This window comes from Embleya sp. NPDC055664, assembly GCF_053618075.1.
In genome coordinates this window covers 1-115,343 of the sequence record NZ_JBSHGZ010000006.1, presented here as the reverse complement: position 1 = coordinate 115,343, position 115,343 = coordinate 1, and the positions used below count along the sequence as shown (strand labels likewise).

General features: G+C 70.7%; 99 protein-coding genes, 4 tRNA genes, 1 pseudogene and 1 riboswitch (1 of these 105 running past the window's edge). Of the genes and pseudogenes, 65 read left to right on the top strand and 39 right to left on the bottom strand.

Annotation, left to right across the window (positions count from 1 at the left end):
* Together ACWGR4_RS12955 and ACWGR4_RS12950 are read left to right on the top strand one after the other, a co-directional pair.
* Positions 1–152 carry the 3' portion of a DNA-formamidopyrimidine glycosylase family protein gene (locus ACWGR4_RS12955; RefSeq protein WP_395789545.1) on the top strand. The gene continues 676 nt to the left of window position 1, outside the view, so the window shows 152 of its 828 coding nt (coding positions 677–828); its start codon lies off the left edge, out of view; it ends in the stop codon at positions 150–152.
* A gap of 55 nt (positions 153–207) precedes the next feature.
* Positions 208–1,317, top strand: coding sequence for a PP2C family protein-serine/threonine phosphatase (locus ACWGR4_RS12950; protein ID WP_452128388.1), 1,110 nt, complete (start codon positions 208–210; stop codon positions 1,315–1,317).
* Between the two features lie 12 nt (positions 1,318–1,329).
* On the opposite strand, the gene ACWGR4_RS12945 is transcribed toward ACWGR4_RS12950, so the two are convergent.
* From ACWGR4_RS12945 to ACWGR4_RS12920, 6 genes are all read right to left on the bottom strand, one after another.
* On the bottom strand, positions 1,330–2,169 hold the full coding sequence (locus ACWGR4_RS12945; protein WP_452128337.1) for an energy-coupling factor ABC transporter ATP-binding protein: 840 nt from the start codon (positions 2,167–2,169) through the stop codon (positions 1,330–1,332).
* Positions 2,166–2,909 carry a cobalt ECF transporter T component CbiQ gene (cbiQ, locus tag ACWGR4_RS12940; protein ID WP_452128338.1) on the bottom strand — a complete coding sequence of 248 codons (744 nt, stop codon included), beginning with the start codon at positions 2,907–2,909 and terminating at the stop codon, positions 2,166–2,168. The genes ACWGR4_RS12945 and cbiQ overlap by 4 nt, the downstream gene beginning before the upstream one ends.
* Before the next feature lie 3 nt (positions 2,910–2,912).
* Positions 2,913–3,293, bottom strand: a complete 381-nt coding sequence (locus tag ACWGR4_RS12935; RefSeq protein WP_380002916.1) for an energy-coupling factor ABC transporter substrate-binding protein — start codon at positions 3,291–3,293, stop codon at positions 2,913–2,915.
* Positions 3,290–4,003, bottom strand: coding sequence for an energy-coupling factor ABC transporter permease (locus ACWGR4_RS12930; RefSeq protein ID WP_380002917.1), 714 nt, complete (start codon positions 4,001–4,003; stop codon positions 3,290–3,292). Before ACWGR4_RS12930 ends, ACWGR4_RS12935 begins: the two co-directional genes overlap by 4 nt.
* A gap of 28 nt (positions 4,004–4,031) precedes the next feature.
* Positions 4,032–4,241: riboswitch (cobalamin riboswitch) on the bottom strand.
* Positions 4,242–4,414: 173 nt separating this feature from the next.
* Positions 4,415–4,960, bottom strand: coding sequence for an RDD family protein (locus tag ACWGR4_RS12925; protein ID WP_380002918.1), 546 nt, complete (start codon positions 4,958–4,960; stop codon positions 4,415–4,417).
* 138 nt (positions 4,961–5,098) lie between these two features.
* The gene (locus tag ACWGR4_RS12920; protein ID WP_452128339.1) at positions 5,099–5,959 is read right to left on the bottom strand and encodes a class II aldolase/adducin family protein; all 861 of its coding nucleotides are present in this window, start codon (positions 5,957–5,959) and stop codon (positions 5,099–5,101) included.
* An 833-nt stretch (positions 5,960–6,792) separates the two neighbouring features.
* On the opposite strand from ACWGR4_RS12920, the gene ACWGR4_RS12915 reads away from it, so the two are divergent.
* The 3 genes from ACWGR4_RS12915 to ACWGR4_RS12905 all read left to right on the top strand — a co-directional run bounded on the left by ACWGR4_RS12915 (position 6,793) and on the right by ACWGR4_RS12905 (position 8,954).
* Complete coding sequence (locus ACWGR4_RS12915) at positions 6,793–7,164, top strand: roadblock/LC7 domain-containing protein (RefSeq protein WP_380002920.1); 372 nt, start codon at positions 6,793–6,795, stop codon at positions 7,162–7,164.
* 255 nt (positions 7,165–7,419) lie between these two features.
* Positions 7,420–8,367 carry an NAD-dependent epimerase/dehydratase family protein gene (locus tag ACWGR4_RS12910; protein ID WP_380002921.1) on the top strand — a complete coding sequence of 316 codons (948 nt, stop codon included), beginning with the start codon at positions 7,420–7,422 and terminating at the stop codon, positions 8,365–8,367.
* Positions 8,368–8,462: 95 nt separating this feature from the next.
* Positions 8,463–8,954 carry a glutathione peroxidase gene (locus tag ACWGR4_RS12905; RefSeq protein ID WP_380002922.1) on the top strand — a complete coding sequence of 164 codons (492 nt, stop codon included), beginning with the start codon at positions 8,463–8,465 and terminating at the stop codon, positions 8,952–8,954.
* Positions 8,955–9,069: 115 nt separating this feature from the next.
* On the opposite strand, the gene ACWGR4_RS12900 is transcribed toward ACWGR4_RS12905, so the two are convergent.
* Entirely contained in the window at positions 9,070–9,882 is an 813-nt protein-coding gene (locus ACWGR4_RS12900; protein ID WP_452128340.1) for an integrase, read from the bottom strand.
* A gap of 241 nt (positions 9,883–10,123) precedes the next feature.
* Between ACWGR4_RS12900 and ACWGR4_RS12895 the strand changes: the two genes are divergently transcribed.
* A complete protein-coding gene (locus tag ACWGR4_RS12895) occupies positions 10,124–11,908 on the top strand; it encodes a bifunctional metallophosphatase/5'-nucleotidase (RefSeq protein WP_452128341.1) in 1,785 nt (594 codons plus the stop codon).
* Between the two features lie 159 nt (positions 11,909–12,067).
* Entirely contained in the window at positions 12,068–13,066 is a 999-nt protein-coding gene (locus ACWGR4_RS12890; protein ID WP_452128342.1) for a LacI family DNA-binding transcriptional regulator, read from the top strand.
* A gap of 56 nt (positions 13,067–13,122) precedes the next feature.
* Here ACWGR4_RS12890 and ACWGR4_RS12885 read toward each other — a convergent pair whose 3' ends face one another.
* The 3 genes from ACWGR4_RS12885 to ACWGR4_RS12875 all read right to left on the bottom strand — a co-directional run bounded on the left by ACWGR4_RS12885 (position 13,123) and on the right by ACWGR4_RS12875 (position 16,303).
* Positions 13,123–13,998 carry a hypothetical protein gene (locus ACWGR4_RS12885; RefSeq protein WP_452128343.1) on the bottom strand — a complete coding sequence of 292 codons (876 nt, stop codon included), beginning with the start codon at positions 13,996–13,998 and terminating at the stop codon, positions 13,123–13,125.
* 332 nt (positions 13,999–14,330) lie between these two features.
* Positions 14,331–15,125, bottom strand: coding sequence for a hypothetical protein (locus ACWGR4_RS12880; RefSeq protein ID WP_452128344.1), 795 nt, complete (start codon positions 15,123–15,125; stop codon positions 14,331–14,333).
* 284 nt (positions 15,126–15,409) lie between these two features.
* On the bottom strand, positions 15,410–16,303 hold the full coding sequence (locus tag ACWGR4_RS12875) for an ADP-ribosylglycohydrolase family protein (protein ID WP_452128345.1): 894 nt from the start codon (positions 16,301–16,303) through the stop codon (positions 15,410–15,412).
* Positions 16,304–16,452: 149 nt separating this feature from the next.
* Here ACWGR4_RS12875 and ACWGR4_RS12870 point away from each other — a divergent pair, with 149 nt between their 5' ends.
* Complete coding sequence (locus ACWGR4_RS12870; protein ID WP_380002929.1) at positions 16,453–17,295, top strand: EamA family transporter; 843 nt, start codon at positions 16,453–16,455, stop codon at positions 17,293–17,295.
* A gap of 237 nt (positions 17,296–17,532) precedes the next feature.
* On the opposite strand, the gene ACWGR4_RS12865 is transcribed toward ACWGR4_RS12870, so the two are convergent.
* Positions 17,533–17,606: transfer RNA gene (locus ACWGR4_RS12865), tRNA-Gly, on the bottom strand.
* Positions 17,607–17,702: 96 nt separating this feature from the next.
* Here ACWGR4_RS12865 and ACWGR4_RS12860 point away from each other — a divergent pair.
* The 5 genes from ACWGR4_RS12860 (at position 17,703) to clpX (ending at position 22,539) form a co-directional block, all read left to right on the top strand.
* Positions 17,703–17,778: transfer RNA gene (locus tag ACWGR4_RS12860), tRNA-Pro, on the top strand.
* A gap of 116 nt (positions 17,779–17,894) precedes the next feature.
* Positions 17,895–19,322, top strand: coding sequence for a trigger factor (gene tig / locus ACWGR4_RS12855; RefSeq protein ID WP_380002930.1), 1,428 nt, complete (start codon positions 17,895–17,897; stop codon positions 19,320–19,322).
* A gap of 361 nt (positions 19,323–19,683) precedes the next feature.
* Positions 19,684–20,325 (top strand): ATP-dependent Clp protease proteolytic subunit, encoded by a 642-nt coding sequence (locus ACWGR4_RS12850; RefSeq protein WP_380002931.1) that lies wholly within the window; start codon positions 19,684–19,686, stop codon positions 20,323–20,325.
* A 105-nt stretch (positions 20,326–20,430) separates the two neighbouring features.
* Entirely contained in the window at positions 20,431–21,093 is a 663-nt protein-coding gene (locus ACWGR4_RS12845) for an ATP-dependent Clp protease proteolytic subunit (protein ID WP_078977234.1), read from the top strand.
* Between the two features lie 165 nt (positions 21,094–21,258).
* Complete coding sequence (gene clpX, locus ACWGR4_RS12840; RefSeq protein ID WP_078979485.1) at positions 21,259–22,539, top strand: ATP-dependent Clp protease ATP-binding subunit ClpX; 1,281 nt, start codon at positions 21,259–21,261, stop codon at positions 22,537–22,539.
* A 48-nt stretch (positions 22,540–22,587) separates the two neighbouring features.
* On the opposite strand, the gene ACWGR4_RS12835 is transcribed toward clpX, so the two are convergent.
* Entirely contained in the window at positions 22,588–23,247 is a 660-nt protein-coding gene (locus ACWGR4_RS12835; protein ID WP_452128346.1) for a hypothetical protein, read from the bottom strand.
* 121 nt (positions 23,248–23,368) lie between these two features.
* Positions 23,369–24,079, bottom strand: a complete 711-nt coding sequence (locus ACWGR4_RS12830; RefSeq protein WP_452128347.1) for a hypothetical protein — start codon at positions 24,077–24,079, stop codon at positions 23,369–23,371.
* A 248-nt stretch (positions 24,080–24,327) separates the two neighbouring features.
* Between ACWGR4_RS12830 and ACWGR4_RS12825 the strand changes: the two genes are divergently transcribed.
* The 10 genes and pseudogenes from ACWGR4_RS12825 (at position 24,328) to ACWGR4_RS12780 (ending at position 38,152) form a co-directional block, all read left to right on the top strand.
* A complete protein-coding gene (locus tag ACWGR4_RS12825; RefSeq protein ID WP_452128348.1) occupies positions 24,328–26,961 on the top strand; it encodes a valine--tRNA ligase in 2,634 nt (877 codons plus the stop codon).
* Positions 26,962–27,055: 94 nt separating this feature from the next.
* A complete protein-coding gene (folC, locus tag ACWGR4_RS12820) occupies positions 27,056–28,468 on the top strand; it encodes a bifunctional tetrahydrofolate synthase/dihydrofolate synthase (protein WP_452128389.1) in 1,413 nt (470 codons plus the stop codon).
* A 2-nt stretch (positions 28,469–28,470) separates the two neighbouring features.
* Entirely contained in the window at positions 28,471–28,806 is a 336-nt protein-coding gene (locus ACWGR4_RS12815; protein ID WP_078977239.1) for a DUF4233 domain-containing protein, read from the top strand.
* A gap of 164 nt (positions 28,807–28,970) precedes the next feature.
* On the top strand, positions 28,971–29,381 hold the full coding sequence (gene ndk, locus ACWGR4_RS12810) for a nucleoside-diphosphate kinase (protein ID WP_126642646.1): 411 nt from the start codon (positions 28,971–28,973) through the stop codon (positions 29,379–29,381).
* Between the two features lie 422 nt (positions 29,382–29,803).
* On the top strand, positions 29,804–30,823 hold the full coding sequence (locus ACWGR4_RS12805; RefSeq protein WP_078979486.1) for a rod shape-determining protein: 1,020 nt from the start codon (positions 29,804–29,806) through the stop codon (positions 30,821–30,823).
* Between the two features lie 115 nt (positions 30,824–30,938).
* Positions 30,939–31,970, top strand: coding sequence for a rod shape-determining protein MreC (mreC, locus tag ACWGR4_RS12800; protein ID WP_380002937.1), 1,032 nt, complete (start codon positions 30,939–30,941; stop codon positions 31,968–31,970).
* 4 nt (positions 31,971–31,974) lie between these two features.
* Positions 31,975–32,469 (top strand): annotated as a pseudogene (mreD, locus tag ACWGR4_RS12795) (rod shape-determining protein MreD); the annotation flags it as partial.
* Between the two features lie 61 nt (positions 32,470–32,530).
* Positions 32,531–34,786, top strand: coding sequence for a penicillin-binding protein 2 (mrdA, locus tag ACWGR4_RS12790; RefSeq protein WP_380003151.1), 2,256 nt, complete (start codon positions 32,531–32,533; stop codon positions 34,784–34,786).
* Positions 34,787–34,860: 74 nt separating this feature from the next.
* Entirely contained in the window at positions 34,861–36,039 is a 1,179-nt protein-coding gene (rodA, locus tag ACWGR4_RS12785) for a rod shape-determining protein RodA (RefSeq protein ID WP_452128390.1), read from the top strand.
* A gap of 166 nt (positions 36,040–36,205) precedes the next feature.
* A complete protein-coding gene (locus ACWGR4_RS12780) occupies positions 36,206–38,152 on the top strand; it encodes a TIGR03960 family B12-binding radical SAM protein (protein WP_452128349.1) in 1,947 nt (648 codons plus the stop codon).
* Between the two features lie 198 nt (positions 38,153–38,350).
* Here the strand turns inward: ACWGR4_RS12780 and ACWGR4_RS12775 are convergent, their stop codons facing one another.
* Both ACWGR4_RS12775 and ACWGR4_RS12770 read right to left on the bottom strand, forming a co-directional pair.
* On the bottom strand, positions 38,351–38,545 hold the full coding sequence (locus tag ACWGR4_RS12775; RefSeq protein ID WP_439675008.1) for a DUF397 domain-containing protein: 195 nt from the start codon (positions 38,543–38,545) through the stop codon (positions 38,351–38,353).
* Complete coding sequence (locus tag ACWGR4_RS12770) at positions 38,542–39,369, bottom strand: helix-turn-helix domain-containing protein (RefSeq protein WP_452128350.1); 828 nt, start codon at positions 39,367–39,369, stop codon at positions 38,542–38,544. Before ACWGR4_RS12770 ends, ACWGR4_RS12775 begins: the two co-directional genes overlap by 4 nt.
* Before the next feature lie 127 nt (positions 39,370–39,496).
* Between ACWGR4_RS12770 and ACWGR4_RS12765 the strand changes: the two genes are divergently transcribed.
* The 4 genes from ACWGR4_RS12765 (at position 39,497) to ACWGR4_RS12750 (ending at position 42,301) form a co-directional block, all read left to right on the top strand.
* On the top strand, positions 39,497–39,781 hold the full coding sequence (locus ACWGR4_RS12765) for a hypothetical protein (protein ID WP_452128351.1): 285 nt from the start codon (positions 39,497–39,499) through the stop codon (positions 39,779–39,781).
* A 186-nt stretch (positions 39,782–39,967) separates the two neighbouring features.
* On the top strand, positions 39,968–40,246 hold the full coding sequence (locus tag ACWGR4_RS12760) for a hypothetical protein (protein ID WP_452128352.1): 279 nt from the start codon (positions 39,968–39,970) through the stop codon (positions 40,244–40,246).
* Entirely contained in the window at positions 40,239–41,195 is a 957-nt protein-coding gene (locus tag ACWGR4_RS12755; RefSeq protein ID WP_452128353.1) for an MvdC/MvdD family ATP grasp protein, read from the top strand. Before ACWGR4_RS12760 ends, ACWGR4_RS12755 begins: the two co-directional genes overlap by 8 nt.
* The gene (locus tag ACWGR4_RS12750) at positions 41,192–42,301 is read left to right on the top strand and encodes a methyltransferase domain-containing protein (protein ID WP_452128354.1); all 1,110 of its coding nucleotides are present in this window, start codon (positions 41,192–41,194) and stop codon (positions 42,299–42,301) included. The genes ACWGR4_RS12755 and ACWGR4_RS12750 overlap by 4 nt, the downstream gene beginning before the upstream one ends.
* A 183-nt stretch (positions 42,302–42,484) precedes the next feature.
* Here the strand turns inward: ACWGR4_RS12750 and ACWGR4_RS12745 are convergent, their stop codons facing one another.
* Entirely contained in the window at positions 42,485–42,880 is a 396-nt protein-coding gene (locus ACWGR4_RS12745) for a PPOX class F420-dependent oxidoreductase (RefSeq protein ID WP_452128355.1), read from the bottom strand.
* A 115-nt stretch (positions 42,881–42,995) separates the two neighbouring features.
* On the opposite strand from ACWGR4_RS12745, the gene ACWGR4_RS12740 reads away from it, so the two are divergent.
* Positions 42,996–43,379 (top strand): winged helix-turn-helix transcriptional regulator, encoded by a 384-nt coding sequence (locus ACWGR4_RS12740; RefSeq protein ID WP_452128356.1) that lies wholly within the window; start codon positions 42,996–42,998, stop codon positions 43,377–43,379.
* 20 nt (positions 43,380–43,399) lie between these two features.
* Here the strand turns inward: ACWGR4_RS12740 and ACWGR4_RS12735 are convergent, their stop codons facing one another.
* Complete coding sequence (locus ACWGR4_RS12735; RefSeq protein ID WP_452128357.1) at positions 43,400–44,305, bottom strand: alpha/beta hydrolase family protein; 906 nt, start codon at positions 44,303–44,305, stop codon at positions 43,400–43,402.
* A gap of 89 nt (positions 44,306–44,394) precedes the next feature.
* Between ACWGR4_RS12735 and ACWGR4_RS12730 the strand changes: the two genes are divergently transcribed.
* Positions 44,395–44,766: a MerR family transcriptional regulator gene (locus tag ACWGR4_RS12730; RefSeq protein WP_452128358.1), complete on the top strand. Its 372-nt coding sequence runs from the start codon at positions 44,395–44,397 to the stop codon at positions 44,764–44,766.
* 18 nt (positions 44,767–44,784) lie between these two features.
* On the opposite strand, the gene ACWGR4_RS12725 is transcribed toward ACWGR4_RS12730, so the two are convergent.
* Together ACWGR4_RS12725 and ACWGR4_RS12720 are read right to left on the bottom strand one after the other, a co-directional pair.
* A complete protein-coding gene (locus ACWGR4_RS12725; protein ID WP_452128359.1) occupies positions 44,785–45,270 on the bottom strand; it encodes an NUDIX domain-containing protein in 486 nt (161 codons plus the stop codon).
* A 38-nt stretch (positions 45,271–45,308) separates the two neighbouring features.
* Positions 45,309–46,664: a tetratricopeptide repeat protein gene (locus tag ACWGR4_RS12720; RefSeq protein ID WP_452128360.1), complete on the bottom strand. Its 1,356-nt coding sequence runs from the start codon at positions 46,662–46,664 to the stop codon at positions 45,309–45,311.
* A 1,044-nt stretch (positions 46,665–47,708) separates the two neighbouring features.
* Here ACWGR4_RS12720 and tgmA point away from each other — a divergent pair.
* Genes tgmA through ACWGR4_RS12705 form a run of 3 tightly spaced genes read left to right on the top strand, consistent with a single transcriptional unit; the run spans position 47,709 to position 50,073 of the window.
* Positions 47,709–47,924 carry a putative ATP-grasp-modified RiPP gene (gene tgmA / locus ACWGR4_RS12715; RefSeq protein ID WP_452128361.1) on the top strand — a complete coding sequence of 72 codons (216 nt, stop codon included), beginning with the start codon at positions 47,709–47,711 and terminating at the stop codon, positions 47,922–47,924.
* Positions 47,925–47,938: 14 nt separating this feature from the next.
* Positions 47,939–48,880 (top strand): ATP-grasp ribosomal peptide maturase, encoded by a 942-nt coding sequence (tgmB, locus tag ACWGR4_RS12710; protein WP_452128362.1) that lies wholly within the window; start codon positions 47,939–47,941, stop codon positions 48,878–48,880.
* Entirely contained in the window at positions 48,877–50,073 is a 1,197-nt protein-coding gene (locus ACWGR4_RS12705; RefSeq protein WP_452128363.1) for an ATP-grasp peptide maturase system methyltransferase, read from the top strand. The genes tgmB and ACWGR4_RS12705 overlap by 4 nt, the downstream gene beginning before the upstream one ends.
* A gap of 40 nt (positions 50,074–50,113) precedes the next feature.
* On the opposite strand, the gene ACWGR4_RS12700 is transcribed toward ACWGR4_RS12705, so the two are convergent.
* The 3 genes from ACWGR4_RS12700 to ACWGR4_RS12690 all read right to left on the bottom strand — a co-directional run bounded on the left by ACWGR4_RS12700 (position 50,114) and on the right by ACWGR4_RS12690 (position 54,419).
* On the bottom strand, positions 50,114–51,853 hold the full coding sequence (locus ACWGR4_RS12700; protein WP_452128364.1) for an ABC transporter ATP-binding protein: 1,740 nt from the start codon (positions 51,851–51,853) through the stop codon (positions 50,114–50,116).
* Positions 51,850–53,568, bottom strand: a complete 1,719-nt coding sequence (locus ACWGR4_RS12695) for an ABC transporter transmembrane domain-containing protein (protein ID WP_380002950.1) — start codon at positions 53,566–53,568, stop codon at positions 51,850–51,852. Before ACWGR4_RS12695 ends, ACWGR4_RS12700 begins: the two co-directional genes overlap by 4 nt.
* Before the next feature lie 293 nt (positions 53,569–53,861).
* Entirely contained in the window at positions 53,862–54,419 is a 558-nt protein-coding gene (locus ACWGR4_RS12690; RefSeq protein WP_452128365.1) for a hypothetical protein, read from the bottom strand.
* Positions 54,420–54,787: 368 nt separating this feature from the next.
* Here ACWGR4_RS12690 and ACWGR4_RS12685 point away from each other — a divergent pair, with 368 nt between their 5' ends.
* A complete protein-coding gene (locus ACWGR4_RS12685; protein WP_452128366.1) occupies positions 54,788–55,291 on the top strand; it encodes a hypothetical protein in 504 nt (167 codons plus the stop codon).
* Between the two features lie 126 nt (positions 55,292–55,417).
* Here the strand turns inward: ACWGR4_RS12685 and ACWGR4_RS12680 are convergent, their stop codons facing one another.
* Positions 55,418–56,962 (bottom strand): fatty acyl-CoA synthetase, encoded by a 1,545-nt coding sequence (locus ACWGR4_RS12680; protein WP_452128367.1) that lies wholly within the window; start codon positions 56,960–56,962, stop codon positions 55,418–55,420.
* A gap of 125 nt (positions 56,963–57,087) precedes the next feature.
* Here ACWGR4_RS12680 and ACWGR4_RS12675 point away from each other — a divergent pair, with 125 nt between their 5' ends.
* From ACWGR4_RS12675 to ACWGR4_RS12665, 3 genes are all read left to right on the top strand, one after another.
* Positions 57,088–58,350 (top strand): glutamate-5-semialdehyde dehydrogenase, encoded by a 1,263-nt coding sequence (locus ACWGR4_RS12675; RefSeq protein ID WP_452128368.1) that lies wholly within the window; start codon positions 57,088–57,090, stop codon positions 58,348–58,350.
* A gap of 127 nt (positions 58,351–58,477) precedes the next feature.
* On the top strand, positions 58,478–59,137 hold the full coding sequence (locus ACWGR4_RS12670) for an SCO2584 family spore wall biosynthesis protein (RefSeq protein WP_380002954.1): 660 nt from the start codon (positions 58,478–58,480) through the stop codon (positions 59,135–59,137).
* A gap of 173 nt (positions 59,138–59,310) precedes the next feature.
* Positions 59,311–60,360: an SCO2583 family membrane protein gene (locus tag ACWGR4_RS12665; protein WP_452128369.1), complete on the top strand. Its 1,050-nt coding sequence runs from the start codon at positions 59,311–59,313 to the stop codon at positions 60,358–60,360.
* Between the two features lie 31 nt (positions 60,361–60,391).
* Here ACWGR4_RS12665 and ACWGR4_RS12660 read toward each other — a convergent pair whose 3' ends face one another.
* The 9 genes from ACWGR4_RS12660 to ACWGR4_RS12620 all read right to left on the bottom strand — a co-directional run bounded on the left by ACWGR4_RS12660 (position 60,392) and on the right by ACWGR4_RS12620 (position 71,286).
* A complete protein-coding gene (locus ACWGR4_RS12660) occupies positions 60,392–60,796 on the bottom strand; it encodes a hypothetical protein (protein WP_380002956.1) in 405 nt (134 codons plus the stop codon).
* Positions 60,797–60,841: 45 nt separating this feature from the next.
* Entirely contained in the window at positions 60,842–61,945 is a 1,104-nt protein-coding gene (gene proB / locus ACWGR4_RS12655) for a glutamate 5-kinase (protein WP_380003153.1), read from the bottom strand.
* Positions 61,946–62,089: 144 nt separating this feature from the next.
* Complete coding sequence (gene obgE, locus ACWGR4_RS12650; protein WP_380002957.1) at positions 62,090–63,535, bottom strand: GTPase ObgE; 1,446 nt, start codon at positions 63,533–63,535, stop codon at positions 62,090–62,092.
* 109 nt (positions 63,536–63,644) lie between these two features.
* Positions 63,645–63,899 (bottom strand): 50S ribosomal protein L27, encoded by a 255-nt coding sequence (gene rpmA / locus ACWGR4_RS12645; protein ID WP_020550744.1) that lies wholly within the window; start codon positions 63,897–63,899, stop codon positions 63,645–63,647.
* 11 nt (positions 63,900–63,910) lie between these two features.
* Positions 63,911–64,225 carry a 50S ribosomal protein L21 gene (rplU, locus tag ACWGR4_RS12640; RefSeq protein ID WP_078977259.1) on the bottom strand — a complete coding sequence of 105 codons (315 nt, stop codon included), beginning with the start codon at positions 64,223–64,225 and terminating at the stop codon, positions 63,911–63,913.
* A 209-nt stretch (positions 64,226–64,434) separates the two neighbouring features.
* On the bottom strand, positions 64,435–68,052 hold the full coding sequence (locus ACWGR4_RS12635; protein WP_452128370.1) for an Rne/Rng family ribonuclease: 3,618 nt from the start codon (positions 68,050–68,052) through the stop codon (positions 64,435–64,437).
* Between the two features lie 150 nt (positions 68,053–68,202).
* Positions 68,203–69,072, bottom strand: coding sequence for a TIGR03936 family radical SAM-associated protein (locus ACWGR4_RS12630; protein WP_380029228.1), 870 nt, complete (start codon positions 69,070–69,072; stop codon positions 68,203–68,205).
* A 72-nt stretch (positions 69,073–69,144) separates the two neighbouring features.
* Entirely contained in the window at positions 69,145–69,960 is an 816-nt protein-coding gene (locus tag ACWGR4_RS12625) for a hypothetical protein (protein ID WP_380002960.1), read from the bottom strand.
* Positions 69,961–70,200: 240 nt separating this feature from the next.
* Positions 70,201–71,286, bottom strand: a complete 1,086-nt coding sequence (locus ACWGR4_RS12620; RefSeq protein WP_452128371.1) for a M48 family metallopeptidase — start codon at positions 71,284–71,286, stop codon at positions 70,201–70,203.
* A gap of 159 nt (positions 71,287–71,445) precedes the next feature.
* Here ACWGR4_RS12620 and ACWGR4_RS12615 point away from each other — a divergent pair, with 159 nt between their 5' ends.
* The 9 genes from ACWGR4_RS12615 (at position 71,446) to ACWGR4_RS12575 (ending at position 80,172) form a co-directional block, all read left to right on the top strand.
* Positions 71,446–71,595, top strand: coding sequence for a hypothetical protein (locus ACWGR4_RS12615; protein ID WP_170222196.1), 150 nt, complete (start codon positions 71,446–71,448; stop codon positions 71,593–71,595).
* A 135-nt stretch (positions 71,596–71,730) separates the two neighbouring features.
* On the top strand, positions 71,731–72,981 hold the full coding sequence (locus ACWGR4_RS12610; protein WP_452128372.1) for a TerD family protein: 1,251 nt from the start codon (positions 71,731–71,733) through the stop codon (positions 72,979–72,981).
* Positions 72,982–73,081: 100 nt separating this feature from the next.
* On the top strand, positions 73,082–74,371 hold the full coding sequence (locus ACWGR4_RS12605) for an extracellular solute-binding protein (protein WP_452128373.1): 1,290 nt from the start codon (positions 73,082–73,084) through the stop codon (positions 74,369–74,371).
* Positions 74,368–75,300 carry a carbohydrate ABC transporter permease gene (locus ACWGR4_RS12600; RefSeq protein ID WP_380002965.1) on the top strand — a complete coding sequence of 311 codons (933 nt, stop codon included), beginning with the start codon at positions 74,368–74,370 and terminating at the stop codon, positions 75,298–75,300. Before ACWGR4_RS12605 ends, ACWGR4_RS12600 begins: the two co-directional genes overlap by 4 nt.
* Entirely contained in the window at positions 75,297–76,130 is an 834-nt protein-coding gene (locus ACWGR4_RS12595) for a carbohydrate ABC transporter permease (RefSeq protein ID WP_380002967.1), read from the top strand. Before ACWGR4_RS12600 ends, ACWGR4_RS12595 begins: the two co-directional genes overlap by 4 nt.
* A gap of 42 nt (positions 76,131–76,172) precedes the next feature.
* Positions 76,173–76,775 (top strand): nicotinate-nucleotide adenylyltransferase, encoded by a 603-nt coding sequence (gene nadD, locus ACWGR4_RS12590; protein ID WP_380002968.1) that lies wholly within the window; start codon positions 76,173–76,175, stop codon positions 76,773–76,775.
* Positions 76,772–78,949, top strand: a complete 2,178-nt coding sequence (locus ACWGR4_RS12585) for a LytR C-terminal domain-containing protein (RefSeq protein ID WP_452128374.1) — start codon at positions 76,772–76,774, stop codon at positions 78,947–78,949. The genes nadD and ACWGR4_RS12585 overlap by 4 nt, the downstream gene beginning before the upstream one ends.
* A gap of 162 nt (positions 78,950–79,111) precedes the next feature.
* Positions 79,112–79,534 carry a ribosome silencing factor gene (gene rsfS, locus ACWGR4_RS12580; protein WP_126638526.1) on the top strand — a complete coding sequence of 141 codons (423 nt, stop codon included), beginning with the start codon at positions 79,112–79,114 and terminating at the stop codon, positions 79,532–79,534.
* Positions 79,531–80,172 carry a histidine phosphatase family protein gene (locus ACWGR4_RS12575; protein ID WP_380003156.1) on the top strand — a complete coding sequence of 214 codons (642 nt, stop codon included), beginning with the start codon at positions 79,531–79,533 and terminating at the stop codon, positions 80,170–80,172. The genes rsfS and ACWGR4_RS12575 overlap by 4 nt, the downstream gene beginning before the upstream one ends.
* Positions 80,173–80,292: 120 nt before the next feature.
* Here ACWGR4_RS12575 and ACWGR4_RS12570 read toward each other — a convergent pair whose 3' ends face one another.
* Complete coding sequence (locus ACWGR4_RS12570) at positions 80,293–80,874, bottom strand: PadR family transcriptional regulator (protein ID WP_380002971.1); 582 nt, start codon at positions 80,872–80,874, stop codon at positions 80,293–80,295.
* A gap of 118 nt (positions 80,875–80,992) precedes the next feature.
* Between ACWGR4_RS12570 and ACWGR4_RS12565 the strand changes: the two genes are divergently transcribed.
* The 6 genes from ACWGR4_RS12565 to ACWGR4_RS12540 all read left to right on the top strand — a co-directional run bounded on the left by ACWGR4_RS12565 (position 80,993) and on the right by ACWGR4_RS12540 (position 86,155).
* Complete coding sequence (locus tag ACWGR4_RS12565; protein WP_380002973.1) at positions 80,993–82,132, top strand: LLM class flavin-dependent oxidoreductase; 1,140 nt, start codon at positions 80,993–80,995, stop codon at positions 82,130–82,132.
* Positions 82,133–82,266: 134 nt separating this feature from the next.
* Entirely contained in the window at positions 82,267–83,031 is a 765-nt protein-coding gene (locus ACWGR4_RS12560; protein WP_380002974.1) for an SDR family NAD(P)-dependent oxidoreductase, read from the top strand.
* Between the two features lie 111 nt (positions 83,032–83,142).
* Positions 83,143–83,919, top strand: coding sequence for a glucose 1-dehydrogenase (locus tag ACWGR4_RS12555; protein WP_439674955.1), 777 nt, complete (start codon positions 83,143–83,145; stop codon positions 83,917–83,919).
* Positions 83,920–84,018: 99 nt separating this feature from the next.
* Positions 84,019–84,780 (top strand): SDR family NAD(P)-dependent oxidoreductase, encoded by a 762-nt coding sequence (locus ACWGR4_RS12550; protein ID WP_380029190.1) that lies wholly within the window; start codon positions 84,019–84,021, stop codon positions 84,778–84,780.
* Between the two features lie 164 nt (positions 84,781–84,944).
* Positions 84,945–85,017, top strand: a tRNA-Ala gene (locus tag ACWGR4_RS12545).
* Positions 85,018–85,177: 160 nt separating this feature from the next.
* A complete protein-coding gene (locus tag ACWGR4_RS12540) occupies positions 85,178–86,155 on the top strand; it encodes an SDR family NAD(P)-dependent oxidoreductase (RefSeq protein ID WP_380002980.1) in 978 nt (325 codons plus the stop codon).
* Between the two features lie 74 nt (positions 86,156–86,229).
* Here the strand turns inward: ACWGR4_RS12540 and ACWGR4_RS12535 are convergent, their stop codons facing one another.
* Both ACWGR4_RS12535 and ACWGR4_RS12530 read right to left on the bottom strand, forming a co-directional pair.
* Positions 86,230–86,691 carry a nuclear transport factor 2 family protein gene (locus ACWGR4_RS12535; protein WP_452128375.1) on the bottom strand — a complete coding sequence of 154 codons (462 nt, stop codon included), beginning with the start codon at positions 86,689–86,691 and terminating at the stop codon, positions 86,230–86,232.
* Positions 86,679–87,317, bottom strand: a complete 639-nt coding sequence (locus ACWGR4_RS12530; protein WP_380002983.1) for an HD domain-containing protein — start codon at positions 87,315–87,317, stop codon at positions 86,679–86,681. Before ACWGR4_RS12530 ends, ACWGR4_RS12535 begins: the two co-directional genes overlap by 13 nt.
* 137 nt (positions 87,318–87,454) lie before the next feature.
* Between ACWGR4_RS12530 and ACWGR4_RS12525 the strand changes: the two genes are divergently transcribed.
* The 3 genes from ACWGR4_RS12525 to ACWGR4_RS12515 all read left to right on the top strand — a co-directional run bounded on the left by ACWGR4_RS12525 (position 87,455) and on the right by ACWGR4_RS12515 (position 89,325).
* Entirely contained in the window at positions 87,455–88,411 is a 957-nt protein-coding gene (locus ACWGR4_RS12525; protein ID WP_380002984.1) for a GlxA family transcriptional regulator, read from the top strand.
* Positions 88,412–88,464: 53 nt separating this feature from the next.
* Positions 88,465–89,241, top strand: coding sequence for a rhomboid-like protein (locus ACWGR4_RS12520; protein WP_452128376.1), 777 nt, complete (start codon positions 88,465–88,467; stop codon positions 89,239–89,241).
* An 11-nt stretch (positions 89,242–89,252) separates the two neighbouring features.
* A tRNA-Ala gene (locus ACWGR4_RS12515) sits at positions 89,253–89,325 on the top strand.
* Positions 89,326–89,410: 85 nt separating this feature from the next.
* Here the strand turns inward: ACWGR4_RS12515 and ACWGR4_RS12510 are convergent.
* On the bottom strand, positions 89,411–90,577 hold the full coding sequence (locus ACWGR4_RS12510) for an epoxide hydrolase family protein (RefSeq protein WP_452128377.1): 1,167 nt from the start codon (positions 90,575–90,577) through the stop codon (positions 89,411–89,413).
* 62 nt (positions 90,578–90,639) lie between these two features.
* Here ACWGR4_RS12510 and ACWGR4_RS12505 point away from each other — a divergent pair, with 62 nt between their 5' ends.
* The 8 genes from ACWGR4_RS12505 to holA all read left to right on the top strand — a co-directional run bounded on the left by ACWGR4_RS12505 (position 90,640) and on the right by holA (position 104,464).
* Positions 90,640–91,626: a helix-turn-helix transcriptional regulator gene (locus ACWGR4_RS12505; protein WP_452128378.1), complete on the top strand. Its 987-nt coding sequence runs from the start codon at positions 90,640–90,642 to the stop codon at positions 91,624–91,626.
* Between the two features lie 134 nt (positions 91,627–91,760).
* Positions 91,761–92,405, top strand: coding sequence for a lysoplasmalogenase family protein (locus ACWGR4_RS12500; protein ID WP_380002992.1), 645 nt, complete (start codon positions 91,761–91,763; stop codon positions 92,403–92,405).
* Positions 92,406–92,650: 245 nt separating this feature from the next.
* Positions 92,651–95,551 (top strand): leucine--tRNA ligase, encoded by a 2,901-nt coding sequence (gene leuS, locus ACWGR4_RS12495; RefSeq protein ID WP_452128379.1) that lies wholly within the window; start codon positions 92,651–92,653, stop codon positions 95,549–95,551.
* 282 nt (positions 95,552–95,833) lie between these two features.
* The gene (locus tag ACWGR4_RS12490) at positions 95,834–96,601 is read left to right on the top strand and encodes a hypothetical protein (RefSeq protein ID WP_452128380.1); all 768 of its coding nucleotides are present in this window, start codon (positions 95,834–95,836) and stop codon (positions 96,599–96,601) included.
* A 198-nt stretch (positions 96,602–96,799) separates the two neighbouring features.
* Complete coding sequence (locus ACWGR4_RS12485) at positions 96,800–97,645, top strand: DegV family protein (protein ID WP_380002997.1); 846 nt, start codon at positions 96,800–96,802, stop codon at positions 97,643–97,645.
* A 1,509-nt stretch (positions 97,646–99,154) separates the two neighbouring features.
* Entirely contained in the window at positions 99,155–99,883 is a 729-nt protein-coding gene (locus tag ACWGR4_RS12480) for a helix-hairpin-helix domain-containing protein (RefSeq protein ID WP_452132365.1), read from the top strand.
* Between the two features lie 257 nt (positions 99,884–100,140).
* Entirely contained in the window at positions 100,141–103,176 is a 3,036-nt protein-coding gene (locus ACWGR4_RS12475; RefSeq protein WP_452132364.1) for a ComEC/Rec2 family competence protein, read from the top strand.
* A gap of 298 nt (positions 103,177–103,474) precedes the next feature.
* A complete protein-coding gene (gene holA / locus ACWGR4_RS12470; RefSeq protein ID WP_380003157.1) occupies positions 103,475–104,464 on the top strand; it encodes a DNA polymerase III subunit delta in 990 nt (329 codons plus the stop codon).
* Positions 104,465–105,002: 538 nt separating this feature from the next.
* Here holA and rpsT read toward each other — a convergent pair.
* Complete coding sequence (rpsT, locus tag ACWGR4_RS12465; protein WP_078977364.1) at positions 105,003–105,269, bottom strand: 30S ribosomal protein S20; 267 nt, start codon at positions 105,267–105,269, stop codon at positions 105,003–105,005.
* A 386-nt stretch (positions 105,270–105,655) separates the two neighbouring features.
* On the opposite strand from rpsT, the gene lepA reads away from it, so the two are divergent.
* The 3 genes from lepA (at position 105,656) to hemW (ending at position 111,076) form a co-directional block, all read left to right on the top strand.
* The gene (lepA, locus tag ACWGR4_RS12460; RefSeq protein WP_126638507.1) at positions 105,656–107,509 is read left to right on the top strand and encodes a translation elongation factor 4; all 1,854 of its coding nucleotides are present in this window, start codon (positions 105,656–105,658) and stop codon (positions 107,507–107,509) included.
* Between the two features lie 428 nt (positions 107,510–107,937).
* Positions 107,938–109,806, top strand: coding sequence for an AMP-dependent synthetase/ligase (locus ACWGR4_RS12455; RefSeq protein WP_452132363.1), 1,869 nt, complete (start codon positions 107,938–107,940; stop codon positions 109,804–109,806).
* 49 nt (positions 109,807–109,855) lie between these two features.
* Positions 109,856–111,076 (top strand): radical SAM family heme chaperone HemW, encoded by a 1,221-nt coding sequence (hemW, locus tag ACWGR4_RS12450; protein ID WP_452132362.1) that lies wholly within the window; start codon positions 109,856–109,858, stop codon positions 111,074–111,076.
* Positions 111,077–111,426: 350 nt separating this feature from the next.
* Here hemW and ACWGR4_RS12445 read toward each other — a convergent pair whose 3' ends face one another.
* On the bottom strand, positions 111,427–113,400 hold the full coding sequence (locus ACWGR4_RS12445; protein ID WP_452132361.1) for a dynamin family protein: 1,974 nt from the start codon (positions 113,398–113,400) through the stop codon (positions 111,427–111,429).
* Between the two features lie 70 nt (positions 113,401–113,470).
* The coding region (locus tag ACWGR4_RS12440; RefSeq protein ID WP_452134202.1) for a dynamin family protein at positions 113,471–115,343 on the bottom strand (1,873 nt) is incomplete at its 5' end.

The following is a 115,343-nucleotide window of genomic DNA, read 5'->3' as shown; positions in this document are numbered from 1 at the left end:
GTCGCGAGCCGCGCAAGGACGACCACGGCGGCGAGGTGTACGTCTACCGGCGCACCGACGCGCCCTGCCTGATCTGTGAAACCCCGGTGCGGACCGCCGAGTTGGTCGGACGGAATCTGTTCTGGTGTCCCACCTGCCAACCGTCGGCGTAACCTCCGGTTGGTTCCCGTTCGGTAGTGTCGCGGGGTGGCCGCGCCGACGAGCAGGATGAACCGGGCAAGCCGGACGGGCAGGCGGGCGGCGCTGGCTCGCCGGGGCCGCCGGTTCGTGGCCTGGCTGCGGCATCGGGTGTTCCCCTCCGACCGCTTCGCGCTGGCCGGTCTGCTGGTCGCGGTCACCGCGTGCGGGCTGCTCTCCGATCTGAACGGCGACTGGTTCCCGGCGACCGCACCGGTGCTGCCGATCCTGGTCGGCGGCCTGGTGCTGCGCATGCCCAGCCTGCTGCTGCTCTACGCGGCGACCGCCGGGGTGCTGGTCGCGGAGGACCGGGTGCACGACCCCGACGAGGTCACCGCCGGCTCCGTCCTGGTGGTCGCGGCGGTCGCCGGCATCGTGTTGCTGATGGCCCGGATGCGGACCCGGTTGGGCGTGCAGTGGACGCGCGGCGAGTCGATGTTGTTCGACCTGCGCGACCGGTTGCGGGCACAGGGCGAGATGCCGGTGTTGCCGCCGCAGTGGCACACCGAGGTGGTGTTGCGACCGGCCGGCGGGCAGTCGTTCTCCGGCGACTTCCTGGTCGCCGCCCGCAGTTCGACCGGTGGGCGGGTGCTCGAAGTGGTGCTCGTCGACGTCTCCGGCAAGGGGCTGGCGGCGGGGACGCGGGCGCTGATGCTCTCCGGTGCGTTCGGCGGGCTGCTCGGGTCGCTGCCGCCGCACAAATTCCTGCCGGCCGCCAACGACTACCTGCTCCGCCAGGAATGGGCCGAGGGCTTCGCGACGGCGGTGCACGTGGTGCTCGACCTGGAGTCGGGCGAGTACGAGTTGTTGTCGGCGGGCCACCCGCCGGGCGTGCACTGGATCGCCGGGACCGGGCGGTGGCGGGTGGTCGAGGCGGTCGGCCCGCTCCTGGGCGTGCTCGACGACGCCGCGTTCGAGGGGGCGCGCGGCCGACTGGACCACGGTGACGCGCTGCTGTTGTTCACCGACGGCATGGTGGAACTGCCCGGCGAGGACATCGCCACCGGCATCGACCGGTTCCTGGGCGAGGCGGAGCGGCTGGTCCGGGACGACTTCCACGACGCGGCGCGGCGGATCGTGGCGGCGGCCGGGCGCAACGTGGGCGACGACCGCGCGGTGGTGCTGCTGCGCCGACGCTGAGCCCGGCCGCGGTCAGTGCGTACGTGGCCGCGCGGGCGGCGCCAGGGCGCTCAGTTCGGCCGGGGTCCGGGGCAGCGTGCCGGGCGGGGCCACCCCGTGGGCGATCAGTACCGCGGCCACCGCGTGCGCCCAAGTCGGCCGCAGGCTCGCCGCGGCCAGCAGCGTGGTGTCCGCGAGCAGCTCCGCGGCCGGCCCGGTGTGCAGCCGCCCGTCGGCGAGCACGGCCGCGTCGTCGGCCCAGCGCAGCGCCAGGTCCACGTCGTGGGTGGCCATCACCACCGTCGTCCCGGCCGCACGCAGCTCGGCGAGCGTGTCGAGCAGCGCCTCCTGACCGGCCGGATCCAGGCCCGCCGTCGGCTCGTCCAGGACCAGCACCTGCGGCCGCATGGCGATCGCGCCGGCGATCGCGACCCGCTTGCGCTGCCCGAAGGACAGCAGGTGCACCGGCCGCGCGGCCAGGCCGGCGATGCCCAGCGCGGCCAACGCCTCGGCCACCCGCGAGCGCACCTCCTCCGGCGCGAGCCCGAGGTTCAGCGGCCCGAACGAGACGTCCTGGGCCACCGACGCGGAGAACAGCTGGTCGTCGGGATCCTGCACGACCAGCTGCACCACCCGGCGCAGTTCGGCAAGTCCCTTGCGGTCGTGCCGAATCGGCGTGCCGTGCAGCTCCACCCGACCCGAACCCGGCACCAGGCCACCGGTCAACAGCCGCAGCAGCGTGGTCTTGCCGCTGCCGTTCGGCCCGAGCAGGGCCAGCGCCCGGCCCGCCGGAACGGCCAGGGACAACCCGCTCAGCACCGGCGGCCCGTCCTCGTAGGCGTAGCCGACCTCTCGTACCCGCAGCGGAATCACGGCATCACCGATCCCAGAAGAAGAGTGGCGACGACGACCGCCGCCACGAGGAGTACGGACCGGGCCATGAAGCCACGCGAGACGGGCACCTCGTCCACGAGCACCCGCAACCGCCCGTCGTAGCCGCGCCCGGCCAGCCCTTCCTCCAGCCGCCGGGCCCGCGCGAAGGCGTGGACGAACACCGCCGACCCGAGCCCGGCGACCGAGCGCCACCGGGCCCGCCGGGTGCGATGCCCGAGCCGCCCGGCCTGGGCCTGGTTGATCCGGGCGGTGGTGTCGTAGAGCAGGAACAACATCCGGTACATCACCGCCGCCACGTCCACCACGGCCGCCGGCACACCCACCCGAGTCAGCCGGGGCAGGACGTCCGACAGCGGCGTGGTGAACGCGAACAACAACATCGCCAACCCGGCCGCACCGGAGCGGGCCACCAACTCGCCCGCGTGGCGCGGCCCGTCCGGCGCCCAGCCGACGCCGTCCGCGCGGATCGACACGAGCAGGGTCAGCGCGCCGGTCACCGCGAATCCCAGCGGCGCACGGGCCGCCCGCCACAGTCGTCGGGCGGGCACCTCGGCGAAGCCGAGCGCGATGGTCAGCACGGTGACCGCGACCAGCACCGCGCCGGGCCACGGCGGCAGCGCCACCGCGCACCCGAGCAGCCCGAAGGAGAGCACGGCCTTGTCGGCCGGGTGGCGGCGGCGCCAGGCACTGGCGTGCGCCGCCGCGTCGATCGGCAACACGGGTCAGCGACCCGGGACCGATACCGGGTCCTGCGCGGCGGTCGGGTCGGGGCCCGGGCCCGACTCGTCGGGGGTGTCGCTCGCCTCGGGCGCGAGCTTTCGGCGGGTGCGCTTGACGCCGAACATGTACCCGACCACACCCGCGCCGAGCGCGGCCTGGAGTGCGAACAGGCCGGACTCGATCTCGCCGGACGGCGGCTCGTACAGCGGGCTGAACCACGGCTTGTAGTCGGGGTCGTTTTCGGTGATCGCGGTCTCGGCCCGGGTGTCGGAGCCGGTGAACGGCTCGTCCTTGTCGTCGCCCATGCCGAACACCACGGGCAGCGCCGCGAGCAGCACCACGGCCAGCACGATCAGCAGGTTGATCTTCGTCGAGCGCTTCACTTGCTCTTCTCCTCCTCGCGCACGGGCCGCGCGTCGCTCAGCACGCCGAGGCGGACCAGGTCACCGCGACTCGACTGGCGCAGCAGGCGCACCACCAGGACGGTCAGCAGGCCCTCGCTGATCGCCAGCGGGATCTGGGTGAGCGAGAAGATGCCGCCGAACTTGGCCAGCGCGCCCGGGAATCCGCTGTCCGGGTCGGGGAAGGCGAGGGCGAGCTGCACGCTGGTGACGCAGTAGGTGCTCAGGTCCGCGACGAACGCGCCGGCGAACACCGCGACGTCCAGCGGCATGGTGCCGCCGCGCCGGTCCAGGAGCGAGCGGGCGAGCCGGTATGCGCCGTAGCCGGCCCAGGGGCCGACGATCGCCATCGAGAACACGTTCGCGCCGAGCGTGGTCAACCCGCCGTGGGCGAGCAACAGCGCCTGGAAGAGCAGGGTGATCGTGCCGAGCACCGCCATGATCGGCGGCCGGAACAGGATGGCGCCCAGGCCGGTGCCGGTGGGATGCGAGCAACTACCGGTGACGGATGGGATCTTCAGCGCGGACAGTACGAACGAGAAGGCGCCGGACGCACCGAGCAGCAGGGTGTTCTCGGGCCGGTCGCGCACCTCACGGGTGAGCGCGCGGGCGCCGTGGACGACGAACGGGGTCGACGCGACGCCCCAGGCGGCGGCGTGTTCCCAGGGCAGATAACCCTCGGCGATATGCATGAGGAAGGGTCCCTCTCCAACACCTCGTGGACGGACGATCGCCGTGGCCGGTCTCCTGGCTGACGGGTCGTGCGTTCACGTGCTCCGCCTTCCCGGGTCCGCGACAGCGGTCCCAGTGGCTTCCCGAGGCGACGAATCAACGTTTCCGCGGGGGTGGAGGAGAACTTCCCGATCACAGTGGCGAGGGCCGCGCCGGCATCGAACCGGCTTCCCGAGCACCACGGCGAGCCGACACTAGTGGTCGAGTGGACATGGCGACAAGGTGGCATCTGCAAACCGTGCGCAAGACCACAAGGCGGGCGGAGCGGCGGAGCAATAGCCGCATTCCGGGGCGGCGCGCGACGACCCGTCGGGGCGGGGCACGCTCGCGATCGTGGGACCGGGCGCCCTGCCCGAGAGGGAAGCGGGGCCTCAGCCCAGTCCGGGGCCGCGCCCACGGACCACCAGGGTGCCGGCGACCCGGTCGCCGACCCGCTGGCCCCGCTCGCTGGTGAGCACCGCGACCAACCCGATCACACCGAGCGCGAACGCGTCGACGCACAACAGCACCCAGCGGATCGCCAGTTGGCGCCGCCCGGCCCGACCGCCGGACACGTCGACCACACGGATCCCGAACACCTGCATGCCCCAGGTGCGCCCGTCGTGCTCGGCGGGCCGCAGCACCCAGTACCAGAACAGGATCGCCACCGCGACCACGAGCACACCGGCGGTGATCGTCGCGGTGAGCGGACCGCTGCGGATCGAACCGTCGGGGTGGGTGGGCAGCAGCACGAACAGGAACATCGCCGCGCCGGGCAGCAGCGCGGAGGCGATCACGTCCACCACGAACTGGCCGATCCGCCGGTACAGCACCGACGGGCCGACCCGATGTTCGATCGTCGGCAGCCACACCCGGGCGCGCGGCCCGACGGGATGGGCCGAGCGCGCGAACCGCTGCGGAAGGCTCCGTTCGTACATGCTGTTGTACTTTCCGCAACCGGGCGGGTTGACTCCCGGCACGGCCGATCTCGCCGAGATTGCGCCCGGTCGGCGGACAGCGGGCCCGACCGGGCGGCGGCGAAATGATCATCGATCGGCGGGATCGACCGAAAACGATCAGATCGTCATCGGGCCGTCGACTCCGAACAGGTCCGGCTCGGAGCGGCTGATCACGTCGTACAACGGCTTGTAGTTGATCCACGCCACCGTGTCGTTGCCGAGCTGCTCCCGGGTCAGCCGCGCGTTCTCCGGCGAGATCGGTCGCAGTTCGCCGGCCGCCTGGGCCAACAACTGGACCTGGCATGAGCGCTCCATGGTGATGAACCACCACGCCGCCGCGTCCACCGACTGTCCGACGGTGAGCAGACCGTGGTTGCGCAGGATCAGCGCCTTGCGCGAGCCGAGCGTCTTGGCGATCCGCCGTCCCTCCTCGGCGTCGAGCACCACGCCCGCGTAGTCGTCGAAGAGTTCGTGGTCCTCGTAGAACGGACACACGTCCTGGGTGATCGGCTCGAGCCGGATCCCGAGCGCGGACAATGCGCGTCCGTGCGTGGAGTGGCTGTGCGCCGCGGCGACCACGTCCGGGCGGGCCGCGTGGATCTGCGAGTGGATCGCGAACGCGGCCTGGTTGACGTGGAACCGGCCCTCGACGACCTGCCCCTCGTGGTTGACCAGGATCAGATCGTCCACGGTGATGTGCTTGAACGACATCCCGAACGGGTTGACCCAGAAGTGGTCTACGAACTCGGGGTCGCGCGCGGTGATGTGCCCGGCCACCCCCTCCTCGAAGCCGAACCGGCCGAACAGCCGCAGCGCCGCGGTCAGTCGCTCCTTGCGGTGCCGGCGCTCCTGCTCGACGGTTTCGAACGTGGGCGGCAGCGCGAAGCTCAGGTCGGTGGGCGAGACCGGTCGCGGCGGCGCCGACCGCTCGGTGCCCGGCGGGCCGTCCTGGGGGCGGGGCGCATCGGTGGCGGACATGTCCATCTCCTCGGACTCGGGGCGCGCAGGGGTGCCGCCGACGCTACCCGCGAGTCACATCCGGGGACAGCCTTGCGCGGGCGCCGGATCGCGCGGGGTCGGGGCGGCGAGCCGGTGCGCGCGGGCCGAGGCGGTGCACGCGGGCCCGGGAGCACGAGGACCGGGATTCTAGCGCGCGAAAGTCGTGCGGATCGGGTTTCCGGCAATTAATCGAATATTGCCCACGACCGCCTTCGGGCCACTCCTACGCTGCCGTTCAGCGAGTCCGGGAGGTCGAGTCCGAAGCAGTCGAGCTCGAATTCCCGGACCCGCTCGAAGGCGACGGGAAAAGTACGCGCGGACGTATACAGGGGGAAGGGGCGCGTGAGGTGAGCGGCGGGGGAGTGCATTCCACGGAGGTCGCGAATATCGGCGTACGGCCACCCGCGGGGGCGCCCGGATCCGGCCGGGGCGACGGGGTGGGGTCGCGGGCCAGGACCGAGGCGGGCCGCCGGGGCACGCCCGCGCGAGCGCCCGCGTCCAGGAGCCCGATCGCGAGGAGTTGGGCGGAGATGGCACCACCCCCACGCCGATCCAGACCGTCCCGGCGCAGATCAGCCGACCCGCCGACCGGATCCGATCCCGGGCGGGCCCCATCGATCGAGGTGGATGTCATCGAAGCAGTCGAGGCCGATCCCCCCGCACCGACCGAGGTCGAACCGATCGCAGCGATCGAGGCGACCAAGGTCGGCGGGCCGCTCCCGAGCGATCCGGACCCGGGACCGGCCGGGTCCGGCGACGAGCCCGTCGGAGTCCACCGGAAAGCCGCACCGCCGATCGCCCCGGAGGCAATCATGGCCAATATGGAAACGGCCCTCAAGGAAGCAATGACGATCGAGGGTGCCGTGGGAGTGGCCCTGGTCGACTACACCAGCGGAATGGCGCTCGGAATTCTCGGCGGCAGCAAGGAACTCGATCTCAACGTGGCCGCCGCCGGGAATACCGACGTGATGCGCGCGAAGCTGCGCACGATGGAGATGTTGCACCTCGGCGACCAGATCGAGGACATCCTGATCACGCTCGGCAAGCAATACCACCTGATCCGACCGCTGTCCGGTCGGGCGGGGAAGGGGCTGTTCCTGTACCTCGTGCTGGTGAAGGATCGCGCCAACCTCGCGCTGGCCCGACACAGCCTCAAGCGTGTCGAGGAGGAGATCGAGGTCTGAGCCCGGACGCGCCGGCGAGCCCAGGCCACCGGCGCCGGCCCAGACCCATCCTCGACACCCTCGGCGCCCCCGCCACCCCCGTGCGACGGGTGCCGGCGGGGTGTCCGGGGACACGTACGGCGGCCCTGGTCTCCCCGCTCCGTCTCGGATATGACGGTACGTCAGATGTACCGTCGAGCCTCGACGTACCTCGCGCGGGCGATCATCCACCCGATCGTGCGCGGATCGTGTCCCCCGAGTCCTCCGAGGAGCCGCATGTTGTCGGGCGAGAAGATCCTGATCACCGGTCCCGCGGGCCAGATCGCCTATCCGCTGACCGAATACCTGGCCCGGGACAACGAGGTGTGGGGCATCGCCCGCTTCTCGAACGCCGAGGACCGGGCGCGGGTGGACGCCCTCGGGGTGACCACGCGCGCCGTCGACCTGGGCTCGGGGGCGTTCGACGACCTGCCCGAGGACTTCACCCACGTCCTGCACCTGGCCACCTTCCAGGGCCCCGGACTCGACTACGACGAGGCGCTGCGGGTCAACGCGGAGGGCACGGGACTACTGCTCCAGCACTGTCGCCGGGCCAAGGCCGCGCTGGTGATGTCCACCGCGTCGGTACTCAAGCCGCATCCGGACCCGATGCACGTCTTCCACGAGAGCGACCCGCTCGGCGACGCCAACGTCACGCACGCGCCGACCTACTCGGTGTCCAAGACCGCCGAGGAGGCGGTCGCCCGCTACTGCGCCCGCGCCTTCGACCTGCCCGTGGTGATCGCCCGGATGAACGCCTCCTACGGCCCCGGCGGCGGACTGCCGACGATGCACATGGACGCGGTGCTGGCCGGCCGGCCGATCACGACCCGCTGGGACCCGTGCATGTACAGCCCGATCCACCAGGACGACATCAACAGCCAGGCGGCGGCGCTCCTGGACGCGGCGTCCACCCCCGCGACGGTGGTCAACTGGGGCGGCGACGAGCCGGTGAGCGTGCAGGAGTGGGCGGCGTACACGGCCGAGCTGAGCGGCCTGCCCGCCGAGGTGGTGGTGCGCGAGCAGCCCGGCACGCTGCGCGGGCAGATCCAGGACACCACGAAGCGGGCGGCGATCACCGGGCCGTGCGCGGTCGACTGGCGCGCGGGGCTGGCCCGGGTATACGCCTCCCGGCGCGACGATTCGGCCCGACCGGGTCGGGCGGCTTCGGGTCGCGCTCGATAGCGTCGAGTCGTCACGTCTTACTCGCGCCGTCGCGGAGCGCTCCACGTCCTCGGATCGGGTGGCTGCGGCGGCACCACGCAGGAGGGACAACGATCATGGGCATCCTCGATACCCCCATCGCCACGCTGGCGGGGGAGAGCACGACCCTGGGCGAGGTGACCGGGGGGAAGGTGGCACTCGTCGTCAATGTCGCGTCCAAGTGCGGCCTGACCCCGCAGTACACCGGCCTGGAGGAGTTGCAGAAGGAGCTGGGCCCGCGCGGCTTCACCGTGGTGGGCGTGCCGTGCAACCAGTTCATGGGCCAGGAGCCGGGCAGCGCGGAGGAGATTCAGGAGTTCTGCTCGACCACCTACGGGGTGACCTTCCCGCTCACCGAGAAGATCGACGTCAACGGCGCCGACCGGCACCCGCTCTACGACGTGCTCACCGCGGCCTCCGACGCCGAGGGCGGCGCGGGTGACGTGCAGTGGAACTTCGAGAAGTTCCTGCTCTCCGCCGACGGCGCCATCGTCGGCCGGTTCCGCCCCAAGACCGACCCGCACGACCCGAACCTGATCGCCGCGATCGAGAGCGTCCTACCCAAATAGCCCGCGCGTCCGCCTCGTTCCCGAACCCCGCGTCGACACCGACCGGGGTTCGCGGACGAGGCGGGGCGCGGGTGTCGCACGAGGCGCTTCGCGGGACGGGCCCGGATCGACCGGGTCAGATCAGCGCCCAGACCGCGGTCGCGTCGTCGCAGACCTTGCCGCGCGGCCAGCGCACGCCGTCCGCGTCGGAGGCCTCCGCGGCCCGTACCCGCGCCAGCAGTTCCGCCGGGCCGAAGTGGCGCAGCGTGGTCATCAGCCCGTCCCAGTCGCCGATCCCGAACCGGTCCACCAGCCGACTGGCCCCGTCGGTGAGCGCGGCGAACGCGTGTACCTCGCCGAGTGCCAGACCACCCGTCAGCGCCTCGCCGGCGGCAGCCGGATCGGCCGCCGCGACCCAGTGGCCGCCGGGCACGTTGCGCGTGGCCCGCACCGTGTCGGCGTACTCCTGATGCGCCGTCAAGTAGCCCGGACTGCCCGGCGGATGGACGTCGCGCCGGCGCCGTGCCGCCGCGCCGACCACGCCCAGTCGATCGTCGGTGACCACGGTGAGGTCGTCGTCCCGCTCGATCAGCAGCGTCGAATCGGACAGCACCAGGTATTCCAGCCGGTCCTCGACCACCCGCACCACCACGGTGGTCGCGGCCGGCGCGTCGGGCCGGGCCAGGTCGCACCCGTCCACGTGCAGCGCCGAGGTGTCCTCGATCGCGTCGTGCAGGCACTCGGCGAGAGAGCGGTCCGGGCGCCCGCCGCTGTGGGTGAACAACGCGGTGCCCAACCGCGCGACGAACCAGGGCACACCGTGTTTGCAGCCGTTGTCCGAACTCGACGTCACACCGTCGAGCAGCACCAGCGTCGTCGGTCCCGCGACGACGAAATCCTCGTTCGGCCCGCCCGGATGACCCGGTTCGGTCGCGAATTCCACGCGCATCGCGGACATCCCTCCCTTATAGGTGCCACGCCGTACGGCTGCCCCGAGCCCGAGGCCGGGAAACGGCCGGTGATCATGCCCCCTGCCTGGGACGCTCGGAAAGTTCACAGCGGTTTCACGAAACGGTTTCGCGTGAGGTCTCGTGTGGGCCGGGGAACTGCCCCTACTCTCTGGCTTCGAGACACCTTCAGGCCCCACTTCTACGCGCGTCACCATCCGGCGCGCCCTCCGAAGGGATCCCATGTTCGGGATTGGACGACGCCGCGGTCGCCTCGCTCTCACCGGCCTGGTCGCCGCGAGCCTGCTCACCATGGGCGGCACCGCGACGGCCGGCACGGACGCCGACCGCGGCCGGCCCTCCGGCACGACGGACCTCGAATTCCTGGCACTCAACGACCTGCACGGCAACCTGGAGGAACCGCAGGGTTCCGCCGGCAACGTCACCGAGATCGGTCCCGACGGCAAACCCGTCTCGATCCCGGCCGGCGGCATCGAGCACCTGGCCACCCAACTGCGCGCCGAGCGGGCGAAGAACCCCAACTCGCTGACCATCGCGGCCGGCGACATGATCGGCGCGAGCCCGCTGCTCTCCGGGCTCTTCCACGACGAACCGACGATCGAGGCGCTGAACAAGGTCGGCCTCGACGTCACCTCCGTGGGCAACCACGAGTTCGACGAGGGCAAGAAGGAACTGCAGCGCATGCAGTACGGCGGCTGCCACCCCAAGGAGGGCTGCTACACGCCCGGCCGCACCTTCCAGGGCGCCGACTTCCCGTACCTCGCCGCGAACGTGCTCGACGAGCGCACCGGGCTGCCGATCCTGGCGCCGGTGAGCATCAAGAACGTGGGCGGCGCGCGCGTCGGCTTCATCGGCATGACCCTGGAGGGCACGCCGAACATCGTCACCGCCGAGGGCGTCAAGGGCCTGACCTTCAAGAACGAGGTCAAGACCGCCAACGCCATCGTGCCGTGGCTGCGGCTGTTCGGCGTCGAGTCGATCGTGGTGCTGCTGCACGAGGGCGGCCTGCCTACGAGCAACGCGTACAACTACGACTGCAACGCGGGCGGCAACCTGGGCCTGTCCGGCCCGGTCGTGGACATCGCCAAGAACCTGGACCCGGCGATCGACCTCGTCGTCACCGGCCACACCCACCAGGCGTACGCGTGCAACATCCCGGACCCGGCGGGCAAGCCGCGCATGGTCACCAGCGCGTCGTCCTACGGGAAGATGTACACCAAGATCGACCTGACCTACGACAAGCGCACCCGCGACATCGTGCGCACCTCGGTCAAGGCACAGAACACGGTCGTGCGCCGGGACACCCCGAAGGCCCCGGACCTGACGCAACTGCTCGCCGACTGGCAAAAGCTCGCCGCACCGGTGGCGAATCGCTCGATCGGCTACATCAGCGCCGACATCCGCGGTCGCGGCGCCACCACGCCCGAAACCCCGCTGGGCGACGTGATCGCCGACGCGCAACTGGAGGCGACCGCGCCGGCCGACAAGGGCGGCGCGCAGATCGCCTTCATGAACCCGGGCGGCATCCGATCCGACCTGCAATACGCCGCCGCCGGAGCCGAGGGCAACGGCGTGGTCACCTACGCCGAGGCGTTCACGGTGCAGCCGTTCACCAACATGATGCAGACCCTCGACCTCAAGGGTCAGGCGGTGCTCGACATCCTGGCGCAGCAGTACTCCGGCGCCAACGCGGCCAACCCGAAGGTGCTGCAGATCTCGAAGGGCCTGACCTACACGACCGACCGGTCCAGGACGGGTGCCGAGAAGATCGTGCCGGGCAGCGTCAAGCTGAACGGTGTGCCGATCGATCCGGCCGCGACCTACAAGGTCAGTGCGAACGAGTTCCTGGCCGGTGGCGGCGACGGCTTCGCCGCCTTCAAGACCGGTACGAACAAGCTGGTCGGCGGATCCGACCTGGAGGCGCTGCTGGCCTACTTCGCCGCCCACTCGTCGGCGAGCGCGCCGCTCGCGCCGCCGGCGGCGGACCGGATCACCTTCATCGGGTGACCCGCGGTTGATCGCCAGGAAGGGCCCGGTCCCGTGGGGCCGGGCCTTTCCGACGTATCGGCGCGCCGGTACGGCACGCCCCCGGCGGGCGTCCCGACACGGGGGCGATCGGGCGGCCCGGATGCCGGGTTCGCCCCGCGGCTGGGCCACAATCGCCCCATGAGCACACCGAGACGCCCCCCGACCGGGGCCGATGTGGCCCGTGCCGCAGGCGTTTCGCGCGCCACGGTGTCGTACGCGATGAACGACGTGCAGGACGCGCGCATCCCCGAGGAGACCCGACGGCGGGTGCGGGAGGTGGCCGCCGAGCTGGGCTACGAGCCGCGCTCGGACGCGCGTTCGCTCCGACGCGGGCGCACCGACCTGGTGATCGTGCCCACCTACGTGGTGCCGTTCGGCCAACTCATCCAGCGGTTCCTCGACGGCCTGGCCCGCGAGTTGCACGGGCTCGGCCACACCCTGGTGATCCACGGCAATCCCGCCGCGCACGGCATCGAGGCGGCCAAGGCTTGGGGCGCGCTGAACCCCACCGTGGTCCTGGTGCTGCCCGAGCGCATGTCCGCCGAGGGTGTGGAATACCTCACCGCGCGCGGAACCGCCGTGGTGGCCCTGGGGCACAGCGCGGTGCCGGTCGCGCTCACCCTGAGGATCGACCACGCGGCGGCCGGCGCGTGCGCCGCGGAACACCTGATCGCGGGCGGGCGACGCGATTTCGCCGTGGTGGTGTCGCGCGAGCCGGGGTTGGTCGAGATCGGTCGGGAACGGCTGGCGGGCTTTCGGGCCTGCGCCGAGGCGGCCGGCGGCACGGTCCGCGTGGCGGAGATGGCGGAGACCGCGGCCGAGGCGGCGCGGATCGTGGAGCAGTGGCGCGCCGGGGACTGCCCCGACGGGGTGTACGGCTACAACGACGAGTACGCGGCGCTGCTCCTGGGCGCGCTGGCCGACGCCGGCCTCGATGTGCCGGGGCGGCTCGCGGTGGTCGGCACCGACGATCTGACGCTGTGTGAGATGGTCCGGCCGCGGCTGACCTCGGTGGCCTTCGAGGAGGTCATCCCGATGCGCGCGGTGGCGGCGGCCATCGTCGCGGCGGGCGAGGGCGCGGTGGCGGGCGAGCTGACGTTGTGGCGCATGGCGATGCGGGTGCGCGAGTCGGGCTGAATCGCCCGCCCGTCGGGGATGTTTGCGCCGTGCCCCGACGGCGGGCGAGGAACCCGTCAGCCGCCGGCGGTCCTCAGCTTGGCGATCTGACGGGCCACCAGGTCGTCGGCCGGCAGGGCGGGGGCGGCCGCGGCCAGGTCGGCGTTGCTCACCACGACGATCGTCGGGCCGACGCGCACCACGATCATGCCGAGCGCGCCGCCCGCACCGGGGCTCATCCCGACCGCGAGCGATTCGTCGCCGAGCGCGGCGTGCGGGATCTCGGCGTACGTGTCGGTCTCGGTCGCGCCGTCGGCGTCGATCGAGGTGATCGACGGGCAACCGCGCAGCGCCTGGCGGCCCTGCGCGAACAGGTCCCGGGCGCCGGTGTCGGTGAAGGCGAACAACTCGACGACGGTGAACCCGGCCGGGTTCGGAGCGCCCCTGGTCACCGACGCCTGGGCGGACGCGATCGGGGCGGTGGCCGCCTGTCCGGGACGCAGCAGGTCGATCACCGGCTGGCAGGAGGGCTGCTGGGCCCGCTCCCGGCTCTCCGGGTCGCCGCGCGAGCCGTCGTAGGCGCCTGCGGGCATCTCGCCCGCGGTCAACAGCGCGGCGTCGAGCCGGGATTGCGCGGTCGGGTCGGATCCGGTCCCGGCCCCGGTCGGCGTGGAGGACTCCTCGATGGGCGGCAGCGCCGGCGGCGGCTCCCCCGGCGCGGTGGTCGCGGCCGGCGGAGCCACGCTCGGCGCGGCCTTGGCGGCCGGACCCGTGGCCGGTGTCGTGCCGGCCGGCGGCGACGGTACGCCGGCCCCGCTCGCGGCCGGCGCGGTCGCCCGGCCGGCCTCGTACTCGCGGGCCAGTGCCTCCTCGTCCCGACCACACGCGGTGGCGGCCAGAAGCAGGGCCCCGGCAACCGCCGCCGTGCCCACCCGGATCACGATCCTGCGCATACGCGCCTTCCTCCGAAGCAACGGGCCCCGACCCCGCCGCGGGGCCTGGACGATCCGGACGACCGGAATCACACGAACGAGCGGAACGGAAACCGCCACCGCCGGCCACATGCCACGAGGCGGCGTGGCGCGCCTCACCCCGGCGCGGACAGGGCTCGGTCGGCGACGCGAGGGGCCTCATCATCGCGGACGCCCCTCGCCTTTGCCAACCGTGCGGCGCCACCCGCATCGAGGCCTGACCAACCGTCAAAAAGCCCGTACGCTCCCCGGATTCGCTCCCGGACGACAGCGAGGGCGGTGAGCCGGTCCAAGACCGACCCACAGGCCACGGATCAGCCCTTGGCCGCCGCCACGACCTTCTCGACCTGCCTGGTCACCGTCGCGATGTCCGGCAGCTTGGGAGTGGTGCCGGTGAACTCGACGATCCTGACGACCACCAACGTGCCGCCGACGCGGACCACGACCTGCCCGCCGCTGCCGCCGTCCTCCGGCGTGCTGTGGATCGCGAGCGTCTCGTCGCCCAGTTTGGGGTGGGCGGCCTCGGCGTGTTTGACCGTCGAGGTCTCGCCCTCGGCGTCCTTCGTGGTGAGCGAACCGCACTTCGCGAGCGCGGTACGCGCCTTGCCCAGGATCGTTTCCGCGTCGGTGCCCGCGAACGAGAACAACTCGGTCGTGATCCCCGTCGACGGCATCGGAGCGCCGCCGATCGTCACGATGGCCTGTGCCACGGCGACCGGCTTGACGGCACCCTGTCGCGGTGCCAAGAGGTCGGTGACCGGCTGGCAGTCGGCCATCACCGCCGTCACCCGCTCGCCGGCCGCCTTCGGCTCCCGGGTGAGGTAGGTGCCCTGCGGCAGCTCGGTCGCCGTGAGGACCGCCTTCTCCAACTGTGCGGCGGTCAGCGGGGTTCCGCCAGGGGCACCCGAGGCGACCGGTGCGCTCGGTGCCCCCGCGCTCGGCGCCCCCGCGGCGGGCGGGGGCGCGGTGACCGGGGTCGTGGTGGTCACGCTGCTCGCGACGGGCTTCCCCTCGGTCTTCTTGTCGTCGTCGGAGCCGCACGCGGTCGCCGCGAACACCACAGAACCGATGATCACCAGCGAACTCGACCGAAACAGGGACTTGCGCATGAAGACGGAATCCTCCGGGGAAGGTCGGCCGTGACCCGGGCCGCACCGCGTCGTCACGAGGGAGCGGACGAGGCGGTGCGGACCGGCGGGATGTGATCGGCCGTCAGGAAAGCGGTGGCAGCGACCGTGCGCCGATCGACGTCCCCCCACGAGACGTGCATGCGACGGCGAACGGGCCGAGGGCTCCCGTCCGACGCGACGCGAACCACCCTGCGGGGCAAGGGAGTCCGGGCCCGGATGACGAGAGCGCGCTCATCATGGTGCAGCGCTCTCGCCTTTGCCAACTATTCAAGCCGATCGGCCTCGATCACCTCGCGCCACCACGTCGGCAGCGTCTCCACATTCGCGACCCACCCGGCCGGCAACTCGGCCCGAACGCCGACGATTCCCCCGACGATCGCGCACGTCGTGTCCACGTCCCCGCCCGCGCTCGCGGTCGACCAGAACGCCGCCGCGTAGTCGTCGAGATGCCGGGCCGCCGACCAGATCGCGAACGGCACGGTGTCGGGGGCGCTCACCAGGCGGCCGTTGCCGAGCGTGCGACCCACCGCTCGGGAGTCCGTCCGGCCCACCAACTCCAGTGCCGCTCCCAGGCGTTCACGGACCAGTCCGGCGGGGGTGCGGTCCCGGACGAAGGCGATGAAGTCGGCCGGCTCCGGCTGCTCCAGAGTGGCCGCGCCCGCCGCCGCCACGGCCACCGCCACCGCGCCCGCGACGCCCTCGGGGTGGGTGTGCGTCACCTCGGCCGAACGCGCCGCCTGCTCCACCACCGCGTCGAGGTCGGCCGCGAACCACGCGCCCAGCGGCGCCACCCGCATCGCGGCCCCGTTGCCCCACGAGCCCTGCCCGTCGAACGGTTCGGCGGCCAACGTCCGCCAGTCGCCGCCCTGGCGCACCAGGCGCAACATCCGGTTCGTCGAGGGCCCGTAGCCCCGATCGAAGTCGTGCCGCACCGCGAACGCCCGGGCTAGCGCGTCCTGATCGACCCGCCCGCGCCGGGTCAGTTCGGCGTGCAGAACGCAGGCCATTTCGGTGTCGTCGGTCCACGGCCACTCGCCGGCCGGAAGGCGACGGTCGGCCAGGTGGGGGAGGTTGTCGGGGACGAAGAACTGGGCGCCCAGGGCGTCGCCGAGCGCGAGGCCGCGCAGCGAGGCGAGGGCGGAGGAGTGATGGGTCATGGAGGAGTGATGGGTCATATGGACGGCCATTATCGCGCCCGCCGTGCTTGGATGATCCGAATGACGTGTCATCAGCTACCCGCGTCCGGCTGCGAGTTCCCCCTCCCAGGCGCTATATCCGGGGTCGACCGCCGGCTCGCGGTTCGCGCGTGACCCCGGCGGTCACCGCCGCCGTACTCGGCTCGGCCGGGCTGCACGCCGCCTGGAACGCGCTCGCGCACGGCCTCAAGGACCGACTCGCGACCATGCTCATGATCCAGGTGGCGAGCCTGGGCATCGGGCTGGTCTGCCTGCCGTTCGTCGGCGTCCCGGCGGCCGGTGCCTGGCCCTGGCTGCTCGGCTCGGCCGCCCTGCACACGGTGTACAACCTGCTGCTGCTGGAGACCTATCGGCTCGGCGACTTCGGTCAGGTGTACCCGATCGCCCGGGGCACCTCCCCGTGGGTCACCGCGCTGATCGGGGTGACCCTGCTGCACGAATACCTCACCGTGACGCAGACCGTCGGCGTGGTGGTGATCTCGATCGGGATGCTCGTGCTCGCCCTGGCCGGCGGGATACCGCGCCGGGCCGAGGCCGCCGCCGTCGCGGCCGCGTTCGCCACCGGCTGCGCGATCGCGCTGTACACCGTCCTGGACGGGGTCGGCGCCCGCTCCTCCGGCTCGGCGATGTCGTACGCGGCCTGGCTCTTCGTCCTCGAATCGGCTCCGACCATCGTGGTCCTGCGACTGCGCCTGCGCCGCGACCCCACCCGCGAGCGCAACCCGCAACGCGCCTGGGGCCTGCTCGGCGGCGCCATGTCGATCGCCGCGTACACCCTGGTCATCTGGGCCCAGACCCGAGGCACCCTGGCCACGATCGCCGCCCTGCGGGAAACCTCGGTGGTGATCGGCGCCGTGATCGGCACGGTCGTCTTCCACGAGACCTACGGCCGCCACCGTCTCGCCGCCACGATCCTGGTCCTGCTCGGCATCACCGCGATCAACATCGCGTAGCCCACCGGAGCAAGCCCGCCAACCGGGACAAAAAGTGAGATTGGCGACTTTTCTCATCGTCCCCATCGACCGATCGGGTCCGCAAGAGATCGGGAAATCCACTCCGGATGACCGGCGACAACCCGAAGAAGTCGGGACCAAGGTCCACCGGGTCGGGACCGAAGCCCCCACGAGCCGCAGCCGGGTACGACAAAGGCCCAGTCCGGAGAAACAACCTCCGACCTGGGCCTTTGCCTCTGGAGCGGGTGACGAGGATCGAACTCGCACCACTAGCTTGGAAGGCTAGGGCTCTACCATTGAGCTACACCCGCAGCTGGTGTGGCGTGCACGTGGCGCCTAGGTTAGCGGATTGGTGCGCGGCCAGTGCAGACTCTAGCGTGTCGTCCTCTAGACTTCATCGGGCGCCACGGGGCGTAGCGTAGTGGCTAGCGCGCCTGCTTTGGGAGCAGGAGATCGGGAGTTCGAGTCTCCCCGCCCCGACCACCACATCGAGAATTCGCTGCAGGATGGATCGGTACCACCGGTTCTGAACCTTCAGTGTGCCGTCAGGCAAGATGCACAGGCCCGGAAGAACAGCCCGCAGCAAGGAGACCCTTACCGTGAAGAGCGCCGTCGAGACGTTGAACCCGACCCGGGTTCGGCTCACCGTCGAGGTTCCCTCCGAGGAGCTGAAGCCCAGCCTCGACGCGGCGTACAAGAAGATCGGCAAGCAGGTGACGGTCCCGGGCTTCCGCAAGGGCAAGATCCCGGCGCGCATCATCGACCAGCGCTTCGGTCGCGAGGCCGTCTTCGTCGAGGCGTTCGACGACATCCTGTCCTCGTCGTACGGCAAGGCCGTCGAGGAGAACGAGCTGCGCGTGCTGGGCCAGCCCGAGGTCACCGAGGTCACCGACGTGACCGAGCTGGCCGGCGGCGCCGATCTGAAGTTCACCGCAGAGGTCGACACCCGTCCCGAGATCGAGCTGCCGGACTACTCCGGCATCGAGGTCGAGGTCGATGACATCACCGTCACCGACGAGGACGTCGCCGAGAAGATCGAGGAGCTGCGCGACCGCTTCGGTGCGCTGAACACCGTCGAGCGGGCCGCGGCCGAGGGCGACACCGTCGTCATCGACATCGAGGCCAAGGTCGACGGCGAGGTCCTGGAGGACGGCGTCGCGAAGGCGATGTCGTACCAGATCGGCGGCGACACGATGCTGGACGGCCTCGACGCCGCCGTCATCGGCGCGTCGGCCGGCGAGACCAAGACCTTCGAGACCGAGCTCCAGGGTGGCAGCGCCGCCGGGCAGACCGCCGAGGTCTCGGTCGTGGTGACCACCGTCAAGGCCAAGGAGCTCCCCGAGCTCGACGACGACTTCGCGCAGCTGGCCAGCGAGTTCGACACGCTGGAGGAGCTGAAGGCGGACCTGCGCGAGAAGCTGGGCCACCAGAAGCTGCACGACCAGCAGAACGAGGGCCGGGACAAGGTCCTCGAAGCCCTGCTGGAGCAGATCGAGGTGCCGCTGCCGGAGAGCATCGTCACCGAGGAGATCGAGCAGCGCCGCGGTCAGCTGGAGCAGCAGCTCGGCATGATGGGCATGGACCTGGCCAAGTGGCTGGAGATCCAGGGCCAGACCGCCGAGGAGTACGAGGAAGAGCTCCAGGACAGCGTGCGCAAGGGCATGCGCGCCCAGTTCGTGCTCGACGAGGTCGTCAAGAAGGAGCAGCTCTCCGTCAACCAGGAAGAGCTGACCCAGCACCTCATCCAGCGGGCGCAGCAGTCCGGCATGAGCCCCGACCAGTTCGCCCAGCAGGTCATGCAGTCCGGCTACGTGCCGGTCCTGGTCGGCGAGGTCGCCCGCGGCAAGGCCCTGGAGGTCATCGCCAAGGGCGCCAAGGCCAAGGACGCCTCGGGCAACGAGGTCGGCCTCGGTGTCGACCTGCACGCGGACGACCACGAGGGCCACGACCACGCCGAGACCGAAGAGGCCGCGGCGACGGACGAGACCGGCACGGACGAGACCGCGACGGACAAGGCCGAGGCCTGATCCACCCTCCCGCGTCGGCCACGACCGGCGCGGCACGCGACACCCGGGCCCGGTCCCCGCTTCGGCGGGGGCCGGGCCCGTCGGCATGCTCCGAAGGCCCGTGGAAGCGCGCACACGCCTTCGTGGAGGCATCCGGGGCCCGGTGGTCGACCCGGGTGCGATCCGCGCGCGACTACCCCGTCACCGGCCGGATATCGCCCTGCTGCGCTCTGGGCGAACAGTCCTGAGTCTGGGATGGCCTGCGACGATCCGCGCGTTAGGGTCGCTGTACGAAGGGGGTCACCCGCCACAAAAGCAGGTGCCTCCCAAGGTCGACTTCGTGACGGCTCGGGATTGCCGTCGGAAACGAGCAGGTGGATACGTGACGAATCCGCAGATCGTGACTCCGGGGCTCGCGGTGCCCACTTCGCGTGCATCTCAGCCGGGTGGGATGGGGCTCGACGACCAGGTCTACAACCGGTTGCTGCGCGAGCGGATCATCTTCCTCGGCTCGGTCGTCGAGGACCAGATCGCCAACGCGATCTCCGCCCAGCTTTTGCTGCTGAACGCGGAGGACCCGGAAAAGGACATCTGGCTCTACGTCAACTCGCCCGGTGGCTCCATCACCGCCGGTATGGCGATCTACGACACGATGCAGTGGATCAGCAACGATGTCGCGACCGTCGCGATGGGCCTGGCCGCCTCCATGGGCCAGTTCCTGTTGACCGCCGGAGCCCCCGGCAAGCGCATCGCGCTGGCCAACTCCGAGATCCTGATGCACCAGCCGTCCGCCGGCCTCGGCGGCTCGGCGTCCGACATCAAGATCCAGGCCGAGCAGCTGCTGCGCACCAAGCGCAAGATGACTCACCTGATCGCACACCATTCCGGGCAGACCCCCGAGAAGATCGAGCACGACTCGGACCGCGACCGCTGGTTCTCCGCCGAAGAGGCCAAGGAATACGGCCTGGTGGACCACGTGGTTCGCAGTGCGGCCGAGGTTCCCAACACCGGCAGCACCAGCTGATCCCGGCGTCCGTACCGACCGACCGCACAGCCGACAAGCGCTGACGGCGGTCACCGGTCGCCCGGCAACCGAGTCGAGTCCGCAGTCCCGGAGGGCTGAGATTTCATGAACGACAATCTGTTCCACCGGCCCGAGGGCCTGGCACCCCTGGCCTCGCGCAGCGCCGAGAGCCGCTACGTCCTGCCGCGCTTCATCGAGCGCACGTCGCAGGGCTACCGCGAGCAGGACCCGTACACCAAGCTGTTCGAAGAGCGGATCATCTTCCTCGGCGTCCAGGTCGACGACGCGTCGGCCAACGACGTGATGGCGCAGCTCCTGACGCTCGAGTCGATGGACCCCGATCGGGACATCTCGATGTACATCAACTCGCCCGGCGGGTCCTTCACGGCGCTCACCGCGATCTACGACACGATGCAGTTCGTGCGCCCCGACATCCAGACGGTGTGCATGGGCCAGGCGGCCTCCGCCGCGGCCGTTCTGCTCGCCGCGGGAACTCCGGGCAAGCGAATGGCGCTGCCGAACTCCCGCATCCTCATCCACCAGCCGTACAGTGAAACCGGGCGCGCGCAAGTCAGCGACCTGGAGATCCAGGCTCGTGAGATCCAGCGCATGCGCACCATGCTGGAGACGATGCTCGCCAAGCACACGACCAAGCCGATCGAGCAGATTCGCGACGACATCGAGCGCGACAAGATTCTGACGGCCGAAGAGGCGCTCGCGTACGGCCTCATCGACGAGATCACCGCACCTCGGAAGGTCGTCGGCTAGTTGTCCCCGCCCGGTCGGCGGCTTGCCGCCGACCGGACAACGGTGACCGGTTGATGGTCAAAACCGGGGGAAACCGGGGGAGCGGAGATTCCGGCGGGGTACCGTCGAAAGACCAGGCACCAGGTCCGGTACACATCCGGGGCCCAGGCGAAGGAGATGCACCTCGTGGCACGCATCGGTGACGGTGGCGACCTGCTCAAGTGCTCGTTCTGTGGAAAGAGCCAGAAGCAGGTGAAGAAGCTCATTGCCGGTCCGGGTGTCTACATCTGCGACGAGTGCATCGACCTGTGCAACGAGATCATCGAGGAGGAGCTCTCCGAGTCCTCCGAGTTGAAGTTCGAGGAGCTTCCCAAGCCGCGGGAGATCTACGAATTCCTCGACGGCTACGTGGTCGGGCAGGAAGTCGCCAAGAAGGCGCTCTCGGTTGCGGTGTACAACCACTACAAGCGGGTCCAGGCCGGCGAGGCGGGCAAGGCCTCGCGCGACGACGGCGTGGAGCTGGCCAAGTCGAACATCCTGCTGCTCGGGCCGACCGGCTGCGGCAAGACGCTCCTGGCGCAGACCCTGGCCCGGATGCTCAACGTGCCGTTCGCCATCGCCGACGCCACCGCGCTCACCGAGGCGGGCTACGTCGGCGAGGACGTGGAGAACATCCTCCTCAAGCTGATCCAGGCGGCCGACTACGACGTCAAGAAGGCCGAGACCGGGATCATCTACATCGACGAGGTGGACAAGATCGCTCGCAAGAGCGAGAACCCCTCGATCACCCGCGACGTGTCCGGCGAGGGTGTCCAGCAGGCGCTGCTGAAGATCATCGAGGGCACCACCGCGAGTGTGCCGCCGCAGGGCGGGCGCAAGCACCCGCACCAGGAGTTCATCCAGATCGACACGACGAACGTGCTGTTCATCGTGGGCGGCGCGTTCGCCGGCCTGGAGAAGATCATCGAGGGCCGGGTCGGCCGCAAGGGCATCGGCTTCGGCGCGCAGATCCGCTCCAAGCGCGATGTGGAGAGCGCCGACTCGTTCGCCGACGTGATGCCCGAGGACCTGCTCAAGTTCGGCATGATCCCCGAGTTCATCGGCCGGCTCCCGGTGCTCACCTCGGTGCACAACCTGGACCGCGAGGCGCTGATCCAGATCCTGACCGAGCCCAAGAACGCGCTGGTGAAGCAATACCGCCGGCTGTTCGAACTCGACGGCGTCGAGCTGGACTTCGAGATGGAGGCGCTGGAGGCGATCGCCGATCAGGCGATCATGCGCGGCACCGGTGCCCGCGGCCTGCGCGCGATCCTCGAAGAGGTGCTCCAGTCGGTGATGTACGAGGTCCCGTCCCGCAAGGACGTGGCCCGCGTGGTGGTCACCGACCAGGTGGTGCTCAAGCACGTCAACCCCACGCTCGTGCCGCGCGACGTGGTCAAGCGCGAGCGGCGCGACAAGAGCGCCTGAGCCAGGCCGGGTCGGGGTGGCGTGCTCGCCCCGACCCCGATGCCCGGCTCAGCGGGCGGTGCCCGCGTACACGTTGGCGATCACCAGGCGGGCGTGGTCGGTGCCCGCGCCGTCGCTGACGTAGATCAGGTCGTGCTCGTCGCCCCACAGGCACATCGCCGTGGTGGGGTTGTGCCAGCAGCGGAGCAGCCCCGGCGGACCGCCGGGCACCGGCGTCTCCTCGGGCGTCGCGACCGCCGGTACGAAATCCCGGACGTAGGCCACCGGCGCCGTCTCGCGCCTGCTCGCCAAGGTCAGCAACACCGTCCTCCGGGTCTGTGCGCCGCCGAAGACCTCGGTGCGCACGTCGGCGAAGGTGCGGGCCATCGTCGCGGTCAACTCGGTCACCGCGGGCGGAAGTTCGGTACGGGCCACCGGTCCGCGGCCCTCGATCGCGGAAGGCATCGCGAGCGGCCCCGACATCCGCGCGGCGGCCGGCGCGACGGGCAGGCCGGGCGGCGTGCGGGCCGGCTCGCCGCCGGTCTCCAGGAGCAGGAGCACGGTCACCACGGCGACCGTCACCACGACCACGCTGCCGAGCACGCCCGCCAGGAGCGCGAACCGGTCCCGCGACCGGCTCGCGCCCGGGTCCGGGTCGCCCGGCGGGCCGAACGGATACCCCGCCCCGCCCGTCCCGGGCCCCTGCCCGCCGCCGTATCCGTCGCCCATCGCCCCCACCGCCCCGTGGTCCGGCCGTACGTCATCGGTACCCGGTACAACGACGGCGGCGCCGCGAGGCGACGCGCGAACCGGCGTTCGACCGGCCGGCCCCGCGCGTCGCCGACGGGCGCTACTTCTCCAGATCCGCGCGCATCGCCTTGAACTTCACCGCGGCCTGGTCCGCCGACAACCGGTCGAAGTAGGCCACGGCCGTGGTGTACTTGTCCGCCCACCCGCAGATCGCCGCCGGCCGGGCGTCCTGGGCGGGTACACACTCCAGGGTGCCGCCCAGCGGGCCCGGGTCGTAGCCCTTCATGGCGAGCCCCGACGGAACGCCGCCCTCGGTGGCGTCCACGTAGTCCACCATGCCGCGGACCATGTGCTCCAGACGCTTCCCGTCGATCCCGGTCATCCCGTCCACCCCGACGAACAACACCGAGCGCGGGCCGGACCCGGCCGCGCCGTAGGCCGCGACCAGCACGTTGTTCGCGGGCGAGCGCACCTCGCCCGGATCGACCGGGACGTCGCTCGGCCCGTCGAGCAGCCGGGCCAGGCCACCGGCCTGGGCGGACGGCCGGAGCCGCAGGACACCGTCCGAGCCGGCCGGCCGGGCCGACGTCGACGGCCCGTTCGACACGTCCTTGCCGGGCGGCAGGGTCGGCGGCTTCGTGACGGCCGCGGTCGACGTGGCCTTGTCCGGCAGGGCCGTCGCGGCCTGTGCCGGGCCGCTGCGGTCGGCCTTGTCGGCCTTGTCGTCCTTGGCCTGGCAGCCCGTCAGCACGGTCGCCCCGAGCAGCGAGACGGTGACGGCGGTGAGCAGTGTCGTGGTGCGAGTACGCACGAAAATCCCCCCGGATTCGAGAACTCACGGATATCGGGCCGCTCCCGACGCTGCGACCGACGCGTGATCGGCGAAACCGGAACGGCTCGTACCGCAAGTTAGCGGTGCCCGCCGACCGGCGGGGTCGCGGTGACAGCACGGTGACAAGCGCGGGACGCCGTCGACGCGAAACCGGCCCGCGCCCGCCGCGCCGTCGCGCTCTCCCCGCCGCGTCGAAGGCGCCCACGCGCCTTCCGTAGACTGGGGCGGTGACCGAGAACACCACTCCCGCAGCCGCTGCCGCCGAGCAGCCGCAGGCCCTTCCCTCCCAGTACACCCCCGCCGAGGTAGAGGGGAAGCTGTACGAGCGCTGGGTAGCCGCGGGTTGGTTCGAGGCCGACGCCAAGAGCGACAAGCCGCCGTACACGATCGTCATCCCGCCGCCGAACGTGACCGGGCAGTTGCACCTCGGTCACGCGTTCCAGCACACGCTGATGGACGCGCTCACCCGCCGCAAGCGCATGCAGGGCTTCGAGGCGCTGTGGCTGCCCGGCATGGACCACGCCGGCATCGCCACCCAGAACGTGGTCGAGCGCGAGCTGGCCAAGGAGGGCAAGTCGCGGCACGACCTGGGCCGTGAGGCGTTCGTGGACCGGGTCTGGCAGTGGAAGGAAGAGTACGGCGGGAGGATCCTCGGCCAGATGCGCCGACTCGGCGACGGCGTCGACTGGTCGCGTGAGCGCTTCACCATGGACGAGGGCCTGTCCCGGGCCGTGCAGACCATCTTCAAGCGGCTCTACGACGACGAGCTGATCTACCGCGCCGAGCGCATCATCAACTGGTGTCCGCGTTGTCTGACCGCGATCTCCGACATCGAGGTCGAGCACCAGGACGACGAGGGCGAGCTGGTCTCGATCCGCTACGGCGACGGCGACGCCTCGATCGTGGTGGCCACCACCCGCGCCGAGACCATGCTCGGCGACACGGCCGTCGCGGTGCACCCGAGCGACGAGCGCTACGCGCACTTGGTCGGCACCGAGATCGAACTGCCGCTCACCGGTCGGCGGATCCCGATCGTGGCCGACGAGCACGTGGACCCCGAGTTCGGCACCGGCGCGGTCAAGGTGACCCCGGCGCACGACCCGAACGACTTCGAGATCGGCCGCCGGCACGACCTGCCGATGCCGACGATCATGGACGAGCGCGCGATCGTCACGGCGCATGGCCCGTTCCAGGGCCTGGACCGCTACGAGGCGCGCTTCGCGATCGTGGCCGCGCTGCGCGAGCAGGGCCGGATCGTCGCCGAGAAGCGCCCGTACACCCACGCCGTGGGGCACTGCTCGCGCTGCAAGACCACCGTCGAGCCGCGCCTGTCCATGCAGTGGTGGGTCAGGGTCGAGCCGCTGGCCAAGGCCGCCGGCGACGCGGTGCGCGACGGCCGGGTGGCCATCCACCCGCAGGAGCTGGCCGGGCGCTACTTCGCCTGGGTCGACAACATGCACGACTGGTGCATCTCGCGGCAGCTGTGGTGGGGCCACCGCATCCCGGTCTGGTACGGCCCGAACGGCGAGACGGTCTGCGTGGGCCCGAACGACGAGGCGCCCACCGGCGAGGGCTGGACGCAGGACACCGACGTGCTGGACACGTGGTTCTCCTCCGGCCTGTGGCCCTTCTCCACCCTCGGCTGGCCCGAACAAACCGCCGACCTGGCCAAGTTCTATCCGACCGACGTGCTGCTCACCGGCCACGACATCATCTTCTTCTGGGTCGCCCGGATGATGATGTTCGGCCTGTACGCGATGGACGGCCAGGCGCCGTTCCACACCATCACGCTCACCGGCCTGGTCCGCGACCAGTTCGGCAAGAAGATGTCCAAGTCGTTCGGGAACGTGGTCGACCCGATCGACTGGATGGACGCGTACGGCACCGACGCGCTGCGCTTCACCCTGGCCCGCGGCGCCAACCCGGGCACCGACGTGCCGATCGGCGAGGACTGGGTCCAGGGCTCGCGCAACTTCTGCAACAAGATCTGGAACGCCACCCGGTTCGCGCTGATGAACGGCGCCACCGTCGAGGGCCCGATGCCGGCCGCCGAGCACCTGTCGGCGACCGATCGCTGGATCCTGTCCCGCCTGGACGCGGTGGTGGCGGAGGTCGACGCCTACTACGAGGACTACCAGTTCGCGAAGTTGTCCGACACGCTGTTCCACTTCGCCTGGGACGAGGTCTTCGACTGGTATGTCGAGCTGGCCAAACTCCCGCTCAACGGCGACGACGAGGCCGCGGCCCGGGCCACCCGGCGCGTGCTCGGCCACGTGCTCGACGTGACGCTGCGGCTGCTGCACCCGGTCGTGCCGTTCGTCACCGAGGAGTTGTGGACCACGCTCACCGGCGGCGAGTCGCTGGTGGTCGCCGAATGGCCGGCGCCGAGCGGGTTCGCCGACCCGGCCGCCGAGGCCGAGATCACCACCCTCCAGCAGGTGGTCACCGAGGTCCGCCGGTTCCGCTCGGACCAGGGCCTCAAGCCCGGCCAGCGGGTGCCGGCCAACATCTCGCTCGAGGGCACCACGATCGCCGCGCACGAGGCGGCGCTGCGGCAACTCGCCCGCTGCACGCCGGCCGGCGAGGGCTTCTCGGCGACCACGTCCTTCCCGGTCGCGGGCGCGCTGATCGAGCTGGACCTGTCCGGCGCGATCGACTTCGCCGCCGAGCGCAAGCGGCTGTCCAAGGACCTGGCCGAGGCGCAGAAGGTCCGCGACGTGAACACCAAGAAGCTCGGCAACGCGGGCTTCCTGGCCAAGGCCGCCCCCGACGTGGTGGACAAGGTCCGGGAGAAGCTGGCCGGCGCCGAGGCCGACATCGCACGCATCGAGGGCCAGCTGGACCGGCTGCCCTCGGCCTGACCCGTACGGCCGCGCGGCCCGGGCACCCCCGGGCCGCGCGCACGGCCGGCACTCGACCAGCTCCCGAAGAACTCGATCAGAACCGGTGACACCTGTGACAGACCCCGCCGAGGCCCTGGCCGCCCAGCGCGCCGTCGAGGCCGAACTGGTCGGGCGCTGGCCCGAGACCAAGCTCGACCCCTCCACCGAACGTGTCGTCGCGCTGATGGACGTGCTCGGCCAACCCCAGCGGGCCTACCCGGTCATCCACATCACCGGCACCAACGGCAAGACCAGCACGGCCCGGATGATCGAGAGCCTGCTGGGCGCGCTGCGCCTGCGCACCGGCCGCTACACCAGCCCGCACGTCGAGTCGATGACCGAGCGGATCAGCCTGGACGGCGAGCCGATCAGCGCGGAACGCTTCGTCGAGACCTACCGCGACATCCAGCCCTACATCGACATCGTCGACGCCGCGCAGCCGCACCGGTTGTCCTTCTTCGAGGTGATCACCGCCATGGCGTACGCGGCGTTCGCCGACGCGCCGGTGGACGTCGCGGTGGTCGAGGTCGGCATGGGCGGCACGTGGGACGCGACCAATGTGGTCGACGGCACGGTCGCGGTGGTCACCCCGATCGCGGTCGACCACGCCAACCGGCTCGGCTCCACGCCCGGTGAGATCGCGGTGGAAAAGGCCGGGATCATCAAGAAGGACAGCCTGGTCGTACTGGCCCGCCAGCCCGCCGACGCCGCCGAGTCGCTGCTGCGGCGCGCGGTCGAGGTGGACGCGACGGTGGCCCGCGAGGGCATGGAGTTCGGCGTGGTCCGGCGCGACCTCGCAGTCGGCGGCCAGTTGCTCACCCTGCGCGGACTGGCGGGGGAGTACGAGGACGTCTTCCTGCCGCTGCACGGCATGCACCAGGCGGAGAACGCCGCGGTGGCGCTGGCCGCCGTGGAGGCGTTCCTGGGCGTCGGCACGGCCGATCGACCCGGGCTCACCGGCGCCGGTGCGCTGGACGCCGACCTGGTCCGCGAGGCGTTCGCGTCGGTCACCTCGCCGGGTCGGCTCGAAGTGGTCCGACGCAGCCCCACCGTGTTGATCGACGCCGCGCACAACCCCGCCGGCGCCCTGGCCACGGCCCGCGCGATGAGCGACTCGTTCGACTTCCGGCACCTGGTCGGGGTGGTCGCGGTGATGGCCGACAAGGACGTCAGGGGCGTCCTGGAGGCCTTGGAGCCGGTGCTCGCGGAGGTCGTGGTCACGCAGAACTCGCAGCCGCGCGCGATGCCCGTCGACGAACTCGCCGCGCTCGCCGTCGAGGTCTTCGGCGCCGACCGGGTGGACGTACAGCCCGCCCTGCCCGACGCGATCGAGGCCGCGGTCACCCTGGCCGAGGAGGAGGGCGACCTCGGCGGCGCCGGCGTCCTGATCACCGGCTCGGTGGTCACCGTCGGCGAGGCGCGGGTGTTGCTCAAGGGCGGCGCACGCGAGGGCGGAACCGGCCGGACCGACGGAAGGGACGCCTGAGGATGCGCGCGCTGTGCTCGACCCACCTGATCGGCCAGGCCCTGGTGATCTGCCTGGCCGCGCTGGTCGCCATGCAGCTCACCGACATCTCCACCGGGGTGTTGTGGGCGGTCGCGGGGCCCTCGGCGCTGGTGTGCGTGTGGTTGTGCGCCAAGCTCAAGGAGCCGTGGGCGATCACCGCGGGCTGGGTGCTCCAGGCCGGCCTGTTCCTGACCGGTTTCGTGGTCCCGATGATGTTCCTGATCGGCGTGGTGTTCGGCCTCATCTGGTACGGCTGCATCCGGGTCGGGCGGATCATCGACGCCGCCAAGGCGGCCCGCGAGGCCACGGCCGAGTGATCCGGGATACGGCCGAATGGTCCGGGCGTTACCCCGGATAGGCTCTGGGCGTTGACCCATTCGCAGGGTCGCGACACCCGTACGTCGCAACATCCGTACGGTGCGATACCCGTACGGCGCAACACCCGTACCGAGCCCCCCTCTCCGATCAAGCAAGGAGCCCCATGTCCGAGCGCACGCTCGTCCTGGTCAAGCCGGACGGAGTCCGGCGCGGTCTCGTCGGCGAGGTCATCGGCCGCATCGAGCGCAAGGGCTTCACCCTGACCGCGCTCGATCTGCGCGTGATGGACCGCGAGACGATCGAGCGGCACTACGCCGAGCACGAGGGCAAGCCGTTCTACGCCCCGCTCGTGGAGTTCATGACCTCGGCGCCGTCGGTGGCGATGATCGTCGAGGGCGAGCGCGTGATCGAGTCGTTCCGCACGCTCGCGGGCGTCACCGACCCGATCAAGGCCCTGCCGGGCACGATTCGCGGCGACTTCGCCACCATCACCCGGGAGAACATCGTGCACGGGTCCGACTCGGTGGAGTCGGCCGAGCGCGAAATCAAGAACTTCTTCCCCGAGCACGCCTGACGGTTCGGCCGCGACGCCCGGGCGGATCCCGCGATCGCGCCCCGCGCATCGGGCCGGACCCCGTGCCGGCACGATCCCCGGAGTCGCGCGACGCGCGCGGGCCGCACCGGGCGTGGAATTTTTTCACGAACACGCCGGGTGCGTCCGCGCGTGAGCGCGGAAGGTGCCGATCGGGCGCCGTGCGTGCGCTGTTAGAGGGAAATCCCTCCATTCGCCGCGCGTGGCACGCAACCCCTCACCCGGTGATCACGTCATGGTGGATGGAGGGTGCAGCCGTGCCCCGGAACATCGTGTTTCTACCGCCGTTACACCGTGCCTACGATTGTGGTCGGCCGGTTCGGCGTCGCGACGTCCCCCGGCCGGCTCATGTCCTCATGGCTACGAGCTCGGGAAGGCCCTAGGTTCTTTTTATGGCGAACAACTTGTCGTTCATCGGTCGTGACATGGCGGTCGACCTCGGTACGGCCAACACGCTGGTGTACGTCAGAGGCCGCGGCATCGTATTGAACGAGCCGTCGGTGGTCGCCAAGAACACCACGACCGGGGGCATCCTGGCGGTCGGCGCCGAGGCGAAGAAGATGATCGGGCGCACGCCCGGCAACATCGTGGCGATCCGACCGCTCAAGGACGGGGTGATCGCCGACTTCGAGATCACCGAGCGGATGTTGCGCTACTTCATCCTCAAGGTGCACCGCCGCCGCTACCTGGCCCGTCCGCGCGTGGTGATCTGCGTGCCCTCCGGCATCACCGGCGTCGAACGCCGCGCGGTGGTCGAGGCGTCCAGCCAGGCCGGCGCGCGCAGCGTGCACATCATCGAGGAACCCATGGCCGCCGCGATCGGCGCCGGCCTGCCGGTGCACGAGGCGACCGGCAACATGGTCGTCGACATCGGCGGCGGCACCACCGAGGTGGCGGTGATCTCGCTCGGCGGGATCGTCACCGCGCAGTCGATCCGGGTGGCCGGCGACGAGCTGGACAACGCGATCATCGCCTACGTCAAGAAGGAATACTCGCTGCTGTTGGGCGAGCGCAGTGCCGAGGAAATCAAGATGTCGATCGGCTCGGCCTTCGACCTCGGCGAGGACGAGCACAGCGAGATCCGCGGCCGCGACCTGGTCAGCGGGCTGCCGAAGACGATCGTGATCTCCACCTCCGAGGTCCGCAAGGCCATCGAGGAACCGGTCAACACCGTCGTGGACGCGGTCAAGAGCACCCTGGACCAGTGTCCGCCCGAACTCGCCGGCGACGTGATGGATCGCGGCATCGTGCTCACCGGTGGCGGCGCCCTGCTGCGCGGCCTCGACGAGCGGCTGCGGACCGAGACCGGCATGCCGATCCACATCGCCGACAACCCGCTGGACTCGGTGGCTCTGGGCGCGGGCAAGTGCGTCGAGGAGTACGAGAAACTTCAGCAGGTACTGGACGCCCAACCGCGCCGCTGACCGAGCAGACGGAGGCGGCCGGCCGTACGCGCCGCCCTCCGTGCCCGATCCGACGCGGCCACACACCACAACTGCCCACCAGCGCCGCAATGTACGAAAGGGGCGGGCGCGCATCGTGAGGGACTCCCGGCATGGTCGGCTGGTCCTCGTGCTGCTGCTGGCGATCTCTTTCGCCCTCATCACCGTGGACATCCGCGGTGGCCGGAACTCGCCCATCGCGAACGTGCGCGACTGGGCCTCGGCCGTGTTCGGTCCCGCCGAACGCGGCGTGTCCGCGGCCGTGGACCCCGTCGGCCGGGCCGTGAACGCGGTCAAGGACGCGGGTTCCCACGAGGGCGAGAAGAAGCGCCTCCAGGACGAGAACGCCAAACTCCGGCAACAGGTGGACAACATCCAGTTCGACCGCAACCGCGCGGCCGAACTCGACAAACTGCTCAAGGTCTCGGCGGCCGGCCAGTATCGGATCAAGCCCGCGCGCGTGGTCGCCATCGGCCCCGCCCAGGGCTTCTCCTGGACGGTCACCATCGACGCGGGCGCCGGCGACGGCATCAAGCCCGACATGACCGTGATCAACGGCGACGGTCTGGTCGGGCGGGTGACCCAGGTCGGCCCGATGACCTCGACCGTGCTGCTCGCCACCGACCCCGGCTTCTCGGTCGGCTCGCGCCTGGCGGGGTCGATGGAAATAGGGATCACTTCCGGCCGCGGCAGCAAGCCGTTGAACCTCAAGCTGCTCAACGGACAGGCCCAGGTCAAGAAGGGCGACCGGCTGGTGACGTTCGGCTCGCAGGGCGGCAAGCCGTTCGTGCCGGGCGTGCCGGTGGGCGAGGTCGCCGAGGTGCGCAACACCCCGGGCGAGTTGACCCGCAGCGTCGAGGTGAAGTCCTACGTGCACTTCTCCAGCCTGGACACGGTGGGCGTGGTGATCGAGCCGCCGCGCACCGATCCGCGCGACTCGATACTGCCGCCCGCGCCGACCCCGGAGACACCCGCGCCGCCGCCCGCGCAGCAGGCGCCGCCCGCGCCGCCGGCGAGCACCGAGCCGCCGCGCGGCGCCACGCCCGCCAAGCCGGCCACGGCGGGCAACCGCAGCACCAACGCCAAGCCGCCGGCGGGCGGCACGACCCCACCGACCGGAAGGGACTGAGACGGTGCGGATCTCCCGCGTGTTCTACGCCGCGTTGCTGATCGTCGTCGCGCTCGTGGTCCAGGTGAGCGTGCTCGCCCGGCTCGGTCTGCCCGGCGCGGTGCCGGACCTGTTGCTGCTGGTGGTGGTCGGACTCGCGCTGACGTACGGGCCGACCCCGGGGTGTGTGATCGGCTTCGCGGCGGGCCTGTGCGCGGACCTGGCGCCGCCGGCGGACCACGCGGCCGGGCGGTACGCGTTCGTGTTGTGCCTGACCGGCTACGTGGCGGGCATGTTCGCCTCCCGCAACCCCCGGCGCTCGGTGCTCACCCCGATCGCGGTGGTCGCGATGGCCGCAGCGGGCACCACCGTGCTGTACGCGGCGGTCGGCGCGCTGGTCGGCGACGGAGCGGTGCGGGAAGTGGGGCTGACCAAGCTGCTGCTGACCGCGGTGCTCTACGACGCGATCCTGGCCCCGTTCGTGGTCCCGTGGGTGATGGCACTGGCCCGCAAGGTGGATCCGAAAACGCTGCTCTCGGGCCTGGCCCGGTAGGGGGTGACCGAACCGGATGCGCAAACGTATGCCCAGCCTGCTCAACGCCGGACGATCGCGAGGCGACGGCGCGCACACCGTGCGCGCCCGGATGGTGATCCTGCTGATCCTGGTCCTGTCACTGATGATCACCCTCTTCGGCCGGCTCTGGTACCTCCAGATCCGCGAGGGCGACCACTACGCGGCGGCGGCCTCGCAGAACGCGGTCCGCGACGTGGTGACGCCCGCGGTCCGCGGCCGGATCCTCGACGACAAGGGCCGGCCGCTGGTGAACAACCGCACCGCGCTGGTGGTGTCGGTCAGCCGTACCGAGCTGATGCGCATGCCGGACCTGGGCACGGCCGTGCTGACCCGGCTGGCCAAGGTGTTGGAACTGCCGGTCGACGAGGTCAAGGCGCGCACCCGGCTGTGTGAGCGCAACGTGCCCAAGCCGTGCTGGAACGGCTCGCCGTACCAGCCGATCCCGGTCACGGACAACGCCACCACCGAGCAGGCGCTGACCATCATGGAGCACCGCGAGGAGTTCCCCGGGGTGACTGCCGAGCCCACCGCCGTGCGCCAGTATCCGGCGCCCGAGGGGGCCAACGGCGCGCACGTGGTCGGCTACCTCTCGCCGGTCTCCGACGACGAGTTGAGCAAGCAGAAGGCGGAGGGCAAGAAGGACCTCCAGCGCGCCGACGAGGTCGGCCGCAGCGGTCTGGAGCGCACCTACGACGCCGACCTGCGCGGCAAGTCCGGGGTCACCGGGCTGTCCGTGGACCACCTGGGCCGGGTCACCGGCACCGTCTCGGAGACGCCGCCGGTGGCCGGGAACCACCTGGTCACCAGCATCGACGCGAAGATCCAGGCGATCACCGAGCAGCAGTTGGACGAGGCGATGAAGCGGGCGCGCGCGACCTACGACGCGGGCAACACGCACAAGAACTTCATCGCCGACGCGGGCGCCGCGGTGGTGATGGACGTCAAGACCGGGCGGGTGATCGCGATGGCGAGCGCGCCCAACTACGACCCGTCGGTGTGGGTGGGCGGCATCTCGCCGCAGGACTACAAGGCACTCACCGACGAGAAGGCCGGCGTGCCGCTGGTGTCGCGGGCCATACAGGGTCAGTTCGCGCCGGGCTCGATCTTCAAGGTGGTCTCCACCTCTGCGGCGGCCGAGTCGGGCTACTCCACCAAGGCCAACTACGACTGCTCGCCCAGCATCTCGGTCGGCGGCACGACCTTCAACAATCTGGAGTCCAGGGGCTACGGCCCGATCTCGCTGCAGCGCGCGCTGGAGGTCTCCTGCAACACCGTCTTCTATGGCATCGGCTACGACATGTGGCTCAAGGACGGCGGGATCTTCGGGAAGGCCCCCAAGGACCCGATGGTGACCATGGCCAAGAACTACGGCCTGGGCGCCCCCACCGGCATCGACCTGCCCGGCGAGTCGGGCGGGCGGATCGCCGACCGGGCCTGGAAGAAGCGCAACTGGGAGCAGAACAAGGACGCGTGGTGCAAGCAGGGCAACACCGGCAACGAGTACGTGGACAAGATCGCCAAGGAGAACTGCGTCGACGGCTGGCAGTTTCGCGCCGGTGACGCGATCAACTTCGCGATCGGCCAGGGCGACACCACGGTCACCCCGCTGCAGATGACCCGGGTGTACGCGGCGATCGCCAACGGCGGCACGTTGTGGAAGCCGACCATCGGCAAGGCCGTGGTCAGCCCCGACGGCAAGCTGGTGCGCGAGATCCAGCCACAGGCCGCGGGCAAGGTGCCGGTCGGCGAGGCCACCATGAAGTACCTGCAGAACGCGCTGATCGGCGTCGAGATGAACGGCACCGCGGCCGGCGTGTTCGCCAACTGGCCGAACGCGCAGATGCCGATAGCGGCCAAGACCGGCACCGGCTCGGTGTACGGCAAGCAGAGCACGTCGTGGTTCGCCACCTACGGCGGGTCCAAGGACGGTCCGCAGTACGCCGTGGTGATGATGGTCAGCCAGGGCGGTACCGGCTCCGGCACCTCGGGTCCGTCGGTGCGCAAGATCTACGAGGCGCTGCTCGGCGTGGACGAGAAGGGCGCGATCGACCCGAGCAAGGCGCTGTTGCCCAGCCCGCCCGCGGACCTGCCGCACATCCAGGCGGACGGGACGGTGACGCCGGTCTCTTTCCGGGCACCGTCCCTCCTGTCTCCGCCGCATCCGTTCGGCGACGGTGACGGGCGCACGGTGGATGTGGCCGCTTTCGGGCCCGGGGCACTGCCGCCCGAGCGGGTGACCTACCGGACCGGGAGAGGGACATGAACCTGAACCTGCGACTGCGGCCCGCCTCGCGGGTGGCCGGATTCGGGACACCGGACCTGGGCCGCCTGGCACCGGTGTTCACCCCGCGCCGGTCGATCACCCGGCAGATCATCCAGCGCGACGCGCCGGTGCGCCGGTTGGACTGGCTGCTGCTCGGCCCGGCGCTGGTGTTGTCGGGGGTGGGCTCGCTGCTGGTCTGGTCGGCGACCCGCAATCGGCGCGGACTCACCGGCGGCGATCCGCAGTTCTTCTTCAAGCGGCACCTGCTCAACCTGGTGATCGGGCTGGTGCTGGCCACGGCGGTGGCGATAATCGGTCACCGTCGGATCCGGGCGTTCTCCCCGATAGTGGCGATCGTGGCGCTGTTCGGGTTGTTCGCGGCGCTGAGCCCGCTGGGCAGCACGGTCAACGGAGCACGGGCGTGGATCCAGATCGGTGGCGGCTTCTCGCTGCAACCGGCCGAGCTGGTCAAGATCGGGATCATCCTGTGCATGGGGATGATCCTGTCCGAGCGGGTGGACACCGGGGACCTGGCCAGACCGGGCGACAAGGCCGTGTTCTGGGCGCTCGTGGTGGCCGCGCTGCCGATGGCGGTGATCATGCTGATGCCCGACATGGGGTCGGTCATGGTGATCGCGATGATCGTGCTGTGCGTGCTGCTCGCCTCCGGCGCGCGGGCGCGCTGGATGGTGCTGATGTTCGCTCTCGCCGGGGCCGGCGCGGCGGCGGTGGTGCACTTCGGGCTGCTCAGCGAGTACCAGATCGACCGATTCCGGGCCTTCGCCGACCCGAGCTTCGATCCGGGGGGCGTCGGCTACAACACGGCCATGGCGCGCCTGGCGATCGGCTCGGGCGGGCTGACCGGGCAGGGGCTGTTCCAGGGCGAGCAGACGAGTGGTTCGTATGTACCCGAACAGCAGACCGACTTCGTCTTCTCGGTGGCCGGCGAGGAACTGGGCTTCGTCGGCAGCGCGGTGATCATCGGGTTGTTCGCGCTGCTGCTGTGGCGCGGTATCCGGATCGCGCTGCACGCCGACGACCTGTTCGGCACGATCGTGGCGGCGGGTGTGGTCGGCTGGTTTGCGTTCCAGGCGTTCGAGAACATGGGGATGAACCTCGGCATCATGCCGGTGGCCGGGCTGCCGCTGCCGTTCGTCTCCTACGGCGGATCGTCGATGTTCGCCGTGTGGATGGGGATAGGGCTGTTGCAGTCGGTGCACATGAGACACGCCGGCGCCTTCAAATCCGCCTGATCGTACTGGTCGCACCCCTGATCGCACCCCTGATCGCATCCTGTGCGGGCGGACTCTCGCCGACATCTCGGTAGGGGGTCCGCCCGTGTCGCGTTAGGCTGGGAGGTCGATCACCCTTCCCGCACCGAGGTGGTCGATCCCTCCCCGCACTCCCGGAAGGACCGCCATGCCCGTCGAGTCCCTGTTCCCGCGTCTGGAGCCGCTTCTGCCCCAGGTGCAGAAGCCCATCCAGTACGTCGGTGGCGAACTCAACTCGACCGTCAAGGACTGGGACGCGTGCGCGGTCCGCTGGGCCCTGATGTACCCCGACGCGTACGAGGTCGGGCTGCCCAACCAGGGCGTGATGATCCTGTACGAGGTCCTCAACGAGGTCGCCGACGTGCTCGCGGAGCGCACCTACGCGGTGTGGGGCGACCTGGAAAAGCTGATGCGCGAGCACGAGGTGCCGCAGTTCACGGTGGACGCGCACCGGCCCGTCGGCGCGTTCGACGTGTTCGGCCTCAGCTTCTCCACCGAGCTGGGCTACACGAACATGCTCAACGCGCTCGACCTCGCCGGCATCCCGATCGAGGCCAAGGACCGCACCGAGGACCACCCGATCGTGCTCGCCGGCGGGCACGCCGCGTTCAACCCCGAGCCGATCGCGGACTTCATCGACTGCGCGGTGGTGGGTGACGGCGAGCAGGCCGTGCTCCAGATCACCGACATCATCCGGGCCTGGAAGGCCGAGGGTCGGCCGGGCGGTCGGGACGAGCTGCTGTTCCGCCTCGCGGTCACGGGCAGTGTGTACGTGCCGCGCTTCTACGACGTGGACTACCTGGAGGACGGCCGGATCCAGCGGGTCGCGCCGAACCGCTCGGGCGTGCCGTGGCGGGTGTCCAAGCACACCGTGATGGACCTGGACGAGTGGCCCTACCCCAAGCAGCCGCTGGTCCCGCTCGCCGAGACAGTGCACGAGCGCATGTCCGTGGAGATCTTCCGCGGCTGCACCCGGGGCTGCCGGTTCTGCCAGGCCGGCATGATCACCCGGCCGGTGCGCGAGCGCAGCATCGAGGGCATCGGCGCGATGGTGGACAAGGGCCTGAAGGCGACCGGCTTCGAGGAGGTCGGCCTGCTGTCGTTGTCCTCCGCGGACCACACCGAGATCGCCGAGGTGGCCAAGGGCCTGGCCGACCGGTACACCGACGACAAGATCGGCCTGTCGCTGCCGTCCACCCGGGTCGACGCGTTCAACATCGACCTGGCCAACGAGTTGACCCGCAACGGGCGCCGCTCGGGCCTGACGTTCGCCCCCGAGGGCGGTAGCGAACGGCTGCGCAAGGTGATCAACAAGATGGTGTCGGAGGAGGACCTGATCCGCACCGTCGCCACCGCCTACGGCAACGGCTGGCGCCAGGTCAAGCTCTACTTCATGGTCGGCCTGCCCACCGAGACCGACGAGGACGTGCTGCAGATCGCGGACATGGCCAAGAAGGTCATCCAAAAGGGCCGCGAGGTCTCGGGCAGCCGCGACATCCGCTGCACGGTGTCGATCGGCGGGTTCGTCCCCAAGCCGCACACCCCGTTCCAGTGGGCCCCGCAGCTGGACCCGGCGGCCACCGACGCGCGGCTGCACAAGCTGCGCGACGCGATCCGCGCGGACCGGCAGTACGGCAAGTCGATCGGCTTCCGCTACCACGACGGCAAGCCGGGCGCGATCGAGGGCCTGCTCTCGCGGGGCGACCGCCGGGTGGGCCGGATCATCCGCGCGGTGTGGGAGGACGGCGGGCGCTTCGACGGGTGGAGCGAACACTTCAGCTACGACCGCTGGGTGCGCTGCGCGGGCGAGGCGCTGGCCGACGAGCCGGTCGACCTGGACTGGTACACCACGCGCGAGCGCGAGTGGAACGAGGTGCTCCCGTGGGACCACCTGGACTCCGGCCTGGACAAGGACTGGCTCTGGGAGGACTGGCAGGACGCCCTCGACGAAACCGAGGTCGAAGACTGCCGCTGGAGCCCCTGCTTCGACTGCGGCGTGTGCCCGCAGATGGGCACGGAGATCCAAATCGGCCCGACGGGGCAGAAGCTGCTGCCGCTGTCGGTCGTCAAGCAGCCGGCCGGCACCCAGAGCTGACGGCTGTGAGCGAGGAGGCGATCCAGCGCATCGCGCGGATGCCCCTGCCGGCACCGCCGGCCGGCTCGGACGTGACCAGCACGATCGAGTGGGTCTAGCCGCGAAATAACGAGGGCCTTCCGATTATTCGGTCATACCGGATTCGGAAGGCCCTCGTTCATTCGAAGCTCGCTTAGTGCGCGAACCGTCACGCCGCCATCAGCGCGGTGCCCTGATTGCCTTCAACATCGCCGACCATGACGCAGGGTTCACGGCGATGTGGCCGATCGAGGGATCCTTGGAGTCCAGTACGCCGACGCCCTCTGTCAAGAGTGCCGACGCAACACACTGGCCCTGGTTGCCGCTGTACGAGGACGTGCGCCAGACACTGGGTGGGGCGGTAGGCGTGATCACGATTGGTACTCCATCAGTAGTTCATTCAGCCACTTGAGGGATTCAGCCGGTGAGAGCGAAACCGACTTGACCAGATCGTAGCGACGCTCGTACTCGTGCACCTCACTCTCGCGATGGAGCAGCGAGCCACGGTCCATTGTCTCCACATAGGCCGATTCCCCGCGGTGTGGTGTTGTCAGCAGGACGAAGCTGCCGTTCATGCAGGCGTGTACTCCGACCGCGAGGATCTGTATGACGCAGTTGGGTAGATGCGCCACATCAATGAGGTGGGCGATCTGCTCCCGGGCGTTGTCCCGGCGCAGCCCGGACACACCACGGACGGCAGCCTCCGTGACCACGACCCAGACCTGGGGCGGATCCGATCGAGTCAAAATCTCCCGGCGGGCCATTCGATCCGCGATTCGATCTTCAATCGGCATCCGCGCAACGTCCAGCGGGCGTGCCGCCTCGAAGAGGGCCCGCGCGTACGCTTCGGTCTGCATCAATCCCGGCAGAGCCTGAACATCGAAGAAGCGCAGCCGCTTTGCCGAGCGTTCGGCGTTCAAGTAGCCCTTGAACCAGGACGGTGAACCCATCGCCTCCTGCTCGATCAATCGATGGATCCGTAGCAGCAGACCCTCGGCACCGACGAGTGGGTCGACCGCCCGAGTGAAGTCCGTCGAAGGCCGCCGCTCCCCCCGCTCAATCATGAACAACAAAGACGGTGTGCAGTGACCCGCCTCGGACACGTCTTCGGGGCTCACCCCTGCGGATTTCCGCAATCTCCGCAGCTCGCAGCCGTACAACTTCCTGGGGTTGTCTGGCAGTTCAGCATCTACGGACACGTTGACTCCGATCGCTGCACAGTTTCCGGGTGTGTACTGCGCATGCCTTCAGATCGTAGGTCCGCACTGTCGATGATGTCTCTCAGAGTGTCCGACTCACTACTGGCGGCAACTGAGAGGTTCAGTCATGTCCATGGAGCAGCAGGCGAAATCGATCTACCCTCAGGATCCGCGCGAGTGGACGTCGGAGGACGTTGCGCGGTTCTGGTTGGAGAACCGGCACAAGCCGGTGATCGACCGAGTGAGCGGCCAGGAAGGGGAGTTCGTGGACGTGATCAACTCCCTGGCGTATGTGCGACGGGACGACGCTCGCGAGTTCGAGACGCACTGCGGCAACCTCAGGGTTCTGTTGCCCACCGGCCTCAGCACTCGGCATGAGCATTCGGAGGAACCGGCCGACAAGAGGCCGTGACCGAACTCCCGTGCCGTTGAAAGCAGCACGAGGCCCTCCCTGGAACAACGGGCCAGGCGGTCCGTTGAAAGCGGAAAGCCATGTCCCCCTTCGAAGGTTTGATGGTCCGCACCGCCACCGCAGGCAACGATGAAAAGCGCAGGGTCACGATCACAGCCGATCGATCAGTAGAGAGGACGTACGACGATGCAGAAGGTCATCGAAGCGCAAGTCCCGCAGGCAGCGGACACCGATCTCCTCGTCCCCCTCCACGTGGACTACGGGACGTCGGTGCCGAACGACACCACGTTCCCGGGAAACGTAACCCTCGACGAGGGCAGGAAGATCACTCTCGTGGACGGTGTACCGATCATCGAGAGCGGGGTGGTTGTGTCCATGGCAATCACGTCCTCCGACGTCACCTCGGACGGAAAGCAGGGGGCGGTCGACAAGGGAGTGGCGGACGACGCCACCCCCAATGCCTGAGTCGAGAATCCTCGTCGCCACCGGCCCGCTCGACGCCACCGCCGATTTCGTGATCGAAGAACTCAATCGGCGTCGTGTTGCGCTCGCGCGCATCGACACCGGTGCGTTCCCGGACTCGGTGAACCTCTCGGCGACGTTCGGGCCGGCTGGCTGGCGAGGCAAGCTCTCGGAAGGGTCCAGGGCCATGCGCCTGGAAGACCTGCGCGTGGTCTACTGGCGCCGCCCGTCCGCCTTTCCGGCGGACAGCGTCCAGGCTGGGCCATCCCGGGAGTTCGCCTCCCTGGAAGCCCGGAGCGGCATGATGGGCGTGCTGTACTCACTCTCCGATGTCACGTGGGTGAACCACCCTCTCGCAATCGCGGCTTGCACCAAGCCCGCACAACTCGCCGCGTTCGTCACGGCCGGCCTGCCCGTTCCGGATACCTGGATCGGCAACACGCCCCAGGACCACCGCAGCTTCTGCCAAAAGGGGCCGGCCGTATCGAAGACCTTGGGCCCGATCACCTATGACGCGCCAGAGGGCTATCAGGTGCTCTACGCGGCACGAGTCCCACCGGAGCACTACGGCCACCCACGAGCACGGGCGACCGCCAACTTCCTTCAACGCGAGATCGAGCAGAAGGTGGCGGAGTACCGCGTTGCGGTGGTGGACGATCGTTTGTTCATCAGCGAGGCGACCACCGCGGGCCCGTACCTCGATATCCGTGCGGTCGACCGCGAAGCCGTCACGTACAGGCCCGGAACGCTGCCGGAAGCGGTGTGCGACGGCATTCGTACCGTAACCCGCCGCTTCGGTCTGGTGTTTGCCGCCTGGGACCTCGTGCAGGATGCCGCGGGCAGGATCTGGGCGCTGGAGCTGAACCCGAATGGCCAGTGGGCGTTCACACCGGAGCGGGACGACATCTGCCGAGCCATCGCCGACTACCTGGAGGAAGCCGCAAGCACATGACAACACTCGACGACGAAGCAACCACGCGGCGCATGGCCATGGTCGACGAACTGACCGCCAGCGACCATGCACTCCGGCCCGACGTAGCCGACGCATTCCGGAAGGAGCCCCGGCACGCCTACGTACGTCGGTTCACACGCAGCCACCTCGTCGAGGGGGCATGGGTTTCCGAGGAGGTGAACGATGCACACCCCGACTGGCTTGCCGAGGTCTATCGGGATCAGGTACTCCTCACCTCGACCTGGCCCACCATGTCCTCGTCCACGGTGCCCTCGCTCATGGCCGACATGCTGGATGCCCTCGATGTGCACCCCGGCACGTCGGTAACCGAGATCGGCACGGGAACGGGCTACAACGCGGGACTCCTGGGTCGGCTCGTGGGGGACGAAAACGTTCTTTCCATCGACGTTGCTCCGGAACTGGTTTCCGCCGCGCGAGCCGCACTCGAGGCCACCGGGCACGACAAGATCACTGTCATCTGCGGTGACGGCTCAAGCTCCGACGTGGTGAAGCCCAACAGCACCGATCGGCTGATCGCCACCTGCGGCGTGAGCACCCTCCCTGCCGCATGGCGTCAAGCAGTTCGTCCCGGCGGCATCATCGTCGTTCCGCTGGGGGCGGGCATCGCCGTCCTTGACGTCGACGAGCAGCACGCGGCAAGCGGTGCATTCCTGTCGACCGGTGCGTACTTCATGAGCTTGCGCCCCGCCAATGGCGCCCCCTTGATGCCGCGCCCCGACAATCCGGAGGGGCCGGCGGAGTCCTGCACGATGGCGGTGGCGGCATGGGCCGACAGCGAGTTCACATTCCTGGTGTCCTTTTCGTTGGGGCTGGACGAGGTCCTGACCGATACCTCGTTGTCGGGTGCCCTGACCATGTGGCACAGGGACGGCTCGATCGCGACCGTCACCGCGGAGGGAACCGCACGCCAAGCCGGGCCGCGGCGACTGGCCGATCTGCTGGGCCGGCTATGGGACGACTACCAGGCGCACGGCCGACCGTCGCGCAGTGCGTATCGCATCGCGGTGAGTCCCGACGGGACGCACACCGTAAGTGCTCAATGCCCAAGCGGGCCATGGGCAGTACTCCCGCCCTGCGTCGAGTAGCCCCCCCGAGAGGGATCAAGTTGCGCCGCGCCGATGCAGACACGCTGACGGGCCGCACGTGGCTATTCCGCGAACCGCATTGGCGAGCGATGGGCACGGAGATCCGGATCGACCCGACGGGGGCAGAAGTTGTTGCCGCTGTCGGTCGTCAAGTAGCGGGTCGCCGACCGGGGTTCGGGCAGCTCAGACGGAGAAGCTGTTCACCCTGGTCGGCGTCACGCGGACGATTACTCGGGCGATGGTTTCGGGCTCCGGCGGTGGGGCCTCGCCCAGGTACCTGAGCGAGAGCGCGAGCGGGAGCTCCTTCGTCGGGTCCGGGACGATCTCGGCGGTGCCGCGCAACTCGACCGAGTGGTACGGGTTTTCCAGGTCGAAGACGTTGATGCTGACGCGCGGGTCGCGGCGGAGGTTGCGGACCTTCGCCCGGCCGTCGGTCGCGGAGAACACGACGGTGTCCCCGTCGCGTTGGAACCAGACGACCGAGGACTGCGGGCCGCCGTCGGCGTTGAGCGTCGAGACGGTGGCGAAGTTCTTGGCGTCGAGGAGCTTGCGGGTCGCGTCGTCGAGCGTGGGGGACATGGGTGCTCCCGGTTCCGTGGGTTTGGGGTGTGCGCTTGAGGTGTTCGCTTGGTGCACTTCTTGTTACGGGACACATCCTCCGTGACCATGGAGGCCGACGAAAGAAGGCACTTTCATGTCACAGCGGAACATCTGTGTAACGGAGCCGGCCGAGGTCACCCAGGCCTGCCGCGTGCTGGACGTGCTCAACCGGGTAGCGGGCAAGTGGAGCATCAGCGTCCTGATGGAGGTCCGCAACGGCCCGGTGCGCTTCACCGAGTTGGAGCGCGCCATCCACGGCATCAGCCGCCGCATGCTCACGCTGACGCTCCGCAGCCTGGAACGCGATGGCCTGCTGACGCGCACGGTGTACCCGACGGTGCCGCCGAAGGTCGAGTACGAGGCGACCGTGATGGCGAGGGAGCTGTTCGAGTACCTGTCCGGCCTCACCGCCTGGGCCGAACGCCACGAGCCGGCGATGACGGCGTCGCGGGAGGCGTACGACCGCGCGGAGGGGTGAGCGCGGGCGGCGCGGGGGAGTCACTTGGATTCGATGCGTCCCATGGGTGTGCCGTTCTTTGCTTCCGCCCAGTCGGCGTCGTCGATGCCGAGGGCGTGCCGGAGGTAGGCGAGGGTGACCAGTTGGATCAGGGCCACACGCTCGGGGTTCTCGTCCGTCGTCTCCCGGACCTCGTAGCCGGCGATCCCGCCGAGGGAGTGCTCTGCCCCGAAGAGGGTGAGCAGGCTCTTGGGCGCGGGGCTGAGGTGGTATGGGTCGGCGAGCCACTCCGGGCCTCGGACGGACAGTGGCGACTCGTCGTGGTCTCCGGCGACGACGAGGGCGGGCGCGGTCATGTGGGCGAAGTCCGGGCCCTTCAGCCACGGGAGGTTCTCGGCGGCGAAGGGCGTCAGGTCGTTGCCGCCCCTGCCGGCCGTGGCGAGCAGGACACCGGCCTTGACCCGCGAGTCGGACAGGTCCTCGGCGTTGCCGGTCACCGGGTCGAGGACACGCAGGCCCAACAGAATGCCCGCCGTCTGCCCGCCGAAGGAGTGCCCGGCGGCGGCAATGCGGCTTCGATCGAGGCGCCCACCAAGCCCGGGAACGGCCGCCTCCAGCAGATCGAGCCGGTCGAGGACGAGCCGCATGTCCCCGACCCGGGAGCGCCAGAGTTGCGGCCTGCGGGGGTCGTCCTGGGGAAGGCCAACGGTCCTGGAGTCGAGGTGGGTGGGCTGAATCACCACGAAGCCGTGCGCGGCCCAGAAGTCGGCGAGCGGCCCATAGCCGTGCAACGACGACCCGAAGCCGTGCGAGAAGACGACGATCGGCAGCCCACTCCCACCAACCGGCGCGGAAACCCGCACCCGCAGATCCACACCCCGATCGGGCGCCACCAGGACGACGGGCTGTACCGAGACGACGGGGGAGGCCACATCCGAGCTGAGCATGAGCGAACTTCCTTCGCGGAGCGGACAAGCAGTCGCGAGCTACGCTAAAACCTGACGCCCACGTCAGAGGCAAGCAGTGGAGAGACGCAATGCGCATCGGCGAACTGGCCACGAGCACAGGCGTCAGCGTCCGAGCGCTGCGCTACTACGAGGAACAAAACCTGCTCACCTCGGACCGCACCCCCAGCGGCCAACGCCAATACCCGGACAGCGCGACAGACCGCGTCCTACTCATCCAACAGCTCTACGCCGCCGGCATCCCCAGCAAGTCGATCGCCGCCCTGTTGCCGTGTGTCGTCAACGGCGAGGCCACCCCGGAACTCCTGACCCGCCTCGCAGCAGAACGCGACCACATAGACACCCGAATCACCGCCCTGACCACGGCCCGAACCAGACTCAACGCCGTCATAGTGGCTGCCACGACGAACCTGCAAACAGGCCAACCCTGCCAACTCCCCTGACCGCCCCGCCGGGCGGTGCTATACGTCGTCCCACCCGTCGACAGCGACCTCGGGGTATTCACCGGCGAGGTACCGCTGCAACGCATACCGAGTCGACGGCACGAACTCGCTCGGCAGGTCGTCGGTGTCGACCCAGGCCACAGCCGAGTGCTTGCCGGGCTCCGCATTGACAGGCTCGCCGTCCCACTCCCTGGCGGCGAACACCAGCACGACAAACCCCTCCGGCGCATCCGGACTGTGCGCGCTATGCGTCACATGCACAAGTCGCAGTGCCTCCGGCGCGACCTTTACCCCAGTCTCCTCATGGAGTTCACGAACAGCCGTGTGCGTAATCGGTTCTCCCGGCGCCCCTTTGCCACTCGGCAGGCTCCACATGCCAGGTGCGAACGCCTTGTTCTCACCCCGCCGCAACAGGACGACCCGCCCGTTCGTCTGATCATGAACGATGACGGAAACAGCAAGCATGACCATCAGCCGCTCATCACCACGGACCCCATCGGACACGCGGTCATTCCTTCCTCTCGGCGCCGGCGTCGAACCGGTCAGGTGGCAAGCAGACCCCGCGCACGTTGGTCGAGGTCGGCCGCGCCCGGTACACGTCGCCGTTTGTAGGTGGTGAGAGTACGCCGCATGGTTGCAACCGCCTCACGGTGCCGGGACGATGCGACACCCCCAAGGTGATTCATTGCCTCACCCCAAGTGGCCACGGCTTCATCCGCGCGTGCCTGCGAAGCGAGCGAGGTGCCGAGATCGACGAAGGTAAGGGCGTGAATACGCCGAAATGCCCCGGGGTCACGCTCGGACAGAGCAGCTCGGTAATGCCGTTCCGTGTTGACGTGATCCCCAAGATCCTTGAGCGTCCTCGCCGTTTGGCTGGCCACTGTGCCCGAGGCCGGGCCGGTAGCCGTCGCATAGGACGGAGTCTGCTCATCTGTGCGGGCTACGGCGTCGGCCGCGTCTAGGAGCGCCCGTGCGGCCTCGGCAGGTCGGCCGGAAGCTGCGCAGGCACGTGCGCGTGTCACGTACAAGACGGCCTGCATACCTCCGTCGACCCGCCCTGATGCGCGTTGCAACGCTTCGGCAGTCAACTCCAGACAGTGGTCGGCGCGCTTGAGGTGGAGCGCTTGATGTGCCAGGACGCGAAGCATCCACGCGCTGTGTCCGAACGGGTCCGCTTCATAGGCGAGTTGAAACGCCGTGAGATAGTAGCGCTGAGCCGCTCCCTCACTCCCGAGGTCATGGAATTTCCAGCCTGCGAGATAAGCGAGTTCGGCAACGGCGCCGAAAGCGTCTCGGCGTACTGCTTCAGATGGGAAACGCCCGGACAACAACGGGGCGGCGGTGTCGGCAAGATACGCCATGACCGTAGTCAGGCCATGGCCCCCGCCGTGACGTTCGTCTGCTGCGCCGAATGCGGCCGTGACGTGGCGAACGGTAGCGATCTCTTCGGCGCCGATAGCAGCACCCGGCCGCCGGGCACGCAACATCCGCGATACGGATTCATGATCGTACGACAGTGGTGCTGCGATCGAGCCGACCGTAAAAGCCGCTGAACTGAGGAAACTTTCCCGCCGCATGCCTGCCCGGCCGAGGTCTATGGCCGCCGTAATCGGATCGACGGTGAGCAGGTGTGAATCGTCGGCCTGCGCCAGGCCGATCTCGACCAACGTGACAGTCCGACCCATGCGCCTCGACAGCGCCTCGGCAAGGTATCGCCGAGTTCGGATGCCGGGCTGGACACCAGTCGTCCAGTGCGCAACGGCGGACTTGTTGGTGTGTAGAAGCTCGCCGTTCTCTGCCGCAATCGCGCGGATCGCCCGCGCGAGTCTTTCGTAAGTCCAGCCGGATTGGGCGATTACGTCCATGAGGTCTGTGTTCGGCGTGCGTGCGGTTGCCATGACTCCCTGAATCCCGGGTTAAACCCGTTAAACCGCCTGCGATCCCCACCAGGGTAGCGACAACCCGTGCGTGGCCGTTGACTGATCGTGACGCCACCGAGGGCGGTGGGATCGGCACTTCATCCGTAGGAGTGATCCATGGGCGTGCTCGAGGGCAGGAGCAGGATGACGTTGAGCGTTTACCGGCTCCTCCCGAATGGTGAACGCGAGGACGTCAAGCCCGCTGTGGACTACGAACTGGGCGACGCGTCACGGTGGTTGCCACGGTGCGCGATCGTTTCGCAGGGCGAAGTGCGGGTTCGGCGGAGGCCGAGCAGTGCCGTCCCGGTTGAGGTGGGCGATGGCCGAGGGCGGGACGGGAGTCCGGTTCGGGCGCGGGCAATACGTGGTCGCGCGTGGCGGGTGGGCGCGGACCTTCGTGGGCGACGACCCCGAGCCGGTCCATCAACAGGTGCCGCGTTGCCGGGTGTTGGACGTGATCGAGCGGCCGGATGGGGTCCACTACCGGGTGCGCGGTTGGTGGGTGGCGCCGTTCCGATTCGTGGTGTCCGGCGACCAACTCGTGCTGCACCCCGACCAGAGAGAGGCCAGGGGACCCGATGGACGTGCGCGATCGACTCGCCGGTCCCGCCCCGGCGCGTGGTAGCGCGCCCCGCACGTTCGCGGGCGCAAGCGGCTCCGGCGGGGCCGAGTTGCTTCCGGCGGTGGTCCGCAGATGTGAACGAGTCGACGGACCGGGGCCGCCACTGGCTCCGCAGGTCGGCCCACTTGCAGTCGGCGATTGGGTGCGGATCAATGCGGACGGTGAGCGCGGCACGCAACCCGACGGCAAGGTCATCGCGGTCGACGTCTTCCCGCCCGGCCGATCCGTGATCGTCCAGCCTCCCGGCCAGGCGATGCCATGGGTCCGATGGGAGCACGAGGTTCACCGAATCCCGATCCCACAGGAACAACCACCAGAGAGGAATGTCGATGCAGAGGTCCACGACAACACCGGCGCACGTGCCGGCACCTGATGCCCCCAAACGGGAAGGAGCCGGCGATGTGACGTCGACGAGCACCGTGTGCGAGCCGTTCGGCATGCGGTATGCCGCCGGCCAGACCAGCGCGCCGATCGACAACGCGGGCGTGACCTATGACCGGGAGTTGCAGATCGCGGTAGCCGCAGACGGTAATCCGTGGGCGTTCAGCGCGCCCAACGACACGAGCAGCGCCACCAACTCCGACAGCCGCAACGACGAGGGCACGGACCTCTGGTAGGGAGCGAGCGCCTAATGGCGGAACACTCGGGCGGGACGGTGCTGGTCCTCACGAACCGGCTCGATCCCACCGCAGACCTGGTCGTCGATCACCTCAATCACCGAGGCGTTCCCGTATTTCGCTGTGACACCGCCGAGTTCCCGACCGATCTCACCCTCTCGGCGACACTTGCGAGTGGCTGGGCAGGGAGTCTCGACGACGGGGTCCGACGTCTCGACCTGGCCGCTGTGCGGTCTGTGTACTTCCGCAGGCCCGAGGAGTTCCGTATGCCCGACGGCGTCTCCGAGGCCGGCCGGCGGTTCGCCGCCGCCCAGTCGCGGGCGGGATTCCTCGGGGTCGTCGGCGCAATCCCCAGCCTGTGGATCAACCACCCCGCACGCGACCTCGAAGCGAACCGCAAGCCCCTGCAACTCGCCGTTGCCAGGCGCTTGGGACTCCGTCCGCCTCGCACGCTGGTGACCAACGACTGCGCGGCGGCGCGCGAGTTCGCCAAGGAGGTTGCCGGACCCGTCATCACGAAGAGTCTCGGGGCGGCCGTCCATACGGTCGTCGTTGATCCTGCCGAGTTCGACGACTCGATTGCCCTCTGCGCCCATCTCTTCCAGGAGTGGGTCGACAAGCGCCACGAGGTGCGGGTGACCGTGGTGGGCGACAGGTTCTTCGCCGTGGAGATCCATGCCGGCTCGGAGGCCGCGAAGGTCGATTGGCGTGCGGACTATTCGAGCCTCAGCTACCAGCCCGCCGTGGTGCCGAAGGATGTGCGTCGACGCGTGATGGCATTCATGGCGCACTTCGGGCTCGTCTTCGGGGCCTTCGACTTCATCGTGACCCCGGACGGGGAATGGCGTTTTCTTGAGGTGAACCCGAACGGCCAGTGGTCGTGGATCGAACACAAGACCGGCATGCCTATTTCGCGCGCCATTGCCGACCTCTTGGAGAAGGGCGACACGGTATGACCGATACTGCCGCGCTGATGGAAGTCCGCGCGCGGTTGCTGCGCGAAAGCCTGGTCCAGGAGCTGGAACAGGATGGTTCGCTGCGTACGGAGGCGTGGCGGAAGGCGCTTCGGGCCGTACCGCGACACGCGTTTGTGCCGACCTTCTTTGCGGATGTGCCGGACGAGCGCGGTGTTACGACGTACCGGGCGGTGAGCCACGAGGCATCGCCCGAAGAGTGGTTGCGCCTGGCGTATGCGAACAGGACGTGGGTGACCCAGCTCGACTACGGGGCGACGCTGCCGACTGATGGTGTGCCGGTCACGGGCACGCCCACCAGTTCGTCCACGCTTCCCTCCACTGTGGTGCGGATGCTGGAAGACCTCGATGTTCAGGACGGGCACAACGTTCTTGAGGTGGGAACGGGTACGGGGTACTCGACGGCACTGCTTTGCGCTCGGCTCGGCGATCGGCGCGTGACGAGCGTTGAGTACGATGCGGGCCTTTCTGCGGTCGACGCCAAGCGGCTGGGGACTTTGGGCTTTCGTCCTGCCCTGGTGGTGGGCGATGGTGCGCTCGGGCATCCGGAGCGGGCGCCGTATCAGCGCATCATTGCCACCTACTCGCCGGACGCCGTGCCGCCGGCCTGGTTGGCGCAGGCGGATCACGACGCTGTACTTGTGCTCTCGCTCACCGGGGCGCTGGGTGCCTACGGGTACGTCAAGTTGCGCATGGTCGAGGATGGGCGTGCCGAAGGGCGGTTCGTTGACTCCGGTGTGTCCTTTATGCCCTCACGTGAGAGTTCGCCGCCGGAGATCGGGCCCATGATGCGGGCGGCGATTGCCGGCAGGGCGGCGGCGAGCGGGCGTGCTACTCGGGTTGCTGCCGACGTGCTTGACGATCCGGCTTTCCTGTGGGCGGCGCAGCTTGCCCTCCCGGGCACGATTCGCCTTCGCTACTCCGCCGCGCGTGAGGTGACGGGGCGCTGGTTCCTCCACCCGGATGGGTCGTGGGCGGTCGTGGAGGCCGACGCCGCAGGCACGGGCAGGCTGTACGAGGGCGGAACTCGGCCGTTGGGAAGCAACGTCGAAGCGGTGATGGCTTCTTGGTTGTCGAATGGCCGACCGGGCATGGGGCGGTATGGGCTTACGGTCACGTCGCGGGCCAACGTGGTGTGGCTGGATGGCCCGGCTGGCGACTCCTGGATCCTCTGACGCAACGGGAAGGCCCCGACCACGGGTGAGCCGCGCTCGCTCACCCGTGCCAGGACCGCCACAGCGCCGCGTACGCCCCGTCGGCCGCGATCAGCTCCCGGTGGCTGCCCAGCTCCGTGATGCGGCCGTCCTCGATCACCGCGACCCGGTCCGCGTCGTGTGCCGTGTACAGGCGGTGTGCGATCGCGATCACCGTTCGGCCCTCGATCACCGCGCCCAACGACCGCTCCAGGTGCCGGGCCGCCCGAGGGTCGATCAGCGACGTCGCCTCGTCCAGCACCAGCGTGTGCGGGTCGGCCAGCACCAACCGGGCCAGCGCCAGCTGTTGCGCCTGAGGTGCCGTCAACTCGTAGCCCTTGGGCCCGACTTCGGTATCCACCCCGGCGGGTAGCCCGGCCACCCAGTCCGCGTCGACCGCGCGCAACGCCGCCAACACCGCGTCGTCGTCGGCGTCCTCGCGCGCCAGCAACAGGTTGTCCCGCAACGTGCCCCGGAACACGTGGTGTTCCTGGGTCACCAGCGCGACCCGGCCGCGCAGTTCGTCGAGCGGCAGGCCGACCAGCGGTACCCCGCCCACCTCCACCCTGCCCGACGTCGGCCCGTTGACCCCGGCCAACAGCCGGCCCAGCGTGGACTTTCCGGCCCCGCTCGGCCCCACCATCGCGATCCGCTCACCCGGTCGCACGGTCAGGTCGATGCCGTGCAGCACCTCGCGCCCCGAGTCGTACGCGAACCGCACATCGCGCACGGTCAGCGTCTCGTCCACCGGCTTGGCGTCGGTGGGTTCGCGGTCGGACGGCACGTCGGCCACGCCCAGGAGTCGGGCCAGCGAGGCCGCCGAGATCTGCACCTCGTCCAGCCAGTTGAGCAGTTCGTCCATCGGTCCGATGATCAACTGCACGTACAACACCGCGGTCGCCACCTCGCCCAGCGTGGCCCAGCCGTGCAGATACGCCCAGCCGCCGAAGGCCGTGGTCGCCACCACCGGCAACATGTAGCCGAAGTCGACCGTCGGGTACCAGATGGTGCGCAGCCACAGTGTGTAGCGCTCGGCCGCGTACGCCTTGCCGACGTCGTCGTCACCGCGCCGCCGACGCCGATCGGCGAGCCGCAGCGCCTCGACCGTACGCGCGCCCTCGACCGTCTCCGCGAGCGAGTCGGTCACCTGCGCCCAGGCGGCGTTCTCGCGCAGATAGCCCGCGGGCGCCCGGCGCAGGTACCACCAGGTGACCGGGATCAGCAGCGGCACCGTGATCAGCAGTGGCAGCGCCAGCAGCGGGTTGAGCAGCAGCAGCCCGGTGAAGGTCAGCACGATCGTCACGGCCGCGACAAGGACCGAGGGCACCGCGCGGCGGGCCGAGCGGGACATCGCCGCCACGTCGCGATTCGCCCGGCCGAGCAGGTCGCCGGAGCCGGCCCGCTCGACGGTGGACAGCGGCAGGTCCAGGATGCGCTCCACGAACTCCTCGCGGACCTGCGCGAGCAGGCCCTCGCCGAGCCGCGCCGCGGCCACCGCCGCCTGACGCACGATCAGCGCCTGGAGCAGCAGCGCGCCGGCGATGCCCAGGCCGAGCAGGTCGATCGTCCGGGTCGGGGCGTCGTCGCGGACCTTCTCGATCAATACGCCGAGCAGGCGCGGCGCGACCAGTCCGGCCACTGCGGCGAGTGCGTAGAACAGCACGGTCAGGATCAGGTCGCGCTGCCGCTCGCGCAGCAGCCGTACGGCGTGCCGGCCGACCTCGGCGGCCGGGGCCACCGGCAACAGGCGGCGCACACTCACGCGTTCCCCTCCTCGTCGTCGTCGACACGGGTGACCAGTGCCGCGTATCCCGGTTCGTTCGCGAGTAGTTCGCGGTGCGGTCCGACCGCCATGACCTTGCCGTCCTGGACGTAGGCGACCTCGTCCATGGTGTCCAGGACGAGCGGGCTGGTGGTGGCGACCACCGTGGTACGCCCGCGCCGGTGCGCGGCGAGCCGGCCGGCGATCCGGGCCTCGGTGTGCGCGTCCACCGCGCTGGTCGGCTCGATGAGCACCAGCGTCTGCGGGTCGGCGACCAACACCCGTACCAGGCGCAGGCGTTGTACCTGGCCGCCGGAGAACTCCCGGCCGCGGGCCGCGATCTCGGTGTCCAGGCCCTCGTCCAGCGCGTCGATCACGTCCGCGGCGCAGGCCACCTCGACCGCCTCGTCGAGGTCGACGCCGCCCCCGCCTCCGCCGCCTGGGGTCAGTTCGCGGCGCAGCGGCCCGGAGAACAGCCCGGCGTCGTGGTGCGCGACCAGGATCCGCTCGCGCACGTCGGCCACCGCGAGGTCGGCCAGCGGCACGTCGTGGTAGAAGACGTCGGCGTCCTCGTAGCGGCCGAGCCGATCGGCCAGCGCGGGCGCGTCCTGCGGGTCCTCGCAGGCGATGCCGAGTTGCACGCCGGGCCGGACCACCAGGCCGGAGCGCCGGTCCACCAGGTCGCCGGGCGCCGGCCAGGCGAGCGGGTCGGGGCGGTCCTCGACGCCCGGCGCGAGGCCGAGCACGCGCACCACGCGGCGGGCCGCGACGTGGCCGCGGACGACGCGGTCGGCGAACTCGGTGAGGGTGGAGAGCGGGACGGTCAGGAACGCCGCGTAGCCGTAGAAGGACACCATCTGACCGACCGTCAGGCGGCCGTCCAGGGCGAACCGGGCGGCCAGCCACGTACCGAACGCGACGAAGAAGCCGGGCACCAGGAACTGCGCGGCCTCCAACATCGATTCGATTTTGGCGGTGCGTACGCCCGCCACCCGCAACTCCTGCGATTCGCGCCGGTAGCGGGCCCCGAAGCTGCGCTCACCGCCGATGCCGCGCAGCACGCGCAGCCCGGACGCGATGTCGACGGCCCGATCGGCCAGCCCGGACTGCAGTTCGCGGTAGGCGTTCTGGCGCCGGTGCAGCGGCCGCAGCAGCAGCGAGACCAGACCCATCAGCAGCGGCACACCGATCAGGACCAGCAACCCGAGCGGTACCGACATCTGCAACAGCACGACGGCGACCACGGCGAGCGTGACCACCGAGGCGCAGCCGCGCGCGGTGATGTCCAGGGTCGAGCCGATCGCGTCCACGTCGGAGGTGCCGACGCCGACCACCTCGCCGGAGGCGATCCGGCGTTGCAGCACCGCACCGAGCCGGGCGGCGTGCCGGGTGACGAGCTGGATGGTACGAAAGGCCGAGTCGAGGAAGTTGGCGACGGCGTTGCGGTGGCGCATGATGCCCGTGAAGCCGATCAGCACGGCGATCCCGAGCAACACGCCGGACCAGGCGTACAGCCGCCCCTCGTCCCGCGCCTCGACAGCGTCGATCGCCCGGCCGACGGCGGCGGGCATGAGGGCCTGGGCCACCATCCACACCGACGCCCAGACGATGCCCATGACAATCGTCCGCCGGGTGCGAGCGGCGAGCCAGAGCAGGTAGCGGCCCGCCGACCGGATATCGGGATCGCCGGGGTCGGCGACGGGAAACGTTCGCATTGTCCAGCGACGCTAACCCGCGACCCGGGTCACGTTCCACGCATTATTCCCGGCCAGGGAACCCCGTAGTGGTCCGAAGCGCCCTGATCTCGGCAGCCTCCGACTCGGGCCGGGCGCCGGAAACCCGCCGTTCGTCGACGCCGCGTCCGGCTCGTGCTCGGCCCTTCGACCGCGACTGTTCACAAGCCGGGCGCCGAGAAGTTGTGAACCGGTCGGACGAGGCACGGGTCCGCATGGAACAGTCCGATCATGAGCGGATTCGACGACTATGACGACAACACGCCGTACACGTGTCACGGGATGGGCGCGGGCGACGTCGATGTGATCTTTCCCCGGCCCGGGGCGGCGGCGATGCTGGAGATCTCGAAGGAGCCCGGCGAACATCTGACACTGTGGGCGCTCGCCGATGCCGGATCGGCCGGTGGGCGGCGTTTATACGAGGCGCCGATCGCAGCGTCCGAGGGCAGCGTTCTGGTCTTCGACACCGGACCGGCGGCGGTGGAGCGGCTGAGGGTGATGACGCCGGGAAAGTGGTCGCTGCGCCTGCGGGATCCCGCCTCGGCGCGGGAGTTCGACGAGTCGATCGAGGGCTTGGGGCCGCAGGTGTTGCGGTACACCGGGCCCGGTGCCGTGGCGACGGTCGACGCCACGGCGCGCCAGGGCGGTTGCACGGTGCTGCTGTACCCGGGTGGCCCGGACGAGCGGGCCGAACAATGGAGCGAGCCGAGTGCCGCATCACAGCAAATACCCCTTGCCGGGGCGCAGTTCGTAGTGGTCGAGACCGCCGACAGGTGGTCGATCACGGTCGAGTCGAGCGCGCCGGGACCGCATCTGATCCCGACCTCGGCCACCGGGGAAACGTTCGTGCAACGTGGCTCGGGGACGCGGGTGATGATCCTGAGGCGGCCGGGAGGGGACGATCCCGTGGTGTTCGAGATCGGCCTGGTGTCGGGTCCGGGGGTGCGGGTGAGCGTCCCGCAGTTCAAGTCCACGACCGACGAGGACGGGCGCGAGATCTGGATCGAGGATCACACCACGCAGCCGCGGCGGCTGGATCCGGACACTCCGCGTACACAGTTCGTGTTCCCCGCGGAGTGGGGTGAGCGGGTCGTGATCGACATCCTGGCGCCGGACAGCGAGTGGGAGGTGCGGATGATGCCCCCCGTACGGCACCAGGGCCCTGCACGAGTCCGGGGTCCTGGCCGGCCGGGGCACGGAGGTGCTGTGCTACCAGGGGCCGGTGGCCTTACTTCGGGCCGACACATACTGGCAGGCCGAGCGCTGGGTGCAGAGGCGCCATCGATGGCAGTCGGTCGTGTCGAGACCCACGGCCCGCACCGGCGAATACGACCGGGATCAGATCCTGGGAACCAGTGGACGGCTCGAACTGGTCACCGTTGCAGGCGAGGGCCCGTGGGAGGTCTCCGCGGTTCCCATCGAGGGGATCCGCACGTTCGATCGCCGGATCTCGGGACGCGGCTCAGAGGTCGTCCATTACACCGGCGGAGAGCGCACGGTCATCCTGCGGGCACGTCGCGGGTACGGTGGCTACGTCCGCGCGGACGCACTGAAGAGTCAGTCGGAGCGGGCGTGGATTTTCGGGCGGTTCTTCCTCGGCCTTTTCGGCCGTTCCTTCCGAGCGTGCGACGAGTACCTCTTCGTTGCCAGCGACAAGCGCAGGCCCTGGAAGCTACGTACCCGCAAACAGCGCTGGTACGGCTGAAAGGCCGGCGCTCCGCACCAGAACGGGGACGCAACTCTCTCCGCCGAGGTGGCGTCGAGCGCCCGCTGGGCCGGTTGCTTGGCCCCGGGGCATGGTGGTCCCGGGCTTTCGGGGGGCCTTCGGGTGTTATTCGGCGGCCAACTTCACGTGCTGGTCCCGGAGTTGGCGTTTGAGGATTTTGCCGCTGGGGTTCTTCGGGAGCGACTCGGCGATCACCACATACTTGGGGACCTTGAAGCCCGCCAGGCGGGTTTTGCAGTGTTCGACGACCTCCTCCTCCGTGATCCGCTCGCCCGGCCGCGGGACGACCACCGCCGTGACCGCCTCGATCCAGTACGGGTGGGGGACGCCGAAGACCGCCGCCTCCGCTACCGCCGGGTGGGCGTGGATGGCCTCCTCGACCTCGCGGCCGGCCACGTTTTCGCCGCCGGTCTTGACCATGTCCTTCTTGCGGTCGACCACCGTGAGGTAGCCCTCCGCGTCCAGTACGCCGAGGTCGCCGCTGTGGAACCAGCCGTTGCGGAAGGCCTCGGCGGTGCGGTCCGGGTCGTTCCAGTAACCGAGCATCGTGTGGGGGCCGCGGTGCACGATCTCGCCCACCTCGCCGGCCGGCACCGGGCGGTCCTCGTCGTCGACGACGGCGGTTTGTACGTTGAGCCCCGCGCGGCCCGCCGAACCCGCCTTCCGCTCCTGGTCGTCCGGGCCCAGGATGGTGGCCACCGGCGACATCTCGGTCTGGCCGTAGAAGTTGTACAGCCGCAACCGCGGCAACCGCCGCCGCAGTTCGCCCAGCACCTCGACCGGCATCGCCGCCGCGCCGTAGTAGCCCTTGCGCAGCCCCGACAGGTCCCGCGTGTCGAAATCGGGGTGGCGCAGCAGCGCGATCCACACCGTCGGCGGGCAGAACAGCTTGCTCACCCCCTCGCGCTCGATCGTGGCGAGCAGCGTGGCCGGGTCCGGCGCGGGCAGGATGATCGACGTCGCGCCGAGGTACACGTCCGGGGTGAGGAAGCAGTGCAGCTGCGCGCAGTGGTAGAGCGGCAGGGCGTGGATCTCCACGTCGTCGGCGGCCATCCCGCCGTCGATGATCGCGGTCGCGTACTGGGCGATCAGGTTGCGGCTGGTCATCACCGCGCCCTTGGGGCGGGACTCGGTGCCCGAGGTGTACATGATCTGGACCGGGTCGTCGTCGAGGAGCGCCACATCCGGCACCGGGCCGCCCTCGGCGATCAGCTCGGCGAACGGCTCCCACCCCGAAACCGCCGGGCCGAGTACCACGCGCAGCGCCTCGCGGCCGGCCAGGGCGGCGTCGGCGGTGGCGGTCAGCTCGGGGCCGGCCAGCACCGCGATCGCGCCCGCGTGCTCCAGGACGTAGCCGACCTCGGGCGCGGTGAGCATGAAGTTCACCGGGACCGAGATCGCGCCGAGCCGGGCCAGTGCGAAGTAGGCCACCACGAAGCCGTGCGAGTTGCGGGCGAGCAGCACCACCCGGTCGCCCTTGCCGACTCCGCGTGCTGCCAGTGCCCCGGCGGCGCGCGAGACCGTGTCGTCGAGTTGGGCGAAGGTCTGCCGCAGCTCGCCGTCCACCACGGCGAGCCGGTCCGGCAGCCGGGCGGCGGTACGCGTGAGCAGGTCGGCGATGCCGTGCCGGCGGGCCTGGACAGCGGTCACGGATGGCTCCTCGCCTCGGTGAAGGGTGGAGGCGTCATTGTGTCCGGCCCACCCGCCGGGCGGAAGCGTCTCGCCCGCTGAAATCGTCGTGTTGATCACCGACCGGGCTAGGTAGGCTTGCGGGCATGACCAGCAGCGCAGCGTCCGCAGTCCTCGACACCGCCCGTCGCGCCCGGGAGGCCGCCGCCGTCCTCGCGCCACTGACCCGGCGGGTCAAGGACGACGCGCTGCTCGCGCTCGCCGACGCGCTCGTGGCCCGCTCGGCGGAGATCGTCGCGGCCAACACCGAGGACGTGGAGCGCGCCCGGGCCAACGGCACCGGCGAGGCGATGATCGACCGGCTCACCCTGACCGACGAGCGGATCGCCGCGATCGCCTCCGACGTACGCGACGTGGTCGGCCTGCCCGACCCGGTCGGCGAGGTGCTGCGCGGCTCGACCCTGCCCAACGGCCTGGAGCTGCGCCAGGTGCGGGTGCCGCTCGGCGTGGTCGGGATCATCTACGAGGCCCGCCCCAACGTCACCGTCGACGGCGCCGCGCTGTGCCTGAAGTCGGGCAACGCGGTGCTGCTCCGCGGCTCCTCGTCCGCCTACCGCTCGAACACCGCCATCGTCGCGGTGATGCGCGACGCGGTCGTCGCGGCCGGCCTGCCCGCCGACGCCATCCAGCTGGTGCCGGGCGAGACGCACGACTCGGTGAAGGAGCTGATGACCGCGCGCGGCCTGGTCGACGTACTGATCCCGCGCGGCGGGGCGAGCCTGATCCGCACCGTGGTCGAGGGCTCGACCGTGCCGGTGATCGAGACCGGCGTGGGCAACTGCCACGTCTACATCGACGCGCAGACCGACCTGGAGATGGCCGTGAACATCCTGGTCAACTCCAAGGCGCACCGGGTCAGCGTGTGCAACTCGGCGGAGACGCTGCTCGTGCACCGCGACGTGGCCGACGCCTTCGTACCGCTCGCGCTCGCGGCCCTGAAGGACGCGGGCGTGACCGTACACGGCGACGCCGCGGTACAGACCTACTCGGCCGACGTGGTGCCCGCCACCGACGCCGACTGGGACACCGAATACCTGTCCTACGACATCGCCGCCGCCGTGGTGCCCTCGCTGCACGACGCGGTCGCGCACATCCGCCGGCACTCCTCCGGCCACACCGAGGCGATCGTCACCACCTCGCAGGCCGCGGCCCGCGAGTTCGTGGCCCTGGTCGACTCGACGGCCGTGATGGTCAACGCCTCGACCCGGTTCACCGACGGCGGCCAGTTCGGCTTCGGCGCGGAGATCGGCATCTCCACGCAGAAGCTGCACGCGCGCGGCCCGATGGGGCTGCCCGAGCTGACCAGCACGAAGTACGTGGTCACCGGCGACGGCCACGTGCGCTCCTGATCGACTCCGGAACCACCCGTCCGGGCCCGGCGCGCCGAGCCGGGTCCCGGAGCGGCGCGGCGAAGGGCGCCAGACCGGTGCCTTGAATCGGTATCCATCGGAGTGCCTGCGGTAATACTGTCTAGGAGTGCCCGATTCACCAGGGCCAGAGTTCCCGGACGGCCCAGACTTTCCCGAGTTCTCGGAGGACGAGCTCTCCTCCGTCGTCTTCGACGAGTCCTTCGTGCGCGCGGCCCGCGTACACGAACCCTCGGCGAACGAGCGTGGCGCGGCGATCGACGCTGCGCCCACCCCCACCGCGGCCGCGCCCGAGCGGACCGACCGGACGGCCGAACAGGCCGACCGCTCCGACTGGTTCGACGACGGGACGTATCCACCCGACGGCGAGGACCCGTGGCGGGCCCGGACCGTACCCGGACACGACACCGAGCCGATGTTGCCGCACGTGCCGGCCTGGTTCGCGGGCGAGCCGTGGGCCAAGGCCGCGCGCACCACACGCTGGCGGCGCGGCGTGGCCTGGGTGCTGGCCCTGCTGATGGGGGTCGGCGTGGTGGCGATGGCGGTCACCGCCGTCTACCGCAGCGGATCCTCGCAGGGACCGACCGCGCCCCGGCAACCGTCGGTGGGCACCGGTCGCAGCGCGACGACCGACAACAACCCCGTGCCGGCGCCGCCCGGCCAGGACACCTCCCAGGTGCGAATAACCGTCGCGCCGGGGGATTCGGGCGCGGCCGGCGGTACGGCGGCACCGTCCCAGGCGGCGGTGGCACGTTCGGGACCCGGCTGAGAAGGGGCGGGGCCGTGCGGAGCCGGGGACCCGGTCCGGAAGGCACGCCCCGCTCGCGTCCTCGCCGCCGCTTCCGGGAGGCACGGCCCCGTTCACGACCTCGCCGCAGACCCGACCCAAACCCCGCGCCCGGGTGCATATCCACCCGCTCGCACGCGACTTAAGCTGATTCCATGTCCGGACGGGGAATACCCCCCGAAGGCCCGAACAGGGGTGGGCCCGACGGCGAGGACGAGTACAGCGCCGTCGTATTCGACGCGACTTTCGTCCGTGCGGCGGACCTGCACGAGCCCTCCGCGCGGGAGCGGCTGCACTCGGGCAAACGACCGCACCGCCGGCGCCGGGTGCTCGGCGTCCGGCTGCGCACGCTGCGCGGCGTGGCGGGTGCGCTGCTCGTCCTGCTGGTGATCGGCGGTGCGACCTTCCTCGGCGCCCGGCGGGCCGGCACCGCCGGATCGCACCTGGAGGTCGGCCCCGCCGTCCTGCAACGGGTCTCGCTGACCCCGCCCGCGGACTACGCGACGGGCCCGCTGCCCGCCGACCCGATGGCCGGCGGACCGGCCGCGGGCTGGGCCCAGGGCGTCGCCGGGATCGTTGTCGGCGAACGCCGCGAAACGGCCCACTACTCCGCCGGCCAGGTCGGCCAAGCCCTCGACCTGGTCCGCGAGTTCGTGGTCGGCACCCAACTCGACCCGACCGTCCTGGCGGGCGGCCGGCCGTGGGCGGCGCTGCCCCTGCTGCGCCGCGAACAGCGCGACCAACTCGGCGCGGCCCTGGTCGCCCCCCGCGACGACGACGTATCGGCGCCCACCGGCTGGATCACCCGCTTCGACCCGGCGGCCATCCGGGTCCTGGACGCGGCACCCCGCGCGACCGGCACGATCACCGCCGCCGAGCACGCGCAGCGCGACCTCGTGGTCTCCGCCGACGTGGTGCTCGTCTACGCCGTCGCCCAAGTCGGCGGCCCCGGCTGGACCCGCTTCGTGGTGCACCGTGTCTGGGACTTCCACACCGATGCGCCGATGTTGCACGACGGCCTCCTCCAGGTCCGCCGCATCCTGACCGTGGCCGGCCCCCAGCCCTGCACCCCGGACAACGCCACCTGGTTCCACCCCACCTTCACCGGCCCCACCCCGGCCGACGCCCCACCCCAGCCCGAACGGATCGACCCCTTCCACCCCACCCCACCCACCACCTGCGCCCGCATGGCAACGGTGCCGTAGCCGCCGCGCCCGGCGCGTGTCGTACCGACGCTCAGAACGGTTGTACGCGGCCCGGTTGGATCGGGAGGGGGGCCGGGGCGGCGGCGCGTTTTTGGTAGGTGGGGCGGTCGACGACCTCCAGGCCGATCAGCTCCCACGGGGGCAGATCCGCGCTCCGGCGGTGTTCGCCCCACAGGCGCAGTGCGATCGCGGCGGCGTCGTGGAGGTTGGGGGCCTCCTCCCAATAGCGCACCTCGGCGTGGTCGGCGGCGTAGCGGCCGGCGAGCAGGAACGGGTGTTCGTGGGCGAGGCGTTCCAGCGCTCGCCGCACGTCCTCGGGGTCGCCCGGTGGGCCGGCCAGGGTCAGCGTGATGTGCCACATTCGGCCCGCGCCGTCGGGTTCGGTCCGCGCCGGCGTCGTCGGCTGTCCCCAGGGGCGGTCCCCACGCTCCGGCACGGCCGGCCTCCCGTCGGCGAGCTGCTGATCTTCGGTGGTCGTCGCTCAGCGGCGCAGCAGCACCAGGTCGTCGCGGTGGACGACCTCGCGCTCGTAGGCCGGACCCAGCTCCCGGGCCAACTCCCGCGTGGATCGCCCGAGCAGGCCCGGCAGTTCCTTCGCATCAAAGTTGACCAGCCCGCGGGCCACGATGTGACCGTTTTCGTCAACCAGGTCCACCGGATCGCCGGCGACGAAACCGCCCTGGACACCGGTGATTCCGGCCGGCAGCAGCGAACTGCGCCGCTCCACCACGGCCCGCACGGCGCCGGGATCGAGCGCGAGCCGGCCGCGCGCGGTGCTCGCGTGGGCCAGCCACAGGAGCCGGTCGGCGGTGCGAACTCCGGTGCGGTGGAAGAGGGTTCCGGTGTCCTTGCCGGCCAGTGCGTCGGACGCGAAGCGGGTCGCGGTGAGCACCACGGGGATGCCCGCCGAGGTGGCGATGCCCGCCGCCTCGACCTTGGTGACCATCCCGCCCGTGCCGACCCCGGACTTGCCGGCCTTGCCGATCTCGATGCCTTCGAGATCGGCCGGACCGCTCACGAACGGAACCCGCGAGGACGTCGGCTTCGCCGGGTCGCCGTCGTACAGCCCGTCCACATCCGACAGCAGGACCAGCAGATCGGCATGCACGACGTGCGCGACCAGGGCCGCGAGCCGGTCGTTGTCGCCGAAGCGGATCTCCTCCGTGGCCACCGTGTCGTTCTCGTTGACCACCGGCACCGCGCCCATCGCAAGCAGCTTGTCCAGCGTGTTGTACGCGTTGCGGTAGTGCGCGCGGCGGGTGACGTCGTCGACGGTGAGCAGCACCTGGCCCACCCGCAGGCCGTAGCGGGCGAACGAGGCGGTATAGCGGGCCACGAGCAGCCCCTGGCCCACACTCGCGGCGGCCTGCTGGGTGGCGAGGTCGCGTGGTCGGCGGGCCAGGCCCAGCGGCGCGAGGCCGGCGGCGATCGCACCGGAGGAGACCAGGACGACCTCGATCCCCTCGGCCCGCTTGGCCGCTATCACGTCCACCAGGACGTCGACCCGATCCGGGTCCAGGCCACCCTGCGCGGTCGTCAACGAGGACGAACCGACCTTGACCACGATGCGGCGCGCCGAGGTCACGTCCTCGCGCGCCGCGTCGACCCCACTGTGCACTTCAGGCCCCGCTTTCCGGTCGGGAAATTCGAGAAGGTCACCCGGACCGCGCGCCGGCGGGAATCCACCGGACCGCGCCGTCGGGGGAAAGCCATCGGACTACGGCGTGCGTCAGGAGTCGTCCGAGAACGGGTCGAACTCCTCGTACTGCGTCTCGATCGCCTCACGCTCGCGGCGCCGATCCACCGCCGGGCGGTGCGTCTGCAGGCGGTGGTCCTCACCGCGTCGACCCAGCATCTCGGCGCCGGCCGCGACGGTCGGCTCCCAGTCGAAGACCACACCGGTGACGTCGTCGCCGATGACCACCTCGGCGCCGGGAACGGCCCCCGCCGACCACAGGGCCTCCTCGACCCCGAGCCGGGCGAGCCGGTCGGCCAGGTAGCCCACCGCCTCGTCGTTGCTGAAGTCGGTCTGGCGCACCCAGCGTTCGGGCTTGGCGCCGCGCACGATGAACGCCTCGTCGCGCCGGGTGACGGTGAAGCCGCTGTCGTCGACCGCGGTCGGGCGCAGCACGATGCGGGTGGCCTCCGGTGCGGGCGCCGCGTCACGGGCGCTCTGTACCTGGGCGGCCATCGCGAAGGACAACTCGCGCAGCCCCGCGCGGCTGACCGCGGAGACCGGGAACACCTGGAGCCCGCGCGCCTCCAACTCGGCCTTGACCAGGTCGGCCAGGTCGCTGCCGTCGGGCACGTCGACCTTGTTCAGCGCGACCATCCGGGGCCGGTCCTCCAGGCCGCCGTAGGCGGCGAGTTCGGCCTCGATGGTGTCCAGGTCGGTGATCGGGTCGCGGCCGGGCTCCAGCGTCGCGCAGTCCAGGACGTGGACCAGCGCCTTGCAACGCTCCACGTGCCGCAGGAACTCCAGGCCCAGGCCCTTGCCCTCGCTCGCGCCGGGGATCAGGCCGGGTACGTCGGCGACGGTGTAGACGACGTCGCCGGCGGTGACCACGCCCAGGTTCGGCACGAGGGTGGTGAACGGGTAGTCGGCGATCTTCGGCCGCGCGGCGCTGAGCGTGGCGATCAGCGACGACTTGCCGGCGCTGGGGAAGCCCACGAGCGCGACGTCGGCGACGGTCTTCAGCTCCAGGACGAAGTCGCCGGCCTCGCCGGGTTCGCCGAGCAGCGCGAAGCCGGGGGCCTTGCGGCGCGGCGAGGCCAGCGCGGCGTTGCCGAGGCCGCCGCGCCCGCCCTGGGCGATCACGTAGCTGGCGCCGTTGCCGACCAGGTCCTCGACGAATTCCTCGTCGCCGTTGGGGAGCAGCCGCTTGACCACGGTGCCGTCCGGCACGGGCAGGATCACGTCGTTGCCGTTGGGGCCGGTGCGGTTGGCGCCGGCGCCGGGCTTGCCGTTGGTGGCCTTGCGGTGCGGGTGGTGGTGGTATTCGAGCAGCGTGGTGGTGTTGGCGTCGACGACCAGCGTGACATCGCCGCCGCGACCGCCGTTGCCCCCGTCGGGGCCGCCGAGCGGCTTGAACTTCTCGCGGTGCACGGAGGCCACGCCGTGGCCCCCGTTACCCGCCGCGACGTGCAGCACGACGCGGTCGACGAAGGTCGTCACGTGGATTCCTCCTCGGCTCCCGAGTGGGGAGCGAACACTGTGGACAAACACCCGAGGGCGGACCGAATAGGGTCCGCCCTCGGGTGTCGAAGCGAATGCCGCGGCGTGATTATTCCGCCGGGACGATGTTCACCACGCGGCGACCGCGCGCGGTGCCGAACTGCACGGCGCCGGCCGACAGCGCGAACAGCGTGTCGTCGCCACCGCGACCGACGTTGGTGCCGGGGTGGAAGTGGGTGCCGCGCTGGCGGACGATGATCTCGCCGGCGTTGACGACCTGGCCGCCGAAGCGCTTGACGCCGAGGCGCTGCGCGTTCGAGTCACGGCCGTTCCGGGTGGAGGATGCACCCTTCTTGTGTGCCATGTCGCTGCTCCCTACTTCCCGGAGTTGATGCCGGTGATCTTCAGCTGGGTGTGCTGCTGACGGTGACCCATGCGCTTGCGGTAACCGGTCTTGTTCTTGTACTTCAGAATGTCGATCTTCTTGCCCTTGGTGTGGTCGACGACCTCGGCCGTCACCTTCACACCCGCGAGGACCCACGGGTCACTCGTCACGGCTTCACCGTCTACGACGAGAATGGCCTGGAGCTCAACTGCCGTGCCCGCCGCACCGCGAATGCGGTCGACCTGGACGACGTCACCGATGGCAACCTTGTGCTGCCTGCCACCGGCGCGAACGATCGCGTACACCGTGGATCTCTCTCTCTGCAGGGTCCGAGCCCCTGAAGCCAGCCACACCGAACAGAAATCGGGGGCCTCCTCCGAACTTACGATCCGGAGGGTGGTTGCTCAGGAGCCTGTGCCTAAGCACACCAAGGGCAAAGGTTACAGGATGCCCGGGGCCGAAGGCCAAACGGGTCCGCCCCGGGGATACCACCCCGGAGCGGACCCGGTACAGCTCAGCTTCCGCTCGCCGCCGATACCGGCTCGGCGCCGTCCACGGCACCCTCCGGCGGGCCGGCGGGCCGGGTCGCGCGCCGCGACGTCTTGCGCGGCTTGGCGGCGGCCTTGGCCGGCTTGGCGGGCTCGGCCTCGGCCGGAGCCTCGGTCGCCGGCTCGGCGGTGGCCGCGGTCTTCGTGGCCCGCTTGGTCGCCTTCCGCGCCTTGGCGGGCGCCGCCGGTGCGGCCTCGGGCGCCGCCTCGGGTGCGACCTCGGGCACGGCCGACTCCGTCGCCTCGGCCTCGGCCGCCTCGGCGGCGACCTTCTTGGCCGACTTCCGGGGCGCCTTGGCGGCGGTCTTCTTCGCCGCCGTGGTCTTGGCCGCGGTCTTCTTGGCGGCCGTCTTCTTGGCGGCGGCCTTGCGCACCCGCTTGGCCGGCGCGGGGGCCTCCTCGGTCTCGTCGGCCTGCTCGGCCGCCGCGACCGGTTCGGCCGGTACCTCCGCGCCCTCGATCACCGCGGGCTCGGCCTCTGGGGCCTCCGCCACCGGGGTCTCGACGACCTCGACCGGCGCCACCGGCTCCGGCACGATCTCCGCCTCGACGACCTCGTCGGCGTCGACGACCTCGGCCGGCTCCGCGACCTCGACGATCTCGACGTCCTCGAACGCCTCGGCGACCGCGGGCACCTCGACGACCTCGTCGAACTCCGGCACGTCCCGCTCGACCGACTCGTCGGTCTCGACGATCTCGGTGATCGGCCCGCTTCCGTTGCGGTCGGCGTGGCCCTTGTTGCGCTTGCGCCGCCCACCACCGCTCGCCGCGCCGTTGCCGCCGTGGGTGTGTCCGCCGTTGCCGTGGCCCTTGGTCTCCGGCGCGTCCATGTGCACGATCACGCCGCGCCCGTTGCACCGCTCGCAGTTCTCCGAGAAGGCTTCGAGCAGACCCTGGCCGACCCGCTTGCGGGTCATCTGGACCAGTCCGAGCGAGGTCACCTCGGCGACCTGGTGCTTGGTCCGGTCCCGGCCCAGGCACTCCATCAGCCGGCGCAGGACCAGATCGCGGTTGGCCTCCAGGACCATGTCGATGAAGTCGACGACGATGATTCCGCCGAGGTCGCGCAGCCGGAGCTGGCGGACGATCTCCTCGGCCGCCTCCAGGTTGTTGCGGGTGACGGTCTCCTCGAGGTTGCCGCCCTGACCGGTGAACTTCCCGGTGTTGACGTCGACCACGACCATCGCCTCGGTGCGGTCGATCACCAGCGAGCCGCCGCTGGGCAGCCAGACCTTGCGGTCCAGCGCCTTCATCAGCTGCTCGTCGATGCGGTACGTCGCGAAGACGTCCACCTCGCTGGTCCACCGCGACAGGCGCGGGGCCAGGTCGGGGGCCACGTGGCCGACGTACTCGTGGATGACGCCCCACGCCTCGTCGCCCGAGACGATCAGCTTGGAGAAGTCCTCGTTGAAGATGTCGCGGATGACCCGGACCGTCATGTCCGGCTCGCCGTACAGCAGCGAGGGCGAACTGGTCGTGATCATCTTGGACTTCTTCTTGATGTCCTCCCACTGGGCCTGGAGCCGCGTCACGTCGCGGGTCAGGTCCTCCTCGGTCGCGCCCTCGGCGGCGGTGCGCACGATGACGCCCGCGTTCTCCGGCACGATCTTCTTGAGGATGGTCTTCAGCCGGGCCCGCTCGGTGTCCGGGAGCTTGCGGCTGATCCCGGTCATGGTGCCCTCGGGCACGTACACCAGGTAGCGACCGGGCAGCGAGACCTGGCTGGTCAGCCGGGCGCCCTTGTGGCCGATCGGGTCCTTGGTGACCTGGACCAGGACCGACTGGCCGGGCTTGAGCACGGCCTCGATCCGGCGCGGACCGCTGAAGCCCGCCGCCTCGAAGTTGACCTCACCGGCGTACAGCACCGCGTTGCGGCCCTTGCCGATGTCGACGAACGCGGCCTCCATCGACGGCAGCACGTTCTGGACCTTGCCCAGGTAGACGTTGCCGACGTAGGCGGACTGGGTGTCCTGGCTGCGGCTCACGTAGTGCTCGACGAGCACGTCGTCCTCGAGCACGCCGATCTGGGTGCGGTCGCCGTTCTGGCGCACGACCATGACCCGCTCGACCGCCTCGCGGCGGGCCAGGAACTCCGATTCGGTGATGATCGGCACCCGGCGGCGGCCCTGCTCGCGCCCCTCGCGGCGGCGCTGCTTCTTGGCCTCCAGACGGGTCGAGCCCTTGACGCCCTGCACCTCGTCGGTGGGGCTGTCGGCGAGCACGTCGCGCTTGCGCGGCTCGCGGACCTTGACCACGGTGCGCTCGGGATCGTCCTGCGGCTCGGCGGCGGGCTCGTCGGCGGCCCCGTCGCGACGACGGCGCCGCCGGCGACGACGGCTGCTGGTGGTCGCGCCGGCGTCGCCCGGGTCGTCGGGGTCGGCGTCCTCGTCGGGGCCGTCGCCGACGCCCTCGATGCGGTGCTCGTCGTCCTCGTCGGAGCCGTGGTCCTCGGCGCCGTCGTCACCGCGACCGCGGCGGCGTCGGCCACCGCGCCGGCGGCGACGGGTCGGGCGGTCGCCGTCGGTCTCGTCCTCGTGCGTCTCGTGCGCCTCGGCGCCCTCGGGTTCCTCGGTCGGCTCGACCGGCTCGGCCGTGGCGACCGCGCGGCCCGGGTGCCGCTCCTGCTCGTCCTGGTAGCGCGAGTCCTGCGGCTCGGCCTCGGCCGCGCCGTGCACCTCGTCCACCGGCAGCGCGCGGCGTCGGCGACGCCGGCTGCGCGGCTCCTCGGGCGTGGTCTCCGGCTCGGCCGGGGCGGTGCTCTCGGCCGGCGCGGCGACCGGTTCGGCGGCACGCTGCGGCGCCGCGAAGACCGCCGCCTGCGGGGCCTGGAACAGCGGCTGGAAGACCGGCGGCGGCGTCTTGCGCCGGGACGACGGGGCCACCGGCTCGGCGGCTGCCTCGGGCTCGGCCTCGACCACCGGCGCGACCTCGGCGACGGGCGTCGCCTCGGCCTCCTCGACGGCCGGCACCGCACGCTTGCGGGTACGCCGGGTCCGCCGCGGCGCCTCCTCGGCCTCGGCCTGCGCGGCTTGCGCGGTTTCGGCGACAGGCTCGGGCGCGACCTCCTCCGGGGCCGCCTCGGGCGCGACGGCGGCCCGCTTGCGGGTCCGCCGGACCCGACGCGGCGCCTCCTCCTCGGCCGGCGCGGCGGCCTCGGCGGAGACCTCCGCCGGCGCGGCCTCGACCGCCTCCGTCGGCGCGGCCGCGATCGCGGCCGTGTCGGTCACCGGCGCGGTCACCCGCTTGCGGGTACGCCGCGTCCGTCGCGGCGCCTCGGGCTCGGGCTCCGGCTCGGGTTCCGGCGCGGCGTCGACCGGTGCGGTCTCGTCGACCTCCGGCTCCTCCTCGTCGGCCTCGCCGGCGGGCGCGGGCGCCTCGGGCGTCACGGCAGCCGGAACCGGCGCGGCCTCGGGAGAGGGCACGCTCGGCGGTCCTGCCGGACGGCTGGCGGCGCGCCGACGGCGGCGGGGTGCCGACGTCGTGGCCGTGTCGTCCTTCGTACTGCTGTCGTTGTCGGTACCGGGGTTTACCACCCCGGAAGTACCTGATGTCTCAGGCGTGTCGTTGGGCTCGGTGTCGAGCATGCGGGTCTGTCTCCCGTCACGCTTCCGGGCGCTCCAACGCAGGGCGCCGCGCGGAAGCTTCTCTCTCACTCGCCGGTCCCGGCCTTGCGGCCGTGATCCGGGCGATAAGTCTGTCGGAAATTCAAGCCTTGGGCCTCGTGTACCCGGTCGTCACCGATTCGAGGCTTCGACGACGGGTTCTGCACCGCCCTGCGGGCCGGTTCGGAGTTCCTCGCCCCCCTGCGAGGTGTGCTCCACCGCCGATGTCGCGCGGTCGGGCGCGAGCGGGTCGGTCACCGAAACGGTCGCGGCGTCGAGCGGCCCCTGCGCCAGGCGGGTGACCGCGGCGGCGGTGGGCGTCACAAGTTCGGCGACCGTGCGAAGACCGGACAGAACGTCGTCGGGTCGAACGGCGGGTGTGGTGTGCCGGACAACCAGTCGCAGTATCGCACAGGGTGCGGCACTACCCGCATCGACACCCTGGTGACCTGCGTCGTTCGCGTCGGGGGTGGTGACGGTCAGCGCGATCACCGCCTCCCGGGCGTCGAATGTGCGCATTCCGTTCTTGCTCATCCGCTGGACCTCGACGGTCTCGGCGGCCAGGAACGCGGTGACCGCGCGCTCGGCCTCCTCGCGAGCGACCCCGTCCAGGGCCAGCTCCCAGACCGACGCCTCCAGGCGCTCGGGGAGGTTGCCGCCCTGTGCCTCGACGATCTCGACGATGTCGAGACCGCTCGGCAGCGACGCGTCCAGCAGATCCCGCAGACGGGCGGGGTCACAGTGTGTGGCCACGCCGATCTCGAGATATTCGGCCTCGCTGGCGACGCCGGTGGGCGCCGCTCCCGCGTAGGACACCTTGGGGTGGGGGGTGAAACCGGCGGAGTAGGCCATCGGCACTTCCGCCCGACGCAGGGCCCGCTCGAACGCGCGCTGGAAATCCCGGTGGCTGGTGAACCGGAGGCGGCCGCGCTTGGTGTACCGGAGGCGCAGTCGCTGGACCGTCGGCGCGGGCGGCGGTCCCTCGGGCGTACGTCGTGCCAGTTTCGCTCAGTCCTTGACTCGAGATGGATGGGCAGAAGTCGGTCCAAGCCTACGGCCATGGGACGGGTCGGGTCAGCGCCCCCCGATTCCGAGGGCTCGGAGCACCTCTGACGTGGCCCTGCCGATCGGCCGGAGAATGGCTCGACCGACCCAGCGGCACGGCGCCACGACCAGCACCCGCCATACGGCGCGGATGGCCCTGCCGATCGGCGTGAGCACGTTGCGCCAGGCCCAGGCCACCGGCAGCACCACCAGATGCCGCCAGAGCACCGCGATGCCGCGACCGATCGGAACCAGCACCGCGCGCCACAACCAGGACAGCGGCCGGACGATCAGGAAGTTGAGCACCGCGGTGGAGACGTCCCACGCGAACCGCAGGGCGAGCAGCGTCGCGCGCCCGATCGGCCGCAGTACGTGCCGCCACAACCAGGCGCCGGGCACGAGCAGGAGGTAGCGGAACAGGAAGGCGAGGGGTCGGTGGATCAGCCGGGTGAACACCCATGCGAGGGCGTTGGCGAGCGGGACGAGGATGTAGCGGCCGACGAAGCTCAGCACCGGGTACAGGAACCAGTCCCACAGCAGCTTCTTCAGCCCCCGCAGGATCGGACGCAGGAACCAGTCCCAGAACAGGAACTTGATCCCCCTGCCGATCAGCCGCACCAACTCCCACAGCAGACGCAGCGGGACCACGATGATCAGCGCGATGATCCGGGCGGGCCAGCGAACCACCGTGTACAGGCAACCCTCGCCCGGCTCGGGGCCGGTGCGCGGCGGGTAGGCGTGGTCCGCGTGTTGTTGCCGGGCCGGCGGCTCCGACCGGCCCGGTGGCGGATTCTCGCGGGACGGCTGCCACGGCACCCGATCCGGTTGCTCCCCGTTTGCAGTCACCCGGGAAGATTAGTGGTCCCGCCCCCGGCGGGGAGGCGGGACCGGCATTGCTGCTTTATGTGACTATCCGACTACTTGACAGTGCTGCCGGCGGTGGTCGCCCGGCCGCCCCGGTCGCCGGTGTGTTCACAGGTGTGGCCTGTGTGGCGCCTATATATAGGGAGAGCGAGCCACCTCACCCGGGCGACTTCACGCGGGCCACTCCCTCGGCCCGCAAGCCGACCCGGCCCCGCTCCCGGGTCACTCCGCCCGCTTGCCCCCGCTCGTCGGCGGCGGACCACCGTCCGGCGTCGCCCCCGGCTCGTCGCGGCGGCCGGTGAACCGGTCCCGGAGCTTGCCGCCCGCGTCCGCAGCGCCGTCGGCGAGATCGCGCAGCAGGCCGAACAGCGGGTCCGTAGTGGTGCGTACGGACTCGCGGTAGGCGTTCGCCGAGGCCCTGGCCTCCTCGCGCACCGACGCGTTCGGGTCGTCCTCACGACGCGGATACTCACCGGCGAGAATCCGCCGATAGTCGTCCCCGTCCGCCCACTTGCGCAGTTCGGCGACCCGGACCACCGGGAAGGGGTGGGAACGCCCGAGCAGGTTCATCAGCTTGAGCACGCTGTCGCGCAGGTCGCCGGCGCCCTCGTACTCGGCGGCCTGCTCCAGGAACGCGTCGGTGCTCATCTCGTGCAGCTGCGAGCCGCCCGCGACCTTCATCAGCGCGCGCATCGACACCTCGGGGTCCTGACCGACCAGCAGGCCCGCCCGGTCGCAGGACACCTCCGACTTGCGGAACCACTCCTGCAACGCGGTGATGATCGCGTGCACGCCGATCGTGCCCAGCGGGATTCCGGACAGCGCGGCGGCGAATCGGGTCAGGATCAGCAACATCGTGCGGTATACCGCGTGTCCGGACAGGATGTGCCCGATCTCGTGCCCGATGACCGTGCGCATCTCGTCGTCGTCGAGCAGTTCGACCAGACCCGAGGTGACCACGATGAACGGCTTGTCCATGCCGATCGCCATCGCGTTCGGCTGCGGGTCCTGGGTGACGAACAGCTCCGGCACGGTGGGCAGATCCAGGATGTACGCCGACTCGCGGGCCATCTCGTGCAGGCGGTGGAACTGCTGCTCGCCCGCCCGGACCGAACCCGCCAGGAAGGCGAGTCGGATCGCCCGCTCGGACACCAGACCCGACATCTGTTTGAGCACGAGATCGAAACCGCTGAGCCGGCGCATCGCCACCAGCGCGGCGCGATCGGAGGGGTGTTCGTAGGCCCGGGAGGAGATCCCGGGGAATCGTCGGCGTCCCTCGAACGGTCCGATCGTCTTGTCGTCCGGCATGCTGCGCCCCCTAGCCTCGAGCAATCCGCCCCCACCCTAGGCACATCCGACGCCCGAGGCCGAGGGTCGTCCCCGGAACCTGGCCGCGCGCCTCACCCTCCGCGCCCGTACGATGTCGTCCGCACACGTCGGCAAAAACTACGCAAGGGCTGACCACGGATGACCCAGCACGCCACGACCGTCCTCACCACGCTGGCCAACGAGAGCGGCAAGCACGAGAACCTGAACGCGCTGGGTGCCGGCATCGGTGCGCTGGCCACGCTGCTCATCCTGCTGTTCGTCGTGACGCGCTTCAACAAGGACCGCTGAGCCCTCGGTCCGAACCCGGACGGCCGCGTCCGGTTCGTCGAACCGCCCTGTCCGCGCCGGGTGCCCCGTTGCCGCCCGGCGCTTCGTCATGCGCGTTAAGGTGACGCCAGGTCAGGGGAGGCCGGGGAGGGCTCGATGCGTACGTTCGCCATGGGCGAGAAGACGAGGCTGGACGATTCGGCCATCAGGGTGGAATTCGACGTGTCGGGCGAGGGCCTGGCCGCGTACTGCTTCAGCCTCGGGACCGCGGATCTGGACGTGGTCTGCACCGCCCGGCCCGCGTCGCTGACGAGCGCGGTCGCGCTTGTGGCCGGCGGGACCGGGACCGCCGAGTTCCACGTGGACCTGTCCGCCGTGGACGACGCGGTGGACCGGCTGGTGTTCGCGATCGGCGCGCAGGCGCCGGGGTTCGGCGCCGGGTCGTTGTTGCGCCTGCTCGGCGCCGACGGCGAGATCGGCCGATTCGTGCTGCCGGTGGGCGAGTTGACCCGGGAGCGCGCGCTGATCCTGGCCGAGGTCTACCGGCGGGACGGGTGGCGGTTCGGCGCGGTGGGACAGGGCTACGAGGCGGGCCTGGACCAGTTGGTGCGGGACCTGGGCGCGGAGCCCGACCAGGCGCTGTTCACGGCCGCGGCGATGGCGGACCCGGTGGTACCGGACACGGCGGTGCACGCCGAGCCGGAACCGGAACCGGAACCGGTCGAAGGGTCCGACGCCGAACCCGCGCCGGCCGCCTCGGTCGACATCGCGGCCGAACCGCCGCCCCCAGCCGAGCAGTTGCCGGAATCGGAAGCCACGCCCGCCCCCGACCCCGCCGACGCCGGCCCACTCTCGCCCCGCCCCGCCCCCGCCGTCGAGTACGAGGGCCGCGGCGACCGCGTCCTCTCCATCGAGCGCCCCGTCGACGCCGGCCCCTTCCTGGTCGAGCTGGAGGCCCGGGGCACCGAGAACTTCGTGGTCTGGACGCTGGACGCCGACCTGGAGACGGACAAGCTCCTGGCCAACACGATCGGCGTGCACCGGAGCCGGGCCCTGGTGGACGAGCGCGGCACACGTACCTCGCGCCTGAAGATCGAGGCCGACGGCGCGTGGACCGTGCGACTGCTCACCCCCGAGGCCGCCCGGCCGCTCACCGACCGGCTGGAGGGCACCGGCCCCGAGACGGTGCGCTGGGCCGGCCCGCGCACGGTGGTCGCGATGACGCACGCCGGCGGCAGCAACTTCATCGTCGGCACCTTCACCGAACACGGCGACGACGAGGCATATCTCGGCACCCTGGCCAACGTGATCGGCGACTACGAGGGCGAGTCGATCCTGCCCAAGGGCCCCTGCCTGATCGAGATCGAGGCCGACGGCGCCTGGACCCTGGCCACGATCCCCGACTGACCCGGCGACGCCCCCGCACCTCCCGACACCGACACGCCACCATTCGGGGGAGTTGGCGGAATCGGGGTCGGTTCCTTGATCTGCTGATCAGGTGAACCACATGCCTCGTCGTCACGGGCTCCTGGCCGTCGCGCTCGCGTTGGTCGCCTCCGTCGTCGTCGGGTGCGGGGGCGGCGGTTCGGGGCCGCCCGAGCTGAACTGGTACGTACCGCCGGACAACGGGGCCTATCAAAAGCTCGCCGACCGGTGCAGCCGGGCGTCCGGCGGCGCCTATCGGGTCAAGGTTTCGGTGTTGCCCACCGACGCGTCCGGACAGCGCGAGCAACTGGTGCGCCGGCTTGCCGCCAAGGACTCCTCGATCGACGTGATGGCGCTCGACCCCGTCTTCGTACCGGAGTTCGCCGAGGCGCGCTTCCTGCGCCCGTTCACGGCGGCCGAGGCCCCGGCACTGACCGACGGCATGCTGAGCAGCGCCGTGGAGTCCTCGGGGTGGCGGGGCCGACTGGTCGCCGCGCCGTTCCGGGCCAACACCCAACTCCTGTGGTATCGCAAGTCGGTGGCCGCCGAGGCCGGACTCGACCTCACCCGGCCGATCGGCTGGGACGACCTGATCACCGCCGCGGAGAAGACGCACAAGACCGTCGCGGTGCCCGCCAAGCGCTACGAGGGCCTGACCGTATGGGTCAACGGCCTGGTCACCGGCGCCGGCGGGGCGATCGTGCGGGACGTGGAGAAGGGCGTCGACCTGAAGCCCACACTGCGCGAGGGCGGCGTGGGCAAACGGGCCGCCGAGGTGATGCGCCGCCTCGGCCGCTCCTCCGCCGCACCGGCCAACCTGGCCACCTCGATCGAGGACGACACCCGGACCGTGTTCCAGTCCGACTCCGGCGGCTTCATGATCAACTGGACATACGCGCGCGGCGCCGCGGCCGAGGCGGTCGCCGGCGGCCAACTCTCGCGCGAGGTGCTGGACGACTACGGCTGGGCGCGCTACCCGCAGACCGACCCGGACAAGCCGTCCAAGCCGCCGTTCGGCGGGATCTCACTGGGCGTCAGCCGATACGGCAAACACGCCGCCGAGGCGGTGAGCGCGGTGCGCTGCGCGGGCACCCTGGAGAACCAGATCACCTACATGCTGGAGTCGAAGGAGACCACGGCCAAGGCCGCCGCCTACGACGATCCGGGCGTACGCGCGGCGTTGCCGATGGCGGATCTGATCAAGGAGTCCCTCGACCAGGCCGGCCCGCGTCCGCGAACGCCCTACTACAACGACGTCTCCGCGTCGGTGCAGCGCGAGTACCACCCGCCCGCCGACGTCGACCCGAACTCCGCCCCCCGCGCCACCGACGACCTCATCACCGGGGTCCTGCACGACAAGGTGCTGCTGTGAGCACGGCATCCGCGACCCGCACCGCGCCTCGGCACAGGAAGCCCCGGAAGCAGCTCGACCACGCGCAGCGCATGCGCCGCACCGGATGGCTGCTGTCCGCGCCCGCCGTGCTGATCATGCTCGCGGTCGCGATCGCGCCGCTGGTCGACGCCGCGTGGCTCTCGCTCTTCCACAAGCGGCTGACCACGCCCGACGCCAACTCGTTCGCGGGTTTGTCGAACTACTGGGTGGTGCTCAAGGATCCGCTGTGGTGGACCGACGTGTGGACCACCCTCGCGCTGACCGTGCTCACCGTCTCGGTCGAGTTCGTGATCGGCTTCGGCCTCGCCCAACTGATGCAGCGCGCCCTGTACCTGCGCCGCACGCTGCGCACCATCGTGCTGATCCCGTACGGCATCGTCACGGTCGTCTCCGCCTACGCCTGGCGCTATGCGTTCGACCCGTCCACCGGGTTCGTCAACGACTGGCTGGGCACCGACGTCGCCTGGTTCGACCACCGCTGGACCGCGCTGTTCGTGATCGCCCTCTCGGAGATCTGGAAGACCACGCCGTTCATGTCGCTGCTGCTGCTCGGCGGGCTGATCCAGGTCTCCCCGGACGTGCACGAGGCCGCGCGCGTGGACGGCGCGGGGCCGTGGCAGCGGCTCACCCGGGTCACCCTGCCGATCATGAAGCAGGCGATCCTGGTCGCGCTGCTGTTCCGGACCATGGACGCGTTCCGCATCTTCGACTCGGTCTTCGTGATGACCGGCGGCGCCAACGACACCGAGACGGTGTCCTTCCTGGCCTACCGCCAACTGGTCAGCCGCACGGCCCTGGGCCTGGGTTCGGCGATCTCGGTACTGCTGTTCGCCTGTGTGCTGCTGATCGCGTTCCTGTTCATCAAGCTCTTCCGTACCGACGTGAGCAAGCTCGGGAGCCCCGCGTGAGTCAGCCAAGCCCGGCCCGCGAGGGTGTACGCACCCTGGTCAGCGTCGTGGTGATCGGGATCACCGTGCTCCCGCTGGCCTGGATGCTCTCGCTGTCCTTCAAGGGCGGCGACGACATCAACAACGCGCAGTTCCTGCCCAAGACCTGGAGTCTGGACAACTACCGCACGGTCTTTCGCAACAACCTCTTCACCGACGCGCTGCGCAACTCGATCGGCATCTCGCTGATCGCCACCACGATCGCGGTCGCCTGCGCCACCGGCACCGCGTACGCGATCGTGCGGATGGAGTTCCCGGGCAAGCGGCTGATCCTGCTCGGCGCGTTGGCGATCGCGATGTTCCCGACCATCGCGGTGGTCGGCCCGCTGTTCGACATGTGGCGCTCGATCGGCCTGTTCGACACCTGGATCGGGCTGATCCTGCCCTACCTGTCGTTCACCATGCCGCTGTCGATCTGGACGCTGACCTCGTTCTTCAAACAGATCCCGTGGGCCCTGGAGGACGCCGCGCGGATCGACGGCGCCTCCGCGTGGCAGGCGTTTCGCTACGTGATCGCGCCGATGGCGGTGCCGGCCGTGGTGACCACCGCGATCCTGGTGTTCTTCTTCGCCTGGAACGACTTCGTCTTCTCGGTGTCGCTGACCTCGACCAACAACTCCCGTACCGTGCCCGCCGCGCTGGCCTTCTTCACCGGTGCCTCGCAGTTCCAGCAGCCCACCGCCGCGATCGCGGCGGCCTCCGTCGTGGTGAGCATTCCGGTGATCATCCTGGTGCTCGTCTTCCAGAAGCGGATCGTCGCGGGGATCACCTCGGGGGCGGTCAAGGAGTAGGCGCGCGCGCTCGGGGAGCGCGGAACGATAGATTCTCGCGCCATGAGCGAGCGGAACAGACGTGTCGGTGTCATGGGCGGCACCTTCGATCCCATCCACCACGGGCACCTCGTCGCCGCGAGCGAGGTGGCGGGCCAGTTCGGGCTCGACGAGGTCGTGTTCGTGCCGACCGGTCGACCGTGGCAGAAGTCCGCGCAGGACGTGTCCTCGCCCGAGGACCGGTACCTGATGACGGTGATCGCCACCGCCTCCAACCCGAGGTTCTCGGTGAGCCGGGTGGACATCGACCGCGCGGGCGAGACGTACACCCTCGACACCCTGCGCGACCTGCGCGAGTCCTCGCCCGAGGGCACCGAAATATTCTTCATCACCGGCGCCGACGCGCTGTCCCAGATCTTCTCCTGGCACAACGCGCACGAGATGTTCGAGCTCGCGCATTTCGTGGGTTGCACCCGTCCGGGGCACACTCTGTCCGACCCGGGTTTCCCGGACGGCGGCGTGAGCCTGGTGGAGGTCCCCGCACTGGCCATTTCGTCGACCGACATCCGTACAAGGGTGGCCGGGGGCGATCCGGTCTGGTACCTGGTACCGGACGGGGTCGTTCAATACATCAGCAAGCGGGGGCTGTACCGGGGAGCTTCGTGAGCAACGACGACCGGCGCGAGTGGGAGCCTTACGGCACCGAGCGAGGGGACGGCGGGCAGGCGCAGGAACCGTACGGCCCGGGGCGGGGCGACGGCGGACACCCGGGATACCCCGCACAACCGCCTGCCGGATCGGGCCCCGAGGGTCTCGAACCGGTGAACTTCGCGCCGCAGCAATACCCGTACGACCCGAACGCCGGTTACGACCCGAACGCGGCCTACGACCCGAACGCCGGTTACGGCGCGGGTGGTTACGACGCGAACGCGTACGGGTCCGGGGCCTATCCGGCGGCGAACCCCGGTCAGGACCCGAACGGGTACGGCCAGGGAGCGGGCGCGGGGACGTACGACCGGAGCGGCGGCTACGGCACGGGGTACGACCCCAACGCCGGCGCCTACGCGCCCGGTGCGTACGCCCCCGGCACCTACGACTCCACGGGCTACACCTCCGGCGGCTACGACGCCAACGCGTACGACCCGAACGCCGGTTACGACCCGAACGCGTACAACCCCAACGCCTACGATCCGGCGGCCCCTTCGGGCCAGGCGTATCCACAGCAGGGCAACCCGGGCGGATACCCGGACGGGCAGCAGGGCCGCCCCGAACCGCAGCAGCCCACCGCGTACTACGAGCAGCCCCCCGCCGCCGCCCCCGCGCCGCCCGCGCCCCCCGTGGTGCCCGCGAGCCGGCCCGGGTCGGCCGCGTCGGTGCCGGTGGCCGGTACGGACCCGACCTCGATCGGGGTCGCGGCCGGGTCGACGCCGGTGCGGCCGTCGCGCGCGCGGTCCACGGAGGCGAAGGCCGACTCGGCCGCGTCCGCCCCGCCCGCCGCCGGCTCGTCCGCCACGAGGGCCGGGGCCGGCTCGACCGGGGACGGCCGGGTGCCGCCGCCGAGGACGCGTCGTCCGGGTCCGGGGCGGCCGGGACGGCCCGGCTACGGCTCGGACGAGTTCGCCTTCGTCGACGACGAGAGCGAGCAGGCCGAGGACGTCATCGACTGGCTCTCCTTCGCCGAGACGCGCTCCGAGCGCCGGGACGAGAAGCGCCGGGCGATCCGGACCCGGCTGATCGCCCTCGTCGTGGTGATCGCGGTGGCGCTGCTCGGTGTCGGCGGCTGGTTTGCCTGGGACACCTGGCTGCGGGACGAGAAGAAGGTCGCCGCGCCGGGCAAGAACGGCGGCGTGCTGGTGCAACTACGTGGCAAGGACGGCCGCGCCTCGGCCAACGCGCTGCTCACCGTCGACCCGGCGAAGAACACCGCGTCCATGGTCAGCGTGTCCTCGGTCACCATCGTCAACTCCGACAACAGCTCCTTCCCGCTCGGCCAGTTGATGGCCGACGAGGGCCCCGGCGCGTCCCGGGACGCGCTGTCCGACCTGCTCGGGGTCAAGCTGGACGGCTCCTGGGTGGTCTCCGAGCCGGTCCTGCAGGGCCTGGTCGACCTCGCGGGCGGCATCCAGCTCAACGCCGACGTCGAGATCAAGGGCCAGGACGGCAAGGTCCTGGTCGGACAGGGCCGCAACCCGGCGAACGGGGTCGCGGCGCTGGCCTTCGCCACGTACAAGCAGCCGGGCGAGTCGCCGACGGTGACCGGCGACCGGTTCGGCCGGGTCCTCCAGGGCCTGCTGACCGCGTTCCCGACCCAGCCCGACGCGGTCTTGACGCTGCTCGCCAACATGGCGAACCTGCCGGACCCCTCGCTGCCGGACGACAAGCTCAGCACCCTCCTGGCGAACCTGGCCAAGGCGACCCAGGCGAAGCTGTTGCAGGTCCGGGCGCTGCCGGTGTCGCCGGAGGGCATCCTGGACGTCAACGCCGCCGTCCCGATCGTGCGTGAGCTGCTGGGCGGCACCGTACGCCAGGGCCGGGTCGAGGCGGGTCCGGCGCGTGTGATGGTCGAGGACGCGAGCGGCAAGAACGGCGCCCAGGAGGACGCACACGCCAAGCTGCTGAACGCGGGCGTCACGTACGTCCCCGGCGGTGCGTCGGGCAAGCGCGCACAGCCGACGTCGGTCGTGCAGTACTCCAACGACGCCCGCAAGGTCGACGCGGAACAGGCCGCGCTGACTTTGCACCTGCCGCCGACGTCGGTGAAGAAGGCGACGGGGGAGATGCTGGCGGACGTGGTGGTCACGCTCGGCCAGGACTACACGTTCGAAGCGCCCAAGCCGTAGCGGCGGTGCTTCCCGGCCCGCCGGTCCCGCGTGGACCGGTGAGCCGGGAAGCGGGCCGGATCGGCTTCGGCCGGGCCGGTCGGGAAATAACGAGTCGCCGTCGCACGCCCCGCGTGTGAGACCCTGAACGGTAATCCCCTTGTCGTCCGCAGGAAGCGAATCGTGACCGCAACCCCCCACGCCCTGGAGCTCGCCACCGCGGCTGCCGTGGCATGTGCAGAGAAGCTCGCCACCGACGTCGTCGCCTACGACGTGAGCGAGGTGGTCACGATCACCGACGTGTTCGTGCTCGCCTCCGCGTCCAACGACCGCCAGGTCAAGGCGATCATGGACGAGGTCGAGGAAGCGTTGCGCGGGCTCGGCGCCAAGCCGGTCCGCCGCGAGGGCGAGCGCGAAGGGCGCTGGATCCTCCTCGACTACATCGACATCGTGGTGCACGTCCAGCACGCCGAGGAGCGGGCCTACTACTCGCTCGAGAAGTTGTGGAAGGACTGCCCGCGGATCGAGCTGCCGGAAGCGGTGCTGCGTGGCAACGAGCAGGCCAGGGCCGCCGAGGCGGCGGGGGCGGCGGAGGGCGCGCTCTGAGCGGCACCGGCCGCCGGGTCCTGCTGTGGCGGCACGGCCAGACCACGTGGAACGTCGAGCGGCGTTTCCAGGGCCAGACCGACATCCCGCTGACCGACGAGGGCCTGGCCCAGGCCCGGCGCTCGGCCCGACTGCTCGCGGCGCTGCGCCCGGACGCGATCGTGTCCTCCGACCTGACCCGCACCGTGGACACCGCGGCGGAGCTGGCCCGGCTGGTCGACGTGCCGGTCACCCTGGACCCCGCACTGCGTGAGACCTACGCGGGCGAGTGGCAGGGGCTGACGAATCGCGAGATCGAGGCGACCTTCCCCGAGCAGTTCGCCGCCTGGCGACGCGGCGAACCGGTCCGGCGCGGCGGCGGCGAGCTGGAGAGCGAGGTCGCCGAGCGTATGGCCGAGGCGATCGGCCTCGCGGTCGAGAAGCTGCCCGAGGACGGCACGCTCGTGGTGGTCTCGCACGGCGGCGCGATCCGCTGCGGCCTCGGCGCGCTGCTGGGCCTGCCCCGGGAGACCTGGGGCGCGCTGGGCGCGCTGTCCAACTGCTGCTGGTCGGTGCTCGGCCCGGGAGCCCGGGGATGGCGCCTGCTGGAGCACAACGCGGGGACGCTGCCGGAACCGGTCATCGGGGACGACGTCTGACGGTCGCGACGCGAGCCATGTGACGGTCTCGGCGCCGGGTTCACACCCGGCTCCGAGACCGCTTTCGCTTCGTCTCCCGCTTCATCCCCCGCGTTGTCCTGCCGTCGTCTCGCCGAGTCCTCACCCGGCGGCCTCGCCCCCCTGTTTGCGGTACAGGTCCTCCAGGTCGGCGAGCATGCCGTCGGCGAGATCGCGCTCGGCCTGCCAGTAGCGCTCGCTCCACTTGAGCACCAGGGCCGGGAACGGCCAGCGGTCCTGCGCGGTGTCCTCGCTCGCGCGCACCTCGACCAGCGTGCTCGCCGCGTAGTCGCGGTGCTCGACCAGGGTCTTGCGCAGCTCCTCCGGCTCGCTGAGGTGGCCGAGCCAGACCCGCAGCGCGACGCCGTGCTTGAGCACGGGCGGCCCCGCCGGGGTCTCGCGCGCCCACGTGGCCAGCGCCTCCTGGCCGGAGTCGGTGATGCGGTACAGCCGCTTGTTGCGCAGCTCGTCCTGCGAGGCGATCCGCGAGACGGCGAAGCCGAGCTGCTCCAGGCGCTTGAGCTCGCTGTAGATCTGGCTGAGCGCCGGACTCCAGTAGAAGAAGCGCAGGGACGCGTCGGCCCACTTCTTGAGGTCGTAGCCGGATCGCTCGCCCGGGAACGACAAGAGGCCGAGCACGGCCCACGCGGTTGCGGGCAGCTTCGGGAGCGGATCCCCCGTCATCGTGGCCTCCATCGGTACGCGGCGACTTTTTCTGATTCTACGTCAGTTGGCTATTGACCTGACTGGTCGTCATACATCTAATTGAAGTATTCCACGCCTCGCGCACCAGGAGTACGGCATGCAGTTCTCGATGATCTTCGAAGCCCAGATGGCCAACCCCACGGCGGAACACGAGCGTGAGGTCATCCTCGACTCCGTGGAGCAGGCCGTATACGCCGAGCGCATGGGCTTCGACCGCATCTGGGCCGTGGAGCACCACTCGACGAAGTGGTACTCGCACATGAGTGCCCCGGAGATCTTCCTGACCTGGGTGGCGGCGCGTACCAGCCGGATCCGGATCGCCCACGGCGCGGTCTGCATGCCGTTCAACTTCAACCACCCGGCCCGGGTCGCCGAGCGCATCGGCATGCTGGACACGCTCTCCGGCGGCCGGCTCGACGTCGGCGCGGCCCGCGGCGGCACGCTCCAGGAGTCCTCGCTGTGCGGCGTGGACATCGAGCAGACCAAGGCCCAGGTCGAGGAGGCGCTGCGGATCATCGGCGCCGCGTGGCAGCAGGACGAGTTGGTGTGGCACGGCGACGTGCTCGACATCGAGGGCTCGCACCCGATCCTGCCGCGCCCGGTGCAGACCCCGCACCCGCCGCTGTTCCTGGCCTGCAGCAAGCAGCCGAGCCTGGTCGAGGCGGCGGAGTACGGCGTCGGTGCGCTGGTACTCGGCTTCGCCGGTCCGGAGGAGGTGGCCAACCTCAACCAGATCTACCGGGATGCGATCAAGGAGCGCACCGGCGAGCGGTTCGTGTCCTCGGTGACCAACGACCACCTCGTCGCGCTGTGCCCGACGATCGTCTCCGAGGACGGCGCCCGGGCCCGCCAGGTGGGCGCGCGCGGCCAGCGCTTCTTCGCCCAGTCGATCGCGCACTGGTTCTCCGGCGGCAGGTCCGGCATCCCCGACGAGGCCGTGGTCGAGGGCCGGGACGAGGTGGCGATCATCCACGAGGCCGCCGAACAGCAGGTCGCGATGCTGCACGAGGCGAAGATCCCGGTCACGGTGAACGCCACCGCCACCTACAACGTGAACCACGCGTACGGCACGGCGGAGGACGCGATCGGCTACGTCCAGAAGCTGATCGACGCGGGGGCGGACGAGATCATGTGCCTGATCCAGATGGGCACGGTGCCGCAGGCGGACTGCATGGAGACGATCCGGATCTGGGGGGAGCAGGTCATTCCGCACTTCCGCGCGAAGTACGGGGCCTGAGGGATCGAGACTTCGTTCGGGACGCGGCGCGCGGGCGCCGGTGTCCCGGGCGAGACCGACCGGCCGGATCCGGTGCGGAGGACCGGATCCGGCCGACCCCGGGCCGAGGGCCCGACGACTGGGAGGTAATCACCGTGAGCGACTCGATCGATCTGACCGGCAAGGTGGCGATCGTCACCGGTGCGGCGCGGGGTCAGGGTGAGGCCGAGGCGCGATTGTTCGCCCGGTGCGGGGCCCGCGTCGTGCTGACCGATCTGCTGGAGGACGAGGGAGCCCGGGTCGCCGAGGAGATCGGCCCCGAGGCCCGGTTCGTGCGGCACGACGTGTCGAACGCGACGGACTGGGCGGCGGTCGTCGAGCTGGCCGTGCGGGAGTTCGGCGGGGTGGACGTGCTGGTCAACAACGCCGGGATCATGTGGACCAAGCCGATCCTGGAGGAGACGCCGGAGGGCCTGGATCGGATCCTGAAGGTCAACCTGTTCGGCACCTTCCACGGGATCCAGGCGGTGGCGCCGCTGATGCGGGCGAACGGCGGCGGGTCGATCGTGAACATCTCCTCGCTCGCCGGCCTCCAGGGCATCCCGGGACACGCGGCCTACGGCTCCTCCAAATGGGCCGTCCGCGGCCTGACCAAGACCGCCGCCCTGGAGCTGGGCGAGTACGGGATCCGGGTCAACTCCGTGCACCCGGGGGCCGTGGACACGCCGATGATCGGCAACCGTTTCACGCGCGGGCCGGGCAATTTCCCCACCGTGCCGCTGCGTCGGGTGGGCGAGCCGGAGGACATCGGCGAACTGGTGGTGTTCCTGGCCTCCGACGCGTCCTCGTGGATCACCGGTACCGAGTTCGTGATCGACGGCGGTTCGATGGCGGGCATCGTGCCGCCGGTGCAGGGGTAGCGGCGGCAGCGGGGGCCGGCCGGCAACCGTTCGGTCGGATTTCGATTTGCTTAGTTGTACTATGCAAATGCGAGCCGAGAAGTCGGCAGGCACGGATCGAAGGAACGCATCATGGCTGAACTCCAGGGCCCCAATCTGACCGACAAGGTCGTCATCGTCACCGGCGGAGCCCGCGGCCTCGGCGCCGCGGCGGCCAAGCAGATCGTCGACGGCGGCGGCCGGGTGGTCCTCACCGATCTGCTCGACGAAGGGGCCGAGACGGCCGCCGCACTCGGCGCGCACGCCCGCTTCCACCGGCACGACGTGACGAGCGAGGAGCAGTGGAAGGCCGTCGTCGACTTCACCGTGGCCGAGTTCGGCCGGGTGGATGGGCTAGTCAACAACGCCGGCGTGTCCACCGGCGCGATGTTCGACACCGAGACGCTCGAACACTTCGAGTTCGTGATCAAGGTCAATCTGACCGGCGTCTGGCTGGGCATGCAGGCGGTAATCCCGCACCTGAAGGCGAACGGCGGCGGGTCGATCGTCAACATCTCCTCCGCGGCGGGCCTGATGGGGCTCGCGATGACCGGCTCCTACGGTGCGTCCAAGTGGGCCGTGCGCGGCATGAGCAAGGTCGCCGCGGTGGAGTTGGGCCCGGCGCGGATCCGGGTCAACTCGGTGCATCCCGGCATGATCTACACCCCGATGACGTCCTCGGTGGGCATCCGGGAGGGCGAGGGCAACTACCCGAACACCCCGATGGGTCGGGTCGGCGAGCCGAGCGAGATCGGCGCGGCCGTCGCGTTCCTGCTCTCCGACGCGGCGTCCTATGTGACCGGCGCGGAGTTGGCGGTGGACGGCGGGTGGACCACCGGGCCGACGGTCAAATACGTGATGGGTCAGTGAGGCGGGTGATCGCGCCGCGTTCGGGGACGGGCGGGGCGGGTCCGGTGGATGGCGTGGTTTCCGTGGACGGTGTGGGCGACGTGGATGGGGTGCATGGGCATGGCTGATCTGACCGGCAAGGTGGCGATCGTCACCGGGGCCGCCCGCGGGCAAGGGGCGGCCGAGGCGCGCTTGTTCGTGGCCTCCGGGGCGCGGGTGGTGCTCACCGACCTGTTGACCGAGGAGGGTGAGCGGGTGGCCGCCGAACTGGGCGCCGCCGCGCGCTTCGTCCGGCACGACGTATCCGATCCGGCGGACTGGGCCGCGGTGGTGGACGTCGCGGTCGAGGCGTTCGGCGGCCTCGACATCCTGGTCAACAACGCCGCGATCTACTGGACCAGGGGTTTCGCCGACGAGACGGCGGAGCGTGTGGAGCGGATCATGCGGGTCAACTTCTTCGGCGTCTGGCACGGCATGCAGGCCGTGCTGCCCGCGATGAAGGCGCGCGGCGGCGGTTCGATCGTCAACATCTCGTCCCAGGCCGGCCTGGAAGGCATGCCGGGACACGCGGCCTACGGCGCGACCAAGTGGGCGGTACGCGGGCTCTCCAAGACCGTCGCCCTGGAGGTCGGCGAGCACGGCATCCGGGTCAACTCGGTACACCCGGGCACCATCGACACCCCGATGATCGCCGCGGTCGGGCTGGAGCAGGGCGCGGGGAAGTACCCGTCCGTGCCGCTGCGCCGGATCGCCGCCCCGGAGGAGGTCGCCGAGGTGGTGGCCTTCGTCGCCTCCGACGCGGCGTCCTACCTGACCGGCACCGAATTGGTCGTCGACGGCGGCGCCATGGCCGGGATGGTCAGGCCGGTCGGCAGCTTCTAGTCTCGGCGGGGGGCCGGGGGTGGGTGGGGCGGCTCGACGAGCGCGCTCCGCGCATCCCCGGTCACCCACGATCGGTGCCGGGAAAGGCGTTTGGAAGCGATGCGGGGGAGCGTGTAAAGTACTCGTGGTCGGGAGGGCAAGCCCATCCGACCCAGGTGAATAGCGGGGCTGTAGCTCAGTTGGTAGAGCGCTTGCATGGCATGCAAGAGGTCCGGAGTTCAATTCTCCGTAGCTCCACAGAGATGGTGAGACCGCCTTCCGGATTCGTTCGGGAGGCGGTCTTTTTTGCGTTCTCGATGCGGCATCGATGCGTCCACCGCGCGGCATCGGTGGAAAAAGTGTGAAAGCCCTGTTCCGGGCATTCTCCCTTCGGGATCTCGACGAAGGTGAGCATGCGATGACGGAGAGTCGGTTCTGGGAGCGGGCGATGGACCGGGCAATCGTGCCCGGATACAGCCGGATCGGGTACCGGGTGCGGCGGTCGGGATTCACGGCCGACCCCCAGCACACGCTCAAGGGGCGGACCGTGGTGGTGACCGGGGCCTCGTCCGGGATCGGCGAGGCGGCGGTGACCGGCCTGGCCCGGCTCGGTGCGACCGTGGTGCTGGTCGGGCGGGACGCGGCGCGGGCCGAGGCGGCCGGCCGGCGGGTCGCCGAACTGGTGCCCGGGGCCGACCTCGCCGTGCGCCGCTGCGACGTGGGCAGCCTGCCCGACGTTGCCCGCCTCGCGAAGGAGCTGCGGGCCGAACAGGGTCCGCTGCACGCGCTCGTGCACAACGCCGGCGTATTGCCCCGGGAGCGTGCGGTGACCGCCGAGGGGCACGAGGTGTGCCTGGCGGTGCATGTGCTCGGACCGCATCTGCTCACCCGGCTCCTCGCCACCGACGCCGCCTCCTGCGCGCGGGTGGTGTGGATGAGCTCGGGCGGGATGTACACCCAACGGCTGCCGGTGGACGACATCGAGTACGAACGCGGCCCGTACCGGCCGACCGTTGCCCACGCCCGGACCAAACGCATGCAGGTCGTGCTCGCCGAACTGTGGGCCGAACACCTGGGCGACGGCGGCCCGGTCGTGCACGCCACCCACCCGGGCTGGACCGACACCCCGGGGCTGCGCGCATCGATGCCCACCTTCCGCCGGCTGACCGCACCGCTCCTGCGCAGCCCCGAAGAGGGCGCGGACACCGCCGTGTGGTTGTGCGCGGCGGACGAACCCGGCCGCACCACCGGGCTGTTCTGGCAGGACCGCGTCCCGCGCCCGACCCACTACCGCGCGGCCACACGCGAGAGCCGGCCGGACCGGGCCTGGTTCTGGCGGCGGTGCCAGGAACTCACCCACCCGTGGGCGGGGGAATGCGGGGGACGCGGGGACTGAGGGTGCCGGGGGCCGGGTTCGAGGGGCGGGCCCGAGGACGGTCGACGCGTCCCCGGATCCACCCCTCGTCCCGCTCACGCGAGCGGGAATCCGACCCCGTGCTCCTCGACCGGCCGAGGTCCGTGGATGCGCCGATCGGCCTCGGTGATCGCGACGTCGTTGATGCTCGCCTCGCGCCGCCGCATCAGGCCGTTGTCGGCGAACTCCCACAACTCGTTGCCGTAGCTGCGCCAGAAGGCGCCGGTGCCGTCGTGCCACTCGTACTGGAAGCGGACCGCGATGCGGTCGGCCGTGTACGACCACAGCTCCTTGCGCAGCGCGTAGTCCTGCTCGCGGGCCCACTTCTCGGTCAGGAACGCGACGATGGCCGGGCGGCCGGTGACGAAGCGGTCCCGATTGCGCCACACCGAGTCGGGGGTGTACGCGAGCGCGACACGCTCGGGGTCGCGGGTGTTCCAGGCGTCCTCGGCGGCCTGCACCTTGGCGCGGGCGTCGGCCTCGGTGAACGGGGGCAGCGGCGGCCTCACTCGGACCACCCCGACTGCTCGATCACGTCGACGAAGTTCGTGCGCTCGAAGCCGGGGACGAACCGGTCCAGGACATCCGCCTTGACGTTGCCGAACGTGGTTTGCGGGCGGTGCTCGATGCCCTCGGTGAACGCGCGCAGGATCCGCCGCTTGAAGTCCGGGCGGGGATGCGCGGCGACCACGGCCGCGCGCGCCTGCTCGGAGAGGTCGTCGAGGCCGATCCCGAGCACGTCGAGTTCGACGCCGGCGGTCACCAGGGCGACCTCGGGCTCCATCCGGGTGGGGATCTCGGGGGTGGTGTGCAGGGCGATCGCGGTCCACACGATGCGGGCCTGCTCGGCGGAGAGGCCGTGTCGCAGTACGAAGTCGCGGGCCGCGTCGGCGCCGTCCAGTTCGAAGCGCTGCTGCGAGTCGCGATGCTCGGCGGTCAGTCCGAGGTCGTGGAACAGCGCGGCCACGTAGAGCAGTTCGGGGTCGAAGACCAGGCCCCGGCGGCGACCCTGGAGCGCGCCGAACAGGTACACGCGGCGCGAGTGGTCGTAGAGCAGCGAGCCGGCGGTGTCCCGGACCAGTTCGGTCGCCTCCTTGGCGAGCGCGCTGTCGGGGATGTCGACGTCGGCGATGCGTTCGGACATGGCGTCGGTCCTTTCCTGGATGACGGTGGCGGGTTTGTGTCTGCGTCGAGCCTCGCCTTCCGTGCCCGTTCGGGGCCATGTCCATCCGGACACCGATCCCTCGGATTCGGACATGCTCCCCGGCTAGCCTGGATGTCATGCGACGCAGGAATGTGGCCGTGCTCGGCTACGACGGAGTACGGCTGATGGACGTGACCGCACCGCTGGAGGTGTTCGGCACCGCCGAGCGCATGGGCGGGGCGTACACCGTGACGCTGTGCTCGCCGACCGGTGAGCCGGTGACCACCTCGGCCGGCACCCGGCTCATGGTGGACGCCGCCGCGGCGGAGATCGACGCCGCGCACACCCTCGTGGTGCCCGGGTCGGTCGAGTTCCCGCAGTACGCGCCGCCGCTCGCGCTGCTCGACGCGGTGGCCGCGCTCGCCGAGGTTTCCGAACGGGTCGCGTCGGTGTGTACGGGGGCGTTCGTGCTGGCCCGGGCCGGCCTGTTGGACGGGCGGCGGGCCGTGACGCACTGGCGGCACGCCGCGCTGCTCGCCCGGTACCACCCGGCGATCACGGTCGAGCCGGACGCGATCTTCGTCCGGGACGGTTCGGTCTACACCTCGGCCGGGGTCACCGCCGGCATCGACCTCGCGCTCGCCCTGGTCGAGGCCGACGAGGGCGCCGACCTGGCTCGCGAGGTGGCCCGCGACCTGGTGGTGTTCCTGCGCCGACCCGGCGGCCAGTCGCAGTTCTCGGTGCCCTCGCGCACCCCGCCCGGCGCCGACGACCCGCTGCGCCCGGTGCTGGACGCGGTCGCGGCGGATCCGGCGGCCGACCACTCGCTGCCCGCGCTGGCCCGGCTCGGTGGGTTCAGTCCGCGCCACCTGACCCGGCTGTTCCACGAGCGGGTGGGCACGACGCCGGCGGTGTACGTCGAGGCGGTGCGGATCGAGGCGGCCCAGGCGCTGCTCGCCGCCGGCGCCACGGTCACCGCCGCCGCCGCGCGCAGCGGTCTCGGCAGCGACGAGTCGCTGCGCCGGGCGTTCCTGCGCCGCCTGGGCGTCACCCCCTCCGCCTACCGGGCCCGCTTCCGCAGCACGACGGGCTGAGCGCCGGCGCGGGGTCGGGATTGGCCACGATCGGCTTCGGGCACCGGCCCGGCGTGATCGTCGGAATCGGGCTCGGCCTCGTCGTCGCGTGGTACGTGCTGCGCGGCTTCGGCAACCGGTGGTGGTGGGCGCGGCGTTGGGTGAACCGGCTGAGCCCGTGGACCCGGCGACTGCACGCGTGGGTCCTGTCCGCACCCGTCACCTTCACCTACATGGCCATCTTCACTGCGTCCACCGTGGTGCAACGCACGTCGCCGCCACGGCTGATCGACCTGCTCACCAAGCTGAACAGCACCAACCTGTTCCGCCTCGGCGACGATCCGGTGGAAGCGCTGCTCACCAGCGCCTTCTGGGTCGCCGACCACGGGTCCGGCCTGGCCACGTACGTGCTCGTGTTCGGCACCGTGGTGGCCTGGGCGGAGCGCCGCTACGGGTCGCCTCGGATGTTGCTGATCGGCGCGAGCGCGCACGTGTTCGGCTCGCTGATCACCGCCGCGGTGGAGAAGGGCGCGATCAGGGCGGGGCGACTGCCGGCGAAGATCGCCTTCGCCACCGACGTCGGGGTCAGCTACGTCGAGGTCGGCTCGTGCGTCGCGGCGGTGCTGATCATGACCGGCTGGGTCCGCCTGGCGGGCGCCGCGGTGATGTTCGTGTGGGTCGTCCTGCCGGTGATCGTGGACCACAGCATCTGGGACTTCGGGCACCTGTACGCGGCGATGAGCGGCCTCGCCGCCGCGATCGTGCTGCGCCTGGCCGGGCCGCTGCGCACCCCGCCGCCGCTCAAACCACCCTTGGTCGTGAGCACGGTGACCGACCGGGTAGACTCATAACGTATTCGCGCGGGGCTGTAGCTCAGTTGGTAGAGCGCTTGCATGGCATGCAAGAGGTCCGGAGTTCAATTCTCCGTAGCTCCACATCGCGTCGAAGGCCGCTTCCCGATTCGGGAGGCGGCCTTCGATCGTTTCCGGCCCCGGGCCCCACGCCCGCGTTCGTCGGTGCCTATCGCTCCAGGCCCGCGAAGAATTCGCGGACGTCGCCGATCAGCAACTCCGGCTGCTCCAGCGACAGGAAGTTGCCGCCGCGCTCGAACTCCGTCCAGCGCACCACGTGGTGGTCGCGCTCGGCGAACCGGCGGATCGCCACGTCCGACGGCAGCGCGACGGCCACCGCCGTCGGCACCGTGCCGCGCTCCTTCGGCGCCCACGCGCCCTGGTCGTGCGCCATCTCGTAGTAGAGGTTGGCGGAGGATCCGGCGGTGCCGGTGAACCAGTACACGCTGATGTTGGTCAGCAGGGTGTCCCGGTCCACCGCGTCCTCGGGCAGCGCGCTCGCGGTGTCCGTCCACTCCTTGAACTTCTCCACGATCCACGCGAGCTGGCCGACGGGCGAGTCGTGCAGCCCGAAGGCGAGCGTCTGCGGCCGGGTCGACTGGATCGCGTTGAAGCCCATCTTGTCGTCGCGGAACTCCTGGAGCCGGGCGAGCCTGGCCTGCTCGCCCTCGGTCAGCCCGGCGAAGTCGGCCGGGTCCTCGGAGGGGAAGGTGACCAGGCCGTTGACGTGGATCCCGAGCACGTGCTCGGGATCGATCCGGCCCATCTCGCCCGCGATCCACGCGCCGCCGCCGTTGCCCTGTACGCCGTAGCGCGAGTAGCCCAGGCGGGCCATCAACTCGGTGAACGCGCCCGCGATCCGGCCGGTGGTCCAGCCGGGGCCGGACAGCGGGCCGGAGAAGCCGACTCCGGGGGTGTCGGTGACCACGACGTGGAAGTCGCGCGACAGCGGCTCGATCACGTCGACGAACTGCACGAACGAGCCCGGCCAGTCGTGGATCAGCAGCAGCGCCGGGGCGTCGGCCCGCTCGGAGCGCACATGTGCGAAGTGCACGTCCTGGCCGTCGATCCGGGTGACGAACTGCGGGAAGGCGTTGAGCCGCGCCTCGGCCGCGCGCCAGTCGAACCCGTCCGCCCAGTAGGCGGCCAAATCCCGCAGGTAGTCCGTCGGCACCCCGCGCGTCCAGGCGGGCACGCCCGGGACGTCGGCGGCCCAGCGGGTGCGGGCCAGCCGGTCGCGCAGGTCGTCGAGATCGGCCTGCGGGATCTCGATCCGGAAGGGGCGGATCGTGGTGTCGGCGACGGTCTCGGTTGCGGTGCTGCTGCTGTTCTCCATGAGAAGAAGACTAGGATCCAATTAGGAACACTACGCTCCTATCGAGGCGGCACGCTGAGAAAATGTTGGAAACCTCCGCGCGGTTGTTGCGCCTGCTGTCCCTGCTCCAGACACCCCGTGAATGGCCCGGCTCGGAACTGGCCGAACGACTCGGCGTGAGCGGTCGCACGATCCGCAAGGACGTCGACCGACTGCGCGAACTCGGCTACCCGGTCGACGCCTCCCGCGGCTCCACCGGTGGCTATCGGCTTGCCGCCGGCGCCGCGATGCCGCCGCTGCTGCTGACCGACGACGAGGCGGTCGCGGTCACCGTCGGCCTGACCACCGTCGCCCGAGGCGCGATGGCGGGCATGGAGGAGACCTCGGTACAGGCCCTGGCCAAGCTCGAACAGGTGCTGCCCGCGCGCCTGCGCCGCCGGGTGCGCGCGTTGCAGCGCTACGCGGTGTCGGTGCCCGCGGATCGGCCGGACACGAGGGTGGACACCGAGGTGCTCACCGCCCTGGTCGCGGCCTGCCGGGACCGCGAGCGGCTGCGCCTGGACTACCTCGACCACTCCGGCGCGGCCACGCGGCGCACGGTCGAGCCGCAGCGGGTGGTCAACTGGGGGCGCCGCTGGTATCTGGTCGCCTGGGACGTGGACCGCGACGCCTGGCGCACCTTCCGGGTCGACCGGCTCACCCCGCGCACCCCGACCGGGCCCAGGTTCGCGCCGCGCGAGGATCCGGAGGGCGACGCGGCGCGGTACGTCGCGGGCAAGGTCTCGGCCGCCGCCTGGCGACACCGCGCCCGGGTGCTGGTGCATGCGCCCGCCGCCGAGGTGCTGGAGCGGATCAACCCGGCCGTGGGCACCGTCGAGGTGGTCGACGCGCACACCTGCATGCTGGACACCGGCGCCGACTCGCTCGACACTCTGGCCGTGCACCTGGGCCTGCTCGGCCACGACTTCGACGTCACCGAGCCCCCGGAACTGGTCGCCCACCTGCGCGCCTTGACCACCCGCTATGCCCGCTCGACGCCCCCCGAGCCGGCATCGCCACGAGCGCGGTGAAGCGGCGGGACCGGGCGGTTTGTCGCCCCCGTCCGGCACCGGTGATCACGATTGGGGTTTTTCCCGTCACGGTTGCGTGACGGGTCGAACGAGTGGGCGAATGGTCCGGTTTCCGGCCAGTAGTGTCGCCGGACGTGACCCTCACCGCCGTACTCGTGCTGGTGCTCGCGAGCCTGCTCGCGGTCGCCGACTGGGTGGCCGTCGCCCGGGAACGACTCCCGCTCGATCGCCTCCTGAAACCCGCGGTGATCTGTGCCCTGATCGTGGTCGTCTGGTCGTTCGACGACGTCGACGGGGCACTGCGCGCGCTGTTCAGCGTCGCGCTCGCGTTGTCGCTGGCGCGGGACGTGCTCGCGCCCCGCTGGTTCGCCGGGGCCGTGACCGCCTCGCTGCTCGCGCACGGCGTCTACGTCGGCGGCTTCCAGCGCATGGGCTGGTCGTGGTTGTGGGCCGCGGCGGGCATCGTGGTCGTGCTGTTCGCGGCGGGGGCGTACGCGGTCCGGCTGGTCACCGGCGCGCGCGAGACCGCGCCCGCCTACACCGGCATGGTGCCGGTCTACGTCGGTGTCGTGTCGGTGATGGTCGTCGCCGCCGCGGCCACCGGCCGGCCGAGCGCGGTGGCCGGCGCGTTCCTGTTCTACGTCTCCGACACCCTCGTCGCCTGGAACCGGTTCCGCGCCCCGACGCCCTACGCCCCGGTGCTGATCGCCGGCGCCTACCATCTCGCCCAGATCCTGCTGGTGTTGTCGCTGTCCACCGGGCCCGCCCCCGGATTGTGAGCGGTGCGGCCCGGGTGCCGACCCCGGGCCGACGGCGTCCTGCGGTAACCTGGGGCCATGCGTGCCGTACTGCTGCTTACCGGGCCGCGCTGAGCAGGCCGGGTGGAGACCACTCCCACCCGACTCGGCGCGGCGACCCCTCCTGAGCGAGGGGTCTTTTCGTTTCCAGAACCGGCCGCTTCGCGGAGGCGGCCGTAACCGGAAGAAGCAGTCGACGGCTGCCCACACCCCGATGGTTGAGGACGATGACCGAGATGACGCAGGGCCCTGCCGGCAACACCGACGCCCCGACCGAGCCCTACCGCTACACCGCAGTCCTGGCCGGTGACATCGAGGCGCGGTGGCAGGACCGCTGGGAGGCCGACGGCACGTTCGAGGCGCCCAACCCGGCCGGCCCGCTGGCCGAGCCGGAGAAGGTCGCCGGGCGGCCCAAGATGATGGTGATGGACATGTTCCCGTACCCCTCGGGTGTGGGCCTGCACGTCGGACACCCGCTGGGCTTCATCGCGACCGACGTCTACGCCCGGTTCAAGCGCATGACCGGCCACAACGTGCTGCACACGCTGGGCTACGACGCCTTCGGCCTGCCCGCCGAGCAGTACGCGGTCCAGACCGGCACCCACCCGCGCGTGACCACCGAGGCGAACATCGCCAACATGCGCCGCCAGCTGCGCCGGCTGGGCCTGGGCCACGACCAGCGCCGATCGGTGGCCACCACCGACCCGGCGTACTACCGCTGGACGCAGTGGATCTTCCTGCAGATCTTCAACTCCTGGTACGACCCCGAGGCGCCCGGCGCGGACGGCGGCGTCGGGCGGGCACGGCCGATCGCCGAACTGGTCGAGCAGTTCGAGAAGGGCGCGCGGCCCACCCCGGACGGACGCGCGTGGGCCGACCTGAGCGGCACCGAGCGCGCCGCCGTGCTGGACGAGTTCCGTCTGGCGTACGTCTCGCAGGCCCCGGTCAACTGGGCCCCGGGCCTGGGCACCGTGCTGGCCAACGAGGAGGTCACCGCCGACGGTCGCAGCGAGCGCGGCAACTTCCCCGTGTTCAAGGCGAATCTGCGGCAGTGGATGATGCGGATCACCGCGTACTCCGACCGGCTGCTGGCCGACCTGGACAAGCTGGACTGGCCCGAGCCGATCAAGATCATGCAGCGCAACTGGATCGGTCGATCCGAGGGCGCCCGGGTCTCCTTCGCCACCGACGCCGCGCCGATCGAGGTCTTCACCACCCGCCCCGACACGCTGTTCGGCGCCACGTACATGGTGCTGGCGCCGGAGCACGACCTGGTCGACTCGATCGTGGCCGACGCGTGGCCCGAAGGTATCCCGGCGGTCTGGACGGGCGGCGCGGCCACGCCGGCCGAGGCGATCGCCGCATACCGCCGGTTCGCCCAGTCCAAGAGCGACGTCGAGCGGCAGAGCGAGGGCAAGGACAAGACCGGCGTCTTCACCGGCGCCTACGCGACCAACCCGGTCAACGGCGAGCGGGTGCCGATCTTCATCGCCGACTACGTGCTGATGGGCTACGGCACCGGCGCGATCATGGCGGTCCCGGCGCACGACCACCGCGACTTCGAGTTCGCGCGGGCCTTCGAGCTGCCGATCCGGTGTGTGGTCCGGCCGAGCGACGACCGCTCGATCGAGGACACCACCGACTGGGCCGACGCGTTCGTGTCCTACGACGCGGCGCTGGTGAACAGCACCGGCGAGGGCATCGGCCTGGACGGGCTGGGCGTGGCCGACGCCAAGAAGGCGATCACCGAGTGGCTGACCGAGCGCGGCATCGGCGAGGGCACGGTCAACTTCAAGCTGCGCGACTGGCTGTTCTCCCGGCAGCGCTACTGGGGCGAGCCGTTCCCGATCGTCTTCGACGAGGACGGCGTCGCGCACGCGCTGCCCGACTCGATGCTGCCGGTCGAGCTGCCCGAGATCGACGACTACCGCCCGCGCACGTTCGACCCGGACGACGCGGACACCAAGCCCGAGACGCCGCTGTCGCGCAACGCCGACTGGGTGAACGTCACCCTGGACCTGGGCGACGGGCCCAAGAGCTACCGCCGCGAGACCAACACCATGCCCAACTGGGCCGGTTCGTGCTGGTACGAGCTGCGCTACCTGGACCCGACCAACTCCGACATGCTGGTCGACCCCGAGGTCGAGAAGTATTGGATGGGGCCGCGACACGAGGGCCACACCGGCGGCGTGGACCTGTACGTCGGCGGCGTCGAGCACGCGGTGCTGCACCTGCTGTACTCGCGCTTTTGGCACAAGGTGCTGTTCGACCTGGGCCACGTGTCCTCGTTCGAGCCGTTCCACAAGCTGTTCAACCAGGGCTACATCCAGGCGTTCGCGTACAAGGACGAGCGCGGTGTCTACGTCGAGGCGAGCGAGGTCGAGGAGCGCGACGGCGGCTTCTTCCTGGGTGAGCAGGCGGTCAGCCGCGAGTACGGGAAGATGGGCAAGTCGCTGAAGAACTCGGTGACTCCCGACCAGATGGCCGAGGAGTACGGCGCGGACACGCTGCGCCTGTACGAGATGTCGATGGGCCCGCTGGAGATCTCCCGGCCGTGGGACACGCGCGCGGTGGTCGGTTCGTACCGCTTCCTGCAGCGGCTGTGGCGCAACATCGTGGACGAGCACACCGGTATGCCGACCGTGGTCGACGAGCCGGCCGACGAGGCCACGCTGCGCGCCACCCACAAGGCGATCGACGGCATGCGGCGGGACATGGACGCGCTGCGCTTCAACACCGCCATCGCCAAGGCGATCGAGCTGAACAACGCGCTGGTCAAGCTGCCGGCCGTGCCGCGCGAGATCGCCGAGAAGCTGGTCCTGATGGTCGCGCCGCTGGTGCCGCACGTGGCCGAGGAGCTGTGGTCGCGGCTGGGGCACGGGGACACGGTCACCTACGAGGCGTTCCCGCAGGCGGATCCGGCCTACCTGGTCGAGGACACCGTCACCTGCGTGGTGCAGGTCAAGGGCAAGGTACGGGCCCGCCTGGAGGTGCCGCCGACGATCGGCGAGGACGACCTGAAAGCGCTGGCACTGGCCGATCCGGCGATCGTGGCGGCGCTGGACGGGGCGGGTGTGCGGATGGTGATCGTGAAGCCGCCGAAGCTGGTGAACGTGGTTCCGGCGTAGGGGGTTGGTGGGTGGGTCGGTCGCTCGTTGCGGGGCGGCCGACTCGGCTGCCCGGCTCGGGGCGTCGCTCGTCGCGGGGCGGCGGCCCGGCTCGCGGGCCGGGTGAGCGGCGCCGGCGAGTGGCGCTTCGGTGGGGCGATTTCCGGTCGGTGGCGGGGGTGTTTCCGGTCGGTGACGATCGGCCCGGAACGCGGGGTTTTCCCGGCGCGTGCGTGGCGGAGCCTCGCGGCGGGGTTAGTGTGAGTGAATACCTTCCGGCCCCGACCAGGCAGGAGACGCCTCGTGGCCCTCGCCGACGTTCCCGCGCCCACCCACTCTTTGGCGGGCGGTGCCGAGACCCTGGGCGTGGTGCTGGGCGCCGGCGTGCTCGCGTGTCTCGTCCTCGTGGGCGTCGTGGTGGGCCTGATCACGATGATGCGCCGCGCGGTGCGGCGCCGGATCGAGCGGCACGCCCCGCGCGTGCGCGGCATGGTGGAGGACGCCGCGTCGAAGGCGCGTTCGTACACGCTCACCGGCGGCGCCGGCGAGGCGGCCCGGATGCGCGGGTCGGTGCGCCGTTCGCTCGACCAGACCCGGCGGGTGCTGGAGGCGGGCTACGCGCACGATGCGCAGCTGTCCGACGCGGTTGCGCTGCTGCGCCGGTTGGACGAATTCGCCAAGGCGCTGGACACCGACCTGAAGCTGCTCGAACGTGAGCCGGACCGGACCCGGGTCGACCGCGAACTGCCCGGCCTCAAGGACCGCGCGGACCGCATCGAGCACGCCGCGGCCTCCCTGCGGTGGGCCGTCCAGGACCGCGAACGCCATTTGGGCGAGGACGAGTTGGACCGACTCGGCACCGACGTCGAGCGCGAGGCGGCGGCCTTGCGGGCGTATGCGGAGGAGCGCGGGGCGGGTGGAGCGGGTCCGTCGGGGTTGCCGGGTCCACCGGCTCGGTCGGGGGGCTCCGGTGCGTCCGACCCTTCGGATCGGCCGGATCGCTCCGGTCGGCCCGGTCGCTCCGATCAGTCCGGTCGCTCCGATCGATCCGAAAGCAAGCGCCTGACCTGAACACGTGCCGGCGGCGAGCCCCCACGACGGGACGCGTCGGCCGCACCGTGGCGCGCGCCACCCGCGTGCCGGGGCGTGGCATGGTGACCGAAAATTGATTGTGGTGTCCCGAATCGGCGACCCGACCCCGGGTAGCCGGGACACCGACCCCGCCCCCCTGTCGTCTCACATCCGGGTGGTTGCCCGCTCATGCCGACGATGCCGACCGATCTCGCCGTGGTCACGGACTCCACGGCCTACCTGCCCGAGGAGCTCGTGGAGCGGCACCGCCTCGTGGTGGTCCCGCTCAAGGTCGTCCTGCGCGGGCGGCCACTGGACGACGGCATCGAGGCCACCCCGGCCCAGCTCACCGACGCCCTGCGCCAGCGCCGGATCGTGACCACCTCGCGGCCGGCGCCCGAGACGTTCGCGGAGACCTACCGCGAACTCGCCGAGAAGGGCGCGACGGGCATCGTCTCGATCCACCTCTCCAGCGAACTCTCCGGCACGTACGAGGCGGCGCTGCTGGCCGCCCGCGACGCCGAGGTGCCGGTGCGGGTGGTGGACTCGCGCACGCTCGGGATGGGGATGGGCTTCGCCGTACTGGCGGCGGCCGAGGCGGCCCGGGACGGCGCCACCCTGGAGGAGGCGGCGATCGCGGCGGAAAAGCGGGCCCAGGCGGCCTCGGCCCTCTTCTATGTCGACACCCTCGAATACCTGCGCCGAGGCGGCCGGATCGGCGCGGCGGCGGCCTTCATGGGCACGGCGCTGGCGGTGAAGCCACTGCTGCACGTGAGCGACGGCTTGGTCGGCCCACTGGAAAAGGTCCGCACCTCGGCACGCGCGATCAGCCGCCTGGAGGAACTGGCGGTGGAACACGCGGGCGCAGGCCCGGTGGACGTGGCGGTACACCACCTGGCCAGCCCGGACCGAGCAGAGGCACTGGCCGCACGCCTCCAGGAACGCCTACCGAACCTGCACGAACTTTTCGTCACCGAGGTGGGCGCCGTAATCGGCGCCCACGCGGGCCCGGGACTGCTGGCGGTGGTGGTCTCGCCCCGGTGAGGCGGGGTGGGCGCGCGTGCGTTGGCGCATCGGGCCCCGGCCGCTCGTCGGTGCGGTGGGGTGCGGTGGGGTTCGGTGCGGTGGGGTGCGGTGCGGTGCGGTGCGGTGCGGTGCGTGGCGGTGGGGTGCGCGGCGGTGCGGTGCGTGGCGAGAAAGGCGGCCTGCGGCGGCGGGGGGTGAGAGGGCACTCGGTCAAGCCCGCCGGTCAGCCCTTCCGGGTGGGTCGGGGTGTGTCCGGCGTGCGTTGTGCTTGGGGTTGCGGGCCGGGTGGTGCGGGGTTGGTCCGGGTCGTGGGGTTGGCCGCTGCTGGCGTGCGGGGCTTCGGGGTGTGGGGTTTCGTCGGGGTGGGGGCCCGGGTCGGGGTGAAAAGCGACCTGCGGCGGGTGGCAGAGGAGGGGGTCGGGTTGGGTTCCGCCGGGCTTGCGTTCGCGGGTGGGTCGGGTTTGTTTCGGCGTGCGTGGTGCTTGGGGTTGCGGGCCGGCTGGTGCGGGGCTGGTCAGAGTCGGTGATGGGCCGCCGCCGGCGTGCGGGGCTCCGAGACTGCCGGTCTTCGGCGAGGCGGGTGTGTTGCTCGGCGAAAAGCCGGCCGGCAGCGGCGGGCAGGGAGGATGCTCGGGTCGAGTCCTCCGAGGAGCCCTCTCGGCTGGGTTGGGATGTGTTTGGAGGGGAGTTGGGTTCGAAACCGGATCGCGGTGGGTGGTTGGGGGCTTCGGGCTTCGGTGACCTGCGGTTTTGTGGTGTCGGGGTGGAAAGTCGGGCGTCGAGTGCCGGTTTCGTGTGCTCCGGCCTCCTCGACACCGGTGTGAAGACCGAAACTGCCCGGTCGGGGCGGCTTCGGGTGCTGCGACCTCGCAGAGGCCGTCGAGTCGACCGAAAGTGCCCAGTGGGAGCCGAAACCGGATCCCGAGGCACACGAAATGGCTTCCCTCTCCGCTGACCTGCGGTTTTCTCTTGCGCCGAGACCACGGCACCCGACGCCGTCCGGTTTCGTGAACTCCCGCCCTCCCCACAAGCCCACCGCACCTCGAAACGCCCTGCCCAACCCAGCCGAGAGGGCTCCTCGGAGGACTCGACCCGAGTGCCCTCCCTGCCCGCCGCTGCCGGCCGGTTTTTCGCCGAGCAACACACCCGCCCCGCCGAAGACCGGCAGTCTCGGAGCCCCGCACGCCGGCGGCGGCCCATCACCGACCCGGACCAGCCCCGCACCAGCCACCCGCGGCCACAAGCGCAGCGTCCGCCGGAAACGCCCCAACCCCGCCCACCCGGAAGGCCCCTGATCCCGTCGAACGCCAAAACCCCAACCCGGTACCCAAGTGGGGGGATCCGGTTTCCACAGGTGGGCTGTTGTGCACAGGTGCAGGGCGGCGGCCCGGTCGGGGGATGGGGGAGGCCTAGTTTCGGGGCATGTCCGGGATTTCGGCTGGTTCTTCTGCATCTCCTCCCTCGGGGTCGCCGAGGTCCGGGGCGGAGCGGGTTGCGGCGTTGCTGGGGGCGCCTGAGGTGCTTTCGGTGCAGGGGGCGGATTCGGGGCGGCGGTTGGTCGAGGCGGTTGCGGATCGGGTGCCGCCTCGGCTTCGGGTGGGTGTGGATCGGCGGGTGGTGGTTGCCGTCGCGGTGCTGGCGTTGGTGGCGGTTGCGCTGGCCGTGGGCGGGTGGTGGCGGGCGCGTCCGCAGAGTGTGGCCGCGCCGGTGGCGGTGGGGCAGGTGACGGGGGGCGCCGGGGTGGGGGCTCCGGTGCAGGCCGGGCCCGCGTCGGGGGCTGCCGGCGGTGCGCCGACTTCCGCGGGTGGGCCGCTTACCGTGCACGTGGCGGGGAAGGTGGCCCGGCCCGGGGTGGTCGTCCTGCCACCCGGGTCGAGGGTGGCGGACGCGGTGCAGGCCGCCGGGGGTGCGCTGCCGGCGGCGGATCTGGCCACGTTGAATCTGGCCCGCCTCCTTGCCGACGGCGAGCAGATCCCGGTGGGCGTTCCCGGGGCCACACCTCCGCCCGCCGCCGCCAATCCGTCCGGAGCCGGTTCCACCGCCTCGGCGGGCGGCGCCCCGGCAGCCGTTCTCGATCTCAACACGGCGACCGCCGCACAGCTTGAGCAACTGCCCGGCGTCGGCCCGGTCCTGGCTCGCCAGATCATCGAAAAGCGCACCCAGTTGGGCCGCTTCGCCACCGTCGATCAACTGCGTCAGGTCCGGGGCATCGGCGATCGCAAGTACAGCGACCTGAAGCCGAGGGTTCGGGTATGACCGCGCCCGACGTCCCCAGCCGCCAAGGACCGGAAGCCCCACGCCCGGCGGCCCCTCGTCCGACACCCACGCGCCGGAGAAGCCGTGCCCGGACCGACGCCCGCCTCGTCCCCGGCGCCGCTGCCGCCTGGGCCGCCGCCTGGGGTGCGCCGCTGATCCCGCTCCGGGCCACCGTCGCGGTGAGTATCTGCGCCGCGGCGTGTGCAGCCGTACTCGCGTGTCGGCCCACGGTTCGACGCCGGGCCACGCTTGCGGTCGTGCTCGTGTGCGTCGCGGCCGGCGGACTGGTCGCCGGCCTTCGCACCGCCGCCGACCACGACGGCCCGGTGGCGGTCGCGGCTCGGCAGCGCGCCGAGGCCACCGTCGAGCTGACGGTACGCACCGACCCGGAGCGCCGCGTCACCCGCGTCCGAGGCAGCGAACTCGGCTCGCCACCCACGCTGTTCGAGGCCCGCATCGACCGCATCGACCGCATCGATCCACCCGGCGGTCCACTCGGCGCGCCCGGCGGCTCGGGCGCATCGGGGACCTCACGGCCGGCCGGGGTGCGGGTGCGGACGCCGGTCACGGTGCTGGCCGGCGGGCCCGATGCGGCCACCTGGCTCGGGCTGCTGCCGAGTACCCCGATTCGGGTCCACGGCCGCCTGGTTCCGGGGCGGAGCGGCCAGGCCCTGCTGCTGATCCGAGCCGCTCCGGACCGGATCGGCGCTCCCGCCGCCCACCAGCGTTTCGCGGGTCTGCTCCGGGCGCGGCTGCGGGCCGCCTGTGCGGAACTGCCGCTCGCTGCCCGGGGATTGCTTCCGGGCCTGGTCGTCGGCGATACGAGCCGGCTTCCGGCCGACCTCGAAGCCGACTTTCGTGCCACCGAACTCACCCATTTGACGGCGGTCAGCGGAACCAACATCACGATTTTGTTGGGTTTTGTGCTGTTCGTGCTCCGCCGTGTGGGCGTCCACGGACGTACGCTGCCGATCGCCGGCGCCGCCGCCGTCGCGTGCTTCGTGGTCGTCGCCCGTCCCGAGCCCAGTGTGCTGCGGGCCGCCGCCATGGGCCTGGTCACCGTGGTCGCGCTGTACACCGGTCGGCCCCGGCGAGGGCTCCCGGCGCTCGCGGTCGCCGTGCTCGGCTTGGTCCTGCTCGATCCGACCCTGGCCCGGTCCTACGGCTTCGCGCTGTCCGCCCTGGCCACCGGCGCGCTGCTCCTGCTCGCCCCGCACTGGACGAACCGGCTCCGGGCCCGGGGTTGGCCGACGTGGGCCGCGGTCCTGGTCGCCGTGCCGCTCGCCGCGCAGGCCGTTTGCGGGCCGCTCGTGGTGACCTTTGCCGGCCGGGTCAGTCTGATGGCCGTCCCGTGCAACCTGCTCGCCGAGTTCGCGGTCGCACCGGCCACGATCCTCGGCTTCGTCACCCTGCTCCTCGCCCCGATCTGCCTCCCGCTCGCCCACCTCACCGCCTGGCTCGGCTCGTGGCCGATCGCCTGGATCGCGGCCGTGGCCCGCACCGGCGCCGACCTGCCCGGCGCCGCCGTCACCTGGCCGACCGGCCTCTTCGGCGGCGCGGCGCTGGCGGCGATCACGATCGCGGCCGTCCCGACCCTGCGGCTGTTTCGCCGCCCGCCGCGATCCGGACGGTCCGGGCGGTCCGGGCGGTCCGACTGGTCCGGGCGGGGGCGGGCGATGACGACGGCTCTGCTCGCGACCCTCGCGGTGGTTCTCCTGTTGCGTCCGCCGATGTTGGTGCGCCCATTGACCGGCTGGCCGCCTCCGGGCTGGCATCTGGTGATGTGCGACGTCGGTCAGGGCGACGCCATCGTGCTGAACGCGGGCGCCGGCGAGGGCGTTCTGATCGATGCCGGGCCCGATCCGGATGCGGTGGACGGCTGTCTACGCGACCTTGGCATTCGCCGGCTGCCGCTGATTTTGCTGAGCCATTTCCATGCGGACCACGTGGAGGGCCTTCCTGGCGCGCTGCGCGGTCGGGGAGTGGGGCTCATCCAGGGGACTCCGATCCTTGATCCTTCGGGCGAAGTAACGCGAGTCCGCCGTTGGGCCGCCAGAGCCGGCGCCTCCTTGGGTACCCCCGTCGGCGCCATTGAGCAGCGCACATTGGGCTCGCTGACGTGGCAAACGCTGACTCCGTCGAACCTGGAAGCCCTCTCCGCTGCTTCCGGCCCGATTGTGTTGCGCGGAGGCGGAGGCGGAGGCGGGGGCGGGATCGAGGCGAGGAGGACGGGCCGTCCGCCGGGCCACCTGCCGGATCGGCAGGCGCTGTCGCACACCGCGTCAACCGTCATGGCTGCGGATCCACGGTTGGGGGAGGCGGTGGGCGTGGCGAGGTCGGGGCGGGCTGTGGGTGGGTCGGTGGCCAACAACGCGAGTCTGGTGGTACTTGCGGAACGGCACGGGGTTCGGATGTTGCTCACCGGTGACGCCGAAGTCGAGGCGCAGGAGGCCCTGCGGGGGCGGCTGGCCGGTGTTCGGGTGGACGTTCTGAAGGTTGCGCATCACGGCTCGGCTCGACAGGACCCCGCCCTCGTTCTCGGGTTGCACCCCAGGCTGGCTCTGGTTTCGGTGGGTAAGGACAACCCCTACGGCCACCCGTCGCCGTCCGCCCGGGCCTTGGTCGCCGCATCCGGCGCCCGCCTTCTGCGCACCGACACGGATGGGCCCATTGCGGTTTCCGGCTCTTCGGCCCACCTCAGGGCGGTGGCCCGAGGGCCGGCCACCACGCATGCCCACCGGCCATTGGTGGATGGCGGTCGGCCCGCCGGCGGCGTGGTCGCCCGCAACGGGCGTTGGGGGCGGCTGTGGATCCTGCGGCGGGGTGGGGGACGGAGTTCCTGGCGGGGGGTGGGGTGTTGCCGGCCTCGGGAGCGTGGCCAAGGGCGGCGTGGGCGCCGCCCGGGTCGGGGTGGTGGCGGAGTGGTTTCTCCTCCGCTTCGCTCCGTCGGGGGCGGAAGGGGGGCGGGACGTTGCCGCTGCGCGGCGCCTGGTGGTTCCGGCTCCGCTGCGCTCCGCCGGTGGTGGAGAGAGTTTGGCTCCGCTGCGCTCCACCGCTGCCTGGATCGGGCCCGGGCCGGGTCGTGGCGGGGCGCGGGATTGGGGTGCGGGATTGGGGTGCGGGATTGGGGTGCGGGATTGGGGTGCGGCGGGGCAGGGGTGGTGGAGGCGGTTTCCGAGGTCGGAGCCGGATGTCTGTGGGCGGTGTGGCGAGAAGCAGGTGCCGAGTGCCGCGTGCCGATTTCTGGCATTTCGCGCCTGGTGTGCCCGTTCCGAGTCCCCGAAAGTGCCTAGTGGGAGGCGGAACCGGATTCCAGGACGGCCCTCCTGGTTTCTCGCCCGTGCCGACCTGCGGTTTTACCTCCCGACCGCGCCGCATGCCTCCGCGCCATCCGGTTTCGTGAATGCCGCCGGCCGGTCGATGCCAACTTCTGGCCTCTGCGTGCTCGTTGGTGCTTCGTTGCTTGGGGGCGGTCCGAGGTTCTGCGTGTGGGGCAGGTAGGGGCGGGGCGGGGCGGGGTGAGGCGGGTTGCGGGGACGATGGGGGCAGCCTCGCCCGGTGTGGGTGGGTGGGGTGTCTGTTGGGCGTGGGATGCTTGGTCGGGTGGCCAGACGAATGCAGGATGATCCGCTCGCGCCGGTGACGCTTGTCGTCGGGGCCGAGGAGTTGCTCGTGGATCGGGCGATCGGGGATGTGGTGCGCGCCGTGCGGGCGCAGGATCCCGAGGCGGATGTTCGGGACTTGGCGCCGGGGGCGTTGCAGGCCGGAATGTTGTCCGAGCTGGCCAGTCCCTCGTTGTTCGGTGAGCGCAAGGTCATCGTGATCCGGTCCGCGCAAGACCTTGGGACGGATCTGGTCGGCGAGGTCACGCGGTTGATCGCCGATCCGGCCGAGGAGACTGTGCTGGTGCTCGCGCATCTGGGCGGGCCCAAGGGCAAGAAGCTGTTGGACGCGGTGCGCAAGGTGGGTGTGCGCGAGGTCGCGTGTCCCAAGGTGACCAAGGTCGGGGATCGCATCGCGTTCGCGCGGGCGGAGTTTCGGGTTGCCGGGCGCTCGCTCACCGAGGACGCCTGTCGCACGTTGGTCGAGGCGATCGGCAACGATCTGCGGGAGTTGGCCTCCGCGTGCAGTCAGTTGATGGCGGACGTCGACGGTGTGGTCGACGAGGAAGTGGTCTCGCGCTACTACAGCGGCGTTGCCGAGGCGTCCAGCTTCACCGTCGCCGACAAGGCCGTCGAGGGGCGTACCGCCGAGGCGCTGGAGCAGTTGCGCTGGGCGTTGTCCGTGGGGGTCGCGCCCGTCATGGTCACGAGTGCGCTCGCACAGAGCGTGCGGCAGATCGCCCGGGTCGGCGCCGCCCCCCGGAACGCCCGGCCGAACGATCTGGCGCGCGATCTCGGCATGCCGCCGTGGAAGGTCGACCGGGTTCGGCAACAGCTGCGCGGCTGGACTCCGGACGGCATTGTCCGAGCCCTTACCGCCGTCGCCGACGCCGACGCGGCGGTCAAGGGCGGCGGTATGGATCCCGCGTATGCATTGGAAAAGGCCGTGGTGACGATCTCCACCGCCCGCAACGCCTGACCATCGCGATCACCACCATCCCAGCGGCGGCCCGAAGCGCTCGCTCGCCGCTTCGCATCCGGACGACACGATCGCCCTGCTCCAACAACCCACCCCGAGTGCTGACCCGGCCGAGCGGCAGGCGCCAGGAACCGCTCCGCCCCACTCCATCCCGCCACGACTCGGCCCCGGTCCGATCCAGGCAGCGGTGGAGCGAAGCGGAGCCGGACTCCCTCCACCACCGGCGGAGCGCAGCGGAGCCGGAACCACCAAGCGCCGCGCAGCGGCAACGTCCCCCCCTTCCCCCCGACGGAGCGAAGCGGAGGAGAAACCACTCCATCTCCGCCCCGGCCCGCCGCCGCGTGCGCCTCCGCCCCGGCCCGCCGCCGCGTGCGCCTTCTCCGCCCATGGTCCATGCCCCGGCGGCCAACACCCCATCGCCGCCTCCCCCCCCCCGCGCACCACAAAAGCGCCGCCCCCCAGGTGGGGAGCGGCGCCCTTGTAGGTGTGTTGAGCGCGGTGCGCTCGGGTGTCACGCCATGGTGACCGGTGTTGCGAGTCAGGCCTTGGCCGTCGCGACACGCTTCGCCAGGGCCGACTTCTTGTTGGCGGCCTGGTTCTTGTGGATGACACCCTTGCTGACGGCCTTGTCGAGCTTGCGGGCCGCGAGGCGGGTCAGCGCCTCGGCCTGCTCGACGTTGCCGGCCTCGGCGGCCTCGCGCGCCTTGCGCACGAAGGTCTTCAGCTCCGACTTGACGGCCTTGTTGCGCTGGCGCGCAATCTCGTTCGTCTTGTTGCGCTTGATCTGGGACTTGATGTTCGCCACGAAAGAGCCTTCTGAGTACTAGGTCGGGATCCGATCCAGGGAGAGGGCCCGTCCGGACGTTGACTTGCGTGGCAGAGACACGTACGCCACACGCGATCCATCAGATTACCAGCAGCCGGCGGTCGGCAAGGACACGGCCCACATTCCGACCCCGCCCGGACCCCACCTCGACCCCGCCCCGACCCGCCGAACACCCCCGACCCCCGCCGCCAACGCGGCGTACCCATGCCGCATGGGACGATATGGAGGACACCTGTGCTCCGGCGCGTGATCCGATCACGATCACCCGCGGCCCGCACAGGGCACTCGCGACATCCGAGCTTGACCTTTGCTTGACCTTCGCCCGACCCTCGCCAGTCCACCCGATCGAGAATCTGGAAGCCCGCGTGCCCGCGACCCCGCCAGTGAACGTGCCGGAGCCCAGCCGTACCGACCCGGCGCTGATCCGGAACTTCTGCATCATCGCCCACATCGACCACGGCAAGTCGACGCTTGCCGACCGGATGCTTCAGATCACCGGCGTGGTCGATGCGCGGCAGATGCGCGCGCAATACCTCGACCGCATGGACATCGAGCGTGAGCGCGGCATCACCATCAAGTCGCAGGCGGTGCGGCTGCCGTGGACGGCCCCCGACGGGCAGATCCACATCCTCAACATGATCGACACCCCCGGCCACGTGGACTTCACGTACGAGGTGTCCCGCTCGCTCGCGGCCTGTGAGGGCGCGATCCTGCTGGTCGACGCGGCTCAGGGGATCGAGGCGCAGACGCTCGCCAACCTCTACCTGGCCCTGGAGAACGACCTCCAGATCATCCCGGTGCTGAACAAGATCGACCTCCCGGCCGCCCAGCCCGAGAAGTACGCGGCGGAGCTCGCGCACATCATCGGCTGCGACCCCGAGGACGTGCTCAAGGTCTCCGGCAAGACCGGCGTGGGTGTGCCCGAGCTGCTGGACGAGTGCGTACGCCTGGTGCCGCCGCCGATCGGGGTCAAGGACGCGCCGGCCCGCGCGATGATCTTCGACTCGGTGTACGACTCGTACCGCGGCGTGGTCACCTACGTCCGCGTGGTCGACGGCGACCTGAAGAAGCGCGAGCGCATCCAGATGATGTCGACGGGGGTGACCCACGAGCTCCTGGAGATCGGCGTCATCTCGCCCGAGCCCAAGCCGTCCGACGGCCTGAGCGTCGGCGAGGTCGGCTACATCATCACCGGCGTGAAGGACGTTCGGCAGTCCCGCGTCGGTGACACCATCACCTCCCTGCACAACGGCGCCACCGAGGCCCTCGGCGGGTACAAGGACCCGAAGCCGATGGTGTTCTCCGGCCTGTATCCGCTGGACGGCTCCGACTACCCCGAGCTGCGCGACGCGCTGGACAAGCTCCAGCTCAACGACGCCGCGCTGGTGTACGAGCCGGAGACCTCGGTCGCGCTCGGCTTCGGCTTCCGCTGCGGCTTCCTGGGGCTGCTGCACCTGGAGATCGTCCGGGAGCGGCTGGAGCGCGAGTTCAACCTGGAACTCATCTCGACCGCGCCGAGCGTGGTGTACCGGGTCGTCATGGAGGATGGCACCGAGCACACCGTGACCAACCCGAGCGAGTTCCCCGGCGGCAAGATCGCCGAGGTGCACGAGCCGGTGGTGCGGGCCACCATCCTGGCCCCGAGCGAGTACATCGGCACGATCATGGAGCTGTGCCAGACCCGGCGCGGCGTCCAGATCGGGATGGACTACCTCTCCGAGGACCGGGTCGAGCTGCGCTACACGCTGCCGCTCGCGGAGATCGTGTTCGACTTCTTCGACGCGCTCAAGTCCAAGACGCGCGGTTACGCGTCGCTCGACTACGAGACCACGGGCGAGCAGCAGTCCGCACTGGTCAAGGTCGACATCCTGCTCCAGGGCGAGGCCGTCGACGCGTTCAGCGCGATCGTGCACAAGGACAAGGCGTACAACTACGGCGTCGAGATGACCAAGAAGCTGCGCGAGTTGATTCCGCGTCAGCAGTTCGAGGTGCCGATCCAGGCCGCCGTCGGGGCGCGGGTGATCGCCCGCGAGAACATCCGCGCGATCCGCAAGGACGTGCTCGCCAAGTGCTACGGCGGTGACATCAGCCGTAAGCGCAAGCTGCTTGAGAAGCAGAAGGAAGGCAAGAAGCGGATGAAGATGGTCGGCCGGGTGGAGGTGCCGCAGGAGGCCTTCATCGCGGCGCTGTCCACCGACGACAGCGGCGGGCGGAAGTAGGGATGGGGTAGGGCTGTGGTCAGGGTCGTGGTTGTGGCTGCGGTCAGGACCGAGACAGGGCTGAAATAGGACATCCGGGCGACGTAGGTCGCCCGGGAGGAGAATCGATTACTCGATTCAGCAACTGATCCGAAAAAGCTACTACCGCGTAGCCCTCGAGCAGCGTACGTTGCGGGTGCATCGGGCAGAATCGATGCACCCGCTTCGTGTTTTGCCCGCGCTGTACCGAACCTGTCGGCCGAGCCGCGCACCCGAACCAACCACGCTCCATCGTCTGATTCCTTCATCGACATCTTCCGCAGACCGGTTGGTCGGTTTCGATGCTCACCCCGGTCACGCGCATACCGGTACCGATACGGGTATGCGATCGCGACACCGCTCGGCACCACCACCACACCCCGGAAACCGCCCTGGACACGGAGGCCGAAGTGAGTTCAGAGTCCGCCGCCATCGAGAACCGTTCGCCGTCCATCGCGGTGGACTTCCTGGAACGGATTCGGGCCACGCCCGACAACGAGGCGTACCGCCACCCGGTCGCGGTGGGCGACGGCGACCGCGAGGAGTGGCGTTCGGTCACCTGGGGGCAGGCGGGCGAGCGGGCCAAGGCGATCGCCGCCGGGCTGGTGGCGCTGGGGGTCGAGGCCGAGGACCGGGTCGCGATCGTGGCCGAGACCCGGCTGGAATGGGTGCTGGCCGACTTCGGGGTGATCTGCGCCGGCGCGGCCACCACCACCGTGTACCCGACCACCAACGCCGACGAGGCCGCCTTCATCCTGACCGACTCCGGCAGCGTGATGGCGTTCGTGGCCGACGACATCCAACTCGCCAAGCTGCGCGGCGCGCGGGCCGACCTCGCCGCGATACGCAAGGTGGTCGTCTTCGACCCGCCGAAACCCGGGCCCGAGGGTGAGCCCGCCGACGACTGGGTGATCACCCTCGCCGAACTGGAGGACCTCGGCCGCGCCCGGCTGGTCGAGGAGCCCGACCTGGTGGAGACCCGGGTCGCCGCGATCACCCGGGACCGGCTCGCGACCCTCATCTACACCTCCGGCACCACCGGTCGGCCCAAGGGCGTCCGGCTCTCGCACGACACCTGGGCGTATCAGGCCGCCGCGCAGGCCGCGATCGGGGACAACGACGCCGACGAACTCCAGTACCTGTGGCTGCCGCTCGCGCACTGCTACGGCAAGGTGATGGTCTGCGGACAGATCCGGATCGGCTATCCGACCGCCATCGACGGCCGGATCCCCAAGCTGATCACCAACCTCCCGATCGTGCGGCCGACGTTCATGGCCGCCGCGCCGCGCGTGTTCGAGAAGGTGTACAACTCCGTGCACATGACGGTGCGGGCCGAGGGCGGCCTCAAGTACCGCGTCTTCCGCTGGGCGATCGGCGTCGGCCGGGAGATGTCGCAGGTCAGGCAGGCCGGCCGGAGCCCGTCCGCGGTGCTCGAGGCGAAGTATCGGGTGGCCGACCGGCTCGTCTTCGACAAGCTGCGCGCGTTGTTCGGCGGTCGGCTCAAGGGCTGTATCTCCGGCAGCGCGGCGCTCTCGCCCGACGTCGCCGAGTTCTTCGACGCGATCGGCATACCGATCCTGGAGGGCTACGGTCTCACCGAGGCCAGCGCGGGCAGTTCGGTCAACCGCTTCGACCGGCACCGGATCGGTACCGTCGGTCCGGCGCTGCCCGGCTCGGAGATGCGCATCGCCGAGGACGGCGAACTGCTGGTGCGCAGCCCGGCGGTGATGCAGGGCTATCACAACAACCCCGAGGCGACCGCCGACGTGCTCACCGAGGACGGCTGGCTGCGCACCGGCGACATCGCCGTGATCGAGGACGGCTATCTGCGGATCACCGACCGCAAGAAGGACCTGATCAAGACCTCGGGCGGCAAGTACGTCGCGCCCAGCGAGATCGAGGGCCGGTTCAAGGGCCTGTGCCCGTTCGTGAGCAACATCCTCGTGCACGGGGAGGGCCGCAACTTCTGTTCCGCGTTGATCACGTTGGACCCGGACGCGCTCCTTGGCTGGGCCGCGGGGCAGCCGGCACTGCGGGGCAGGTCGTACGAGGAGCTGGTCGGCGCCGAGGAGGTCCGGGCGCTCGTCGCGGACTACCTCGACCGGCTCAACGCCGACCTGCAGCGGTGGCAGACGGTGAAGAAGTTCGCCATCCTGCCGCACGACCTGAGCGTCGAACGCGGTGAGCTGACGCCGAGCCTGAAGGTGAAGCGGCGGGTGGTGGAGAAGGAGTACGCGGCGGTCCTGGACGACATGTACAAGGGCACGCTGGTCACCTGAGGGCGGTTGCCCGCGGCGGGTCGGTCGCGTGCTCGTGGACAATGGGGAGATGCCCTCCGCACCCCCCGACGGTCTGCCCGTGCCCGAAGACGGCTCGCTGCCCGCGTCCGCGCTCGCCGAGTTCGCCGGCGCGAGCCGTCCGTTCGGCTTCTATGTGCACGTGCCCTACTGCGCGTCGCGTTGCGGCTACTGCGACTTCAACACCTACACCGCGACCGAACTGGGCGGATCGGCCTCGCAGGGGTCCTACGCGGACGACGCGATCGCCGAGATCCGGCTGGCCCGGCGGTTGCTGGGGGACGTGGATCGGCCGGTGGAGACGGTGTTCTTCGGCGGCGGTACGCCCACGCTGCTGCCGGCCGCCGACCTGGCCCGGATCCTGGGGGCGATCCGGGACGAGTTCGGGCTCGCGGCGGGGGCGGAGGTGACCACCGAGGCCAATCCCGAGTCGGTGGATCCGGCCTACCTGGACACGCTGCTCGCGGGTGGGTTCAACCGGCTGTCGTTCGGCATGCAGAGTGCGCGCGAGCACGTGTTGCGGGTCCTGGACCGGCGGCACACCCCGGGGCGGCCCGAGCGGTGTGTGGCCGAGGCGCGCGCGGCCGGGTTCGAGCACGTCAACCTGGACCTGATCTACGGCACGCCGGGGGAGTCGGACGACGACTGGCGGGCCTCGCTGGACGCGGTGCTCGGTGCGGGGCCGGACCATGTCTCGGCGTACGCGCTGATCGTCGAGGACGGTACGCGCCTGGCCGGGCGGGTGCGGCGGGGCGAACTGCCGATGCCGGACGACGACGTGCTCGCCGACCGCTACCTGATGGCGGACGAGGCGTTCGGGGCGGCGGGGCTCGGGTGGTATGAGGTGTCCAACTGGGCGACCGACGCGGCGGCGCGGTGCCGGCACAACGAGCTGTACTGGACCGGGGCCGACTGGTGGGGGGCGGGGCCGGGGGCGCACAGCCATGTGGGGGGTGTGCGGTGGTGGAACGTGCGGCATCCCGCCGCGTATGCGCAGCGGTTGGCGGCGGGTTCGTCTCCTGGGCAGGGGCGTGAGTTGCTCGGCGCGGAGGATCGGCGGGTCGAGCGGATCCTGCTGGAGCTGCGGCTGGTGGAGGGGGTTCCGCGCTCGCTCCTCACGGAGGTGGGGAGAAAGGCGGCGGATCGGGCGGTGGCGGATGGTCTGCTTGTTCGCGGTGCGGGGGATCGGGTCGTGTTGACCTTGCGGGGGCGGCTGTTGGCCGACGCGGTCGTGCGGGATCTGGTCGACTAGCGACCGTCCGGCCGGCGGGGTTGGTTCGCCTCAAGCGCCGGCGGGGCTGGGTGGCCTCATGCGCCGGTCGGGTTGGTTCGCCTCAAGCGTCGGCGGGGCTGGGTGGCCTCATGCGCCGGTCGGGTTGGTTCGCCTCAAGCGCCGGCGGGGCTGGGTGGCCTCATGCGCCGGTCGGGTTGGTTCGCCTCAAGCGCCGGCGGGGCTGTTTGGCCTCAAGCGCCGGCCGGGCTGCTTCGCCTCGAACGTCGGCGAGGCTGTTTCGCCTCCAGCGCCGGTCCGGCTGCTTGGCCTCAAGTGTCCGTGCGGTTGCTTGGGCTCGAGCGCCGGCCCGGCTGGGGCTGCGGGGTCGTTTACATGGCTACGTCCATGATCAAGTCGGCCAAGGACTCGTCTACTCGGTTCAGTTCCTGGGCGTAGCGGCGCATTTCGGTGCTTTCGCGCTTTGCGTCTGATTCACCCTGTTCCTTCGTGCGCAGGGCCGCGCCGACCTCGTCGCGGATCGACTTGATTTCCGCGTCCAGGCCCTGGGCGATCGCGTCGCGCATCTTGCGGAGTTGTTTGACGACCTCTTCGCCCAGGTTGGTGACGTCGGTGTCGGCCTGCTTGCGCAGTTCCAGCTGGACCTGCTCCGCCACCTGTTCCTTGAGCCGGCGGTTGGCCTTGTTCAGTTGCAGCGCGCCCTTGAACACGGTCGAGCCGAGTACCGCGCCCAGGATCACGAACGGTCCGAGGCCGACCAGGAACGCCGCCGTGCCGACCGCGATCTGCGGGAGCAGCGCGGTGAGCATCGAGCGCAGGTTGAACTTGCCGCCGGAGACCGCGGTCGCCGGGTCGAGCACGAAGCTGACCGCGTCGGCGAGCAGTCGCTCGATCGGCGTCGAGGGTTTGCCGTCCTCCTCCGTGCCGATCGGGCCGGCGGTGAGCGAGGCCCGGATCTCGTCGATGCGCGTGACGAACTGCTTCACGTCGTCGTCGATCATCCGCTCCATGTCCTCGACACGGCGCGCGACGAGCGGTTTGAGTTCGTTCTCCTGCCACTGCGCGAACTCGACCTGGACCCGCCCGGAGAGGTGGTCGGTGATCTCCTTGACCGCCGCCTCCATCTTCTCCCGCGCGTTGAACGGGTTGGCGCCGACGGTGTTGCTCGGGTCGTATTCCTGCGCCCAGGTCGGGATGTTCGCGGCGACCCGGTCCATGAACCGCCGGGTCGCGCCCTCGACCTCGCCGCGGGTCTCGCGCAGGTGTTCCTCCATCTGCGCGACGATCACCCGCCGGTTCTGCTCCAGGCGGGTCAGCGGACCCTGGACCCGCTCGTAGGTGGCGCGCAACTCCTCCACGTCCTGGGTGAGCAGCGCCTCCTTGCGGTCGATCTGCTCGCGCGCCTCGATCAGCAGATACTTGAGCTCCCGGGCGGGGGACAGGATCTTGGCCCGTCCGCGCTCGCGGGTCAGGAACTCCTCCAGGCCGCGTTCGAGTTCGGGCATCCCGGACCCGGCCAGCAGGTCCGGGTCGCCCTTTTGCCGACCGGTCAGCGCGGCCCGGGCGTTGACGAAGAAGACCCGGTCCGGGCGGGAGAGGTAGGGCGAGAGGCGCTTGCGGATCTCCCGCTGCACGTCCTCGCGTTCCTCCTCCTCGACCAGGTTGATCTTGTTGCCGACGTAGAAGACGTCCTCGTGGCCGCGCGCCTTGACGTGCACGTCGAGGAACAGCTGCTCGCTGCGCGACATCGCGGCCTGACAGTCCACCACGAACACCAGCACGTCGGCCTGTTCGAGGTAGTTCAGGGTGACCTTCTCCCGCTCCGGTGCCTCGTTCAGGCCGGGGGAGTCGACCACCACCACACCGTTGCGGCACAGTTCGAGCGGCCAGCGCACCACCGCCCGCTCGTACGGGTTCGGGGTGTTGTCGTCGTCCGCGCCGATGGTGACGTAGTCGGCGATCTCGTCCACGCCGACGGTCAGCGGCTCACCGGCGCTGCCGTCCGCCTCCAGCGGGTAGATCAGCGCCGAGCGGGTGTCGCCCCACGTCACCTCGTTGATGATCGCGGTGCACGGTCGGGCGAAGGAGGGCAGCACCTTCTCGCCGAGCATCGAGTTGATCACGGTGCTCTTGCCGCGCTTGAACTCGCCGACGATCATCACCTTGAACGCCTCGGACGCGGCCCGCTGCTTCAGCGAGTCCAGCTTCTTGACGCCCGCGCCGATGCGCAGTCCGGCCACGATCGGCGTGAGCCGATCGATCAGGCCGACCAGGGTCTCCTGCCGTGCCCGCCACGCGCCGTACCCCGCGTAGGCCCCATCGGCCGCCCCGTGACCCGTGTCCACCTGACCGCTCCCCTCCTCGACGGCTGCCCGATGCCGGGACCTGTTCCGGTCCCGGCATCGGCGTCCGGCACTAGCCTCTGGCGCCCAGCATGGTGTTGAGCTGAACCCCGAGCTGCTCGCTGCGCGAGACCAGATCCTGCCATGCGGGTCCATCGGCGCCGACCTTGGCCAGCGCGGTCTGCCGATCGGTGCGCCAGGCCCGCTGGCCGCGCACCGCCTCGTCCATCACTCCGGCGTACAGCGTGTGCAGCCGCTTGGAGACCTCCTCGGAGAAGCCGCCGAGGACCTCCTCGACCATCGGCTCCAGGGCCTTCATCGCCTGTGCGCGCTGTGCCTCGGTCAGCGAGGTCGACTTGACCTCGCCGAGCACCATGCCGCCGGCCGACGCCGCCATGCTCGCGCCCATCGGCAGCGCGGCGACGCCGCCGGTGAGCGGGATCAGCAGCGCGCCGAGCACGGCGAGACCGGTCGGGCCGATCCGCCAGGCCAGCTTGCGGCTCTTGAGGTCCTTCAGGCCCAGCGACTCCGCCTCGCCGAGTTCGAACTCGGTGGACAGCTGCTCGACCTTCTCCAGGCGGTAGGCGCTGCCGCGCCCGAAGTGCAGCTTCATCTTCGCGTCAAGCCACTGCACGTCGGCCTGCACGCTGGAGTGCAGCTGGGCCTCGAACTTCTTGGCCAGCGCGGTCAGTTCGCGGCGCAGTCGGAACGGCAGGTCGCGCTCCCACCAGGTCCGGGCGTCGGGCGCGCGCTCGAGTTCGTAGCGCAGCGTGTCCAACAGGTCCCCGCGCGAGAGTTGCAGGTGCTCGCGGAACTTCTCCGACGTCTGCGTGCGGCGCTGCTGGAGCTCGACCCGGACCCGGCCCCATTCGCCGGCCATGCGGTCGATCTCCACCTCGGACTCCTCGACGGCACGCCGCCGTTCCACCTCGCCGAGCGCCGCGGTGGCCAGTCCGTCCCGACCCAGGCCCGCCATCTCGTCGAGCAGCGCGAGCAGTTGGCCCGCTGTCTGGCGCGAGCGCATGCTGCGCCGGCCGCCGGAGGTGGTGTATTCGGTGATCCGCGCGTACACGCCTGCCGCGGGCGAGGCGTCCTCGCGATGCGGGCCGGCCAGTACCTGCAGGGTCGGCGAGATGCGGCGCACCCGGCCGCCGAGGTAGTCGACGATGTCCTCGCGCTCGTCCTCGTCGACGGTGTCCAGCTTGGACACCACCACGGTGATCCGCGGCACGTGCCGGGCGATCACCTCCTCCTCCAGGAACGCGGTCTCGGACAGGCCGAGCGGCGCGCTCGCGGAGACCACCATCAGCACCGCGTCGCTGGCCGCGACCGTACGCCGGACCAGGTCCTCGGTCCGGCGGTCCAGATCCTCCGCGTCCTCGCCCTTGCCCCGACCCGCGTTGACCCCGGGGGTGTCCACCAACTCGACGTCCAGGCGGGCCAGTTCGGGTTCGGCCACGAGCACGCGCACGCCGACCAGGCGGGGTGCGTCCGAGTCGTGGTCCTCGCTCAGCCGATACACCTCGTCCCAGGCCGCGGCCACCGCCGGACGCGGCTCGGCGCGCCCGTCGGCGAACTGCAGCTCCAGGCGCGGCTCGGGTCCGGCCACGACCACCAGGGGCACCGGGGTGTGCCGGCCCTCGGGCAGCACGGGGGCGCCGAGCAGCCGGTTGATCAGCGACGTCTTGCCGCGGCCGAACTCGCCGACCACCGCGATCCGCAGCCCCGGTCGGCGCATCCGCGCCCGCAACCGGTCCAGCTCGGCGGCGATCGCGTCCAGGCCGAAGTCGGTGGCGATCGTGTGTGCGTCGTTGATCCGCCGGCCGAGCGTGGTCGCCGAGGGGGCCTGCCGGACCAGGCTCGTCACCGAGCCGGGAGGCGTGGCGGCGGGTGCTGCGGCGGGAGCGGGGGCGGGCGGCGGCGCCGACACCGGTGCAGCGGAGGCC

Coding starts and splice junctions, on each gene's coding strand:
- ACWGR4_RS12950 (WP_452128388.1), top strand. CDS start 208: ATGAACCGGGCAAGCCGGACGGGCAGGCGGGCGGCGCTGGCTCGCCGG.
- ACWGR4_RS12930 (WP_380002917.1), bottom strand. CDS start 4,003: ATGCATATCGCCGAGGGTTATCTGCCCTGGGAACACGCCGCCGCCTGG.
- ACWGR4_RS12925 (WP_380002918.1), bottom strand. CDS start 4,960: ATGTACGAACGGAGCCTTCCGCAGCGGTTCGCGCGCTCGGCCCATCCC.
- ACWGR4_RS12920 (WP_452128339.1), bottom strand. CDS start 5,959: ATGTCCGCCACCGATGCGCCCCGCCCCCAGGACGGCCCGCCGGGCACC.
- ACWGR4_RS12915 (WP_380002920.1), top strand. CDS start 6,793: ATGGCCAATATGGAAACGGCCCTCAAGGAAGCAATGACGATCGAGGGT.
- ACWGR4_RS12910 (WP_380002921.1), top strand. CDS start 7,420: ATGTTGTCGGGCGAGAAGATCCTGATCACCGGTCCCGCGGGCCAGATC.
- ACWGR4_RS12905 (WP_380002922.1), top strand. CDS start 8,463: ATGGGCATCCTCGATACCCCCATCGCCACGCTGGCGGGGGAGAGCACG.
- ACWGR4_RS12900 (WP_452128340.1), bottom strand. CDS start 9,882: ATGCGCGTGGAATTCGCGACCGAACCGGGTCATCCGGGCGGGCCGAAC.
- ACWGR4_RS12895 (WP_452128341.1), top strand. CDS start 10,124: ATGTTCGGGATTGGACGACGCCGCGGTCGCCTCGCTCTCACCGGCCTG.
- ACWGR4_RS12890 (WP_452128342.1), top strand. CDS start 12,068: ATGAGCACACCGAGACGCCCCCCGACCGGGGCCGATGTGGCCCGTGCC.
- ACWGR4_RS12885 (WP_452128343.1), bottom strand. CDS start 13,998: ATGCGCAGGATCGTGATCCGGGTGGGCACGGCGGCGGTTGCCGGGGCC.
- ACWGR4_RS12880 (WP_452128344.1), bottom strand. CDS start 15,125: ATGCGCAAGTCCCTGTTTCGGTCGAGTTCGCTGGTGATCATCGGTTCT.
- ACWGR4_RS12875 (WP_452128345.1), bottom strand. CDS start 16,303: ATGACCCATCACTCCTCCGCCCTCGCCTCGCTGCGCGGCCTCGCGCTC.
- ACWGR4_RS12845 (WP_078977234.1), top strand. CDS start 20,431: ATGAACGACAATCTGTTCCACCGGCCCGAGGGCCTGGCACCCCTGGCC.
- ACWGR4_RS12835 (WP_452128346.1), bottom strand. CDS start 23,247: ATGGGCGACGGATACGGCGGCGGGCAGGGGCCCGGGACGGGCGGGGCG.
- ACWGR4_RS12815 (WP_078977239.1), top strand. CDS start 28,471: ATGCGCGCGCTGTGCTCGACCCACCTGATCGGCCAGGCCCTGGTGATC.
- ndk (WP_126642646.1), top strand. CDS start 28,971: ATGTCCGAGCGCACGCTCGTCCTGGTCAAGCCGGACGGAGTCCGGCGC.
- mrdA (WP_380003151.1), top strand. CDS start 32,531: ATGCCCAGCCTGCTCAACGCCGGACGATCGCGAGGCGACGGCGCGCAC.
- ACWGR4_RS12780 (WP_452128349.1), top strand. CDS start 36,206: ATGCCCGTCGAGTCCCTGTTCCCGCGTCTGGAGCCGCTTCTGCCCCAG.
- ACWGR4_RS12765 (WP_452128351.1), top strand. CDS start 39,497: ATGTCCATGGAGCAGCAGGCGAAATCGATCTACCCTCAGGATCCGCGC.
- ACWGR4_RS12760 (WP_452128352.1), top strand. CDS start 39,968: ATGCAGAAGGTCATCGAAGCGCAAGTCCCGCAGGCAGCGGACACCGAT.
- ACWGR4_RS12755 (WP_452128353.1), top strand. CDS start 40,239: ATGCCTGAGTCGAGAATCCTCGTCGCCACCGGCCCGCTCGACGCCACC.
- ACWGR4_RS12750 (WP_452128354.1), top strand. CDS start 41,192: ATGACAACACTCGACGACGAAGCAACCACGCGGCGCATGGCCATGGTC.
- ACWGR4_RS12745 (WP_452128355.1), bottom strand. CDS start 42,880: ATGTCCCCCACGCTCGACGACGCGACCCGCAAGCTCCTCGACGCCAAG.
- ACWGR4_RS12740 (WP_452128356.1), top strand. CDS start 42,996: ATGTCACAGCGGAACATCTGTGTAACGGAGCCGGCCGAGGTCACCCAG.
- ACWGR4_RS12735 (WP_452128357.1), bottom strand. CDS start 44,305: ATGCTCAGCTCGGATGTGGCCTCCCCCGTCGTCTCGGTACAGCCCGTC.
- ACWGR4_RS12730 (WP_452128358.1), top strand. CDS start 44,395: ATGCGCATCGGCGAACTGGCCACGAGCACAGGCGTCAGCGTCCGAGCG.
- ACWGR4_RS12720 (WP_452128360.1), bottom strand. CDS start 46,664: ATGGCAACCGCACGCACGCCGAACACAGACCTCATGGACGTAATCGCC.
- tgmB (WP_452128362.1), top strand. CDS start 47,939: ATGGCGGAACACTCGGGCGGGACGGTGCTGGTCCTCACGAACCGGCTC.
- ACWGR4_RS12705 (WP_452128363.1), top strand. CDS start 48,877: ATGACCGATACTGCCGCGCTGATGGAAGTCCGCGCGCGGTTGCTGCGC.
- ACWGR4_RS12695 (WP_380002950.1), bottom strand. CDS start 53,568: ATGCGAACGTTTCCCGTCGCCGACCCCGGCGATCCCGATATCCGGTCG.
- ACWGR4_RS12675 (WP_452128368.1), top strand. CDS start 57,088: ATGACCAGCAGCGCAGCGTCCGCAGTCCTCGACACCGCCCGTCGCGCC.
- ACWGR4_RS12665 (WP_452128369.1), top strand. CDS start 59,311: ATGTCCGGACGGGGAATACCCCCCGAAGGCCCGAACAGGGGTGGGCCC.
- rpmA (WP_020550744.1), bottom strand. CDS start 63,899: ATGGCACACAAGAAGGGTGCATCCTCCACCCGGAACGGCCGTGACTCG.
- ACWGR4_RS12635 (WP_452128370.1), bottom strand. CDS start 68,052: ATGCTCGACACCGAGCCCAACGACACGCCTGAGACATCAGGTACTTCC.
- ACWGR4_RS12620 (WP_452128371.1), bottom strand. CDS start 71,286: ATGCCGGACGACAAGACGATCGGACCGTTCGAGGGACGCCGACGATTC.
- ACWGR4_RS12615 (WP_170222196.1), top strand. CDS start 71,446: ATGACCCAGCACGCCACGACCGTCCTCACCACGCTGGCCAACGAGAGC.
- ACWGR4_RS12610 (WP_452128372.1), top strand. CDS start 71,731: ATGCGTACGTTCGCCATGGGCGAGAAGACGAGGCTGGACGATTCGGCC.
- ACWGR4_RS12605 (WP_452128373.1), top strand. CDS start 73,082: ATGCCTCGTCGTCACGGGCTCCTGGCCGTCGCGCTCGCGTTGGTCGCC.
- nadD (WP_380002968.1), top strand. CDS start 76,173: ATGAGCGAGCGGAACAGACGTGTCGGTGTCATGGGCGGCACCTTCGAT.
- ACWGR4_RS12570 (WP_380002971.1), bottom strand. CDS start 80,874: ATGACGGGGGATCCGCTCCCGAAGCTGCCCGCAACCGCGTGGGCCGTG.
- ACWGR4_RS12565 (WP_380002973.1), top strand. CDS start 80,993: ATGCAGTTCTCGATGATCTTCGAAGCCCAGATGGCCAACCCCACGGCG.
- ACWGR4_RS12555 (WP_439674955.1), top strand. CDS start 83,143: ATGGCTGAACTCCAGGGCCCCAATCTGACCGACAAGGTCGTCATCGTC.
- ACWGR4_RS12550 (WP_380029190.1), top strand. CDS start 84,019: ATGGCTGATCTGACCGGCAAGGTGGCGATCGTCACCGGGGCCGCCCGC.
- ACWGR4_RS12540 (WP_380002980.1), top strand. CDS start 85,178: ATGACGGAGAGTCGGTTCTGGGAGCGGGCGATGGACCGGGCAATCGTG.
- ACWGR4_RS12530 (WP_380002983.1), bottom strand. CDS start 87,317: ATGTCCGAACGCATCGCCGACGTCGACATCCCCGACAGCGCGCTCGCC.
- ACWGR4_RS12525 (WP_380002984.1), top strand. CDS start 87,455: ATGCGACGCAGGAATGTGGCCGTGCTCGGCTACGACGGAGTACGGCTG.
- ACWGR4_RS12510 (WP_452128377.1), bottom strand. CDS start 90,577: ATGGAGAACAGCAGCAGCACCGCAACCGAGACCGTCGCCGACACCACG.
- ACWGR4_RS12505 (WP_452128378.1), top strand. CDS start 90,640: ATGTTGGAAACCTCCGCGCGGTTGTTGCGCCTGCTGTCCCTGCTCCAG.
- leuS (WP_452128379.1), top strand. CDS start 92,651: ATGACCGAGATGACGCAGGGCCCTGCCGGCAACACCGACGCCCCGACC.
- ACWGR4_RS12485 (WP_380002997.1), top strand. CDS start 96,800: ATGCCGACCGATCTCGCCGTGGTCACGGACTCCACGGCCTACCTGCCC.
- holA (WP_380003157.1), top strand. CDS start 103,475: ATGCTTGGTCGGGTGGCCAGACGAATGCAGGATGATCCGCTCGCGCCG.
- hemW (WP_452132362.1), top strand. CDS start 109,856: ATGCCCTCCGCACCCCCCGACGGTCTGCCCGTGCCCGAAGACGGCTCG.